The organism is Kitasatospora sp. NPDC041917 (assembly GCF_055589745.1).
This window is the reverse complement of record NZ_JBVJBI010000003.1, coordinates 1-113273: the sequence shown is the minus strand read 5'-3', so window position 1 is coordinate 113273 and position 113273 is coordinate 1. Positions and strand designations below refer to the sequence as shown.

General features: G+C 74.4%; 97 protein-coding genes and 2 pseudogenes (1 of these 99 running past the window's edge). 39 read left to right on the top strand and 60 right to left on the bottom strand.

Going from position 1 to position 113273, the window contains the following annotated elements; translation table 11 throughout:
- Positions 1–1054 carry the 3' portion of an FAD-dependent monooxygenase gene (locus tag ACZ6EM_RS04285; RefSeq protein WP_465771632.1) on the top strand. The gene continues 80 nt to the left of window position 1, outside the view, so the window shows 1054 of its 1134 coding nt (coding positions 81–1134); its start codon lies beyond the left edge, outside the window; it ends in the stop codon at positions 1052–1054.
- 81 nt (positions 1055–1135) lie between these two features.
- Here the strand turns inward: ACZ6EM_RS04285 and ACZ6EM_RS04280 are convergent, their stop codons facing one another.
- From ACZ6EM_RS04280 to ACZ6EM_RS04255, 6 genes are all read right to left on the bottom strand, one after another.
- On the bottom strand, positions 1136–2386 hold the full coding sequence (locus ACZ6EM_RS04280; RefSeq protein ID WP_465771631.1) for a transferase: 1251 nt from the start codon (positions 2384–2386) through the stop codon (positions 1136–1138).
- Positions 2387–2674: 288 nt separating this feature from the next.
- On the bottom strand, positions 2675–3475 hold the full coding sequence (locus ACZ6EM_RS04275; protein WP_401051014.1) for a serine hydrolase: 801 nt from the start codon (positions 3473–3475) through the stop codon (positions 2675–2677).
- An 80-nt stretch (positions 3476–3555) separates the two neighbouring features.
- Entirely contained in the window at positions 3556–4212 is a 657-nt protein-coding gene (locus ACZ6EM_RS04270; protein WP_401051012.1) for a DUF1707 SHOCT-like domain-containing protein, read from the bottom strand.
- Positions 4213–4312: 100 nt separating this feature from the next.
- Complete coding sequence (locus ACZ6EM_RS04265; RefSeq protein WP_465771630.1) at positions 4313–5698, bottom strand: cytochrome P450; 1386 nt, start codon at positions 5696–5698, stop codon at positions 4313–4315.
- A gap of 67 nt (positions 5699–5765) precedes the next feature.
- Positions 5766–6047 carry a hypothetical protein gene (locus tag ACZ6EM_RS04260; RefSeq protein WP_401051008.1) on the bottom strand — a complete coding sequence of 94 codons (282 nt, stop codon included), beginning with the start codon at positions 6045–6047 and terminating at the stop codon, positions 5766–5768.
- Positions 6048–6405: 358 nt separating this feature from the next.
- A complete protein-coding gene (locus ACZ6EM_RS04255) occupies positions 6406–7173 on the bottom strand; it encodes an HAD hydrolase family protein (RefSeq protein ID WP_465771629.1) in 768 nt (255 codons plus the stop codon).
- On the opposite strand from ACZ6EM_RS04255, the gene ACZ6EM_RS04250 reads away from it, so the two are divergent.
- Together ACZ6EM_RS04250 and ACZ6EM_RS04245 are read left to right on the top strand one after the other, a co-directional pair.
- The gene (locus tag ACZ6EM_RS04250; RefSeq protein ID WP_465771628.1) at positions 7136–7948 is read left to right on the top strand and encodes an MFS transporter; all 813 of its coding nucleotides are present in this window, start codon (positions 7136–7138) and stop codon (positions 7946–7948) included. The genes ACZ6EM_RS04255 and ACZ6EM_RS04250 overlap by 38 nt on opposite strands.
- Before the next feature lie 73 nt (positions 7949–8021).
- The gene (locus tag ACZ6EM_RS04245) at positions 8022–8972 is read left to right on the top strand and encodes a DUF2510 domain-containing protein (protein WP_465771627.1); all 951 of its coding nucleotides are present in this window, start codon (positions 8022–8024) and stop codon (positions 8970–8972) included.
- Between the two features lie 81 nt (positions 8973–9053).
- Here ACZ6EM_RS04245 and ACZ6EM_RS04240 read toward each other — a convergent pair whose 3' ends face one another.
- The 5 genes from ACZ6EM_RS04240 to ACZ6EM_RS04220 all read right to left on the bottom strand — a co-directional run bounded on the left by ACZ6EM_RS04240 (position 9054) and on the right by ACZ6EM_RS04220 (position 16102).
- Positions 9054–9575 (bottom strand): hypothetical protein, encoded by a 522-nt coding sequence (locus ACZ6EM_RS04240; RefSeq protein ID WP_465771626.1) that lies wholly within the window; start codon positions 9573–9575, stop codon positions 9054–9056.
- A complete protein-coding gene (locus ACZ6EM_RS04235) occupies positions 9572–10126 on the bottom strand; it encodes a hypothetical protein (RefSeq protein ID WP_465771625.1) in 555 nt (184 codons plus the stop codon). Before ACZ6EM_RS04235 ends, ACZ6EM_RS04240 begins: the two co-directional genes overlap by 4 nt.
- A 90-nt stretch (positions 10127–10216) precedes the next feature.
- Positions 10217–11779, bottom strand: coding sequence for a hypothetical protein (locus ACZ6EM_RS04230; RefSeq protein ID WP_465771624.1), 1563 nt, complete (start codon positions 11777–11779; stop codon positions 10217–10219).
- A gap of 79 nt (positions 11780–11858) precedes the next feature.
- Positions 11859–12734 carry a leucyl/phenylalanyl-tRNA--protein transferase gene (locus ACZ6EM_RS04225; RefSeq protein WP_465771623.1) on the bottom strand — a complete coding sequence of 292 codons (876 nt, stop codon included), beginning with the start codon at positions 12732–12734 and terminating at the stop codon, positions 11859–11861.
- Positions 12731–16102, bottom strand: a complete 3372-nt coding sequence (locus ACZ6EM_RS04220) for an amino acid adenylation domain-containing protein (RefSeq protein ID WP_465771622.1) — start codon at positions 16100–16102, stop codon at positions 12731–12733. Before ACZ6EM_RS04220 ends, ACZ6EM_RS04225 begins: the two co-directional genes overlap by 4 nt.
- 234 nt (positions 16103–16336) lie before the next feature.
- Between ACZ6EM_RS04220 and ACZ6EM_RS04215 the strand changes: the two genes are divergently transcribed.
- Complete coding sequence (locus tag ACZ6EM_RS04215) at positions 16337–19648, top strand: EAL domain-containing protein (RefSeq protein ID WP_465771621.1); 3312 nt, start codon at positions 16337–16339, stop codon at positions 19646–19648.
- A gap of 17 nt (positions 19649–19665) precedes the next feature.
- On the opposite strand, the gene ACZ6EM_RS04210 is transcribed toward ACZ6EM_RS04215, so the two are convergent.
- From ACZ6EM_RS04210 to ACZ6EM_RS04195, 4 genes are all read right to left on the bottom strand, one after another.
- Positions 19666–19899, bottom strand: a complete 234-nt coding sequence (locus ACZ6EM_RS04210) for a helix-turn-helix domain-containing protein (protein WP_359913507.1) — start codon at positions 19897–19899, stop codon at positions 19666–19668.
- 171 nt (positions 19900–20070) lie between these two features.
- Positions 20071–21876 (bottom strand): CocE/NonD family hydrolase C-terminal non-catalytic domain-containing protein, encoded by a 1806-nt coding sequence (locus ACZ6EM_RS04205; RefSeq protein WP_465771620.1) that lies wholly within the window; start codon positions 21874–21876, stop codon positions 20071–20073.
- Positions 21877–22073: 197 nt separating this feature from the next.
- Complete coding sequence (locus tag ACZ6EM_RS04200) at positions 22074–23300, bottom strand: putative PEP-binding protein (RefSeq protein WP_452177644.1); 1227 nt, start codon at positions 23298–23300, stop codon at positions 22074–22076.
- On the bottom strand, positions 23301–25265 hold the full coding sequence (locus ACZ6EM_RS04195; RefSeq protein ID WP_401048402.1) for an FAD/NAD(P)-binding protein: 1965 nt from the start codon (positions 25263–25265) through the stop codon (positions 23301–23303).
- Between the two features lie 225 nt (positions 25266–25490).
- On the opposite strand from ACZ6EM_RS04195, the gene ACZ6EM_RS04190 reads away from it, so the two are divergent.
- Positions 25491–26165 (top strand): CPCC family cysteine-rich protein, encoded by a 675-nt coding sequence (locus ACZ6EM_RS04190; protein WP_465771619.1) that lies wholly within the window; start codon positions 25491–25493, stop codon positions 26163–26165.
- Positions 26166–26259: 94 nt separating this feature from the next.
- Here the strand turns inward: ACZ6EM_RS04190 and ACZ6EM_RS04185 are convergent, their stop codons facing one another.
- Positions 26260–26745, bottom strand: coding sequence for a ricin-type beta-trefoil lectin domain protein (locus ACZ6EM_RS04185; RefSeq protein WP_465771618.1), 486 nt, complete (start codon positions 26743–26745; stop codon positions 26260–26262).
- 200 nt (positions 26746–26945) lie between these two features.
- Here ACZ6EM_RS04185 and ACZ6EM_RS04180 point away from each other — a divergent pair, with 200 nt between their 5' ends.
- From ACZ6EM_RS04180 to ACZ6EM_RS04170, 3 genes are all read left to right on the top strand, one after another.
- Positions 26946–28043, top strand: a complete 1098-nt coding sequence (locus ACZ6EM_RS04180; RefSeq protein ID WP_465771616.1) for a hypothetical protein — start codon at positions 26946–26948, stop codon at positions 28041–28043.
- Positions 28044–28076: 33 nt separating this feature from the next.
- Positions 28077–28943 carry a DUF3592 domain-containing protein gene (locus ACZ6EM_RS04175; RefSeq protein WP_465771615.1) on the top strand — a complete coding sequence of 289 codons (867 nt, stop codon included), beginning with the start codon at positions 28077–28079 and terminating at the stop codon, positions 28941–28943.
- A 311-nt stretch (positions 28944–29254) separates the two neighbouring features.
- Positions 29255–29755, top strand: a complete 501-nt coding sequence (locus ACZ6EM_RS04170; RefSeq protein ID WP_401051043.1) for a hypothetical protein — start codon at positions 29255–29257, stop codon at positions 29753–29755.
- A gap of 88 nt (positions 29756–29843) precedes the next feature.
- Here ACZ6EM_RS04170 and ACZ6EM_RS04165 read toward each other — a convergent pair whose 3' ends face one another.
- Entirely contained in the window at positions 29844–30227 is a 384-nt protein-coding gene (locus tag ACZ6EM_RS04165; protein WP_465771614.1) for a VOC family protein, read from the bottom strand.
- 256 nt (positions 30228–30483) lie between these two features.
- Here ACZ6EM_RS04165 and ACZ6EM_RS04160 point away from each other — a divergent pair, with 256 nt between their 5' ends.
- A complete protein-coding gene (locus tag ACZ6EM_RS04160) occupies positions 30484–30825 on the top strand; it encodes a hypothetical protein (protein ID WP_401051048.1) in 342 nt (113 codons plus the stop codon).
- Between the two features lie 144 nt (positions 30826–30969).
- Here ACZ6EM_RS04160 and ACZ6EM_RS04155 read toward each other — a convergent pair whose 3' ends face one another.
- The 5 genes from ACZ6EM_RS04155 to ACZ6EM_RS04135 are packed head-to-tail and all read right to left on the bottom strand — an operon-like array spanning position 30970 to position 33734.
- Complete coding sequence (locus tag ACZ6EM_RS04155) at positions 30970–31476, bottom strand: DUF2199 domain-containing protein (protein ID WP_465771613.1); 507 nt, start codon at positions 31474–31476, stop codon at positions 30970–30972.
- 9 nt (positions 31477–31485) lie between these two features.
- The gene (locus ACZ6EM_RS04150; RefSeq protein WP_465771611.1) at positions 31486–31791 is read right to left on the bottom strand and encodes a GNAT family N-acetyltransferase; all 306 of its coding nucleotides are present in this window, start codon (positions 31789–31791) and stop codon (positions 31486–31488) included.
- Complete coding sequence (locus ACZ6EM_RS04145; RefSeq protein WP_401051053.1) at positions 31788–32204, bottom strand: arsenate reductase ArsC; 417 nt, start codon at positions 32202–32204, stop codon at positions 31788–31790. The genes ACZ6EM_RS04150 and ACZ6EM_RS04145 overlap by 4 nt, the downstream gene beginning before the upstream one ends.
- Complete coding sequence (gene arsB, locus ACZ6EM_RS04140; RefSeq protein WP_465771610.1) at positions 32197–33357, bottom strand: ACR3 family arsenite efflux transporter; 1161 nt, start codon at positions 33355–33357, stop codon at positions 32197–32199. The genes ACZ6EM_RS04145 and arsB overlap by 8 nt, the downstream gene beginning before the upstream one ends.
- Positions 33354–33734 carry an ArsR/SmtB family transcription factor gene (locus ACZ6EM_RS04135; RefSeq protein WP_359897675.1) on the bottom strand — a complete coding sequence of 127 codons (381 nt, stop codon included), beginning with the start codon at positions 33732–33734 and terminating at the stop codon, positions 33354–33356. The genes arsB and ACZ6EM_RS04135 overlap by 4 nt, the downstream gene beginning before the upstream one ends.
- A 133-nt stretch (positions 33735–33867) precedes the next feature.
- Here ACZ6EM_RS04135 and ACZ6EM_RS04130 point away from each other — a divergent pair, with 133 nt between their 5' ends.
- The 4 genes and pseudogenes from ACZ6EM_RS04130 to ACZ6EM_RS04115 all read left to right on the top strand — a co-directional run.
- Positions 33868–34305, top strand: a complete 438-nt coding sequence (locus ACZ6EM_RS04130) for an ArsI/CadI family heavy metal resistance metalloenzyme (RefSeq protein ID WP_465771608.1) — start codon at positions 33868–33870, stop codon at positions 34303–34305.
- Between the two features lie 183 nt (positions 34306–34488).
- Entirely contained in the window at positions 34489–35169 is a 681-nt protein-coding gene (locus ACZ6EM_RS04125; protein WP_452177634.1) for a ferredoxin, read from the top strand.
- 214 nt (positions 35170–35383) lie between these two features.
- Positions 35384–36226, top strand: coding sequence for a methyltransferase domain-containing protein (locus tag ACZ6EM_RS04120; RefSeq protein WP_465771607.1), 843 nt, complete (start codon positions 35384–35386; stop codon positions 36224–36226).
- A 33-nt stretch (positions 36227–36259) separates the two neighbouring features.
- A pseudogene (locus ACZ6EM_RS04115) lies at positions 36260–36712 on the top strand (DUF6584 family protein); the annotation flags it as partial.
- Positions 36713–36779: 67 nt separating this feature from the next.
- On the opposite strand, the gene ACZ6EM_RS04110 reads toward ACZ6EM_RS04115, so the two are convergent.
- Together ACZ6EM_RS04110 and ACZ6EM_RS04105 are read right to left on the bottom strand one after the other, a co-directional pair.
- Positions 36780–37046 (bottom strand): hypothetical protein, encoded by a 267-nt coding sequence (locus ACZ6EM_RS04110; RefSeq protein WP_452177632.1) that lies wholly within the window; start codon positions 37044–37046, stop codon positions 36780–36782.
- Between the two features lie 95 nt (positions 37047–37141).
- The gene (locus ACZ6EM_RS04105) at positions 37142–37495 is read right to left on the bottom strand and encodes a hypothetical protein (RefSeq protein ID WP_401055580.1); all 354 of its coding nucleotides are present in this window, start codon (positions 37493–37495) and stop codon (positions 37142–37144) included.
- Between the two features lie 277 nt (positions 37496–37772).
- Between ACZ6EM_RS04105 and ACZ6EM_RS04100 the strand changes: the two genes are divergently transcribed.
- Together ACZ6EM_RS04100 and ACZ6EM_RS04095 are read left to right on the top strand one after the other, a co-directional pair.
- The gene (locus ACZ6EM_RS04100) at positions 37773–38726 is read left to right on the top strand and encodes a phosphatidylinositol-specific phospholipase C (RefSeq protein ID WP_465771606.1); all 954 of its coding nucleotides are present in this window, start codon (positions 37773–37775) and stop codon (positions 38724–38726) included.
- A 214-nt stretch (positions 38727–38940) separates the two neighbouring features.
- Positions 38941–40209, top strand: a complete 1269-nt coding sequence (locus ACZ6EM_RS04095; protein ID WP_465771605.1) for an alpha/beta hydrolase family protein — start codon at positions 38941–38943, stop codon at positions 40207–40209.
- A gap of 45 nt (positions 40210–40254) precedes the next feature.
- On the opposite strand, the gene ACZ6EM_RS04090 is transcribed toward ACZ6EM_RS04095, so the two are convergent.
- Complete coding sequence (locus tag ACZ6EM_RS04090; RefSeq protein WP_401051600.1) at positions 40255–40650, bottom strand: winged helix-turn-helix transcriptional regulator; 396 nt, start codon at positions 40648–40650, stop codon at positions 40255–40257.
- Positions 40651–40674: 24 nt separating this feature from the next.
- On the opposite strand from ACZ6EM_RS04090, the gene ACZ6EM_RS04085 reads away from it, so the two are divergent.
- Positions 40675–41076, top strand: a complete 402-nt coding sequence (locus tag ACZ6EM_RS04085; protein ID WP_465771604.1) for a YybH family protein — start codon at positions 40675–40677, stop codon at positions 41074–41076.
- A 12-nt stretch (positions 41077–41088) separates the two neighbouring features.
- Here ACZ6EM_RS04085 and ACZ6EM_RS04080 read toward each other — a convergent pair whose 3' ends face one another.
- From ACZ6EM_RS04080 to ACZ6EM_RS04045, 8 genes are all read right to left on the bottom strand, one after another.
- On the bottom strand, positions 41089–41631 hold the full coding sequence (locus ACZ6EM_RS04080; protein ID WP_465771603.1) for a hypothetical protein: 543 nt from the start codon (positions 41629–41631) through the stop codon (positions 41089–41091).
- A gap of 12 nt (positions 41632–41643) precedes the next feature.
- Entirely contained in the window at positions 41644–42021 is a 378-nt protein-coding gene (locus ACZ6EM_RS04075) for a hypothetical protein (protein WP_401051592.1), read from the bottom strand.
- A 289-nt stretch (positions 42022–42310) separates the two neighbouring features.
- Positions 42311–42613, bottom strand: a complete 303-nt coding sequence (locus ACZ6EM_RS04070; RefSeq protein WP_401051589.1) for a hypothetical protein — start codon at positions 42611–42613, stop codon at positions 42311–42313.
- A 95-nt stretch (positions 42614–42708) separates the two neighbouring features.
- Positions 42709–43104, bottom strand: coding sequence for a hypothetical protein (locus tag ACZ6EM_RS04065; protein WP_465771601.1), 396 nt, complete (start codon positions 43102–43104; stop codon positions 42709–42711).
- 451 nt (positions 43105–43555) lie between these two features.
- Positions 43556–43945: a hypothetical protein gene (locus ACZ6EM_RS04060; RefSeq protein WP_465771600.1), complete on the bottom strand. Its 390-nt coding sequence runs from the start codon at positions 43943–43945 to the stop codon at positions 43556–43558.
- 260 nt (positions 43946–44205) lie between these two features.
- Positions 44206–44946, bottom strand: a complete 741-nt coding sequence (locus tag ACZ6EM_RS04055; RefSeq protein WP_452177624.1) for a hypothetical protein — start codon at positions 44944–44946, stop codon at positions 44206–44208.
- 89 nt (positions 44947–45035) lie between these two features.
- Positions 45036–45641: a PadR family transcriptional regulator gene (locus ACZ6EM_RS04050; protein ID WP_452177623.1), complete on the bottom strand. Its 606-nt coding sequence runs from the start codon at positions 45639–45641 to the stop codon at positions 45036–45038.
- Between the two features lie 100 nt (positions 45642–45741).
- Positions 45742–47784, bottom strand: coding sequence for an oxidoreductase (locus tag ACZ6EM_RS04045; protein WP_465771599.1), 2043 nt, complete (start codon positions 47782–47784; stop codon positions 45742–45744).
- Positions 47785–48113: 329 nt separating this feature from the next.
- Between ACZ6EM_RS04045 and ACZ6EM_RS04040 the strand changes: the two genes are divergently transcribed.
- Positions 48114–49502, top strand: a complete 1389-nt coding sequence (locus ACZ6EM_RS04040; protein ID WP_465771598.1) for an FAD binding domain-containing protein — start codon at positions 48114–48116, stop codon at positions 49500–49502.
- On the opposite strand, the gene ACZ6EM_RS04035 is transcribed toward ACZ6EM_RS04040, so the two are convergent.
- Complete coding sequence (locus ACZ6EM_RS04035; protein WP_359897655.1) at positions 49484–50059, bottom strand: TerD family protein; 576 nt, start codon at positions 50057–50059, stop codon at positions 49484–49486. The two genes, ACZ6EM_RS04040 and ACZ6EM_RS04035, sit on opposite strands and share 19 nt — an antisense overlap.
- 352 nt (positions 50060–50411) lie before the next feature.
- On the opposite strand from ACZ6EM_RS04035, the gene ACZ6EM_RS04030 reads away from it, so the two are divergent.
- A complete protein-coding gene (locus tag ACZ6EM_RS04030; protein ID WP_380352839.1) occupies positions 50412–50705 on the top strand; it encodes a hypothetical protein in 294 nt (97 codons plus the stop codon).
- A gap of 138 nt (positions 50706–50843) precedes the next feature.
- Positions 50844–51254: a hypothetical protein gene (locus ACZ6EM_RS04025; protein ID WP_465771597.1), complete on the top strand. Its 411-nt coding sequence runs from the start codon at positions 50844–50846 to the stop codon at positions 51252–51254.
- 122 nt (positions 51255–51376) lie between these two features.
- On the opposite strand, the gene ACZ6EM_RS04020 is transcribed toward ACZ6EM_RS04025, so the two are convergent.
- Both ACZ6EM_RS04020 and ACZ6EM_RS04015 read right to left on the bottom strand, forming a co-directional pair.
- Entirely contained in the window at positions 51377–52972 is a 1596-nt protein-coding gene (locus ACZ6EM_RS04020) for a glycerol-3-phosphate dehydrogenase/oxidase (protein WP_465771595.1), read from the bottom strand.
- A complete protein-coding gene (locus ACZ6EM_RS04015) occupies positions 52969–53577 on the bottom strand; it encodes a TetR/AcrR family transcriptional regulator (RefSeq protein ID WP_452177618.1) in 609 nt (202 codons plus the stop codon). Before ACZ6EM_RS04015 ends, ACZ6EM_RS04020 begins: the two co-directional genes overlap by 4 nt.
- A gap of 74 nt (positions 53578–53651) precedes the next feature.
- On the opposite strand from ACZ6EM_RS04015, the gene ACZ6EM_RS04010 reads away from it, so the two are divergent.
- Together ACZ6EM_RS04010 and ACZ6EM_RS04005 are read left to right on the top strand one after the other, a co-directional pair.
- On the top strand, positions 53652–55220 hold the full coding sequence (locus tag ACZ6EM_RS04010; protein ID WP_401044983.1) for an FAD-binding oxidoreductase: 1569 nt from the start codon (positions 53652–53654) through the stop codon (positions 55218–55220).
- Positions 55217–56125 (top strand): diacylglycerol kinase, encoded by a 909-nt coding sequence (locus tag ACZ6EM_RS04005; RefSeq protein ID WP_359897648.1) that lies wholly within the window; start codon positions 55217–55219, stop codon positions 56123–56125. Before ACZ6EM_RS04010 ends, ACZ6EM_RS04005 begins: the two co-directional genes overlap by 4 nt.
- Before the next feature lie 218 nt (positions 56126–56343).
- On the opposite strand, the gene ACZ6EM_RS04000 is transcribed toward ACZ6EM_RS04005, so the two are convergent.
- Both ACZ6EM_RS04000 and ACZ6EM_RS03995 read right to left on the bottom strand, forming a co-directional pair.
- Positions 56344–57261, bottom strand: coding sequence for a DUF6891 domain-containing protein (locus ACZ6EM_RS04000; protein ID WP_401044992.1), 918 nt, complete (start codon positions 57259–57261; stop codon positions 56344–56346).
- Between the two features lie 199 nt (positions 57262–57460).
- Positions 57461–57970: a hypothetical protein gene (locus tag ACZ6EM_RS03995; protein ID WP_465771594.1), complete on the bottom strand. Its 510-nt coding sequence runs from the start codon at positions 57968–57970 to the stop codon at positions 57461–57463.
- A gap of 310 nt (positions 57971–58280) precedes the next feature.
- Between ACZ6EM_RS03995 and ACZ6EM_RS03990 the strand changes: the two genes are divergently transcribed.
- Positions 58281–59435, top strand: coding sequence for a Cmx/CmrA family chloramphenicol efflux MFS transporter (locus tag ACZ6EM_RS03990; RefSeq protein ID WP_465771593.1), 1155 nt, complete (start codon positions 58281–58283; stop codon positions 59433–59435).
- Positions 59436–59458: 23 nt separating this feature from the next.
- Here ACZ6EM_RS03990 and ACZ6EM_RS03985 read toward each other — a convergent pair whose 3' ends face one another.
- The 7 genes from ACZ6EM_RS03985 to ACZ6EM_RS03955 form a co-directional block, all read right to left on the bottom strand.
- Positions 59459–60817 carry a DUF2252 domain-containing protein gene (locus ACZ6EM_RS03985; RefSeq protein ID WP_401044977.1) on the bottom strand — a complete coding sequence of 453 codons (1359 nt, stop codon included), beginning with the start codon at positions 60815–60817 and terminating at the stop codon, positions 59459–59461.
- A 110-nt stretch (positions 60818–60927) separates the two neighbouring features.
- Entirely contained in the window at positions 60928–62532 is a 1605-nt protein-coding gene (locus ACZ6EM_RS03980) for a multicopper oxidase family protein (protein WP_465771592.1), read from the bottom strand.
- The gene (locus ACZ6EM_RS03975) at positions 62529–63002 is read right to left on the bottom strand and encodes a hypothetical protein (protein WP_401044974.1); all 474 of its coding nucleotides are present in this window, start codon (positions 63000–63002) and stop codon (positions 62529–62531) included. Before ACZ6EM_RS03975 ends, ACZ6EM_RS03980 begins: the two co-directional genes overlap by 4 nt.
- A 208-nt stretch (positions 63003–63210) precedes the next feature.
- Positions 63211–65736 (bottom strand): FtsX-like permease family protein, encoded by a 2526-nt coding sequence (locus tag ACZ6EM_RS03970; RefSeq protein ID WP_465771591.1) that lies wholly within the window; start codon positions 65734–65736, stop codon positions 63211–63213.
- Entirely contained in the window at positions 65733–66629 is an 897-nt protein-coding gene (locus ACZ6EM_RS03965; RefSeq protein ID WP_465771590.1) for an ABC transporter ATP-binding protein, read from the bottom strand. Before ACZ6EM_RS03965 ends, ACZ6EM_RS03970 begins: the two co-directional genes overlap by 4 nt.
- A gap of 113 nt (positions 66630–66742) precedes the next feature.
- Entirely contained in the window at positions 66743–67537 is a 795-nt protein-coding gene (locus ACZ6EM_RS03960) for an aminotransferase class IV (protein WP_452177612.1), read from the bottom strand.
- Entirely contained in the window at positions 67530–68603 is a 1074-nt protein-coding gene (locus tag ACZ6EM_RS03955; RefSeq protein ID WP_465771589.1) for a GNAT family N-acetyltransferase, read from the bottom strand. The genes ACZ6EM_RS03960 and ACZ6EM_RS03955 overlap by 8 nt, the downstream gene beginning before the upstream one ends.
- 320 nt (positions 68604–68923) lie before the next feature.
- Between ACZ6EM_RS03955 and ACZ6EM_RS03950 the strand changes: the two genes are divergently transcribed.
- Positions 68924–70168: a glycosyltransferase 87 family protein gene (locus ACZ6EM_RS03950; protein WP_465771588.1), complete on the top strand. Its 1245-nt coding sequence runs from the start codon at positions 68924–68926 to the stop codon at positions 70166–70168.
- Positions 70075–71115 (top strand): annotated as a pseudogene (locus ACZ6EM_RS03945) (glycosyltransferase family 4 protein); the annotation flags it as partial. The gene ACZ6EM_RS03950 and the pseudogene ACZ6EM_RS03945, both read left to right, overlap by 94 nt.
- Before the next feature lie 172 nt (positions 71116–71287).
- Here the strand turns inward: ACZ6EM_RS03945 and ACZ6EM_RS03940 are convergent.
- The 4 genes from ACZ6EM_RS03940 to ACZ6EM_RS03925 form a co-directional block, all read right to left on the bottom strand.
- A complete protein-coding gene (locus ACZ6EM_RS03940) occupies positions 71288–71650 on the bottom strand; it encodes a hypothetical protein (RefSeq protein WP_465771587.1) in 363 nt (120 codons plus the stop codon).
- 68 nt (positions 71651–71718) lie between these two features.
- Positions 71719–72375, bottom strand: a complete 657-nt coding sequence (locus ACZ6EM_RS03935) for a response regulator transcription factor (RefSeq protein WP_359897632.1) — start codon at positions 72373–72375, stop codon at positions 71719–71721.
- Positions 72360–73628: a sensor histidine kinase gene (locus ACZ6EM_RS03930; RefSeq protein WP_465771780.1), complete on the bottom strand. Its 1269-nt coding sequence runs from the start codon at positions 73626–73628 to the stop codon at positions 72360–72362. Before ACZ6EM_RS03930 ends, ACZ6EM_RS03935 begins: the two co-directional genes overlap by 16 nt.
- Positions 73629–73713: 85 nt before the next feature.
- Positions 73714–74649: a DMT family transporter gene (locus tag ACZ6EM_RS03925; protein WP_465771586.1), complete on the bottom strand. Its 936-nt coding sequence runs from the start codon at positions 74647–74649 to the stop codon at positions 73714–73716.
- 167 nt (positions 74650–74816) lie between these two features.
- Between ACZ6EM_RS03925 and ACZ6EM_RS03920 the strand changes: the two genes are divergently transcribed.
- The gene (locus ACZ6EM_RS03920) at positions 74817–75701 is read left to right on the top strand and encodes a LysR family transcriptional regulator (RefSeq protein ID WP_401048384.1); all 885 of its coding nucleotides are present in this window, start codon (positions 74817–74819) and stop codon (positions 75699–75701) included.
- 18 nt (positions 75702–75719) lie between these two features.
- Here the strand turns inward: ACZ6EM_RS03920 and ACZ6EM_RS03915 are convergent, their stop codons facing one another.
- Positions 75720–76040: a hypothetical protein gene (locus tag ACZ6EM_RS03915; RefSeq protein ID WP_465771585.1), complete on the bottom strand. Its 321-nt coding sequence runs from the start codon at positions 76038–76040 to the stop codon at positions 75720–75722.
- A 370-nt stretch (positions 76041–76410) separates the two neighbouring features.
- Here ACZ6EM_RS03915 and ACZ6EM_RS03910 point away from each other — a divergent pair, with 370 nt between their 5' ends.
- Positions 76411–77775, top strand: a complete 1365-nt coding sequence (locus tag ACZ6EM_RS03910) for a chitinase (protein ID WP_465771584.1) — start codon at positions 76411–76413, stop codon at positions 77773–77775.
- A gap of 84 nt (positions 77776–77859) precedes the next feature.
- On the opposite strand, the gene ACZ6EM_RS03905 is transcribed toward ACZ6EM_RS03910, so the two are convergent.
- From ACZ6EM_RS03905 to ACZ6EM_RS03885, 5 genes are all read right to left on the bottom strand, one after another.
- The gene (locus ACZ6EM_RS03905) at positions 77860–80886 is read right to left on the bottom strand and encodes a hypothetical protein (protein ID WP_465771583.1); all 3027 of its coding nucleotides are present in this window, start codon (positions 80884–80886) and stop codon (positions 77860–77862) included.
- Entirely contained in the window at positions 80886–82754 is a 1869-nt protein-coding gene (locus tag ACZ6EM_RS03900) for an HSP90 family protein (RefSeq protein WP_380543532.1), read from the bottom strand. The genes ACZ6EM_RS03905 and ACZ6EM_RS03900 overlap by 1 nt, the downstream gene beginning before the upstream one ends.
- A gap of 87 nt (positions 82755–82841) precedes the next feature.
- The gene (locus ACZ6EM_RS03895; protein ID WP_465771582.1) at positions 82842–83888 is read right to left on the bottom strand and encodes a hypothetical protein; all 1047 of its coding nucleotides are present in this window, start codon (positions 83886–83888) and stop codon (positions 82842–82844) included.
- Positions 83889–84017: 129 nt separating this feature from the next.
- Positions 84018–84818, bottom strand: coding sequence for a hypothetical protein (locus tag ACZ6EM_RS03890; protein ID WP_465771581.1), 801 nt, complete (start codon positions 84816–84818; stop codon positions 84018–84020).
- A 144-nt stretch (positions 84819–84962) separates the two neighbouring features.
- A complete protein-coding gene (locus tag ACZ6EM_RS03885) occupies positions 84963–86405 on the bottom strand; it encodes a glyceraldehyde-3-phosphate dehydrogenase (protein WP_401056053.1) in 1443 nt (480 codons plus the stop codon).
- 257 nt (positions 86406–86662) lie between these two features.
- On the opposite strand from ACZ6EM_RS03885, the gene ACZ6EM_RS03880 reads away from it, so the two are divergent.
- The 6 genes from ACZ6EM_RS03880 to ACZ6EM_RS03855 all read left to right on the top strand — a co-directional run bounded on the left by ACZ6EM_RS03880 (position 86663) and on the right by ACZ6EM_RS03855 (position 95300).
- A complete protein-coding gene (locus ACZ6EM_RS03880; RefSeq protein ID WP_401053140.1) occupies positions 86663–88813 on the top strand; it encodes a UvrD-helicase domain-containing protein in 2151 nt (716 codons plus the stop codon).
- Between the two features lie 142 nt (positions 88814–88955).
- The gene (locus ACZ6EM_RS03875) at positions 88956–89423 is read left to right on the top strand and encodes a GreA/GreB family elongation factor (RefSeq protein ID WP_401053138.1); all 468 of its coding nucleotides are present in this window, start codon (positions 88956–88958) and stop codon (positions 89421–89423) included.
- A 246-nt stretch (positions 89424–89669) separates the two neighbouring features.
- The gene (locus ACZ6EM_RS03870) at positions 89670–90941 is read left to right on the top strand and encodes an MFS transporter (protein WP_465771580.1); all 1272 of its coding nucleotides are present in this window, start codon (positions 89670–89672) and stop codon (positions 90939–90941) included.
- Positions 90942–90967: 26 nt separating this feature from the next.
- A complete protein-coding gene (gene fdhD / locus ACZ6EM_RS03865; protein WP_465771579.1) occupies positions 90968–91846 on the top strand; it encodes a formate dehydrogenase accessory sulfurtransferase FdhD in 879 nt (292 codons plus the stop codon).
- A 3-nt stretch (positions 91847–91849) separates the two neighbouring features.
- A complete protein-coding gene (locus tag ACZ6EM_RS03860) occupies positions 91850–92767 on the top strand; it encodes a LysR family transcriptional regulator (protein ID WP_465771578.1) in 918 nt (305 codons plus the stop codon).
- A 202-nt stretch (positions 92768–92969) separates the two neighbouring features.
- Complete coding sequence (locus ACZ6EM_RS03855) at positions 92970–95300, top strand: FdhF/YdeP family oxidoreductase (RefSeq protein ID WP_452177603.1); 2331 nt, start codon at positions 92970–92972, stop codon at positions 95298–95300.
- A gap of 43 nt (positions 95301–95343) precedes the next feature.
- Here the strand turns inward: ACZ6EM_RS03855 and ACZ6EM_RS03850 are convergent, their stop codons facing one another.
- The gene (locus ACZ6EM_RS03850) at positions 95344–96654 is read right to left on the bottom strand and encodes a YhgE/Pip domain-containing protein (protein ID WP_465771577.1); all 1311 of its coding nucleotides are present in this window, start codon (positions 96652–96654) and stop codon (positions 95344–95346) included.
- 628 nt (positions 96655–97282) lie between these two features.
- On the opposite strand from ACZ6EM_RS03850, the gene ACZ6EM_RS03845 reads away from it, so the two are divergent.
- The 4 genes from ACZ6EM_RS03845 (at position 97283) to ACZ6EM_RS03830 (ending at position 102696) form a co-directional block, all read left to right on the top strand.
- A complete protein-coding gene (locus ACZ6EM_RS03845; RefSeq protein ID WP_401055562.1) occupies positions 97283–98932 on the top strand; it encodes an NRAMP family divalent metal transporter in 1650 nt (549 codons plus the stop codon).
- A 26-nt stretch (positions 98933–98958) separates the two neighbouring features.
- On the top strand, positions 98959–99354 hold the full coding sequence (locus ACZ6EM_RS03840; RefSeq protein ID WP_465771576.1) for a winged helix-turn-helix domain-containing protein: 396 nt from the start codon (positions 98959–98961) through the stop codon (positions 99352–99354).
- 148 nt (positions 99355–99502) lie between these two features.
- Entirely contained in the window at positions 99503–101308 is a 1806-nt protein-coding gene (locus ACZ6EM_RS03835; protein WP_465771574.1) for an ABC transporter permease, read from the top strand.
- Between the two features lie 14 nt (positions 101309–101322).
- The gene (locus tag ACZ6EM_RS03830) at positions 101323–102696 is read left to right on the top strand and encodes an ABC transporter ATP-binding protein (protein ID WP_465771573.1); all 1374 of its coding nucleotides are present in this window, start codon (positions 101323–101325) and stop codon (positions 102694–102696) included.
- Between the two features lie 49 nt (positions 102697–102745).
- Here ACZ6EM_RS03830 and ACZ6EM_RS03825 read toward each other — a convergent pair whose 3' ends face one another.
- Positions 102746–103156 carry an ArsR/SmtB family transcription factor gene (locus tag ACZ6EM_RS03825; protein ID WP_401054025.1) on the bottom strand — a complete coding sequence of 137 codons (411 nt, stop codon included), beginning with the start codon at positions 103154–103156 and terminating at the stop codon, positions 102746–102748.
- Positions 103157–103612: 456 nt separating this feature from the next.
- Between ACZ6EM_RS03825 and ACZ6EM_RS03820 the strand changes: the two genes are divergently transcribed.
- From ACZ6EM_RS03820 to ACZ6EM_RS03810, 3 genes are all read left to right on the top strand, one after another.
- The gene (locus tag ACZ6EM_RS03820) at positions 103613–104371 is read left to right on the top strand and encodes a DUF4232 domain-containing protein (RefSeq protein WP_465771572.1); all 759 of its coding nucleotides are present in this window, start codon (positions 103613–103615) and stop codon (positions 104369–104371) included.
- A gap of 109 nt (positions 104372–104480) precedes the next feature.
- Positions 104481–105818 carry a helix-turn-helix domain-containing protein gene (locus ACZ6EM_RS03815; protein ID WP_465771571.1) on the top strand — a complete coding sequence of 446 codons (1338 nt, stop codon included), beginning with the start codon at positions 104481–104483 and terminating at the stop codon, positions 105816–105818.
- A 73-nt stretch (positions 105819–105891) separates the two neighbouring features.
- Positions 105892–106599, top strand: coding sequence for a TetR/AcrR family transcriptional regulator (locus ACZ6EM_RS03810; protein WP_401050911.1), 708 nt, complete (start codon positions 105892–105894; stop codon positions 106597–106599).
- Between the two features lie 190 nt (positions 106600–106789).
- Here the strand turns inward: ACZ6EM_RS03810 and ACZ6EM_RS03805 are convergent, their stop codons facing one another.
- The 3 genes from ACZ6EM_RS03805 to ACZ6EM_RS03795 form a co-directional block, all read right to left on the bottom strand.
- Complete coding sequence (locus ACZ6EM_RS03805; RefSeq protein WP_465771570.1) at positions 106790–108427, bottom strand: amidohydrolase; 1638 nt, start codon at positions 108425–108427, stop codon at positions 106790–106792.
- Between the two features lie 52 nt (positions 108428–108479).
- Entirely contained in the window at positions 108480–109907 is a 1428-nt protein-coding gene (locus ACZ6EM_RS03800; RefSeq protein ID WP_401050906.1) for an APC family permease, read from the bottom strand.
- Between the two features lie 333 nt (positions 109908–110240).
- Positions 110241–113273: amino acid adenylation domain-containing protein (locus ACZ6EM_RS03795; RefSeq protein WP_465771569.1), on the bottom strand; the 3033-nt coding region annotated here is incomplete at its 5' end.

The following is a 113273-nucleotide window of genomic DNA, read 5'->3' as shown; positions in this document are numbered from 1 at the left end:
CCACCGGGTCGACGTCGCCGAGCTGCGCGAGCAGCTGGAGGCCCTCGGCGTCGGCATCATCCAGCCGTCCAACGCCCTGCACGTGATGCGCGAGATCGGCGTCCTGGAGGACTGCCTGTCCGTCGGCTTCCCGTGGGAGGTGCTGACCATCTGCGACCCGGCCGGCGCCACCCTCGCGAAGATCCCGCAGCCCCGGATGGGCGACGTGCCCTCCAACAACGGCATCCCGCGCCCCGCGCTGGCCCGCGTCCTGGCCGACGCCGCCGCCGGGGCGGGCGTCACGGTCCGCTTCGGCACCACCATCGGCACCCTGCACGAGGACGCCCACGGCGTCGAGGTCGCCCTCACCGACGGGCACGTCGGCCGCTACGACCTGGTCGTCGGCTTCGACGGCATCGGCTCGCCGCTGCGCCGCCACCTGTACGGCGAGACGTACGCCCCCGAGTACACCGGCTTCGCCAACTGGCGTGTCACACTGCCGCGTTCGCCCGAGGTGCAGGGCGTGGTGATGTCCTCCGGCAACCTCAGCGCCAAGGCCCTGCTCACCCCGATCAGCGCGGAACAGATGTACCTGGGCTCGGTCTTCGCCGAGTCCGAGGACTTCCGTCCGGACCCGGAGCGCGCCCACGAGCAGCTGCGCGAGCGGCTGGCCGGCTTCGGCGGGCCGATCGCCGAGGCGCTGGCGCTGATCACCGACCCGGCCGCCGTGGTCCACTCGCGGATCTCCCAGGTCACCGTCGAGGAGCCCTGGCACGTCGGCCGGATCGTCCTGGCCGGCGACGCCGCCCACGCCTCCACCCCGCACCTCGCCCAGGGCGCCGCGATGGCCGTCGAGGACGCGCTCGTGCTCGCCCTGAGCCTGGACGCGGCCGACACCGTGCCGGCCGCCCTCGCCGCCTGGGAGGAGCGCCGCCGCCCCCGCGCCATGTGGGTCCAGGCCCTGTCGCGGGCCGTCCTCAAGCAGGAGACGGGCACGCCGACCACGCCGGAGGAGGACGAGCTCCTCAAGGTCGGCATCCCGGGCGCGGCGCACGTCCTGGTCCAGCCGTACTGAGGTCTGCGACCTCGCCCGGCTATGGGCCCAGCGGCGCGTTCCGGCGCGCCGCTGGGCCGGCCGGCGGGGCGGCGGGGCGGTTCAGCGACCGGCCAACTGCAGGATCCGGTACCCGAGCCACCCCGGCAGGACCAGCCCGAGGGCCAGCCCCGCCATCACCAGGTCGGCCTTCCTGGTGGCGAGTTGCGCCCTCCAGGCCATCGCCCGCTGCCGCCTCCCGGTCGCGGCCAGCGCCGTGTGGATGGTGCGGACCAGGTGCACGGTGGGCGTCCGCAGGGAAGAGCCGCCCGGCCGGGCCGTCCACACCGTCCGCCCCGTGCGCTCCTTCACCGGGAACACCCGGGGGGTCCAGTGGGCGTCGAAGGCGATGACGGCTCCGACCCAGTGCCCGCCAACGACCATCTCCCTGGGCAGCAGCGGGGTGGGGAGGCTCGCGTTCACCTGGCCGGCCAGCTCCGGAAAGCCGCGCGGGGCCAGCAGGATCAGCTTCGCCGGCGGCTGGGTGGCCCGGGCCTCCCCGATCTCCCACCGCAGGCCTTCCCCCGGCCCCAGCCGCAGCACGATCAGCTGGGACAGGTCCATCAACCGCCGCACGGTGCCCTGCCAGTCGTCGAGCGGCAGGTAGAACCGGGCCGCGCCCAGGAGCGGAAGGGTCTCCCCCGGCCGCCCCACCGCGATCACGGGACCGACGGCGCCCAGCGCGGCGGCGAACTGCACCTCCCGCGCGCGGAGGTCGCTCCTCGCCCTGTCGTCCACCCGGGCGGCCGCCTCGTCGTCGTCGAAGCTGCGCAGGTAGAGCACGGGTCTGCGACCGTCCCGGAGCAGGGCCTGGGCCGCCCCGCGAGCCGCGTACGGACGGGTGCGGCGCAGGACCAGGAGGCCGGCCCCCGCGGCCGCGACGCCGCCCGCCAGCAGCAGGAGCGACGCCTCCGGCGGGAGCGCGGCGCTGCGCTCCGACACGGCGACGGCGAGCGCGCCGCCCCCGGCCAGCACGCACCCGGCGGTGTTGGCGGCCAGGACGGCCCGCCGGCATCGCGGCCGCCGGGTGCCGTAGCGGTCGACGAGCGCGACGATCTCGGCGACCCCCGACCGTCGGCGGTGCCGCAGCCACAGGGCCGGCCCGAGCAGCGCCAGGGCGACCGCCCCGCACCACAGCGCCCCCGCCCTGCTCGCGCGCACCTGCTGGCCCACGCCCACGTTGACCAGCAGGTGCAGGGCCGCGTACGCCGCCGCGAGCGCGACCGCCGTGATCCACCGGGCGAACATCCGTAGCCGGGACGACACGCCGACCACCCCCGAACCCTCGCGCAGCCGTTGAGCAGGACCCTTCAATCCGATACCGCAACGGACGGGCCGTCATGCGTGTGCGATCGGAGCCGGTTCCCCGGCGCACGCCCCGAGCGGGACGGCCCGGAGCGCGTCCGGGCCGTCCATCAGCGGATCCTCCGCAGCGTCACGCGCCGGGCGCCTCCGCCCCGGTGGGCGCCGGGCACTCCTGTTCGGCCGGGTCGCCGCGCCGGCCGACGGACGGCCGACCTGCCGACGGGCGGCCGGCTGGACGGCGCACGCCGCATGCCGCACGCCGCTTCGAACCCGTCGGCCACGAGGGGTTCGTGCGGATCAACCCGCCGAACGGAGCGGCGCCGAACGGGCCGAGGGCACCGGCCGGCTGATCTGGTCCCGGCGGTCCCACACCGCCTTGGAGATGCGGGCGAGCAGGCGGGCCGCCGGGTCGGTGCGGTCCGTGCCGTCGGCGAGCGGGCCGGTGTAGCAGACGGCGATCAGGTAGGGCGGGCAGTCGGCCGCCTGGACGAGGCCCACGCCGAGCCGGGTACCGGGGATCCAGCCGTTCTTGAAGGCGATCCGGGTGTTGGAGGGGAGGCCGGCGGCCAGGTCCACCCGGAACTCGTTGCATTCGAGGAGGCCGAGGAGTTCGGGCTCGTCGGCGAGCGAGCGCAGCAGCCGGACCAGGTCGCGGGCGCTCACCCGGTTGTGCACGCCCCGGGCGCGCGCCGCGTAGTCCTCGATCCCGCGCGGGGTGGCGCTGTGCGTGGCTCCGGCGCGGCGCCACACGTCGGCGACGGCCTGCTGGGTGGTGCGGGCCAGGCAGATGTTGGTGGCGAGGTTGGAGGAGTGGGTGATCATCCGCTCGGCGAGCAGCCGGAGCGGGACGTGGGTGCCGAGCAGCTCCCAGGGCAGCGGATCGCTGTCCCGGTCCGGGTCGTTGCCGAACTCCCCGCCCACGACGGACTCGAAGCGGTTCACCACGGGGACTTCGGCGTCGAGACCGACGCCGCCGCGGCAGAGCGCGGCGAGCACGGCGACCTTCATCGTGCTCGCGGCGTCGTGCAGTTCGTCCGGGTTGTGGAGGAACACCGGCTTCGAGTCGCCCATCCAGGGGGCCACCACCACAGAGAGCATGGAGGAAGGGTAGGGCAGAACAGGTCGGACCTCGACGGTTGCGGCGCACGACACGAACCCGCGGCCGCCGCGGCGGCCCGTCAGCCGCCGGGAGGCGGCGCCACGGGCTTGCGCAGCAGCCACTGGCCGGCCGTCCGCCGCGGCTGCCGCACGACGATCCGGCCGTGGCGCTTCCTGCCGACCAGCTCCACGCGCAGGGCGACGGGCCCGCCGGAGTCCGGCGCCCGGTCGTTCCTGACCCTGCTGAACTCCAGTGCCAGGGCATCGGAATCGACCACGACGCCGGGCCCGGTGATCAGCGTCAGGGTCTTGCCCTCCATGTCCAGGTCGATCCGCAGGGTGTCCTGGGTGATCACCGCCCGGGTGAAGTCGAGCGTCACGTCGCACCACTCCACGAAGAGCTCCAACCGTCGCGGCACCACCCAGCGCCCCTCCCGCCTGACCGCGCTCCACCGCTGGTCGATCCGCAGGACGTCCTTGACCTCCGTCACCACCCCGTCGGCGGAGATCGACACCGGCGGCAGGTCGGCCGTCAGCCCGGCCAGTTCGCCGAGCGTCCGCGCCGACAGGGCGGCCTCCAGGCGCTCGTCCAGCTCGCCCGGGGTCAGCCGGCCGTCGCCCGCCGCGACCCGCAGCAGCTCGGCCACCCGGTCCCGGTCGGCGTGGGAGGCCCGCATCCCGAACTGCTGCGGGCCTCGGCCGGAGTGCGTCCCGGCGGGCACGATCTCTCCCGGCATACTTCCCGTCCTGAACTCGACGATGGTCGTCACGCGTCGGGGTCGGCGACACGGACGGGAACTCACGATATATCGCGATAGGGGTTCCCGCCAGACCCGCTCAGCGGGACGGGCCGTCCGCGGCGCGCGGGCTCACCAGCATGCGGATGTCGTCGGCGGCCCACAGCACGAACCGTTCGACCGGGACCACCCGGTGGCCCGGCTCGGGCCGGAAGCCGAGCCGCTTGAGCAGGACGGCCAGCAGCACCAGGGCCTCCGTCATGGCCAGGCACGCCCCCTCGCAGGCGCGCGGGCCCAGGCCGAACGGGATCCAGGCCAGCCGGGGGCGCCCCGCCGACTCCTCGGGGGTGAACCGCTCGGGCCGGAACCGCTCCGGCTCGGGCCAGTACGCGGGGTTCAGGTGGACGGCCAGGATCGGGAGGAGGACCACCGCCCCGGCGGGGACGGTGTACCCGCCGACGGCCAGCGGACCGGCGGTCCACCGGGCGCCGTACGGGCCGGGCGGGTAGCGGCGCAGCGACTCGCGCAGGACCATCCCCAGGTACGGCAGCCGGTGCAGGTCGGCGTGGTCGGGCGCCGGGCGGTCGCCGAGGACGCGGTCGAGCTCCTCGGTGACGCGCGCGGCCGCCTCCGGGTGGGCGGCGAGCAGGTGCAGCGTCCAGGAGACGGCCACGCCCGTGGTGTGATGGGCGGCCAGCATCACGGCGAGGACGGTGTCGCGGATCCTCGCGGGGCTCTCGCCGGCCTCGACGAGGGCGCCGATCAGGTCGCCGCGGTCGCCGGTGTTGGAGCCGCCTGCGCCGCGGTCACCGGTGCCGGGGCCGCCGGCGCTCGGGCCGTCCGGGCGGTGCGCGGCGATCACCCGGTCGACCGTCGCCCGCAGCCGGGCGAGGGCCCGCGCGGTCCGTTCGACGTGCTGCTCCGGGACCTGCTCGGCCGGATCCCGGTAGAGGCGCTCCAACTGGTCGGCGAGCACCACCTCGAAGGCCTCGACCACGCCGTCCGGGTCCTCGACCTCGCCGCCCAGGGCGTAGCCGCAGACCATCCGGAGGGAGAGCCCGGCCAGTTCCCGCTGGAGCTCGACGGACCGCCCGGCGGGCAGGGCGGCCCAGCGGTCGGCGAGCCCGGTCGCCAGGGCGGCGAAGCGGGCGACGTGCCGTTCGTGCGAGGGCCGTCCGGCCAGGACGGTGAGCAGCAGCCGGCGCCACGGCCCGTGCTCGTCGGCCGGGAGCACCTGGAGGTTGCCCGCCTCGAACAGCGGGTCCAGGAAGGAGAACAGCCGCCGGGGCCGCTCGTCGAGGTGGACCGCGGCCTCCAGCAGCACCGGATCGGCGATCGACACGGCGGTCCCGGCCCCGGGCAGCCGGAGCCGCGCGACGGGTCCGTACTCGGCGTGCAGCCACAGCTGGTAGGCGTGCAGGCCACCCGCCCGCGCGATGGCGCCCACCCCGCCGTCGGCGCACGGTTCGGGCCCCGGGATCTCCATCGCACCTCCTCGTGACGGCGTGGAAGTCGGCGGGGCCGACTTCCCACGCTCCGGTCCTGCTCCGGCGTCAGTTGACGAAGTAGCTGAACCCGACCGTCGCCGCGGACATCCCGGCGGCGATCTCCCGCGTCAGCGACCCCTGACAGTTCGCCGCGGAGTACACGTCGACCCTCGCGTCCGTGAGGTTCTGGACGAGTACGGGCGACAGGGTCGGGTAGCACCCCCGGGCCGGGTTCTGGTGCGCCACACCGTTCACCACCAGCACCCCCGTCGCCGCCTGTGCGGGCACGGCGAACGCGAGCACTCCGGCGGCGGCCAGCATCCCGACCGCGGCGATCCGACGACGCATGACTGTTCTCCCTTCCGAGGGCGCACAACCGGTCGCGGCGCCCTTCCGGGGCATGGATTCCCCCACCGCCCCGTCCACGCCGGAACCCCCGCCGCAATCCCCCGAACCGACGCGGGCGTACGGGCTCCTACCGGGGATACGGCCGCCCGCCCAGCGCGGCCCGCGCCGCACCCGCCAACCGCTCCGGCACCGCCGCCCCCGCTTCTCCTCGTCCCGGCCGTCCCTCTCGTCCCGGTCGGCGCACGCCTAGCGCCGCAGGTGGCGGCTCACCTCGCCGACCAGGGTGATCCGCACCCGCCGCTCCGCGAACCGCCACCGCCCGTCCTCCCCGCGAAGCGGTCGTGGTAGCGGCCGGCGGCTACCGGCCGGGCGCCGCGGCCAGCCGGGAGATCTCGGCGGCGACGGCCTCCGCTTCGGCGGCGACGGTGACGCGGGCGACGCCGTCCAGGCCCGGGTGGGCGCCGACCCGGACGGAGTGCCGGGCGTTGCGCAGCAGGTCGAGGTCGTTGATGTCGTTGCCGAAAGCGTTGTACGCGTCGATCCCCAGCGAGGTCAGCGCCTCCCACTTGTTCGTGGTGCCCGGGGCGAAGTCGATGATCGCCTCGTCGAGGTGGTGGTTGACGGTCATCCCGAGCGCGCGGCCGGCCTCCGCGAGGGCCGCCGGGTCGGTCGCGTCGACCACCAGGAACTTGACCACGGCGGGGAGTTCGGCGAGCTCCACCCGGCGGGCGAGGCCGCCCTGGTCGACCCGGCCGCGGATCGGGTGGTCGGCCGGTCCGGTGTAGGCGTAGTCCCACGGGCCGTCGGCGAGGTAGCCCGCCCGGAACCGCTCGACCTCGGTCAGCAGCCGGTCGAGGTCACCGGCCTCGAACGCGGCCCGCGCCCGCACCCGGCCGTCGACGGAGACCAGGCTGCCGTTGCCGCCGATCAGCGTGGCGGAGGGAAAGGCCCCGTCGAGGACGGGCAGGAGGTCGCGGACCGGCCGGGCGGAGGCGAAGACCAGCTGGTGCCCGGCCCGCTCGCAGTCCGCCAGCGCGGCGAGGATCCGGCGGTCGATCGTCCGCCCGTCGAAGCAGAGGGTGCCGTCGATGTCGAAGACCGTGGTGCGGGCGCTGGTGGTGATCATCGTGCGATCGTATCCAGGCGGTGCGGTGCAGGATCCCGCGGCCCTTCGGGTACGGCCGGAGCGGGAAGTCGGCGGGCCCGGCTTCTCGCTCCGGCCGAAGCCCTCCGACAGTTCCCCGCCGTCCGGGCGGGACGGTCACGCGCGGGCCGGGCCGGTCGCCGGTCGCGCCGCGCGGCGGTGGCGCACGGGTGGCGGGCGGCACTGGTGGTCGGCGGGGCGCTCCCGGCTGCGGATGCTCCGCGAGCCGGCCATGACGAGGATCCTGTTCTCCGGCCTGAGCCTGGTCTCGGTGCACAGCGGCATCGGCGTGCTCGGCGCGCTGTACCTCCACGACGTGACGGCCCTCGGCCCCGGTCCGAGCGCCGCCGTCCTGGTGGCGGTCCAGGTGGCGGGGGCGGCCGGCCGGATCGCGCTGGCGGCCTGGAGCGACCGCAGCCGTGCCGGGCGGTACCGGCCCGTCCTGGTCTGCCTGGGCGCGGTGGTGGCCGGGTTGACGGCCCTGACGACGCCGGCGGGCCACTCCCCCCTGGTGGCCGCCCTCCTGTTCACCTGGCTGGGCTTCTTCGGCATCGGCTGGTACGGCCCGTGGGTGGCCCACCTGGCGAAGTCGGCCCCACCGGGCCGGACCGGCTTCGCCCTCGGACTGGTCATGGCCGTCAACCAACCGGCCGTCGTCCTGGTCCCGCCCGCCCTCGGGCTGCTCCGCGACACCACCCACGGCTTCACCGCCGCCTGGGCCGCCTCGCCGCGGCCACGGCCGCGCCCCTCGTGCTGACCGCCCGCGGCGGTGGCGGCGGGCACGGCACCCCTGCCGCCACGGGCCGCACACCGGCGGGTACCGTACGGCCGTGAGCAACGAGACGCCTCCCGGGTGGTACCCGGTCCCCGGTCCGGACGGCGCCCCCGGCCACGAGCGCTGGTGGGACGGCAACGCCTGGACCAGCGACGTCCGGCCGGTCCAGGGCGGCTACGGCTACCCGGGCCACCCCGGCCCGCAGACGTACCCGGGCCTGCAGGCGTACCCGGCTGCGGGCTACGGCCAGCCCGGCCCCGGCTACCCGCCGATGGCCGCGGCCCCGCTCCCCGCCCCCAGGCGGGCCAAGCCGGGCGTGATCATCGCCGTCGCGGTCGGCGTCCTGGCGGTCGGCGGCAGCGTCGCCGGAGTCGCGCTCAGCCACGGCGGCGACCCGACGGCGGACCCGACCACCGACCCCACCGTTTCCGTCAGCCGCAGCGCCGGCCCGACCACGAGCCCCGGCCCCACCCCGAAGCCGGCCACGCCCAAGCCCGCCCCGGTCCTCAGGAGCACCGTCGCGGACCAGCAGCACTCGATCACCCTCCCGGTGTTCGAGGGCTGGGAGGTGACGACGACCGACACCCCGCAGTGGTCGGTCTACCTCGGCAGTGGCCGCTACACCTGCGCGAACGGCAAGGCCTGCATCCGCGGCCGGTTCTCGGTGGAGAAGAACACCATCCAGGGCGACAGCGCGAAGGCCGCCGCCGACGCCGCCATGCCGACCGTCGCCAAGCAGATCTTCAGCGGGATGACCTCGCAGACCGACTACGGCTCGGGCAGCCTCGCCGTCGCCGGCGTGGCCGGCTACGCGACCCGCTGGCACATCACCAACGCCGACGGCACCCAGGGCTACGTCCTGCTGGCCGCCCTCCCCGCGAAGGGCGGGGGCTACGTGGTCTTCGACGGCGGCGTGGACGACGACCCGGCCGCCCCGGACGTCTCGGTGCTGGACCAGATCCTCCTGGGCGTCAAGAAGGACGACACCCCCACCAGCGGCACCTGACGTCGTTCCGGCGGTGTCGCGACCGCCGTCGCCCTCGCGGCCGGCCGTAGCCGCCCCGCCTCCGGGCACGAGGCCGCGCGGCTACGCCGACCGGTCGTCCGGGAACCGCTCCGGGAAGGTGGGCGGCGGGAGCGGGAGCGGGCGTGCGGTGGGCCGGTCGCTGCGGCGCAGGACGAAGACCACCGGGAGGGCGATCAGGCTGGGCCCGGCGAGCAGGCCGGCCAGCCACTGGCGGCCGTCCAGGCCGACGATCACCGAGCCGGCGAGCATTCCGGCGGCGAGCACGAATCCGGCCGCCAGTCCGCCGGCGTAGAGCTGGTGGGCGCGCTGGTCCTTGCGGTCCTGAGCCGCGATCCGGGCGCGCTCGGTCACGTGCTCCTCCCGCATCCGGGCCGCTTCGAGCACCGAGGCCGACGCCGTCCGCTCGCGTTCCAGCGACGCCTGGTGGCGTTCCCGGGCACTCTCCCGGGCGTGTTCGCGCCGGAGTTCCAGTTCGAGGTGCTCCAGGGCCACCCGCAGGTGCTCGGGCGGAAGTCGGGCCCACTGGGTGGCGATCTCCAGGGCCGTCGGACGGCGGGTGCGGCTCTCCTCGGGGGTGGTCACCGGTCGTCACCTCGGGGCGTGGGGGCGGTGCGGTCGGGGCTGCGGGCGGCGCCCGGCGGCGGGCCGAGCCGGAGGAAGAGGCGTTCCAGGCCCTCGGTGACGGTCTCGGCGGCCACCGGGGTCAGCGGGTCGTCGGCGTACTCCAGCAGGGGCCGGTGCCCGGCCCCGGCGCCGCTCCCGGTGACCGCCGCGTCGCCGTCCGCCCAGGCGAGGACGCTGCCGGAGACGTCGGACCGGTAGACCGGCCCACTGCCCACCGGCCCAACCTCCGAAAGGCCCTCCGAGAGACCCGGCGGCAGGCCCGCGGGGACGGGGAACCCCAGGCCCATGGGTGCGGGCCCGGTCGGCAGCGGGCTCTGAACGCGCCTCCCGGGCCCGTCCGCCCGTGCGCCCGGTCGTGGCGGCGTCGGCAGCGCCAGCGCGGCCAGCACCGCCGCGGCCAGCGCCGGAACGGCCGCCCACCAGCCGATCCCGGTGGCGGCGTACAGGACCAGCGTCCCGGCCCAGACCAGGACGGCCGCGCCGCCGAGCACCGAACGTCTGCTCCCCACACCGCCCCCTATCCTCCGATCCGAGCCTACCCATGACGAGGGCCCCCCGGTCGGAGAACTCCGCCGAGGGGCCCGGAAGGTGGCGAGGGGTCAGCTGTGCTGCGGGGCGGGCAGTGTCGCCGAGCCCGCGAGCAGCGGCCACTCCCGGTGGAACGGCGGCAGGGGCAGCTTGCCCTCGATGATCGGGGTGCCGAAGACCTTCAGGTGGGCGAGCAGCGAGCCGTTCAGGTCGACGCCGCCGACCAGCGACCAACTGCCCTGCGCCTGCGGCGGGTTGCCGGAGGAGTCGGCGACCAGCGAGCCCTCCGCCTGGGCGCGCAGGTAGGGGGCGACGGTGGTCTCCACGCCGACGGTGTCGTACAGGCCGAGGCTGATCTCGGCGCCGAGCGCGGCCCGGACGCCCGCCTTGCCGTTGAGCCGCACGTGCACCGGGGTGACCTTGGTCTCGGCGCTGGTGGCCGGGGTCCAGCCCTTGCCGCCGGTGTAGTCGGCGCGCACCGCCCAGGTGCCGGTGGCGTCCTGTTCCGCCTCCAGGTGGACCTGGCCGTCGGCGCTGACCTCCAGGTAGCAGGTGAGGCCGAGGTTGACGACCACCGGCAGGCCGGCGACCGTCAGCACCGGGCTGGCCTGCAGCTTGGCGAAGGGCACCCGGACGGGGGCCGCGCCGGTGCTGCGGGCGGCGTCGCCGGTGACCTTCCACTGGGCGTGGGCGCCGAGGTCGAAGCCGATCGAGGCGGTACGCGGGCTGCCGGCCGCCGCGCCGTGGTAGGCGAAGTGGACGGCGGGGTGGAGCTGGAGCGAGCCGGAGGCGTCGAGGCTCGCGCCGTCGGGCAGCGGGACGGGGGCCCTGAGGTTCACCTCCAGGGTGCCGGAGGCGTCGGCCTGGACGCCGTTCCCGGTCAGGCCGGCGGTCGCCTTGAGGTCCTTGACCAACGGGGTCACGGTGATGCCGCGCGGGTCGACGGGGACGTTGCCGTCGGCCTCGGTGCCGCCGAGGAGTTCGGCCAGGGTGGCCGGACGGGTGGTCAGGGCGATGGTGCTGCCCGCGCCGGGCCGGACGCCGGTGACGGCGACCAGCGCGCCCTGCGGGGCGGCGGCGGTGGGCGGGCTGGCGATCAGCTGTCCGGGCTGGACGGCCGCGGCCGCGACTGCGGCCGGCGGGACGGCGCCCGGCGAGGTCGTGGCCGAGGTCGTGGCCGAGGCTGTGGGCGAAGCCGTGGGCGAAGCCGTGGCCGGGGCCGATGCCGGGGCGGCCGGCCCCGTCGCCGACAGCACGGCCGTGCCGCCCGCCGGGTCGTAGGCCGTCAGCTGGAGGTTCTTCGCCGCCGCCGTGACGGCGCCACCGTCCTTGCCCGGGCTGCCGATCGCGGCCTGGTGGTCCCCGGCGGGTGCGGCGGTGACGGTGGTTCTGCTCGGGGTCGGACGGCCGGCGGCGGGGCTGCCCGCCTTGGCGCGCGGGGTGCCGGCGGCGGGCGGGGCGGCGGCCGGGCTGCCCCCGGCGGCGGTCGCGGCCGGGTCGGCGACGGTGGCGGCGGCCGGTGCGGCACCGGCCTGGGAGGTACCGGGGCTGGTCGGCCCGCACGCGGCGGCCCCGGCGAGGACGAGGGTGAGGACGGCGGGGCCGGCGGCCCTGCCTATGGAACTCTTGAACACGCGGCGTCATGTTACTGACGAGGAATAAGTTTGTCGAAGACAGGCCAAAAAAGCCGGACCGATCAGGTTTAACCGCAGGTCATCCGAGGTTCGTCAGAGTGGAGGGATCAGCCGGGCGAACCGGGCCCCGCCCCAGCCGCGCCGCCGGCAGCGGCGACCCGTCCAGCGCACCGACCCCGCCCATGCCCCTGCCCGCGCCCCTGTCCGTGTCCTCGCCCTCGCCCTCGCCCGAGAGCTCGGCGAGGTACCGCGAGCGCGCCATCGGTTCCGCCCCGAGGCTCCGCACGTGCGGCCCGTCCCACTGCGCGTCGAGCAGCCGCCCGCCCGCCGCGCCGAACCTCGCCCCGAGGTCGGCGACGGCGACCCGGGCGGCGTCCGGACGGCGGTGGAACATCGAGTCCAGGCTCAGCACCGGGCCGACCACCACCCCGAACACGCCGCCGATCAGCTCCTCCCCCTCCCACACCTCGCCGCTGTGCGCCGCCCCCAGCCCGTGCAGCTTCATCAGCGCCGCCGCCAACTCCTCCGTGAGCCAGACCGGTTGACGCCCCTCGGCGCACGCCGCCAGCACCTGCCCGAAGGCCCGGTCCGCGCTCGTCCACCACGAGGACCGGTTGCGCAACCGCCGCTCCAGCCGCCTCCCGAGCCGGACGCCGTCGGGCACGATCACCGGCCTCGGGTCGGGCGACCACCAGGCCAGCGCGTACGGGTCCGTCCCGCCCGGCAGCAGCGCCACCTCGCCCGCCTCGACGGCGTCCCCGTACAGCGCCTCGCTGTACGCGCTCGCGTACACGTCCGCCGCCGGCAGCGGGAACAGCCCGCGCCGGTACGCCGCCAGCAGTTCTCCGGGCCCGAGCGACCCGCCGAAGGCCACCGGGCCCTCGCCGGAGCCGAGTCGCCCGCCCAGCGCGTCGAAGAGGCTCGCGTCGGAAAGGCTCCCCTCGGAACGGCTCACGGCGACGCCGCCCGCAGGAAGCCCTCCCGCTCCAGCCCCGCCAGGTAGTGGTCGATCAACCCGCCCTCCACCGGAGGCAGTTCGATCCCGCTCCCGGCCAGCGCCGCGTCCGCGTTGACCCGCTCGAACAGCGGGAACGTCGGCCGGAAGTACATCTCGCTGATCGACAGGTCCGTCCCCGGCGCGCGGTCCACGAACAGCGGGACGAACGGTGCGATCGGGTGCGTCGGGTTCCCGGCGGCGAACCGGACCAGCCGCCGCACCCAGTCCCCGTACGGCAGTGGGGCGATCCGGTGGCCGCGCGCCCGCAGCCGCTCGGCGAGGTCGGCGAGGACGCCCGGCCGCGGGGAGGTGAGGTGGTAGACCTCGCCGGCGGCCGGTGCGTGGGCGGCGATGTGGGCGACGGCCCGGGAGAAGCGGTCGGCGGGGACGAAGTCGAGCAGCAGCTGCACGTCCGGGCAGGTACCGCTGTCGGCCAGGTAGGCGATCAGCGCGCACAGTTCGGTGCCGGTGTTCATCGCCCCGTCCGCGAGGTCCCCGGTGACGTCGTTGGTGCGCAGCACGGTGACCGGCAGGCCGGCGGCGGCCGCGTTGTGCAGCAGCTGTTCGGCGACCCACTTGCTCTCGACGTAGCCGACGCCGAGCCGTTCCGGGTGGGCGAGCGGGGTCCGCTCGGTGACCTTCGGGACCCCGGCCGCGCCGAAGCCGGCCAGGACGGCGAGGGTGGAGAGGTAGTGCACGGGGATGCCCCGGCTGTGCCCGGCGAGCCGGACGACCTCCCGGGTGCCGCCGACGTTGGGGCGGCGCAGCTGGTGGTACGGGTAGAGGAAGTTGACCTGCCCGCCGAGGTGGTGGATCGCGTCGAGGTGCCCGGCCAGCCAGTCGAACCGGTGGTCCGTCAGCCCGAGTGCGGGCCGGGTGAGGTCGCCGACCAGCGGCACCACCCGCCGGTCGGCGAGGTCGTGCCGCAGGAAGCGCTGCTGCGCCGCCCGCAGCCGTTCCAGCGCGTGTTCCTCGTCGGGCGCGCGAACCAGGCAGTGGATGCGGGCCCGGGTGGTGGCGAGCAGCGTGTGCAGCAGGTGGGCGCCGCAGAAGCCGGTGGCGCCGGTGATCAGGATCTCGGCGGGCTCGGCCCGGGAGGGCGCCGGGCTCCAGGACTGCCGGAGGTCGTCGGTGAGCCGGGCCTCCGCGAACCAGTCGACGCCGGCGTCCCGTTCGGCGCCCGCGGGGCCCTCCGTGCGCGCCGCCCGCAGGACCCCCGCGAAGGCGTGCAGGACGGGTTCGCGCAGCAGTGCCCGGGTGAGCGCCCGCACCTGCCCGACGTCGATGCCGAACATGATCCGGGCCCGCGCCAGCATCTCCATCGCGAGCAGCGAGGTGCCGCCGAGCGCGAAGAAGTCGCCGTCCGGGCCGACGTGTTCGACGCCGAGCAGCTCCGCCCACAGCTGCCCGACGGCCGCCTCGACCGCGTCCGCCCCGGACGCACCGGACGCACCGGACGCACCGGACGCACCCGCTCCGGCCGGAACGGCCGGATCAGCCGGGCCGGCCGGGCCACCCGAACCGGCCGAACGCACCGGCGCGTGCGGCAGCCGCCGCCGGTCGATCTTCCCCGCCGCCGTCAGCGGCATCGCCGGCAGCGGCACGAAGTCGGCCGGCACCAGGTAGTCCGGCAGCCGCTCGGCCAGGAACGCCCGGATCCCCCGCGCCCCGCCGGCCGCCCCGGGAGCGAGCGTGTAGTACGCCGTGAGCGTGCGGCTGCCGTCCGCCGACTCCCCGTCGGCCGCGATCCGGGCCTGCCGAACGTCCGGGTGGGCGGCCAGGACGGCCTCGATCTCGGCCGGGTCCACCCGGTGCCCGCGCACCTTCAGCTGGTCGTCGAAGCGCCCGAGGATCTCCAGCTGCCCGTCGGCCCGCCACCGTCCGGCGTCGCCGGTGCGGTACATCCGCTCGCCGGGCAGCGGCGCGTACGGGTCGGGCAGGAAGGACTCGGCGGTGAGCCCGGCCTGCCGCCAGTAGCCGCGGGCGAGGCCGGGCCCGCCGAGGTGGATCTGCCCCTTCTCCCCGGGCCGGACGGGGCGCAGCCGGGCGTCGAGCACGTGCACCCGCACTCCGGGCAGTGGCCGGCCGATCGGTACGGGCGCGGCGGAGCCGCCCGGTCCCGTCGGGCCCGGGCCGGTGGCGCCCCCGCCGAGGAGGTCGGCCGTGACCTCGCAGAGCGTCGAGGTGACGGCCGCCTCGGTGACCCCGTACGCGTTGAGCAGCCGGGCGCCGGGCAGCCGTTCCAGGCAGCGGCGGCAGTCGTCGGCGTGCACGACGTCCCCGCCGACCACGACCAGCCGCAGCTCCCGGGGGCCGGGACCGCCGGGCGGGAGCAGGTCGAGCAGGTGGTGCCAGTAGGCGGGGGTGAGGTCGGCGACGGCCAGGCCCAGCCCGGGCAGCCGGCCGGCCAGTTCGGTGGGCGCCCAGGTGCCGCCCGCGTCCCCGCCGCCCAGCACGACGGTCGCGCCCGCGAGCAGGGCGCCGAACACCTGCTCCAGCGCGGTGTCGGAGCCGAGCGCGGCCAGTTGCAGGACGCGTTCGCCGGGGCGCAGCCGGTAGGCGTGGACGATCCGGTCGAGGGTGAACAGCAGCGCACGGTGGGTGACGGGCACGCCTTTGGGGCGGCCGGTCGTGCCGGAGGTGTAGATCAGGTAGGCGAGGTCGTCGGGGACGGCGCCGTCGTCTCCCAGGAACTCGCCGGAGCCGCCGCCCCCCGGCCCGAGCACGGGTACCCGGGAGGTCCCCGGGAAGCCGTCGCCGTCCGCGACCACCACCCGGGCCCCGCAGTCCTCGACGAGCCCGGCCAGCCGTCGCCGCGGGTGGGCCGGGTCCAGTGGCAGGAAGGCCCCGCCGGCCTTGAGCACGGCCAGCCAGGCGGTCACCAGCCCGGCCCCGCGTTCCAGGCAGACCGGCACGACCTGCTCGGGGCCGGCCCCGCGGGCCCGGAGCGCGGCGGCCAACCGGTCGCTGCGCAGGTCGAGTTCGCAGTAGCTCAGCGTGGCGTCGGCGGCGATGACGGCGACCGCCTCCGGGTCGTGCGCCACCCGCGCGCGGAACAGTCCGTGCACCGTGTCGGCGAATCCGGCCGCCGCGCGCCGTACGGGGGCGCCGTCGGGGAAGCCCAGTTCGGCGGGGCGCCACTCGCGTTCCACCCGGTCCCGGCAGTCGGCCCGCCCGGCCGGTCCGTGGACCTGCCGCCAGCCGGCCGGGACGGTCAAGTCCCCGGGCCAGATCGCATACTGACCGTTGTCGTTGCGGACCACGGCGTGACGGTCGGAGCTCACATCCGTCCGTACGCCCTGTGCGCTGTCTACTGCGTCGTCCACCGGCTTGACCTCGTGCTGTGGCGGCAGAATGCTGGGGAGTGCGACATTTCCGACTATACGCACTCCTGCCCCGTCGAGGCCGTCCGGTCGCACCCCCCACCGGACGCCTCGCTGCTGCGCGAAAGCGCCCACCCCCGTCCCGCCCCGGGCCGGCCCGTACGCCTCGCCCGCCCAGTCCTCGCCCGAACTCCCCCGCCCGACCGGCGGGGTGGTGTCGCGGAGGAGGTAGCCTCGTTGACTCGCCGGTGCCAACGCCTGATGGTCTGTTACCTGCTCTGGATGGTGCTGTTCACCGGCATCTACTACGCGAATCCGAGCCAGCGGATCATCTGGTGGACGGGTATCGGCCTCGGTGGCGTCGCCGCGATCGTGGTCGGCGTCCGTCTCAACCGGCCCGCGCACGCGCGCTTCTGGTACGTGCTGGCACTCGCCAACCTCAGCTTCACCGTGGGCGAGGTGATCCAGGCCGTCCAGCTGGACATCCTGCACCTGCCCAACCCGTTCCCGTCCGTCGCGGACGGCTTCTACCTCGCCGAGTACGTGCTGTACGCCGTCGGCGTGCTGGGCTTCATCCGCTGGCGCACGGCCCGTCAGGACCGCGCCGGGCTGCTCGACGCCCTCATCCCCACCATCGGACTGGCCCTGCTCGCCTGGATCTACCTGATCCTCCCGTACGCCCGGAACCCGGACCTCGACTGGTTCCAGAAGGCCGTCTCGATCGCCTACCCGCTCGGCGACGTGGTCGTGCTCGCCCTGCTGCTGCGCCTGCTGACCCCGCGCGGGGGCAACTCCCGCTCGCTGCAGCTGCTCGCCGTCGGCTCGCTCGGCCTCCTGGTCTCCGACGTGCTGTACGGGCTGATCCAGCTGCACGGCACCTGGCACATCGGCACGCCCGTCGAACTCGGCTGGGCCGCCTTCTACACCGCCTGGGGCGCGGCGGCGCTGCACCCGTCGATGGTCGAGCTGACCCGGCCGGTGCCCACCCAGCAGCCGGACCTGAGCACCGCCCGGCTGGTGCTGCTCACCCTCGCCTCGCTGATCGCCCCGGCGATCCTGATCATCGAGGCGCTGGCCGGCAACACCGGCAACGCGGGCGTGATCGGCGCGTTCTCCGCGCTGCTCTACCTGCTGGTGCTGGCCCGGCTGGCGGTGGTCGTCTCCGACCGCCGGCAGGCCGTCGCCCGCGAGCGGACGCTGCGCGAGGCGGGCGCCCGGCTGACCGCGGCCGTCACGGTGGAGGAGGTCGCGGACGCCGTCCAGTCCGCCGCGTCGACGCTGATGCCGGCCGAGGCCGGACACGTCGCCCTGCTCGCGGTGACCGAGGAGGGCGTGCTGCACGTGCGGCACGCCGGGAGCGGCTCCGCCCGGCAGGCGCCGCAGGACGCCGCGCCGTCCGAGCAGGTGCTGGAACTCGCCGCCGCCCGGGAGACCCTGCTGCTGCCCGTGGCCGCCCTGGGCCTGGACGCCGCCCCGCCCACCTCGACGAAGCCCGGCGCGTCCAAACCCGGCGTGTCCAAACCCGGCCCGTCCAAACCCGGCCCGTCCAAGCCCGGCCCCGCGCGGTCCGCCGACGCGAAGCTCTCCGCCAAGCCCGGCGCCAAGCCCGCCGCGAAGCCCGGCGGCGACCGGCGCACCCGCCTCGGCGGCGGCATGCCGTACGCCCTGGTCTGCCCGCTCACCCTCGCCGAGCGCCCCTCCGGCGATCCGCTGATCGGCGCGCTCATCGTCACCGGCACCGAGCAGGAGCTGACCAGCCTCTGGAGCTCGCTGGAGATCCTCGCCGCGCAGGCGGCCCTCGCGGTCGAGCGGTTGGTGCTGAGCCGGGAGGTCATCCGCCGCAACAGCGAGCTGTACTTCCGCACCCTGGTGCAGAACGCCAGCGACGTCATCCTGATCCTCGACGCCGACGACGGCGTGCGCTACGCCTCCCCGTCCGCCGAGACGGTGCTCGGCCACCCGAACCTGGCCGGCACCCTGCTGACCGACCTGGTCCCGCCCGAGGACAGCCGGGAGGTCGGCAAGGCGCTGGCCCGGATGCGCGGGACGGCCGACCAGCCCCGGGCGGAGCAGCCGCGCGAGCACTGGCGGCTGCTGCGCCAGGACCGCACCCCGATCGAGGCCGAGGTCCGCTTCAACGACCTGCGCGCGGACCCGACCGTGGGCGCCCTGGTGCTCACCCTGCGCGACGTGACCGAGCAGCGGCAGATGGAGCGCGAGCTGACCCACCGGGCCTTCCACGACTCGCTGACCGGCCTGGCCAACCGGGTGCTGTTCCTGGACCGGGTCGGCCACGCCCTCTCCCGGGGCGAGCGCAGCGGAGCCGTCACGGGGGTGCTGTTCATCGACCTGGACGACTTCAAGGTGGTCAACGACACCCAGGGCCACGCGATCGGCGACGAACTGCTGGTCGCGGTCTCGCTGCGGATCTCCACCGCGCTGCGCGCCTCGGACACCGCCGCCCGCCTCGGCGGCGACGAGTTCGCGGTGCTGGTGGAGGACGCGCGGCGGCCGGCCGACGTGGACACCATCGCGTCCGGGGTGCTGGCGGTGTTCGCCGAGCCGTTCAGGCTCAAGTCGGGCGCGGTGCGGGTGACGGCCAGCATCGGCGTGGCGACCACCGAGGACAGCGTGGACGCGACCGAGCTGCTCACCCACGCCGACCTCGCGCTCTACTCCGCCAAGGCGGCCGGCCGCCGTCAGTGGCGCCACTACCGGCCGGCCCTGCAGACCGGGATGGTGGAGCGGCACGAGCTGAACGAGCACCTCGACTCGGCGATCGCGGAATCGGCCTTCCAGCTGTACTACCAGCCGATCGTCGACCTGCGCTCGGGGGACCTGGTCGCCTTCGAGGCGCTGGTCCGCTGGCCGCACGACCGCCGCGGCATGGTGCTGCCCGACGAGTTCATCGCCCTGGCCGAGGAGAGCGGCCAGATCGTCCCGCTCGGCGCCTGGGTGCTGGAGCGCGCCGCCCAGGAGGTCGCGGCCTGGCACGCCGCCAGTTCGGAGGTCCGCTCCGCCGCCGGCCGGCCGCCGCTGCGGGTCAACGTCAACGTCTCGGCCCGGCAGTTCCGCGACGCCGGGTTCGTGGACGTGGTCCGCCGGGCCCTGGCCACCACCGGCATCGACCCGCACACCCTGGTCCTGGAGCTGACCGAGTCCGTGCTGATGCGCCGCGACGACCGCATCCACGCCGACATGGCCACCCTGTCCGGCCTCGGCGTCGGCATCGCCATCGACGACTTCGGCACCGGCTACTCCTCGCTGTCCTACCTGCGCGAGTTCCCGATCTCCCTGCTCAAGATCGACAAGTCCTTCATCGACGGCCTCGGCCACTCGCCCCAGCAGTACGCCCTGGTCGAGGGCATCACCCGGATCGCCGACACCCTCGGCGTCCAGGTGATCGCCGAGGGCATCGAGCACGCCGACCAGCGCGACCTGCTCGCCGCCATGGGCTGCCCGCTCGGCCAGGGGTACCTCTTCGCCCACCCCATGGACTCCCCGCAGGCCCGCGCCCTGGTCCGGCGGACCTCCTACGAACCCGCCTGAGCGGCGGCCCGCCCCCGCTACTCCTTGCGCAGCGCGTGCGACAGCACCGTGAGCAGCGCCAGCGTGGGCCTCGCGTGCCCGGCCTCGACGGCCCGGACGTCGGCCTCCGGGAGGCCCGCCCGGGCGGCGAGGTCGCCGAGGGTGAGGCCGAGGTCGCCGCGGCGGGCACGGACGGCGCGGGCCAGGGCCTCGGCCGGGTCGCCGTCCGGATGGGCGGGGAAGTCCTCGATCAGGGGGCGCGCCAGGTCCACCGAACTCTCCTCATCGGCCTGCGGGGCGCACAGTCTGGCACGCGATCAGCGGACGGGGACCCCAAGCGGAGGTCAAGGTTCCTTGACCTCCGCTTGGGGTCCCCGCGCCGCCACTCGCCTCCCCGCGGCCCGTCGCCGCCCGGCGACGGGCCGCGGGGGCGACTCCGGGGATCAGCCCAGCGGCAGCTCCAGGCGGGACTCGTTGCCGCTCGGCGAGCCGATGGTGACGGTGCCGCGCTCCGCGGCGTAGGAGTACAGCTGGTCACGGCTGTTGACGACCAGCGCCAGCCGGTGGCCGGTCGGCACGTCGTACGCGGCGGGTTGGAGCGCCCAGCTGACGGTGGTGTCCTTCCCGGGGGTCAGACCGCGCACGGTGTACGGCTCGTGGGTGACGATCCGCGCCGTACCGTCCGGGGCGACGTCGAACAGGTAGGCCACCAGGGTGGCGGCGTCCTCGGTGCTGCGCACCGTCAGCCGGACCTGCGCGGCGCCCCGGATCCGGCGGGCCGCCTCACCCTGCCCGGTCAGCGGGTCGGTCGACCAGACCAGCAGGTTCTCCCGCTCGAACTCGGACAGCACGTACTTCCGGGGGTTGCCCGTCCACTCCTTCTGGCCGGTGTCCATCACGCCGTCCACCGCCGTCGCCCTGGTCTCCACGCCCGCGGTGAAGCTCCGCGACCAGCCGTCGTTCTGCTTGTCGGCCAGCGCGCCGTCACCGTCGCCGTTGACGCCGGTGAGGTACCACGTCTCCTCGCCGGTCGTGACGTCCGCCCATGAGTCGCGCGACTCCCGGCGGGCGGCCTCGGTGATCCGGTTGCCGCCGCCCAGCACGGGCTTGGTCTTGTAGGTGAACATCACCTGGCTGGTCACCTGCTTGCGGTTCGGCGCCTCGTTGTCGGCGCGCAGCAGGTGGTGGTCCAGGAACTCGAAGGCCTCCCGAAGGGGATCCGCCAGGCCGGGGAACGGCAGGTGGGTCAGCAGGCCGGACATGCCGGCGCCCTCGGGCGCGCCGTGGTCGCCGATCCACAGGTTCAGCTGCTTGGGCACCGTCAGCCGGTTGTAGACGTCGATCACCGAGGAGGCCGGGAAGAGCGTCTCGTGCCAGGTGTTGGAGACGAAGGTCGGGATGCCCCGCCGGTTGGTCTCGCGGAGGTACGTCTCCGGGGAGCGCTCGTCGCCCCAGGCGATCACGTCGTCGAGGTCGCGGTTCTGGTCGAACTTGTCGAGGATGTCCAGGGTCTCCGCGTCGAACTTGTCCTGCTTCTCCCCGCCGGTGAAGCCGACCAGCAGTTCCACGGCCTTCACGTGCCGGGTGTCGTTGGCGTAGAGGCTGGTGGCCAGGTTGCCCCAGGTGCTCAGCGCGACCACGGCGGCCACCCGCTCGTCGGGGTCGTGCGCGGCGACCAGCTGGCTGATCCCGGAGCCGTAGGACAGGCCGAGGAAGCCGACCTTGCTCGGGCCGCTCCAGCCCTCCGCGTGGGTGATCACCTTCACCCCGTCGGCCCAGTCGTCGGGGCCGGCGACGTCGACGCGGCCGCCGGAGGTGGAGATCCAGCCCGGATAGCCGAGGCCTCGCGGGGTGTAGGCCAGGACGTGGTAGCCGCGCAGCGCCAGCTTGATGTAGCCGTAGACGAAGGGCAGCCAGCCGAGCGGGTTCCAGCCGGCCGGCACGATCACGACCGGGCGGGGTTCGTCGCCCTTCAGCCTGATGCGGAACGCCGACAGGCGGATGTCCTCCTCCACCTCGATCCCGGTGACGTCGACGTCGGCGATCTGCCGCACCTTGGCCACCAACTCGGCCAGTTCCGGCGGGAGCTGCACCGTCCCGTCGCCCTGGGCGGCCGCCTGCAGGGCGTTGCCGAGGTCGATGACGGCCTGGTTGACGGTGGTGCCGGGCCCCCGAAGTCCGTTGTCGGCGACGTCGGCGAGCGTGGCCTCGGTGATCGCCGGGATCGGCTCTCCACTGACGCTGGTCATGCGAACCACCCTTCCGTTACGGATACTGTTCGCATCCTGGATCACGGCGGGTGAAACGAAACTGATGTAACGTCAGATTCACTGAAATGGATGGAGTCCCGATCAACTTCTATCGATGACAATAGAGTTGTAGTATCCGCGCCCGACCACACAGCGGGCGGGCGACGACCCTCACCGCCACCCGCCCGCCGGCCCGGTCAGGGTCGCGAGTCGAGCACCAGTTGCCGGAGTTCGGCGGTGCACATCATGTAGCCGTCCGGAGTGGGCACGTGGGCGAGGTAGTGGGCGAGGTCCGTGCCCAGCGCGAACACCTTCACCGGGGTCCCCGCGGCGCGGGCCGACTCCACCACCCTGCGCAGCCCGTCCAGGACGGCCGGATGCCGGGTCTGGTAGGACTCCGCCACCAGGTGGTTGCCGCGGTCCGCGGCCAGGTAGAACTGCACCAGGTCCTTCACCCCGACGAACAGTTCGCTGGCGCCGGCGGCGCAGATCTCCGCCGTGGCGTGCACCGCCGCCGGTGTCTCGATGAACGCGGACAGGGGCACCTCGGCGGGCAGTTCGAGGTGCTTCCTGAGCTGGGCGAACTCCTCCGCGTCGTTGAGGAACGGCACGGAGAGGTGCACCCGGCCCGCGGCGTCGCCGAGCCGCTCGCGCAGCGAGCCGAGCATGGCGTGCAGCGCCTCCCGGTAGGCGGTCGACCCCAGCAGCCAGCGTGCGCCGTGCAGGCCCAGCTCGGGGTTGGGCTCGACCGCGACCGGGGCCAGCTCGGTGACGCTGGCGGCGTGGTCGGAGCGGAGGTCGAGCATCCTCAGGATCAGCCGCTGGCCGGGCAGCAGCGCCTCGGTGAAGGCGCACAGCCGGTCGGCGAGCGCCCGCCCGTAGACCGCCGCTTCGGCCGGGCCGCCCTCCAGGGAGTCGAGCGGACTCAGGCCCGCCGCCAGGCAGAGGAACTCCTCCCGGATGAAGAAGCAGTCGACCCGCTTCGCGTCCGGTCCGCAGGAGTTGATCGCGCTGATGTCCTGGAGGTCCGCGATGACCGCGCACGCCGCGCCGAGGTCGGCCGGCGAGGGGGCCCCGGCCCCGGCGTCCGCGTCGGTCCCGGCGCCCGCGCCGGACTCGACGACGATCGACTCGCCGTCGAGGTCCAGCACCGCCTCGCCGACCAGGTCGTCGAGGTCCGCCTCGTCGACGCGGAGCACGGGAATTCCCCTGCCCCGGCAGAGCGACTGCATGTGGCCGGTCAGCCCGCCCGAACCGCAGACCACCGCGCGCGCCGCCACGATCGCCTCGTACAGGCCGGCGTCGAGGGAAGGGGCGACGAGGATGGATCCCTCAAGCGGATGTCTCGTGCGATTGCAGGTGCCCCGCACTTCGCTCTGTGCACCACCGGTCAGCAGGGATCCCTGAATCCGTCGCCCGTCCACCTATTCCTCCTGTTCTTCGGCGGTCGCCATTCCCAGCTGTCGGCGCAGTTGTCGTGGTGTCACGGAGACATCGGTGAGTCGTTCGACCGCGGCCCGGTTGACGACCACCCTCATCAGGCGGTCGTACCGGGCGGCATCCACCGCAGCGGCCGGACGTTCACCCATGGACCGGATACAGGCGTCCAGTCGGGAATCGAGCAGGTTCCGTTCAATTCGACCGCGCGAGGCCAATCTCCTGGCCTCCAGTACCACAGCGTCCTCGAATTCCGCCCGGGCCGCTTCCTCCAGATTGCCGACACCCCCGCGGTGCCCGGCCGCCTTTCCGGCCACGCTTTCGGCCGTGCTTCGAGCCGGACTCCCCACCGAAGTCCACTCCGAAGTCCGAGCCGAACTCCGCTCCGCGATCCGAGCCGAAACGTCCTCTTCCACTTCCAGTTGCTCGATCACGTGCGCGGCTACCGCGATCGAATGGTTCTTGATGGCGGCGAGATTGAAGGTGAACGCACCGGTTCGGCCGTTCCGCACGATCTCGTCGCCCTCGCGCAGCGCGCCGACCGCGGACACCGGGCCCGCCACCCCGCCAGGGCTCAGCAGCACCCCCCGTCCGTCGACCTCCAGGCCGCGCCCGGTGCGCGCGTGGGGCTCCGCGATCCCCCGCCGCAGGAGGTTCCGCCAGAGCGGCCGGTCGACCCTGCTGTAGTCCGACTCCCGGCCGAAGTTGGACACCACCAGGTCGGCCTCGATGGTGTGCTCCTCCTGCGGGGAGGCGACCGACACGGCCAGCCGCCCCGACTCCGCCGGCCTGACCGCCTCCACCTTGCCGACGACCAGCCGCACCGCCCCGTCCGCCGCGTGCAGGGCGCGCTCGATGACCGCCATCGTGTACTCCAGCACCCCGACCCGCAGCGCGGCCAGCGCAGTGCCGAACTCGTCCAGCAGGCCCCGCAGTTCCGCGGTGGGGATGCGCTCGATGGCCTCGGGGAGGTGCGGCTCCCACGCCTTGACCACCCGCTCGGCGACCACCACCGGGGAGACGTCGGGATGCTCCCGGACGACCGTCGAGCACGCCGTGTCCCACTCGGCCCGGATCCGGACGAGGAACTCCTCACGGTTCCGGTACGGCTCCAGCAGCGTCTTCGGACAGGGGAGGCGCAGCACCCCGTGCTCGTGGCCGCCGGGGTACGTCCGGAACATCGTCCCGGTCCTGGAGATCAGATGGATCCTCCCGGTGTGGCCCTGGCGCAGCAGCAGGCCCGCCGAGTCGTAGGCGCTCAGCACGGAGCCGACGATGGCGACCGTCGACTCGGACGGGAGCGAGACGAGCTTGCGGATTCCGGCCGCGGAGTAGGGGTCGCGCACGAAGGAGGCGTGGGTGCGGACCTCGGAGGCGAAGACCGGCTCCCGGAGTTCGAGGCCGGTCGCGAGGACGACCTGGTCGGCGCGGAGCACGGTCACCGCCGGGCTCCGGTCGGCTCCGCCCCCGCGGCCCGACGGCTGCTCGATCGTCACGTCGGCGCCGGTGGGCCGGACTTCCAGGTCGACCGCCTCGCCCTCCGCTTCGACGAGCACGACACCGGGAGGGGCTTCGCGCCTCGCCTCGGCCAGCCGGTCGCTCAGGTAGTCCTGGAAGATCCGCCGGGGCGCCGGCCCCTGCTCGACGAACCGGAGCCCGGCCCAGGGCTCCGGCCAGCCGCTGCGGTCGGCCTCGTGGTTCGCCCAGCGGACGAAGTCGAGGACGTCCTCGCGGAACACCGACATCCGGCCCGCCTGGATGTTGAACACGTAGTCCCAGGGGTTGCCGTCCCGGTGGTAGGCGACGCCCGCCGAGCGGTAGTCGGAACGTCGTTCCAGCAGGACGATCTCCAGCGGTCTGCGCGCGAAGCAGAGCAGCCGGATGGCCGTGGCGGTGCCGGCCAGGCCCGCCCCGACTATGAGGACTCTTGGACGCGTACCCGTTCGACTCATGGTCAAGCCTCCGCATCGAAGGATGGGAACCCGGCTCTCCTGTCCCGAACGCCGGGCACGTGGTCTGCTGAGGACGTGCGGCTCGGACGGAGCGACGTGCTGTCCGAAGTGCCCCAGGATCCTAGAACAGGTGATCCGCCGACCATGACGACTTGTCACGAAATCCGATGGGCATGCTCCGAAACCGGGTCGCCGTCGACCGGTCCGGCAGGCCAGACTGCCGGGGTGGACACTCGCCGACCCTGCCCCTGCTGCGGCCGTCTCGTCTTCGATGTCCGGGAAGGGTGGCCCGGTTCGTTCGTCGTCTGCCCGCTCTGCTCCTGGGAGGACGACCCGGCGCAGCTCAGGTGGCCGCTGAGGCCGGACGGCGCCAACTCGGTCCCGCTGCTGCAGGCCCAGCGCAACGTCCGGGAGTTCGGGGCCTGCGACCAGCGCGGCCGGCGGTTCGTCCGGCCGGCGACGGCCGACGAGCCGCTCGACCCCGCCTGGCGCCCGATCGACCCGGCCGCGGACCTCTTCGAGGACTGGCAGGACGAGGAGCAGCGTCCCTGGCCCGAGGACCGGTCGGTCCTGTGCTGGTGGCTCCCGACCTTCTGGGACACCACCGAGGACCTGACGCCGGACCCGCCCCACCGCATCACCGTCGACGTCGGCTCCGTGCGCGGCGAGAACGACCTCCACACCGTCCTGAAGCGCGAACTGCGCTTCCCCGCGTTCTACGGCATGAACTGGGCCGCGTTCTGGGACTCGATCACCGGCCTGGTCGCGATGCCCGCCGAACTGCGCTTCGTCGGCTGGGCGGATCTGGAGCGCGAACTCCCGTGGGCGGCGCAGGCGCTCCGTGACGCGTTGGGCCGGTACGCCGCGCTCGGCCGGGACTTCACCGTCGTGTACGACTGACGGCGGCGCGGCCGTGGCCCGGCCCGACGCCGTTCGGCACCGTTCGGCACCGTTCGGCACCGTTCGGCACTGGGCCACGGCGGGGAACCCTCCGTCACTTCTGGTAGGGCGTCCACTCCTGGGCCGGGCTGTCGTCCAGCGGCTCCAGGGTGACCGGCTGGTTCAGACCGTTGGCCTGGAGGCCGGTGCGGCGGTCCTTGACGCTCTCGACGACGGTGCGCTCGGAGCCGATGTCGAAGATCCACCGCTGGGCGGGGTCGTTCGCGTTGCAGCCCTTCAGCGTCACGGGGTTCCCGACGCCGTTGTCGGTGACGCACCTGTCGTAGTGGGTGCCCTTGATGCGGAAGCTGCCGTCGTCGAGCTGGCCGATCACCCAGTCCTGGAACGTGAGTCGGGCGTCCCGGGTCCAGACCTCGCCGCCCTCGTACTCGTCGAGGTTGGTGCCGTCGCTCGACACCTGCAGGGACACGGCGACCGGGTCCCGCGGGGCGGCCGTGGCCGGGCCGCCGCCGAGGGCGGTGAGGCCGGCGAGGGCGACGGCGGCCGCGAGGACGACGGCGGGCTTCTGGGGGATTCGCACTGCTGCTCCTGGTTCGGGGGGTCGGGGGTTCACGGGCCGGCCGGGTCGGATCCGGTCCGCCGTGAAGTTAGGTGCAGGGCGGGCCGGTTGGGCCGGCGGCACGCGGGTCGCCCCGACTGGTTCCGGGGTTCACTGGGACGGCGCAAGCTTGTCGGCTCCGGGCCTGTCCGCCGTCGCTCCCGCCCGGCACAATCACCGGTATGACGATCACCACCGGTGCGCCGCCCACGCGCAACACGCCGGTCGCCCTCGCCCGCGGCTTCCTGACCGGAAGCGTGATCGGAGGATCGCTCGCCGCAATGGTCGTCGGCGTCGTCGTCGACAAGGTGGCACTGCTCATCGCCGGCATGGGCCTTCCCATCGTCTACGGCCTGCTGCTCCTCCTCGCCGGCGTGCCGCGGCGGGCCCGGGAGGCAGCCGTCGTCCCGCGGACGGCGCTCGCGATGATCGAGAGCCTGGACGTCCCGAAGGGCGAGGTGACCGACCTGGCGGTGCGGTTCGACCTCACCGTCGTGCCGGACGAAGGCCCCGCGTTCCGGGTGGAGTTCACCCAGGACATCCACGTCGCCGACCTCCCCGACTACCGGCCGCGCGGCGTCCTGGTGGTCCGCTACCCGCCGGACCGGCCGGCAGCCGTGCGCATCGTGAAGCGGCCGACCCCGGTGTGGGAGGAGCGGGCGGCCGGGGCGCTGCTCGACTCCGCGCCCGCCTCGACCAAGGTGAGCGAGCCGCCCGACAGCTGCGCCGTCCCCTTCCTCGGGTTCCTCGGTCTGCTGCTCGCCGCGGCGGCCGTCGTCCTCCTGTTCCGGGTGGACCTGTTCGAGGACGAGCCCGCCGGCCCGCCGTCCTCCTTCGCGAGCCCCTCGGCCTCCGCCTCCTCGTCGTGGTCGACCAAGGTGGTGACGGCCGGGTCCGGCACCGTCGTGCTCGGCCCCGGGCAGTCCTTCCTCGACGAGGGCGAGTTGGGGCGGGCCGTCAACTCGTTGACGCGCAACGGCGAAGCGGGCCCGGTGACGACCCTGCAGGTGACGGACAGCCTGCTGGCGCTGACGTTCTCCTCGACCGACTCGAAGGCCCGGGAGTTCGATCCGGTGTCACTGCCCTACGAGCGGTTCCCGGCCCTGGTCGACGAGGCCAGGACCACCCTCGGCGTCCACGCCCCGCAGGCCTGGAGCATCACCGTCCTCCGCACCAACGGCTCCGTCACCATCACGGTCACCGTGGCCGGGCCCGGGGGCGCCGCCGTGCTGGAGGCGGACGGACAGGGCCGGGTGCTGCGGCGCACCTCGGCGCACTGAACCACGGACAGGACGGACGGGAGCGGGGCACACATGAACTGGCACGGAATCCTGGCCCTGTGGTGCGGGGTGTTCGGCGCCGTGGCGCTGGTCGGGTACGGCCGGTCGCTGGCCGGCCTGACCAAGGCGCAGCGGGCCGTACGGGTGAAAGGGCGGATCGAACGGGTGGGGGAGCCGCGCGACGGGAGCTCCTCGAACGACGGGATAGCGGTGGTCGTCCGCTTCCAGGAACCCTCCACCGGCGAGGAGTTCGTCGTCACCAACGACAGCGGGACCGGCGACCGGATCAGCACGGCCTGGGTGGGCCGGGAGGTCGGAATCCGCTATCCGCGCGGGAGGCCGCACGCCTTCCGGTTCGTCAGCGACCTCCAGGCGGGGCGGCGGGGGCTCGCCTGGCCCCACACCGCGGTGTTCCTGATCTACGTCGGGCTGGTGGTCGTCCTCTCGATCGACCGGGGCTGGCCGTGGGCCCTGGTCGCGACCTGCGGTCCGGTCACCGTCCTCGGCGCGTTCTACCTGCCCGGGGAGAAGCAGACGATGAAGAAGCGGCTCGCCGAGCTGGCCGCCATGCTGTCCGTCCCGGGGCGGGTCGTCGCCGTCCTCAGGAACGTCGAGACCGACCAGGACGGCGACACCCGGACCAGCCGGACGCCGGTCGTCGCCTTCACCACCGAGGAAGGGACGGCCGTCACCGCCTACTACCCCTCGGGCCTGCCGGACTCCGCCGTCCCGGTCGGCGGGGACCTCACGATCCACTACTCCTCCGCCGACCCGGCCGACTTCACGCCGGACCTCGCGGCCACCCGCCGGTCCGTGGCGGGGAACGTCGGCTGCGCGGTGACGGTCCTGGTCGTCACCGCGGCGACGACCGTCACGGGCGTGGTCCTGCTCCGCCTGTAGCGCCCGACGGCACACGCCAACGGCCCGCCGCCGGGAAGGCGGTGGGCCGTTGAGGGGACTCCGCGTCCTTCCCGCCGTCCGCACCGCCAACGCCAGGACCGGTCCGGGCCGAACCCGAACGCGCCGCCCCCACCGCACGCCGAAGCACCGGGAGTGGGAAGTCGGCCCGGCCGACTTCCCACTCCTCCCCCGCGCGAGGGACGGACCGCCCTGCGGCCGGGCCCCGGGAAGGACGACCCGACTCCCCGGGCGCGGCACTGTGGAACCACCCGGCGGCAGCGGCCGACGCGGGTGATGCCCCAGGAGGAGACATGGTGCACGCACCGACACCGGCGGCAGCGCGAAGGGTCGTGGCCCTGGGTGCCGCCGCCACCGTCCCTTACATCGCCGTCAAGACCTACTGGGCGGCGGGCGGCCGGGCCGGACTCGCGGACGGCTTCGACATGGCGGACGAGTTCACCCGCAACGGCGCGCCCGGCGCCCTCGTCCTGCTCGAACGGCACGGCGTCGACTTCACGGCCGTCCTCGCCCTGACCGGGCTGCTCCTCGCCTGCGCCCTCGTCCGGCCCTGGGGACGGAAGCTCCCGCGAAGGCCGCTGCTCGCCCTGGCCTGCGCGGGAACGCTGCTCGTCCCGTACGGCCTGCTCACCGGGCTGCTCGCCCTCCCCGGGGAGGGCGGCGCCCCGGCCGCACCGATCACCGGGTGGATCGCGCCGGCCGGGGTCGGCGCGTTCCTCGGGATCGGGACGGCCCTGGGCGTCGGGGCCTGGTCGCACCGGCACCCGGAGCGCGGGCGGCCCACTTCTCCGTGACCCGCCGCGAGCGGTGTCGACCGTCACCGTGGTGGTCGGGATCCGGTCCGCCCCCGGCGCCGTGAACGCGTGGCCCGACCCGGCGCCCTCACGGGTGCGCGGCCGCCCGGTCGGAGTCGCTGCGCAGCACGCAGAACTCGTTGCCCTCGGGATCGGCGAGGACCGCCCAACCCGAACCGTCGGGGTTCCGGTGGTCGCCGACGAGGCCGGCGCCGAGGCCGAGCAGCCGCTCCACCTCCTGATCGCGCGAGGTCTCGGGCCGCAGGCACAGGTGGACCCGGTTCTTGACCGTCTTCGCCTCGGGCACCTGGTTGAAGTACAGCACCGGGCCCTCCGCCAGCAGCACCTGGGTCTCACGGTCCCCCGGCCGGCAGTCGGGGTCCAGCGGCCTGCCGGTCACACCGCTCCAGAAGCGCGCCAGCTCATAGGCGTCCGCGCAGTCGATCGCCACGTTCTGCAGTACCGAAACCATGCGCGCGAGTCTCCCCGATCCCCGCCCCGAACTCCACCGGGTTGCCCCGGTCTCCCGCCCGTGCGGCCCGGGCGGCGTGCGTCGGGAGGGGCGTCAGGCTCCGGTTCCGCCGACCCGCGACGGGGCACCGCTCGACCACCGCCCGACGTCGACCGCCCACCGCCCCTCCGACCTGCGGCATCACTGCCCGCGTGCAGGCCGTCACGGAGGCACCTACGGTGGAAGTAGTAGCCCAGAGCATCCGGGAGGTTACACCATGACTTCCGAGAAGAAGCCAGTCCAGCTCACGGCACGTACGGTCAGCGGCCACGTGGTCGCCCACGCTCCGATCAGCGGCGACTTCGAGGCCACGCTGACCGACATGGACGGCAAGCCGATCGTGGGGCGGCAGATCACCTTCTACAGCACGGCGAGCGGCCAGCGGGTCGGCTCCGCGACCACCGACCAGAGCGGGATCGCCGAGCTGAACTCCGGCTCCAAGATCCTCGACCCGGTCATCGTCGCCAGCACCCTCGCCACCGGCTGCGAAGCCCGGTTCGAGGGCGACGACGAGTACCAGGCGGCCTCCGCCCACGCCGGCACCGCGGTCGGTGTCTGACACGCACCGACCGGCCGTGCGCGCACCGGCCGGCCACGGCACCGCGCGGCGTGCACCACGCGGCGTGCACCGCGCACCGCGGCCGGCTGTTGCGGACCGTCGGCGGGAAGCAGCGGCCGGGGACCGTCAGCGGGCCGGAGGCCGTCAGCCCCGGAGGAGCAGGTCCGCGAATTCCCGCACGCGGCCGGTGGTGATCCCGTCGCGCTGCTCGACCGCGAGGGGATGATCGGTCGGTTCCAGTTCGATCAGCGGACGCTGGCCGACCGCGCGGGTGTGGACGTGGGTCTTGAGCAGGAGGGTCGAGTCCGGATAGACGGGCAGCTCGGTGGAGAGCCAGCCGAAGTACGGGGGCTCCTGCTCCCGTACCGGGTCGTCCCACAGGTCGTTTGTCCGGGCGAAGTTCTGCTCGCTCAAGGAGACCCACACGCCCCACGAGAACGTGTCGCCGCTGTCACGCACCGGTATCTCGATCAGGCCGTGGACGTAGAAGTGCCGTCCCTTGACCACGCACTGGTCGGCGGTCAGCTCGCTGTCCCGGCGCCGGGAGTAGCGCGGCTTCCAGCCCACCGGCGCCGGAGCCCCGTAGGACAGCGGCGGGCCGTCGTGGCGTTCCGCGCAGCACGCGCACGTGTGGTGGTGGTCGGCAGTCATGGAGCGAGCCTAACGGGCTGGTCCGAGGCGGTTCGGGGGTGGTCCGGCGGGCCGTTCGGACGGCGGTGCGGTGGGGGTCCCGTGGGCCGCGCTCCGCTCCGACACCCGCGCCACCGCGGCCCAGCCGAGCACCCGGTCGAACCCGTCGAGGGCGACCAGGCGGTGCTCGACCATGCGAGCCGCGTCGCACTCCTCCCAACTCGGCACACCGGTCTCGAAGGTGGCGTCGCCGCCGTCGATGCCCGACCGGTAGATCTCCAGGACCTGCGCGGCGTGCGCCGGGGTCATCGCGGCGACGTTCACCACCCCGCTCATGCGACGGCCTCGATGCCGAGTTCCGCCATCAGGGCGCGGACACGCTGCTCGATCCCGTCGCGGATCGGGCGGACGGCGTCGACGCCCTCGCCCGCCGGGTCCGCCAACTGCCAGTCCAGGTAGCGCTTTCCGGGGAAGTACGGGCAGGCGTCGCCGCAGCCCATGGTGATCACCACGTCCGAGGCCCGGACCGCCTCGACGGTGAGCACCTTGGGCGTCTCGGTGGAGAGGTCGATCCCCACCTCGGCCATCGCCCGGACCACGGCCGGATTGACGCCGTCGGCGGGCGCCGACCCGGCCGACCGGACCTCGACCCGGTCCCCGCCGAACCGGGTGAGGAAGGCGGCGGCCATCTGGGAGCGGCCGGCGTTGTGCACGCAGACGAACAGCACGGACGGCTTGGACTCAGACACGGGCGGAACCTTCGGGTTCGGGGGCGGGTTCGGGGGCTGTGGCGGGGGCGGTGGCGGTGGCGGGGGCAGGGACGGTGGCGGGGACAGTGGCGGGCCGGGGGAAGTACCGGCGGGCGGCGAGGGCCACGTGGACGAGGCCGATCAGGACGGGCACCTCGATCAGCGGGCCGACCACTCCGGCGAGGGCCTGGCCGCTCGCGGCGCCGAAGGTGGCGATGGCGACGGCGATGGCCAGTTCGAAGTTGTTGCCCGCCGCGGTGAACGCGAGGGTGGTGGCGCGCGGGTGGTCCAGTCCCACCGCGCGGCCCAGTGCCAGGGAACCGGCCCACATGACGGCGAAGTAGACCAGCAGCGGCAGCGCGATCCGGGCGACGTCCAGCGGCTGCGCGGTGATGGCACGGCCCTGGAGCGCGAACAGGACGACGATCGTGAACAGCAGCCCGTACAGCGCGAACGGGCCGATGCGCGGCAGCAGCGCCGTCTCGTACCAGGCGCGGCCGCGGACCTTCTCGCCCAGGCGGCGGGTGAGGTAGCCGGCGGCGAGCGGGATGCCGAGGAAGATCAGCACGCTGCGGGCGATCTCCCACACCGGGACGTCGAGCGCGGTCCGCTCCAGGCCGAGCCACCCGGGCAGCACGGACAGGTAGAACCAGCCCAGCGCGCCGAAGGCGACCACCTGGAAGAGCGAGTTCAGGGCGACGAGGACGGCGGCGGCTTCCCGGTCGCCGCCGGCCAGGTCGTTCCAGATGATCACCATGGCGATGCAGCGGGCGAGGCCGACGACGATCAGCCCGGTGCGGTACTCCGGCAGGTCGGGCAGCAGGAGCCAGGCGAGGGCGAACATCAGGGCGGGCCCGACGAGCCAGTTCAGCAGCAGGGAGGGGAGCAGCAGGCGGCGGTCGCGGGTGACGGTGTCGAGGCGGTCGTAGCGGACCTTCGCGAGCACCGGGTACATCATCACCAGCAGGCCGAACGCGATCGGCAGGGAGACGCCGGTGACGGTCACCTTCGCGAGCGCGTCGCCCAGGCCGGGGACGAGCCGGCCGAGGCCGATGCCGAGGACCATCGCGGCGAGGATCCACAGCGCGAGGTAGCGGTCGGTGAACGACAGCCGGCCGGCCACCGGGCCGGGCGCCCCGGCGTCGGCGCTCACTCGGCGGCGCCGAGGGACGCCCGGCGGGTGAGGATGCCCGCGAGGCGGTCGGTCGTCTCGGGGACCAGCCGGTAGTACACCCAGGTGCCGCGGCGCTCGGAGTCGATCAGCCCGGCCTGCCGGAGCAGCTTCAGGTGGTGGGAGATCGTCGGCTGGGACAGGTCGAACGCCGGCGTCAGGTCGCAGACGCACACCTCGCCGCCGGCGCCGGAGGCGATCATCGACAGCAGCCGCAGCCGCACCGGATCGCCCAGGGCCTTGAAGAGCGGCGCCAGTTCGGCGGCCTGGTCCGCGTCCAGCGGGGCGCTCAGCAGCCGGGGGCAGCAGCCGTCCGCGGCGTCGTCCCGATCGAGCAGCGGGAGTTCCTGTTTCGACATGCTTCTATGTTGACGAATATCGATCCAGAATGCAAGGCTGAATCGACAGACATCGATACAGGCTCGTTCAGTCCCTTTGCTCCCTTCCAGCCCTTCCAGCCCTTCGAGCCCTTCCTGCCCGTTGGAGGCCACCGTGTCCCGTGTCCAGCTCGCCCTGCGCGTCGCCGACCTCGAAGGCTCCATCGCCTTCTACTCCAAGCTCTTCGGCACCGAGCCCGCCAAGCGCCGCCCCGGCTACGCCAACTTCGCCGTCACCGAGCCCCCGCTGAAGCTCGTCCTCATCGAGGGCGAGCCCGGCGAGGACACCCGCCTCGACCACCTCGGCGTCGAGGTCGCCTCCACCGAGCAGGTCACCGCCGCCACCGCCCGCCTGCGCGAGGCCGGCCTCGCCACCTTCGAGGAGAACGACACCTCCTGCTGCTACGCCGTCCAGGACAAGGTCTGGGTGACCGCCCCCGGCAAGGAGCCCTGGGAGGTCTACGTCGTCAAGGCCGACGCCGACAGCCTCGGCAAGAGCGCCGCCGGCGCGCCGGAGGCCTGCTGCACGGGCACCGGCGAGGCGTCCCGCTGAACCGCCCGGAGTGGGAAGTCGGCCCGGCCGACTTCCCACTCCGCCCCGCGGCTCACGTCGGCCCGGTCCCGTCCGCCGCCGAGCGCACTGCCGCTTCGTCGAGGTCGGCTTCGGTCGAGGCCGGGCCGGTCCGGTGCCACGGCCCAGGGTGGGCCTCCCGGCGCCACGCCTAGGGTGAGCCGCATGGGGAAAACGCAGATGGGCGGACTGGCCGGCCGGTGGACCCGGCTCCTGAACCGGGCACGGGGCAGCCGACGGGCCGCACCGCTCTCGCACGAGGCGCGGTTGCGGGAGGCCGCCAAGCGGATGCGCGGGCGGCTGCTCCGCTACCCGGTGGAGGGCCCGTGGCAGGAGCAGGCCTACTGGGACCCGCTGCCGACCGCCCGGGAGATGACCGGTTCCGTCGGCGACGGCCGCTGGGAGCAGCGCAGCCGGCTGAACGTGCCGGGCCCGTTCTACGCCGGCGAGACCGACAGCGGGCTGAACGGCCCGTACTACCTCCCCGAGCTCGTGCTCTCGGACGACGAGCACTGCGAGTTCGTCCACCGCCAGCCCGCCAACCCCCGCGAGGTGGCCGCCCTGGTGGAGATCGCCCACGGCGAACCGCAGGGCGGCTACGCCTGGGACGGTGACTGTCACTGGACCCCGCAGGCGGTGCGCGACTGGTGGTCGCGCCGGGACGAGGTGCGGGCCTGGATCACGAGCGAGCTGGAACTGGGCGACGACGGCCGGAACGAACCCGAGGCCCTGCGGCAGTACGCCGCCTACCTGGACGACGGACTGGAGGCCTACCTGCGCGGCTACCTGTTCCGGCTCACCGAGGGCCGCGAGCCGCAGGCCGGAGAGGCGCTCCCGGAGCTCTGACGGCCCACGCCCCCGGGCTACCGCGACTTCCCGTTCGGCGTGGGACGGGACGGCAGCACCGTCGCCATCGCCGAGCGGGAGAGCAACCGGACCCGGCCCGACGTCCCCGCCTTCGAGGAGACCGTCCGCGCCGCCGTGAACACCTTGCACCGATCCAGGAGGCCACGGTGGGGTGGTCACTGACGCAGCGTCACATTCCTTTAGGGTGACGGCCATGAGCGACCCGCACCCCACCTCGGCCTTCAACGCCGCCAACACCGACCCGGCCGTCACCGACCGGCTGATCGCCGTGCTGGACGCCCAGGCGGCCAATCCCGGGGTCCGGCGGCTGCGCGCGTGGGCGCACGCACAGCTCGCCGTACGCCCCGGGGAGCGCGCGCTGGACATCGGCGCCGGCACCGGGTCGGAGACCCAGGTGCTCGCGGCCGCGGTCGCCCCGGGGGCCGGGGCGACGGACCGCGCCACCGGCAGCGCGATCGGCCTCGAACCCAACCCCGGGCTCCGGGCCGTCGCCGAGCAGCGCGCCACCGACGCCGGCAGCGCGGCCCGCTTCCTGGACGGCGACGCGCGCGACCTGCCCTTGCCCGACGGCGAGTTGGACGTGGTCTGGTGCGAGCGCGTCCTCCAGCACCTCCCCGATCCGGCGAAGGCCGTCGCCGAGATGGCCCGGGTGCTGCGTCCGGGCGGCCGGGTCGCACTGCTGGACACCGACTGGGCCACCTTCGTGCTCCACCCGGCCGCCCCGGAGATCCGCCCCGCGCTGGCCGCCGTCGCCGAGGGCACCGCCGCCACCCCGGACGCCGGGCGCCGCCTCGCGGGCCTGCTGGCCGAGGCCGGACTGGCCGTCGATCAGCTCGGCGCCGACGTCCTGCTGCACGACTCCCGCACGGTCACCCGGCCGATCGTCCACGGGATCGGCGCGGCGGCCGTCGGCCGGGGCCTGATCACCGAGGAGCAGCGCGACCGGCTCTACGCCGACCTCGACGCGGCCGCCGAGCACGGGACGTTCCACCTGTCGGTGGCGATGTTCGCCGCGGTCGCCCACCGGCCCCGCTGAGCGAACCCGTCGGCCAGCCGCGCCGACCGGCCGCTGAGGAGGCCGACGCGCGGCTACGCCTGCGGCGGCCTGGCGGCCTCGTACCCGGCGGGCCTCACGGCGAGGCGGCGGCCGGCCTGGATCTACCGCCTGTCCGGCGAGCCGACCGAGGCGGGCCGCTGGGCGCACCTCGACACGGACCGGGACCCGGCCGGGACCGCGGCCTTCGAGGCCCACCACCCCGATCCGCTCGACCGGATGGCGGCCCTCGCCCGGCGCGGCCCCGAGCGGTCGGCGCGGACCGGGACCGCCCGCGCCAGGCCGGCCGGGCTCCGCGAGACGGCCTCCGCACGGGCGGGCCGCCCGGTCCACTGGCAGCGCGTGCACGACCGCGCCCGGCACCCCGCCCAGGAGGAGCCGGCCGGGCTGCCGGCCTGCGCCTCTCTGGTCCTCGCCGGTCTGGTGCTCGCCGGTCTGGTGCTCCCGGGCTTCGCGGTGCTCGGTGTCGTCACCTTCGTCCGCTGGTCACTCTGGCGCCGGCACTGCGGTACTCCGGCGCCCCCGGCCCCTCGCTTCAGAGCCGGTGCAGCGCCGCCTCGCAGAGCCGGCACCGCTGCTGCTCCAGCTCGGGCGGGTACCACGGCTCACCCGGCCGGGCGGGACGGTAGTGGGCGTGCTCCATCGGGGCGGTGTCCAGCCCGCAGAGGGTGCGCGCCTGCGGGTCCTCCGGGACGTCCGGATCCTGGCCGGCGGCGTGCACCGCGACCACGCCCGGGCCGACGCCCTCGGGGCCGAGGGCCTGTTCCGGGGCCATTTCGAAGAGGACGACGATCGCAGCCACGGTCCCACCGTGGCGGGCGGCGGCCGTCCGCGCATTTCGATCTTCACCCCGCCGAGGGGTCCGGTGGCGCGGGCCCCCGGGCCTGGGCCGATCCGCTAGCCGCGGTAACAGGAGCCGCCCGGCCCCGTGTCCGGGGAGCCCATCCCGAAGACGTACAGCAGGAACAGCAGCACGGCCGCCACCACCAGCACCACCCACTTCACCTCCGGTTCGGTGCCCTCGGGCAGCACGGCCACCAGGACGGCCTGCAGGAGGACCAGCAGCACGGTCATGCCGATCCAGCCGACCGGCAGGCTCAGCGCCATCGACGCCCGGGTCGGCATGTCCATCCCCCGCGGGCAGTCCGCCCACCTGCGCGCGACCAGCAGCGCCCCCAGGACGGTGACCGCCGCCGCGAGCAGCGGTCCGGCGGCGTACCACCCGCAGCCGTGCGATCTGTTGCGCTCCACCGATGCCGCCATCCCCGCCGGTCCCCCTCGCCCACGCCCACGCCCACGTTCCCGGACGCACACGCCTCCGGAGTCCCGCGCGGTTCCCGGGCACGAACACGCGTGGACCCGAACACGCGTGGGCCCGACGACACACAGCCCCGGATTTCGGCGTCACGGACCTGTCAAAGCTGTGCCCGCGTACTCCAGGATGACAACGCCCCCTCGCACGACCGACCGCACTTCGCCACACCGCACCGTATTGCACCGCACCGACCGGACCCCGAGGAGCCGCACCATGGGCATCGCACGTCGTGAACTTCTCAAGTGGGGCGCTGGATTGGGCGCCGCCACCGTCACGGGCCTCACCCTGCCTGGCACCGCGTGGGCGGCCACCGGCGCCACGACACCGCGCGGCCTGCCGACGGACAGCTGGATGAGCCGCCTGAGCGGCGACCTCTCCCTGCTCGACCTCACCATCCCCGGCACCCACGACTCCTGCTGCGAGAACCCCGCCTACGGCACCGAGTGGTCGCACACCCAGAACTGGGGAATCCCCCAGCAGTTGACCGAGGGAGTCCGCTTCCTCGACATCCGCTGCAACGGCCTCCAGGGCGCGCCCGACGAGCTCGGGATCTACCACTCCGACGCCTACCAGCACATCCGGCTCCAGGACGTGCTCGACCGGTGCCGAACCTTTCTCCAGTCGCACCCCGGCGAGACCGTCCTGATGCGCCTGCGCAACGAGCGCGCCGGCGGCCAGTCGCTCGACGACACCGAGTTCATGCGGCGGGTCAACCACTACTTCGACGACCTGGGCTACCGCGGCCTGTTCCACTTCTACGGGTGGCCGACCCTCGCCACCGCCCGCGGGAAGGTCGTCCTGATCGCCGACTTCGCCAACCCGTGGGGCCTGATCGACTGGTCCAGCGGCGAGAACGGCTGGTTCGACACCCAGGACCTCTGGCAGACCGGCGGCCTCGACCCGCTGGGGACGAAGGGCCGGCGCATCGTCGCCCAGTTCGACAAGGCCTTCCTCACCCCGGGCCACTCGAAGATGTTCGTCAACTTCCTCTCCTACGCCGGGGGTTACTGGCCGAAGAGCAGCTCGCAGGCCCTGATGGACCGCACGGTCTATCCATACCTGAACGCCCGCACCCAGCAGCGCGCCCGGTTCGGCATCGTGCCGATGGACTTCCCGGACTTCCACGTCAACGTCCTGCAGATGCTGATCGACAAGAACTTCATCTGATCACGGCCGGCAACGCGGCGTCGCCCCGGCGCTGCCGCGTTGCCGCCTGCCGAGTGCCGGTTGGTACTCATTGATGCCTGTTGGGGCTCGCTGGTGCCTGTTGGGGCCGTCCGCATCAGCCCGAGGATGTAAACCCGTGGGCCAATACGACGTGACGGAGGATCAATCGACGGGCTGATGTTGCCCACCCGGCCCGCATGACAGCGTTCCACGCATGGACACCACGCCGCTGGACACCACGCCGACCGCACGCCGTACCGGACCGACCCGCCGCCGCATGCTGGGCACCGCGCTCGCCCTCGGCGCCGTCGCGCCGCTGGGCCTCGCCCGCACCGCCTCGGCCGCTCCCGCCGCCGCCCCGGCCGCCGCTCCCGCCCCCTCCTCCGGCGCCGCGTCCCCCTCCCGCCTCACCCTGACCGCGCCCACCGGCCCCTTCCCGGTCGGCATGGTGCCGCTGCACCTGCGCGACGAGTCCCGGCTGGACCCGAACGCCCGGCCCGGCACGTTCCGCGAGCTGATGGCCACCGTCTGGTACCCCGCCCGGACCGCGGACGCCGCCGCCTACCCGCTCGCCCCCTGGATGACCGAGGGCGCCCTCAAGGCCTTCCTCGACGACGTCGGCTTCCCCCTCCCGCTCTCGCTCGCCCCGCTCACCGCCGGCCACCAGGGCGCACCCGTCCACCGGGCCGGCCGGCCGCTGCCGGTCATCCTGTACTCGCACGGCGCGGGCAGCCACCGCGGCGACCACACCATCGTGGTCCAGGAGTTGGCCAGCCACGGCTTCGCCGTCGTCACCGTCGACCACACCCACGACGGCATCACCGAATTCCCGGACGGGACCGTCGTCACCCGGGACGGCGTCGCCCCGGGCCTGTACCCGAGGGACTACGCGGCCGACCTGCTCTTCCTGCTCGACCGCGTCGTCGACCTCGCCAACGGCCGCAACCCCGACGTCGACGGCCGCACCCTGCCGAACGGCCTGCTCGGCGGCCTCGACGCCCGGAACATCGGCGCCTTCGGCTGGTCCAAGGGCGGCACCGCCGTCGGCCTCGCCATGGTCGCCGACCAGCGCATCCGCGCCGGGCTGACCCTGGACGGGCGGATGGAGTCGAACCCCGCCATCACCACCGACATCGACCGTCCGTTCATGATGATGACCGCCAACTACACCCGGGCGAACAGCCCCTACATCGCGACCTTCTGGGGCCACCTGCGCGGCTGGCGCCTCGACGTCCAGGCCACCGGCGCCGTGCACAACTCGTACGGCGACAACATGACGCTGATCCCGCAGGCGGGCCGGCTGATCGGCCTGACCGAGGAGCAGATCCAGTCCCAGGTCGGCACCCTCGACCCCGAGCGCGGCGTCCTCATCCAGCAGGCCTACCCGCGCGCCTTCTTCGACCTCCACCTGCGGGGCCGCCACTGCGGCAAGCTGCTCGACGGCCCGTCGAAGGCCTTCCCGGAGGTCGTCCACCACCCGTAGGACCTCGTGCACGGGCGGCCGCCACGGGGGTGCGGCCGCCCGACCCTAGCCGCGCCCCGCCAACGCCACGCCCGTCCGGTACAGCTCCACCAGTAGCGGCCGCAGCGCCTCCCCGGCAGGCGTCAACCGGTACGAGGTCCGCACCGGGAACCCGCGCCGCCGCTCCCGCACCACCAACTCCCGCTCCCCCAACGCCTGCAGGCGCTCCGCGAGCACCTTCGAGCTGATCTCCGGCAGCCGCTCCCGCAACTCCCCGTACGAGGCGGGCCCGTGCATCAGCTCGCGCAGCACCAGCGTCGTCCACCGGCCGGCCACCGCCGCGAGCGCCACCTCCACCGGACAGTCCGGCTCCGGACGGGCGGTGCGGCCGCGCCCGTCCGGCACCAGCTCCTCGTCCCAGCCCCGCTCACCCGACCCGTCACTTCCCGTTTGGTGACCCACGCCGGGCCGGTCTTCACTGCTCGCATGACTCACCCCACCACCCTCCCCCCGAGCACCGACCCGGCACAACACCCGGCCGTCTTCGCCGCCGCCTTCAACTCCGGCCGCCCGGAACTGCTCGCCCGGGTCTACGAGCCCGGCGCGGTCTTCGTCCCCGCCCCCGGCGCCACCGCCACGGGGCCCGAACTCCAGCGCGCCAACGCCGAGTTCCTCGCCCTCGGCCTGCCCATCACCGTCCGCCCCCGGCACACCTACGTCGCCGACGACATCGCCCTGCTCATCGTCGACTGGGAGATCACCGGCACCACCCCCGACGGCACCGACATCCACCTCACCGGCACCGCCACCGACGTCGCCCGCCGCGACCCGGCCGGCCACTGGCACTACGTGATCGACAACCCCTTCGGCACGGCCGCCCGGCCGTGACCGGGCGACCACTCAACCCTCGGTCCGCACGTTCGGGTTGACCGTGCAGAAGTAGACCCGGCTGGTCTGCTTGTCGAAGTAGAAGCTCCCCGAATACTGGGTCCGGGTGATCGACTTGTCGAAGGCCGTGCTGTGGAGCCATCCGGTCGTGCCACCCACCTCGGTGGCGATCTCCTCCGGGACACCGCACTCGATGACGGTCTCCTCCCACGTTCCGCCCGACGTGATCGCCGCCAGCGTCGCCGGCTCGACCTGCGCCACCCCCTCCAGGCTCACGTCAGTCGGTCCGGGAACCCCCCGCCCGGTGTTCTGCGTCAACACCCGGCTGACCCACGTGGCCCCAGACAGCGAACCCAACTGCGGAAAGCGGCGCGTCAGCGGGTCGAGGTCCGTCCGCACCGTCGGCGTCGGCACGGGCGCAGGTGCCGGAGGCTCCGCCGCCGTACAGGACGCCACCAGCGGCAGGCCGGTGATCAGCGCCAGAGCCGGAACGAACAGCGCGGCCCGAGGCCTTGAACGCTGCTTCACACGAGGGCGATCCATGAAGCCGATCATTCCACTCCCGAACTACTGTCGAACGAACGGTCCTTGGCGGGTGTCCACACCGGTCAGAATCAGCGCCTCCCCCCCCGCTTCTCCCTTGACATACTGGAAGTACCGCTCGCAGGTGAGGATTCCCTCCACAGAGGCCAGTCTGGCGACTGCGCCCGTCCCGGCATCCTCCTGCCTCCCGTACTCCCAGGTACCGGTGAACCTGACGGCCGTCGGCGACTCCTTTCCCCGACACATGGCGGGCGGCAGACTCACCTCGCCGAGCCTGCCGCCCTCCAGGAACTGGATCGAAGCGGCGCCCGCCTTCCAGGTCCCGATGACAGCCGGGTCAGGCGCCTTCCCCACCGTGCACGAAACCGCCAACGGGACCACACATGCCAGCACCATCGACACGCGCCGCCCCGCATGCCTCGCTCCGAACGAGCCCATCAACTCTGCATTCCCCGCTCCACCTCTCCGGAGCCACGGGAGCCGTTCAGGACTTCGTCATCAGTAAGCCCGGACTCTTCAGCCGCTAGAGATCCCTGCCCGCCGAGCAGCCTCCGCAGGATGATTCGTTGGTCCTTCACGCACCCCTCCATCGAAAGCTCTCCCATCCACCAACGAAGCCCAGAGCGCCCCATCCGACCTTCGGATGGGGCGCTCCCTGAGCCGGTCGTAATGCACCCTGACGGCTGGTGAACTACTGCCGGACGAAGGGATCATCGGCGATCGAGACTCCGGTCAGCTGCAACCGCTCCTGCCCCTCGTACGTGAAGTACTGGAAGTACCTCTCACACGTCGGATAGCCGGCGCCGGACGTCAGCGTGGCCCACGCTCCGGTCCCGGCGTCCTCCAACTTGCCATGCTTCCACGTGCCGGTGAACTGCACCGGCGTGGGCGACTTCTCCCCACGGCAGGCGGCAGGCAGCAGACTCACCTCGCCGAGCCTGCCGCCCTCCAGGAACTGGATCGAACCGATGCCCGACGTCCACGCCCCGACCACCGGGGGCCTCTCCTCGGGCCCGGCCGAACACCCAACCGCCACCGGCAAAACGGACGCCAGGGCGACCGCCGATCCGTACCGCCTGCTCCGACGAACTACGCCCTTGAGAAGCATCGCTGCTCACTCCCCCGAGGCTGGGCGGACATCGTGGTCACCGGTCCCTTGCCTTGTTCCTGCAGGAAGATCTGACAGTCCTGCCCGCGGTTGTAGTTCCGCAGGGTCACGAAGACCCCCGCCCCGTCGTCGTCCACGCTCCCCGCCTTCCAGGTCCCCTGGAACTCACCGAGCGGGCCGTCGCCCACCACGGGCTCCTTCAAGCAGAAGTAGCCGTCGAGCCGAACCTCCCCGAGCGCCCCGTTCTCCCGCAGCTCGATCACCTCGTCCCGCGCCGCCCACCGGCCCACGTAGTCCTTCGCCACCGGCCCACCCGGCCTGAGCTTCAGATAGCCGGTGGCTCCGGCGATCAGCACGAGCCCCACCACCAGGACCACCCCCTCCCGCGACCTCGGAAACCACCTTCCGACAGCCATGTCTCCCGCCCCTCCCTCAAAGGATCTCCCGCACACCCGCAAACACCGGGAGCGCCCTATCCGTTCGCCGGATGGGGCGCTCCCGAAGGCAGGGTTCAACACGATGTCACGATCACCGAACTACTGCCGGACGAACGGCTCCTGGCCGGCGTCCACACCGGTCGTCCCGAGCCAGTCGCCCGACTTGGCACTGTCGTACTGAAAGTGCCTCTCACACCTCAGGTTTCCCTCCACCGAGGACAGTTTCGCTACCGCCCGGTCCCCGCGTCCTCCACCTTCCCGTACTCCCACGCACCCGTGAACCTGACATTCCTCCCAAGGACCACGGTTCCCGGTGAACCGCGCCCCATGGTAGGAAGCGGGGTCCCGCATCCCGCACGGGGAGGCGGGACCGCGCAGACCGTCCGACCGGTCAGCACTGCACGCGGTCGCCGATCTTCCCCATGTCGAGCGTTACACGATCCTCGGCAACCGCGCCGTCGCGCTGGACTGCCACCCGGTACTCGCCTTGGAGGCTCTGCGGTACGGATACCGTGTCGACGGTGCGGAGCACCCCGTCGACGGTGATCGAGAACCCCTTCCGCGCCGGAAAGCTCCCTCCTTGGCAGGAGATCTGATCGATCGTCTCACCACTGGACATCAGCATGACCGACCACTGGCCGTTGTACATGCTGGCACCGATGAAGATTCCGACTCCGGGGAGCGGCCTGGCAGCGATGTCCGCGAGCGGAACGCATCCACGCGAAACCACCCTCGGCGACGCCGAGCGGATGGCGCCGGTAGTCTCGGCCTGCCAGATCAACTCCGGGCCGTAGCACCGTGTCCACCGGGCACCCCGGTGCAGGCGCAGACGCCGAACAGCAGACCTGCGAGAACGGTACGGAGTTTCACCGGAAAGCACCTCACGTCTTCTCCCCCCCTTCTCCGTGGCTCCTCGATCACCAGAGCCTCCGACGCGTGCAGCCGCCGCCCCCTTGGGCGGTGGACCACGGCGGCCCCTCGCCGAACGTACAGGACGTTCGGGAAGGGGCCGCGGTGCTGTGCGGAGCGTGCGGGGGCGGGTCAGGCGCGCTGGCCCTCGGTGGGGGCGGCGGTGGGGGTGGCGGTGCTGCCGGCCTGGGTGCCGAGGGTGCGTTCGACCTTGGCGACGGCGGTGCGGTACTGCATGGAGGCGGCCTGCTCGGAGGTGGCCTGGCGTTCGAAGAAGCCGAAGGCCATGGCGACCGTGCCGAAGCGCTCGATGCCGACGTAGCCGTTGAGTTGGACGCCGGCCAGGGTGCCGTCGAGGTGGACGGCGGGGGCGTCCTTGCGGTCGCCGAGGGTGACCGGGGTGACGGTGAAGGTCACCTCGTCGTCGGTGCCGCCGTTGAAGGTGATGCTGTGGCAGGTCTTCAGGGCGTCGGAGACGGTGTTGAAGTCGGCGGTGAGCCGGTCGGGAGCCTCGGCGGCGAGGACCTGGGTGGTCATCGGGTTGCCGTTCGGGCCGTCGAGTTCGACCGCGGCGTGCGCGACGTCGGTGCCGGTCTGGGTGGCGTGCATGTTGATCAGGGCGCTGAGCGCGGCGCAGCCCGTCATCGGCGTCGGGTTCGCGCCGGGGCTGGGGCTCTGCGTCACCGGGATCTCGGTGTGGCCGGCGCCGAGGTCGGCGGCGGTCAGCAGGGCCGACTTCAGCTGGTCGGCGGAGGGCAGTTGTTGGGCGTCCTGGGCGGGTGCGGCCGATGCCGGCAGGGCGGCCGGGCCCAGGGCGACCGCCACGGCTGCGGCCGCGGCGGCGAGGGCGTGGATGGGCCTGGGACGAGTCATACGGGCCCCCGGTCGAGGGTTCGGGCAGGGACAGCCACCAGTGTCCCACCGGGGGCCGGACGGGGCGCGCGGGCGGGTATCTCCGCTGGTCAGGACCCATTCGCGGGGTCGGCGGACGGAGCGGATGGGGCCGAGGGAGCGGAGGGGGCGGGCGGAAGGGCTTCGAGGGCCTCCAGGGCGTCGAGGGTCTCGGCGAGCCACTGCACCCAGAAGGTCTCCAGTCCGATGCCGGCCCGCAGCACCGCGTGCTGGAGCCGGTTCCCGGGGTCCGTCCGCTCGGCCGGGAAGTCGCGCCGTTCGATTTCCCGGTAGTCGGCCAACTGTTCGCGGTGCAGGGCGAGATGGCGCCCCAGCTCGGCCGTCAGCCCGTCCGTGCCGACCACCGCGGCCGCCCGCAGCCGCAGCAGCAGGGGCTCCCGGACGGCGCGGGGCGCGGCGCCCTCGGCGGTCCAGCGGGCGAGTTCGGCGCGGCCCTCGGGCAGGACCTCGTACTCCTTCTTCTGGCCGCGCACCGGCCCTTCCGGCTGGAGGGCCCGGATGTGTCCGGCGGCCTCCAGCCGGCCCAGTTCGCGGTAGATCTGCTGGTGGGTGGCGGGCCAGAAGAAGCCGATCGACTTGTCGAACCGCCTGGTCAGCTCCAGCCCCGAGGACGGTTTCTCCAGCAGGGCGGTGAGGATGGCGTGCGGCAGCGACATGGGGTCGATCGTACGGGGCCGACCGCGGGCGGCGGGCCCGGCTCGGCCCCGGGCGGGCACGGAGGGCGTGCAGGGGCGTGCCGGCCGGGTACGGACCGGGTCAGAGGGTGGCGGCCAGTTCGGTGCCCTGCTTGATGGCCCGCTTGGCGTCCAGTTCGGCGGCCACGTCGGCGCCGCCGATCAGGTGCGCCGGCAGGCCGCGCTCGCGCAGTGCCTCGTACAGGTCTCGGCGCGGCTCCTGGCCGGTGCAGAGCACGACGGTGTCCACGGGCAGCAGTTGGTGCTCGCCGTCGACGGTGAGGTGCAGGCCGGCGTCGTCGATCAGGTCGTAGGTGACGCCGGGGACCATCACCACGCCGCGGTGCTTGAGCTCGGTGCGGTGGATCCAGCCGGTGGTCCTGCCGAGGCCGGCGCCGACCTTGCCGGTCCTGCGCTGGAGCAGGTGGACGCTGCGCGGGGGCTTGGGCCGCTCCGGGGCGCGCAGGCCGCCGCGCTCGCGGTAGTCCGGGTCGATGCCCCACTTGGCCTGGAACGCGGGCGGGTTGAGGCTGGCCGCGTCGCCCGGGTCGGTGAGGAACTCGGCCACGTCGAAGCCGATGCCGCCCGCGCCGAGGATGGCGACCCGCTCGCCGACCGTCGCGCCGTCGCGCAGCACGTCGAGGTAGCCGAGCACGCTGGGGTGGTCGATTCCGGGGATGTCGGCGGGAGTTCGCGGGGTGACGCCGGTGGCGAGGACGATCTCGTCGTGGCCCTGTTCGGCCAGCTGTTCGGCGGTGACGGTCGCGCCGAGCCGCAGCGTGACGGCCAGCTCGGCCAGCCGGGTGCGGAAGTAGCGCAGTGTCTCGTCGAACTCCTCCTTGCCGGGGATGCGCCGGGCGATGTTCAGCTGTCCGCCGATCGTCTCGGCGGCGTCGTACAGGGTGACGTCGTGGCCGCGCTCGGCGGCGGAGACGGCGCAGGCGAGGCCGGCGGGGCCGGCTCCGACGACGCCGATCCGCTTGCGCGATCGGGTGGGGCCGAGGACGAGTTCGGTCTCGTGGCAGGCGCGCGGGTTGACCAGGCAGGAGGTGATCTGGAGGTTGAAGGTGTGGTCGAGGCAGGCCTGGTTGCAGCCGATGCAGGTGTTGATGGCCTCGGCGCGGTCGTCCCGGGCCTTGGCGACGAAGTCGGCGTCGGCGAGCAGCGGGCGGGCCATCGAGACCAGGTCGGCGCTGCCCTCGGCGAGCAGGCGCTCGGCGATCTCGGGGGTGTTGATGCGGTTGGTGGTGACCAGCGGGATGCCGACCCTGCCCATCACGTTCTTCGTGACCCAGGCGAAGGCGCCGCGCGGCACCGAGGTGGCGATGGTGGGGATGCGGGCCTCGTGCCAGCCGATGCCGCTGTTGATGATGGTCGCCCCGGCGGCCTCGACGGCCTGGGCGAGCTGCACGACCTCGTCCAGGGTGGAGCCGCCGGGCACCAGGTCGAGCATGGAGAGGCGGTAGACGATGATGAAGTCCTCGCCGACGCGCTCGCGGACCCGGCGGACGATCTCCACCGGGAAGCGCATCCGCCGCTCGTACGGGCCGCCCCACTCGTCCTCGCGGTGGTTGGTCGCGGCGACGACGAACTCGTTGATCAGATAGCCCTCGGAGCCCATGATCTCGACGCCGTCGTACCCGGCGCGGCGGGCGAGTTCGGCGCAGCGGGCGAAGTCCTCGATGGTCTGCTCGACCTGCTCGGCGGTGAGCGCGTTGGGGGTGAAGGGGCTGATCGGGGCCTGGATCGCACTGGGGGCGACGAGGTCGGGGTGGTAGGCGTAGCGGCCGAAGTGGAGGATCTGGAGGGCGATCCTGCCGCCGGCGGCGTGCACCGCGTCGGTGACGGTCCGGTGCTTGTCGGCCTCCTCCTCGGTGGTCAGCATCGCGCCGCCCTCCCAGGGGCGCCCGGCCTCGTTGGGGGCGATGCCGCCGGTGACGATCAGGCCGACGCCGCCGCGGGCCCGTTCGGCGTAGAAGGCGGCCATCCGCTCGTAGCCGCCGGGGGCCTCCTCCAGGCCGACGTGCATGGAGCCCATGATCACGCGGTTGGGCAGGGTGGTGAAGCCGAGGTCGAGCGGGCTGAGCAGGTGCGGGTAGCGGCTGCTGCCGGGGTGGGCGCTCATCGACGTCTCCTGGGGCGCGGGCTGGGGGGCGTTGTTACCGCAGGGTAGGGGACGGGCGGCGGGGTATGCAACTAGTTGCATAAGGCTGGACGGGGCTGCCGGACGGACCTCCGGACACCCCTCCGGACGACCCCCGGAGGCGCCCGACCGGACGCCCCGGGACCCCACCGGACGACCCTCCGGACGGCCCTCCGGATGGCTCGAACACGCCGCCGGAACCCGGTCGGCGGCGTATCGTCGTGCCCCGGACACCGCGGGGGCGACGCAACGGCGTCCCGGACATCGCCGCGGCGCCGCGGGGACGACACGAGCTCGGGAGAGGAGCGGCCGTGCGGGGTGGCTCGGTGGCCGTGGTCGGGGGCAGCATCGCCGGAAGCGCGTTCGCCGGCGCCGCCGCCCGGCTCGGCGCGGAACGCGTGGTGGTGCTGGAACGCAGCCCCGGCCGGCTGGAGGACCGCGGCGTGGGGCTGTGCACCCACAACGACCGCTTCGACGAACTGGTCCGGACCGGGCACCTCGACGCGGACACCCGCCGCCACCGCCTCACCGTCCGCCGCTGGGTCGCCCGGGGCGCGGCCGGCGAGGGCGACGGACCGGACGGCTGCGGTCGGCTGCTCTGGGCCCAGCCCTTCCCCTTCCACTCCCACCACTGGGGCGTGCTCTGGCAGGCGCTGCGCGAACGGACGCCCCGGCAGGTCGAGTTCCGGCTGGGCACCACCGTGACGGCCGTCGGCAACGGGCCCGACGGCGCCTGGGCCGAAGCGGGTGGCGGCCGCGAGACGTACGACCTGGTGATCGGCGCCGACGGCTACCGCTCGGTGGTCCGCGCGGCCGTCTGCCCCCGGGCCGAACCCGAGTACGCCGGGTACGTGTGCTGGCGCGGCAGCTACGACGCCGCCCTGCTCGCCGAGCTGCCCGGCGGCGCGGCGCCCTGGCCCGAGGAGCAGTGCATCACCGCCTGCTACCCCGGCGGCCAGGTGGTGATCTACCGCATCCCCGGGGTCGAACCCGGCCGCACCCAGGTGAACTGGGTCTTCTACGCCCCCACACCCGCCTGGCTGCGGCTGGACGGCCCGACCAGTATCCCGGCGGGCAGCCTCCTCGACGGGCAGCTGGACGAACTGCGGCAGCTCGCCGAGCGGCACCTGCCGCCGTACTGGGCCGGCCTGGTCACCCTGACCCCGCGCGAACGGACCTTCCTGCAGCCGATCTACGACCTGGCGGCCCCGCGCCGCACGGCCGGCCGGCTGCTCATCGGCGGGGACGCCGCCACCGTGGTGCGCCCGCACAACACCAGCGGCGCGGTCAAGGCGATGCAGGACGCCCACGCCTTCGAACTGGCGGGGCGGGAGGCCGGCTCCTGGTCGGCCCTGCTGGCCACCTACGACCGCGAACGGACGGAGTCCGGGCGGGAGTTGGTGGAGCTGGGCCGCACCCTCGGCCGGGCCCAGGTCACCGGGGCGCCGGACTGGACGGGGATGGACGAGCCGGGCATGGCCGCCTGGTGGCAGCACCAGTTCACCGGCGGCGGGGGTTTCGGCGGCCACGCGCTCGACCGTACCGGCCGAGCGCTCGCGGCGACCGCCGAAACCACGTCAACCCGCGCGGGGCGGACGGACGTCGACGACGTCGACGGTGGTGACGTCCACCATGGTGGCGCGGACGGCACCGGTGACGCCGCCGGCGGCGACGACAACGGTCAGACGTTCACGCCGTAGTCGGTCGCGATGCCGCGCAGGCCGGAGGCGTAGCCCTGGCCGATGGCACGGAACTTCCACTCCACGCCGTTGCGGTACAGCTCGCCGAAGACCATCGCGGTCTCGGTCGAGGCGTCCTCGGTCAGGTCGTAGCGCGCGATCTCCAGGCCGTTGGCCTGGTTGACGATCCGGATGAACGCGTTGCGCACCTGGCCGAAGTTCTGCAGCCGGGCGTCGGCGTCGTAGATCGACACCGGGAAGACCACCTTGGCCACGTCGACCGGGACGCGGTCCAGGTCGACCTTGATCTGCTCGTCGTCCCCGTCCCCGCCGCCGGTCAGGTTGTCGCCGCTGTGCTCGACCGAACCATCGGGGCTGCGGAGGTTGTTGAAGAAGACGAAGTGCTGGTCCGAGACCACCTTGCCCAGCGCGTTGCACAGCAGCGCGCTGGCGTCCAGGTCGTAGTCGGCCCCGGTGGTGGTGCGCACGTCCCAGCCGAGACCGACGATCACGGCGCTCAGACCGGGCGCCTCCTTGCTGAGCGAGACGTTGCCGCCCTTGGCCAGCGAAACTCCCACAATGCCCTCCTCGGATCTCTCCCTGTGGACGAATCTACAACACTGTAGAGATCACGAGAATCCGTCTGGAGGCGGGCCCGCCCCGGGATTTTCTCCGGGTCGCGCACGGGAACCGCGCGCGGGAGCCGCCGCAGCGCAGGTCACGGCGTCATTGCACGGCGTCACTGCACGGCGTCACTGCACGCCGTAAAGACACGCCGTCACTGCACGGCGTCGGTCTCGATCCGCAGCGCGCTGTGCTCCGCATGCCGAGCACCCTGACGACCTCCCGCCCTAGACTGGCAGTGGATTTCCCCTCGTCGGCTCGTCCCCCCGTTTCCCCTCGTCGCAGGCCCGGTCGCCGGAGGTCCCGATGCGCCAGCGGTACAGCTTCCACCTCGACCGGGGCGGGCACTCGGTGACCGTCAACGTCCGGTCCGGCTGGATCACCGAGACCGAGTTGCTGGTCGACGGCAAGGAGTGCGCCTTCCACCGCGTCCACGGGCACGGTGTCTACCCGCTGACCCTCGCCGCCCAGGTCGCCGAGGAGCCGCCGAAGCCGCTCGCGGTCCGGCTCGACCGCACCGGCCGGGCCGAGCACCCGCTCGCCTGCGTCCTGGAGCTGTCCGGCGCCGAGCACCCGATGCCCGAGCGCACGGCGCGCTGAAACACCCCGTTCGGGTGGTTTGCCCCTGAATATCGGAAAACCGTACGATCCAGGGTCGGCCCGGACGAGCCGCCTCCACGAGCCGGACGCCCACGAGCCGCGCCCCACGACCCCCACACAGACGACGAAGGCCTGCGCATGACCACCCCCGCGACCCCCGACGCCTTCGATGAGCTGCTGCGCGAGGTGATGGCCGACGCCGAGCGCTTCGGCCACCGCCAGCACGTCCGGCTCACCTGGCTCGCCGTACGCCGCCACGGCGCCACCGCCGCCCTCGACCTGATCGGCGAAGGCATCCTGCGCACCGCCACCAAGGCCGGCGCGCCGCAGAAGTTCCACGTCACCATGACCCGGGCCTGGGTCGAGCTGGTGGCCCTCCACGCGGACGACGACGCGACGGGCTTCGAGCAGTTCGCCGCCCTGCACCCGGACCTGCTCGACAAGGACCTGCTCGCCCGCCACTACCGTCCGGGGACGCTCGCGACCGAGCGGGCCCGGACCACCTGGGTGGAGCCGGACCTCGACCCCTTCCCCCGGGCCGCGGCCTGACACTCCCCCGGACCTCGGCCCGACACGCCGGTCGGACGGCCGCCGAGCGAATCGCCCGGCGCGCCGAGCGCCCCCTGCTCCGCCCGACGCACCGACCGCCGATACGCCGAGCACCCGACGCGTCAGCCCCCCTGAACCTCCGCGAGGCACTCCGCCACGATCTCCTCGACCGCCTTCCGGGCCCGGTCCGCGTCCTGCGCGACCAGCCCGATCCTGGTGCGGCGGTCGAGCACGTCGGCCGCGTCCAGCGCGCCCTCGTGGCTGACGGCGTGGGCGATCTCGGCGCGGGTCACGTCCAGACCCTCCGCGATCGGCGTCAACTCCCCCGCCGCCAGCACCTCGTGGGCCGCGCCGCCGTGGCGGGCGAGCAGCGAGGCGGGCACCTCGCCGACGGCCCCCGCGCCGGCCGGCAGCGGGCGGCTGTCCCCGTGACCGGGGGCGCCGATCAGCGGCAGCCGGGCCGTCCAGCAGGCGCGGGCGGGCAGGCCGCGCAGCCGGACGGCGGTGTCCACCGCGTCCTCGGCCATCCGGCGGTAGGTGGTGAGCTTGCCGCCGACCACGGTGATCACCCCGGACGGGCTCTCCAGTACCGCGTGCTCGCGGGAGATGTCGGCGGTGCTGCCGTCCCCGGTGTCGATCAGCGGACGCAGACCGGCGTACGCGCCGCGCACGTCCGCGCCGGTCAGGGCGGTGGCGAGGGCGGCGTTGACGGTGTCCAGGAGGAACGAGCGCTCGGCCTCGGTGGGCTGCGGCTCGTCCGGGATCGGACCCGGGGCGTCCTCGTCGGTCAGGCCGATCGCGACCCGGCCGAGCTGCTGCGGCAGGGCGAAGACGAACCGGCTGGTGGAGCCGGGCACCGGCACGGTGAGGGCCGCGGTCGGATGGCCGAGCGCCTCCGCGTCCACCAGCAGGTGGGTGCCCCGGCTGGGCCGGAGCTTGATCGAGGTGTCCACCTCGCCCGCCCAGACGCCGGTGGCGTTGACCACCGCGCCGGCCCGGACGGCCAGCTCCCGCCCGGTCAGGGTGTCGACCAGCCGGGCCGAGGTACCGTCGACCTGCTCGGCGCGCACCCTGGTCAGCACGGTCGCCCCGTACTGCGCGGCGGTCCGGGCCAGCGCGACCACCAGCCGGGCGTCGTCCACCAGTTGGCCGTCGTGGGCGACCAGCGAGCCGCGCAGCCCGTCCGTCCGCACACCCGGCACCAGCCGGCGGGTCCGGTCGGCGTCGATCCGGCGCACCCGGGGCAGCAGCGCGCCCGGGGTGCCGGCCGTCAGGCGCAGCGCGTCCCCGGCGTGGAAGCCCGTGCGGATCAGCGCGGCCTGGCCCGGGCGCAGCAGGTCGGGGAGCAGCGGCACCAGTTGGGGCAGCGCCCGGATCAGGTGCGGGGCGGTGCGGGTCATCAGCACGCCGCGCTCGACGGCGCTCTCCCGGGCCACCTTGATCTGCCCGGAGGCGAGGTAGCGCAGGCCGCCGTGCACCAGCTTGGAGCTCCAGCGGCTCGTTCCGAAGGCGAGGTCGCGGGCCTCGACGAGCACCGTGCGCAGGCCGCGCGAGGCCGCGTCCAGGGCCACTCCGGCGCCGGTGACGCCGCCTCCGACGACCAGGAGGTCGATCCGGGGGTCGTCGCCGAGCGCTTGGAGTTCCAGCGTGCGGCGGGCGGCGTCGAGCCGGCCGGTGCCCGCGTACGGGCCCGCGTGCGGGCCTGCGGTGGGGGTCATGGCGCGAGGTATCCGTTCAGTGCTCTGGCCAGTTCGCGCCGCCAGGCCGCCTCGGGCAGCAGGGAGGCGACCATGCGGTGCGACTGGACGGTGGACTGGGCGATCAGCAGGACCATGGCGGCCAGTTCGAGCGGCTCGCCGGCCCGGATCGAGCCGTGCGCCTGGCCGTGTTCGATGCCGGCGCGCAGCGCCTCCAGCAGGCCGCGCTGGCTGGCGCCGAGCCGCTCGACGACGTACTGGAGCAGCAGGTCGGAGTCGTCGGAGTGCAGCAGCGCGCCGAGCACCGGGTGGTCGCGCAGCCGGACGGCGATCTCCACGACCCGCTCGACGAGGGTCTCCCGGTCGTGGACGTCCAGCCCGGCGCCCTCCAGGGTGGTCAGGATCTCCCGGGTGAGCAGCGCGCCGATCACCGCCCGGACGTCCGGCCAGCGGCGGTAGACGGTCGGGCGGCTGACCCCGGCGCGGCGGGCGATCTCGGACAACTGGGTCCGGCGCACGCCGAGATGGACGATCAGGTCGGCGGCGGCGTCCAGGATCGCGTCGTCGGTGCTGCGCTCCCCGGGGGTCGGGGGCGGCGTCTGAGGCTCAGCGTTACTACTTGACATGATGTGTGAAACTGTAACGCATGGCACCTGAGACGCAAGCGGGACCGGCCGGCGCCGCACTTCCGCTCCCCCCGATGAAGTGGGACGCCTGGGGCGACCCGGCCCTCGCCAAGGAACTGTCCGCCGACATCAAGGGACTGCTCGCCGCCGCCCTCGGCGTCACCGGCGACGCCGCCCCCGGGCCCGGCGCCGACGAGGTCGTCCTGCGCCCGTCCCGGATCTCCGCCGAGGACCTCAAGGCGCTCGCCGCCGCCGTCGGCGAGGCCCACGTCAGCGCCGCCGACGCCGACCGGCTGCCGCGCGCCGGCGGCAAGTCCACCCCCGACCTGCTGCGCCGCCGCAGCCGCGAGGCACAGGACGCCCCCGACGCCGTCGTGCTGCCCGGCAGCGAGCAGGAGGTCGCCGCCGTCCTCGCGGTGTGCGCCGAACGACGCATCGCCGTCGTCCCGTTCGGCGGCGGCACCAGCGTGGTCGGCGGCCTCGACCCCGAGCGCGGAGCCTTCGACGCCGTCGTCTCCCTCGACCTGCGCCGCTTCGACCAGCTGCTCGACCTCGACGAGACCTCCGGCGAAGCCGTCCTCGGCGCCGGCCTCACCGGCCCGGCCGCGGAGGCACTGCTCGCCGAACGCGGCTGGGAACTCGGCCACTACCCGCAGAGCTTCCGCTACGCGACCATCGGCGGCTTCGCGGCCACCCGCTCCTCCGGCCAGGACTCCGCCGGGTACGGACGCTTCGACGAGATGGTGCGCGGACTGCGCGTCGTCACCCCCGCCGGGATCCTCGACCTCGGCCGCGCCCCCGCCTCCGCCGCCGGCCCCGACCTGCGCCAGCTCTTCCTCGGCTCCGAAGGCACCCTCGGCGTGATCACCGCCGTCCGGCTGCGCGTCCACCCGCTGCCCGCCGTCAAGGCGTACGAGGCGTGGAGCTTCCCCGACTTCGCCACCGGCACCGCCGCGCTGCGCGCCGTCGAGCAGCAGGGCACCGGCCCGACCGTGATCCGGCTCTCCGACGAGGCCGAGACCATGATCAACCTGGCGATGACCGAGCAGATCGGCGGTGCCCCGGCGGTCACCGGCTGCCTGGCCGTCACCGTCTTCGAGGGCACCGCCGCCCAGGTCGCCGCCCGCCTGCAGCTCACCCGCGACACCCTGCTCGCCACCGGCGGCACCTCGCTCGGCGAGGTCCCCGCCCGGGCCTGGGAGCACGGCCGGTTCAACGCCCCCTACCTGCGCGACTCGCTGCTCAGCGCGGGCGCGCTGTGCGAGACCCTGGAGACCGCGACGAGCTGGAGCCGCCTGCCGGCCCTGCGCACCGCCGTCACCGAGGCGCTCACCGGCGCCCTGCCCGGCTCCCTCGTGCTCTGCCACGTCTCGCACGTCTACCCGACCGGTGCCTCGCTCTACTTCACCGTCGTCGCCGCCCTCGGCGAGGAGCCGCTCACCCGCTGGGGCGCCGCCAAGCGCGCCGCCGGGGACGCCATCCTCGGCGCCGGCGGCACCATCAGCCACCACCACGCCGTCGGCGCCGACCACCGGCCCTGGATGACCGAGGAGATCGGCGACCTCGGCGTGCGCATCCTGCGCGCCGTCAAGGCCGAACTCGACCCGGCGGGCATCCTCAACCCGGGCAAGTTGATCCCGTGAACGAGGTGAGAACCGTCCGCAGGGTCGCCGTTCTCACCAACCCGGCGGCGGGCGCCGGCCATGCCGAACCCGCCGCCCACCGGGCCACCGCCCGGCTGCGGGCCCTCGGCGTCCAGGTCGAACCGCACGCCGGGCGCTCCCCCGAGGACGCCGTCCGCCTCGCCCGCGAGGCGGTGGCCGGCGGGGTGGACGCGGTGGCCGTCGTCGGCGGCGACGGCATGATCAACCTCGCCCTCCAGGCCCTGGCCGGCACCCCCGTCCCGCTCGGCGTGATACCCGCCGGCACCGGCAACGACCACGCCCGCGAGTACGGCCTGCCGCTCGGTGCCCCCGAAGCCGCCGCCGACGTCATCGCCGCCGGACGCACCCGCGGCATCGACCTCGGCCGGATCACCGGCCCGGACGGCGCCGTCCGCTGGTACGGCTCCGTCCTCGCCACCGGCTTCGACTCCCTGGTCAGCGACCGCGCCAACCGGCTGCGCTGGCCGCGCGGCCGGATGCGCTACAACCTCGCCATCCTCGCCGAGTTCGCCAACCTGCGCCCGCTGCCGTTCCGCATCACCCTCGCCGACGGCACCGTCATCGAGCGCGACCTCACCCTGGCCGCCGTCGGCAACACCCGCAGCTACGGCGGCGGCATGCTGATGTGCCCCGCCGCCCTCCCCGACGACGGGCTGCTCGACCTCACCCTCGTCGACGCCATGCCCCGGCTGCGCATCGCCCGCTTCTTCCCGACCCTCTTCAAGGGCACCCACGTCACCTACCCGGAGGTCACCACGCTGCGCACCGAGTCCCTGCGGATCGAGTCCCCCGGCATCACCGCCTACGCCGACGGGGAGTTCATCGCCCCGCTCCCGGTGGACGTCGCGGTCGCCAAGGACGCCCTGCGGGTGCTGGTGCCGTGACAGGCTGATGCCGCGGTCCGGTCCCACGGGCCGGACCGCGGCATCAGTCACCGGTCACCGGCGGGAGGGCGGTCGTCGAGTACGCGGCCGTCGCCACCCTGTGGCTCCCCCTCATCCCCGTCGGCGCCGTCCTCCTCGGCGCCGGCCTCGGCCTCACCAACTACTGGCGCTGGACCCGCCGGCGCACCTGACCACCCGCCGGCTGCCGCCCCCCGGTCTCACGCGCCCAGGCGGCGGCGCCACAGCAGCGGGCGTATCTCGATCGCGTGGGACGGGTCGCCGTTCCAGACCGTCGGCAGGCCGGCCTCCGCCAGGGCGGCGACCACCTCCTTCCCGACCGCGACGGTGGTCGCCCGGGAACCGTCGAAGCCGCCGTACAGCAGGGACAGGCCGTGGCCGGCGGCGGCGGACTCGGTGCACTGGGCGTGGAAGTAGACGAAGCCGCGCGCTTCGGGGGCGCCGGCCTCGGCGATCTCGGCGTCGGCACAGGAGCGGCAGCAGCCGAAGTCCTCCCGGGCCGTGAGGCCGCCCGCCTCCAGGGCGGCGAAGGCCCTGGTCAGGCGCTCCGGATCCGTCTCGCCGATCCAGCCGCTCTGCTCGCCGACCCGCTCCAGCCAGAGCCGGTCGGCGAGTTGCTCGGCCTGCGGGCGCGAGAGCGGGCGGCGGTCGCGCGCGACCAGGTGCTCCTCGGCCTGTTCGGCGAGCCCGGCACGGTCGGTGTAGCCGCAGGCCAGCGTCAGCCGCAACCGCTCCTCCAACTCCCTCCGCTCGCCCGCCTCCAGGTCTATCGGCGGCACCGGCTCCGGCGCCGGGCCCAGGTCGAGCGGCCGCCAGTCCAGGCCCTCGTCCCAGCCCGCCGCACCGCGCGCCCAGCCCGTCATCGCCTCGACCACCGGCTCGGGCCCGTCCAGCCGCACCTCGAAGTGCCGCTCGGCGGAACCGTCCCGGTGCTCCAGCGTGTACTCCTCGCCGTCGGCGTGCCACACCTGCACGTACACGTCCGGCAGGTCCGGTATCCGCTCCACGACGAGGAAGCGGTCGTCCGGCGCACCGATGCGCCGGACCATCCCCGCCAGTTCGTCCGCGGACACCCTCAGGTGCCGCGTCTCGTTCGTCTGCACCGCGATCGCCAGCATGACGTCACCCTTGCACACGCCACTGACAATCCCCGCGGACGATCCCGCAGTTCAGACCCGGTGCGCCCGCACCCGGCCGGCCACGAAGGCCACGGCCGCCGCCACGGCCGCCGTCTCCAGCAGCACGCGGCAGGGACTGCCACGGGCACAGCACCCGCAGCACCGGCTCCTCGGCGGCGAACGCCCCCGTCGTCCGGGCTCAGGCCCTCTGGACGAGGGACTTCAGCTCGCCGACGCTCTCGGTGAGGGTCGGTTCGCCGGAGCCCGGGTCGACGGTGAGGACGTGCCAGCGGCGGGCCGAGAGGCCGGTGCCGGTCTCCAGTGCGATGTGGAAGGTGTTGCTCTCCTGCTCCGAGTAGCCGCGGTCGACCACGGTCAGGACGTGGTCCGTCCGGCCCGGGGAGCTCGTGCGGATGTCCGAGCGGACCGGCTCCTGGAACGAGCCGAGGACGGACGCGCCCACCGCGGACAGCAGCCCGAGGACCCCGACCGCCGTCGCCACCCCGCCGACCGTGTCCCGACGGCCGCGGACCAGGCGCGCGGCCAGGAGCAGGACGGCGGCCGCGCCGACCAGCAGCACCGGCCGGTTCAGGGCGTCGGCCACCACGGCCCGTCCGCCACTGCGGGACTCCAACCGCCCCACCGCACCCACGGCCAGCGGCAACAGGGCCGTCGCGGCCAGGACCCCGCCGATTCTCACACGATTCATCGAACCCCCTTGCGGGGCACCTTGGACGGCGTGACGATCCCGGCGCAGGCGGACGACCGCGGACCGGGCCCGTCCACCTGGAAAACCGGGTGCTCCGACGGCGGAGGGTCGGGTAGCGTGCCGGGCATGTCGAGCCCTGAGGCATCCAGGGTGGGGGCTTTCGGTCACGCGCCGTCAGCCCCCTGAAACCCGGAAGCACTGAACCACCGAGGTCCGAGCGAGCGCCACGTCCGCGCCGCCCGGGGGTTGAGCGTGCGGTGACGAGACGTCCGTCCTTCTCGTTCCCATCGCCCCGCTTCGGAGCCTCTCGATGCCCTTTCCGCTCTATCTGCTCGCCCTGGCCGTGTTCGCCATGGGCACTTCGGAGTTCATGCTCGCCGGGCTGCTGCCCGGCCTCGCCGCCGACCTCGGCGTCCCCGTCGGGACGGCCGGCGGGCTCACCTCGGCCTTCGCGGTCGGGATGGCGGTCGGTGCGCCGCTCATGGCCGTTCTCGTCCGCGACCGGCCGGGGCGCGGCAGCCTGCTCGGGTTCGTGCTGACGTTCGCGGCGGCGCACGCCGTCGGGGCGCTCACCGCGAGCTTCCCGCTGCTGTTGGCCACCCGGGTGGTGGCCGCGCTCGCCAATGCCGGGTTCCTGGCCGTGGCGCTGACCACCGCTGCCGCGCTGGTCCCGGCGGACCGCAAGGGGCGGGCGCTCGCCGTGCTGCTCTCGGGGACGACGGTCGCGACGGTGGCCGGTGTCCCGGGCGGGGCGGTGCTGGGCGCGGCGTTCGGGTGGCGTGCCGCGTTCTGGGCCGTCACGCTGCTCTGCCTGCCGGCCGCCGTCGGCATCGCCAAAGGCCTGTCACCCCAAGCCGGTTCGGCCGACCGCACCCTCTCCGCCGCCCCGGCGCTGCGCGCGGAGCTCGCCGAGCTGCGTAGCCCCCGGCTGCTCCGCGCGATGCTGCTCGCCGCGCTGGTGAACGCGGCGACCTTCGGCGCCTTCACCTTCCTCGCCCCCGTGGTGACCGGACCCGCCGGGTTGGGCGAACTGTGGGTGCCGGTCGCGCTGGTCCTGTTCGGCGCCGGCTCGTTCGCCGGGGTCACCGTCGCGGGGCGGCTCGCGGACCGGCGTCCCGGTCCGGTCCTCGCGGTCGGCGGCCCGCTGCTGCTGGCGGGCTGGCCGGCGCTCGCCGTTCTGGCGGACGCGCCGGACGCGCTGCTGCCGCTGGTGTTCCTGCTGGGCGCGCTGTCCTTCGCGGTCGGCGGCACGCTGATCACCCGGGTGCTGTACGAGGCGGCCGGGGCCCCCTCCCTGGCCGGCGCCTGTGCGACCGCCGCCCTCAACCTCGGCGCCACCGCCGGCCCGCTGCTGGCCGCCTCCTCCCTCGGCACGGCGGCCGGCGAGCTCGGCCCGTTCTACGCGGGCGGCCTGCTGGTCGCCGCCGCGCTGCTGGTCGCGGCGGTGCGACCGCGGCTCGGCTGAGCCGGGCCGCCCCCGGCCTCGGTTCACACCCCCGGGGTCGCCGCCACCCGCCCGGCGGCGATCGCCGCGACCAGCTCGCCGTGGTCGGCCACCGTCCGGTCCGCGTAGCGCAGCGCGAAGTCGGCGACGGCCTCGGCGAAAGTGTCCGCGCTGCCGAGGTAGCCGGCGATGGCGAGGCGGTCGCCGGTGCGGGCGTGGGCGCGGGCGAGGGTGCGGCCGCAGAGCTCGGCGTAGGCGCGCAGGCCGGAGGGGGTGAGGTCGGCGATCTCCGTCGAGCCCTTCATGTCGCGCAGTTGGCGGCCGTAGTAGTGGCGCCCGGCGGGGCCGGTGGTCCAGCCGAGGAAGATGTCGCTGGCGGCCTGCATCAGGTGCTGCCCGGTGACGACCCGGCGGCCGCCGTGGTGGACGGCGACCTCGGCGTCCACCCGCAGCGGCGGCAGGTGGTCCTCCAGCACCGACCGGCCGGCCTCCTTGAGCTGGAGGAACAGCGGGTCGCGCCCGTTCCCGCCCTCCAGCAGCAGGATGTAGCACCGGGTGCCGACGCTGCCCACGCCGACCACCTTGGTCGCCGCGTCGACGAAGCGGAAGCGGTCCAGCAGCACCCGGCGGGACTCCGGGAGGGTCGACCGGTAGTCGCTGAACACCTGGCCGACGGCGCGCAGTTCGGTCCGTTTCAGTGGTTCGATCAGCGGCGGTGCGCTGATGATCCGGCGCCGCCCGTCCCGTTCCTCGGTGAGTTTGCCGAAGGCCTGCAGGCTGGTGCGGCTGCGGGCGTGGGCGAGGCCGGACTCCAGTTGCTTACGCTGTCCCGGCTTGCCCAGCAGTGCCGGGAGGTCGGCGGTGTCCACCCGGGCGTACCAGACGTCGAGTTCGCCCTTCCCGGCCAGTCGCCGCATGGCGTCCGCGTACCCCTGGACGGCGGTGAGCGCGGCCCGGCGCGCCCGCTGCTCGTCCTGGCCGTTGTCGCGGGCGGCGACGGCGACGCTGGCGGCGAGCCGTTTGACGTCCCATTCGAAGGGGCCGGGGTGGGTCTCGTCGAAGTCGTTGACGTCGAAGAGCAGTGCGCGTTCCGGTGAGGCGTACAGGCCGAAGTTCAACAGGTGGGCGTCGCCGCAGAGCTGGACGGTGAGGCCGGTCTCGGGGAGGGCGCCGAGGTCGGCCGCCAGGACGGCGGCGGCGCCGCGCAGGTAGGCGAAGGGGCTCGCCGCCATCCGGCCGCGGCGGATCGGCAGCAGCCGGGTGATCCGGTCCTCGCACTGCCGTTCCAGCACGTCGAGCGGGTCGGGCCGGTCGGCGGCGGGGATCCACCGGCCGTGGGCGGAGCGGGAGATCCGCTCCCGGGCGGCCCGGCCGCGGCGGCGGCGTTCGGCGGGGGTGGTCATGGCGGCGGCTCCGTCCGTCGGCGGGTCCTCTTCCCGCGACGCTAGGGCAGGAGTGCCGGAGGGCGCAGCGCACGCCCCCCCGGCACTGCGCCGTCCGGGTGGCCCGCTCCTCAGCGCACCGTGAAGTCCGCCATCATCGCCATGTCCTCGTGCTCCAGGTTGTGGCAGTGCAGCATGTACGCCCCCGCGTAGTCGGTGAAGCGCACGAGCACCTCCACCGCCTCGGCCGGACGCAGGTCCACGGTGTCCTTCCACCCCGCGTCGTACGGGCCCGGGTCCGCGCCGTTGCGGCCGATCACCTGGAAGTGGTCCAGGTGGACGTGCACCGGGTGGTGCAGGTCGGTGGAGAAGCGCCAGAGCTCGACCGCGCCGAGGGCGGGCGTGGCGATGCTCCGGCCGGGGGTGTACGGGCGGCCGTTGACGGTCCAGCCGTCGCCGCGGCTGCGCCGGAAGGTGAAGTCGCGGGTGGTGACGGCCGCGGAGGCGTCCAGGGCCTCGACGGTGGCGAGCCGGTCGGGCACCGTCGCGTCGTCGGCAGGCTGCTTCGCGGTGACGTCGAAGCACATCACCTCGGCCGTCCGGCCGCTGCCGAAGCGGTTGACCAGCCGGACCCGGGTGCCGGGCGCGTAGCGGGAGAAGTCGACCACGACGTCGAAGCGTTCGGCGGGGGCGATCTCGATGCCGTCGTGCCGGACCGGGGCGGCGAGCAGGCCGCCGTCGGAGCCGATCTGGACCAGGGCGCCGCCGCCCTCGGGCTGCGGGTCGAGTTCGAGCCGGTAGAGCCGGGCGTTGGAGGCGTTGAGCAGCCGCAGCCGGTAGTGCGCCCGGTCGACGTCCAGCCGGGGCCAGGGCGCGCCGTTGACCAGGATGACGTCGCCGAGCACGCCGTTGGCGTAGGCGTCGGTGACGCCCGGCTCGGCGAGCTCGGGGTCGACGGCGGGGTAGCGGAAGGAGCCGTCGGCGGCGAAGGAGCGGTCGGCGATCATCAGCGGCAGGTCCCGTTCGCCGCGCGGCAGCGGCAGCGCGGCCTCCTCGTCGTCGTGCACGAGGTGGAAGCCGGCCAGTCCGCGCCAGACGCCGGGGCCGGTGAAGCCCATCCGGTGGTCGTGGTACCAGAGGGTGGCGGCGCGCTGCTTGCCGGGATAGGTGTACGCGCGCTCGCCGACGGCGGTGCGGGCCGCCGGGTGGTCCGTCCCGGACATGCCCGCCATGCCCGCCATGCCCGCCATGCCGGACGTGCCGGACGTGCCGGACGTGGCGTCCGCCGAGGACCCGACCGGCAGCAGCAGGTCGACCGGGTAGCCGTCGCTGTCCGCCGGGGTGTGTCCGCCGTGCAGGTGGGTCACCGAGGGCACCGGCAGCTCGTTGCGGTGCTTGACCACCGCCGCCCGCCCGGCGCGGGTGACCACGGTCGGCCCGGGAAAGCCGCCCCCGTACGTCCAGGCCTCGGTCCGTACCCCGGGCAGGATCTCCAGCCGGGCGACCTGCTGGGTGATCTCGTAGTAGTCGCTCGTCGCGTCGCTGCGCACCGGCTGCAGCACGGGCGGCACCGGCAGCGCGACCCGGAAGGCCTCCGGCAGGTCGAGTTCGCTGCTCAGCAGTTGCCCGGGGCGGCCCTCGGCGAGCAGCCGGGCGGCGGAGGGGACGGCGACGGCGGCCAGGGCGCCCGCGCCGAGGACGGAGGCGCCGACGCCCAGGAACCGGCGCCGGTTCACCGGGACACCTCCACCGGTCCGCCGGGGCGCGGCAGCCGTCCGGTGCCGTCGGGACCGCCGACGGCCGGGGCGTGCCTGGCGGGCAGCGGCAGCCGCCAGGCGCCGACCAGGCCGAACAGCACGCCGCTGACCAGCAGGACGCCGAGCGTGACGTGCACACCGAGCGCCCGGGCGTAGCCGGCCGTGATCTGGCCGACGACGGCGACGGTGAGCAGGAGGGTGGTCCACAGCGGCCAGAGCGGGCCCCGGCCGGGCCACCGGACGGCGACGGCCACCGCGAGCTGGATCACCACCACGGTGGCCAGCATCATCGCGTTGCCCTCGTGGTCCTTCAGGGAGTCGTAGGTGCCGTTCAGGAAGCTGCCGGCCAGCATGACCTGGAGCAGTGACAGCAGGGCCAGCAGGGTGGTGGAGGCGCGCAGCAGGATCAGCGGCCAGCGGGGCGCGGGGGCCGCGGGAGGACTGCTCATGTCGGGCTACTCTCTGCGTCGACGGTCTGGCGGGGCGGGCGCGAGCGTAGCCGATACGACATCACGATCAGCTCTTGTCAAGGTCATTGGACGGTCATGCGGTTCCCATGAACCCCCCGCTCGGGCCGTCGTTCTCACCCGAAGGAAGGGGATGCCCTTGAGTCGTCCTCAAGTGCACCCCCTTCCCCCACGGCCCGCCCCGGCCCCGTTACTGGCGCACCGCGCCCAGCGCCGCCGGCCGGGTCCGCAGCAGCGCCCGGACCGGCATCCCGGTCGCCGCGAGGCAGAGCAGCACGGCTCCGGCGGCCAGCGGCAGGGCGAGCATCGGCGGCACGTACGGGGCGGAGCCCGCCACGCCCCGGGCGACCGGCACCAGGGTGATCCCGGCGATGGCCGCGCCGACCGCCAGCCCGGTCGAGGCCACCAGCAGCGCCTCCCAGCGCATCATGCCGCGCACCTGGCGCCGGGTGGTGCCGGCCAGGCGCAGCAGCGCGACCTCGCGGCGCCGGTCCAGCACCGTCATCACCAGGGTGTTGGCGGCGCTGACGGCGGCGAACCCGCCGAGCACGACGGCCATCACGGTGTTGGCCCAGCCACTGAGCTCCAGGTCCTTGTCGGACTGGGCGACGAACCCGGCCCGGTCGGTCACCGCGGCCCCGTCCAGCGCGCCCAGCCCGGCGGCCACCGCCGCGGGGTCGGCACCCGGCGCGTCGGCGACCAGCACCTGGCTGTCGTACCCGGCGGTGACGTGCGCGGCCACCGCGGCCCGGGGCAGCAGCGCCTGGCCGACGCCGAGCCCGCGGTCGTACACCGCGACCACGGCGGGCCGGACGGCGGTGCCGTCGCCGAGCCGGAGCGGGACCCGGTCGCCGACCCCGGCGCCGAGCGCGTCGGCCAGGGTGGCGCTCAGCGCGATGGTGTCGGGGGCGCGGCCGAGGTCGGCGAGCGTACCGCTGCGCACGCCCAGGTCGAGCACCTTCGGCAGCCGCGCCGGGTCGCCGTCGACGCCGAGCACGGGGGCGGAGCCCAGCTGGCCGCCGGTCTCGTAGACGACGCCGGTGCGCAGCACGCCGACGGCGGTGTCCACGCCGGGCACCCGGGCCGCCCGCTCGGCCGTCCCGGCGGGCAGGCCGGGGCCGGTGGCGCCGACCACGTGGTCGGCGGTGACGCCGGCCCGGACGTTCTCGCCGGCGGTGTGGCGCACGGTGCTCTGCAGGATCAGCAGGGTGCCGCAGAAGGCGGTGACCAGGACGATCGGGGTGATCGCGGAGGCCAGCCGGCGGGCGTTGGCACGGGTGTTGTCGGCGGCCAGCGAGCCGGGGGCGCCGCCGGCCCGCAGCGGGGCGCCGAGGATCACGGCGGCGGCCCGGGCCAGCCAGGGGCCGAGCAGGGCGACGGCCATCATCAGGCACATCACCACGCCGAGCGCGGTCTGGGCGGCCTGGGCGCCGTCCAGGGAGTTGGCGACGGCGGCGGCCGCGGCGCCGCCGGCGGCGAAGACCAGCCCGAGGACGGTGCGCACCCGGCCCGGGCGGGGCGGTTCGACGGAGGCCTCGCCGAGCGCCTGGGCGGCCCGCATCCGGGACGGCCTGCGGGAGGCCAGGAAGCCCGCGGTCAGCGCGGCGAGGGTGCAGGCGAGGACGGCGACGAGCATCGGCAGCGGGCCGACGTCCAGGCGGACGTCCGCGGGGACGGCGCCGCGCTCGACCAGCTGGCCGAACCACCAGCGGGCGAGGGCGAGTCCGGGCAGGATGCCGAGCGCCGCGGCGAGCGGCGCGACCAGCATCGCCTCGGCGGCGATGGTGCGGCGGATCTGGCGCGGGGTGGCGCCGACGGCGCGCAGCAGGGCGAACTCGCGGGCGCGCTGGCCGGTGGCGAGGGCGACGGTGCTCATCACCACGAAGACCGCGGTCATGGTGGCGTAGCCGCCGAAGGTGCCGCCGAGAGCCATCAGCAGACTGCGGGCGCCGCCGAGGGCGGGGTGCTCGACGGCGCCCCGGTCGTCGCCGGTGAAGGTCCTGGCGTCGCCGCCGACGGCCTGGCGGACCTGTGCGGCGAGCGCGGCGGTGCTCACGCCCGCGCGGGACTGGACGGCGACGGCGTCGATCCGGCCGGGGTGGCCGGAGAGGCGGTCGGCGGTGGCGTCGGCGAACCAGGCGGTGGGCCCGGCCTGCTGGGCGGCGGCCAGGCCGGAGACCCGGTAGTCCGCGGTGCCGCCGGGCGCGGTGAGCGTGAGGCGCGCGCCGGGGGCGAGGTGGGCGGCGCGCGCCGTGTCGGCGTCCAGCACCACCTCGTTCGCGCCGGGCGCGCGGCCCTCGACCAGGGTGTCGCCCGGCCCGGCGATGCCGAGCGCGGCGAAGCCCCGGCCGGTCAGGGCCGGCGCCGGGCCGGTGGCGGGCAACGGGAAGGCGGTGTCCGGGCGGGCGGCCGCGACCCCGGGCAGCGCGGCCAGCCGGCCGACCATCGCGGCGTCCGTCCGGGCCCGCTCCGGGGTGGCCTGCTCCGAGGTCTCGGTGCCCTCGCCGACCTTCTTCTGGATCTTCACCGCCTGCTCGGCCGCGACCACCACCGGGGTGTTCGCGTACCGGGCGGGCTTCAGGCTCGCGGTCAGACCGGTCTGCAGCAGCACGCCGCAGGCCACCACTACGACGGCGCCCAGCAGCAGGGCGACCAGGGTGCCCGCGAAGGACGCGGGCCGAAAGCGCACCGAGGAGCGCGCGAGTCCGTTGGTCATGCCGCCGCTCCCACCGGGCGGGCGGTCAGCGCGACCATCCGGTCCGCGACGGTCTGCGGGCTCGGGTGCGGCAGGTCGTCCACGATGTCGCCGCCGGCCAGGAACAGCACCCGGTCGGCGAAGGAGGCGGCCACCGGGTCGTGGGTCACCATCACCACGGTCGCGCCGAGCGAGTCCACGGCCTGGCGCAGCAGGGCGAGCACCTCGTGCGCGGTCCGGGTGTCCAGGGCGCCGGTCGGCTCGTCGGCGAACACCACGTCCGGGCGGGTGATCAGCGCGCGGGCGATCGCCACCCGCTGCTGCTGGCCGCCGGAGAGCTGGCCGGGCCGGCGCCGGGCGTGCTCGCCGAGACCCACCCGGCCCAGCAGCTCCCGCGCCCGGGCGCGGTCCTGGCGCTCCCCGGCGAGCCGCTGCGGGAGCAGCACGTTCTGCTCGACGGTCAGCGAGGGCAGCAGGTTGAAGGACTGGAAGACGAAGCCGATCCGGCTGCGGCGCAGCTTGGTGAGCCGGTTCTCGCTCAGCGCGGTGATGTCCTCGCCGCCGAGCCGGACCTGCCCGGAGTCCGGGCGGTCCAGGCCCGCCGCGCACTGGAGGAAGGTGGACTTGCCGGAGCCGGACGGGCCCATCACCGCGGTGAAGCTGCCGTGGGCCAGCGCCAGGTCGATCCCGCGCAGCGCCTGCACCGTCGCCTCGCCGCGCCCGTAGGTGCGGCTCACCCCGCGCAGCTCGATCGCGGGGGCCGCCTGCGGGGCGGTGCCGTAGGGGGTGCCGTACACGGGGGTGCCGTACACGGGGGCGGCGGGGGCGGCGTGGGCGGCGGGGGCGTACCCATCGGTGCCGTACTGGTCCGTCCCGAACTCGTCGGTCCTGCGGCGGTCTTGGCGGCGTGCCATGGGTGGGCCTTCCTTCGGTTCCGCGTCGTAGCGTCGCTCGTCGTCAACGTGCTCCAACCTAGGGAGGACGGACTCCGCGAACCATGCAGGCCACCGGCGGACCGGAGGTGGGGTTATCCCCCCACCGGTTCGGCGGGAACCCCCAGGTAGACGGCGCGCAGCTCGGCGAGCACCGGGTGGGCGGGGTCGAAGGCGGTGCCGTCCACGGCCGCCAGCGGACACACCCCGACACCCGCGTTCACCGCGAAGGCGGCGGTGAAGCGGTCCAGCCCGCCGGCGGCCAGCGGCTCGCGGGACTGCGGACCCCGGTAGGCGCCGGACAGCAGGGCCTCGGTCACGCCCGGCAGGCTCGGCCCCTGCGGCCAGACCAGCTTCTCCTCGGCCAGGAAACCCACGTTCCAGGTCGCGCCCTCGACCACCAGGCCGTCCTCGTCGACCAGCAACACGTCGTCGAAGCCCGCCAGTTGGGCCAGGCGGCGGTGGTGCACCAAACCGAACAGGCCGACGTGCTTCACCTCCGGCAGCTCCCGCCGGTACGCCGCGGTGCGGACCCGCAGCGGGGCGGGCGCGGCCGCCGTGGCCGGGCGGGTGGTCACCAGCAGGGCGGGTGCGGCCGGGGCCGCGGGGCGCTCCAGGCCGAGCTCCGGGTCGTACACGGTGACCCGGACGGTCACCGGCGCGCCGTCGGCGGGCAGCACCGCGCCGATCCGCTCCCGCACCGCCGCCCGGTCCAGCTCGGCGCCGAACAGCACCCGGCAGTCCCGGACCAGCCGGTCCAGGTGCAGCGCCAGACCGCGCACCCGGCCCTCCTCCGCCCGCAGGGTGGTGAAGTGCCCGTAGTTGAGCAGCCCCAGCGCGGCCAGCCGCGCCGGGTCGGCAGGGGCGCCGTCGATCTCGATCTCAGCCATCCCCCGAGTCTGCCAGCTGCGGGAATGCCGACGGAGCCTGCTCCGGCAGCCCCGACCGAGGCGGCCCCGACCGAGGCGATTCGGAGCGCGGCGGCCCGGAGCGCGGCGGCCCGGAGCGCGACGGTCCGGAGCGCGACGGTCCGGACTGCGGCGGCTCGGACTGCGGCGGCGACGCCGGGCGGTACGGGCTCACCATCGGCCGGCCCGCCTTCCGGGCCGCCCGCTCGAACTCCTCGATCCGGTACGCCAGGCCCTCCGGCTCCCCCGCGTCCGACCAGCGCCACGCCTCCGCCCACCACTGCGGGCCGCGCACCAGCGGGCGGCCGGCCAGCGCCAGGCACAGGGCCAGCGTGGAGCGGGCGTACTCGTGCACCCAGCCGTCGCAGCCCCGGTAGTCCGCCGTCTCGTCCAGCCGCAGCCAGCGGCCCTCCTGCCCGGCGGCCAGTATCGGCACCCAGCCGCGCAGCCGGTCGGCGACCAGCAGGAGCAGCCGGCCGTCCTCCTCCCGCACCCGGTGCACGGGGAGCTGGGGCATCCGGGCGAAGGACAGCGCATGCTTCCAGCCCACCACCCACAGCCCCCGGCGCAGGTAGTAGCGGACCGCCGGCTGCCAGGTCCAGTGCGCCTCCAGCCGGAACCCCGGCAGGCCCTCGGCGGTGGCCGCCGCGTACACCTCGTCCAGAGCGGCGGCAGCCAGGCCCCGGCCGCGCGCGGCCGGCGTCACGTAGAGGGAGGAGACGGCGAGCTGGCTCGGGCCCTTGGTCCAGTTGTCCACCGCGACGGTGCCCGCCACCGCGCCCGCGTCGTCCCGGATCCAGTAGCGCCGCCGGTACAGCTCCCCGCCCGGCCAGTCCCGCCCGCTCTCCCCCAGCCGCTCCCGCCACCCGCGCTCCGCCGACGGCGCCAGCCCGTCCGGGTCCACCAGCTCGCCCAGCTCGCCCTCCACCAGGGACGCCAAGTCCCAGAGGGCGAACCGCCGTTCCTCCCCCGGACCGGCCGCCCGCAGCCGCGGCCCCGCCGCCAGCCGGTCCTGTGCCCGCTCCACCGCCGCATCCCACGACCTCACCACAGGGCGAGGATAGCGGTGGGCCGGGGACGATCAGTAATCCACCGGCCACCGAACGTCAGCGCGAGGAGCGGGCCCGTCCCCGCCGCGCCCCGAGGCCCCTCCGCGGCCCTCCCCGGCCCTCGCCACCGCCACCGCCACCGCCACCGTGGCCACGGCCGCGGCCGTCCTGGCGGAGGTGGGGGAAACCCGACCACAGGACTCGACCTGGCCGTGATGACCCCGCCGAGCTGCGGCGATGCAATGAAGGGGTGACGAAACGGGCGTGGTGGTGGTGCGGCGGGTGGCTGGTCGCGGCCGGGTGGGCGGGGGCGTTTCCGGTGCTGTCCGGGCTCGGGCCGCACCGGAGTTGGGGGACCTTCGCGGCCTGCGGGTACCTGTCGGCGGCACTCGCCGTGGCGCTGGTACGGCGGCGCGGGCGTGAGGTGTCGGTGGCGCTCGCCGCCGTCGGGGCGGTGCTGGTGCCGCTGCTCGTGCTGGTGCTGGACGGGCGGGGGCAGAGCGAGGTCGGGGTGATCGAGCGCTCCGGGTCGCTGCTGCTGCACACCGGCACGCCGTACCTGGCCGAGCCGGCGTCCGTCGCCCAGTACACCCCGTACCTCCCCGGCATGGCCCTGCTGGGCCTGCCCCAGGCGCTGCTGGGCAACACGCCGCTGGGCGGGTCACCGCTGGGTGACGCCCGGCTCTGGTGTGCGGCGGTGTTCCTGGTCTGCGTGCTGCGGACGGTGCCCGCCGGGCGCCGGCTCGGCGCCGCCGCGCTCACCGTCTCGCCGGTGGTCGCGCTGCCGCTCTGCGTCAGCGGAGTCGACCTGCCGCTCATCGGCCTCTGCTGGCTCGCCCTGGTCCGCGCCGCCGAACGGCGGCCGGTGGCGGCCGGGTTGGCGCTGGCCGCCGCCTGCTCGCTGAAGTGGACGGCCTGGCCCGCACTCGCCGTGGTGACCGCCCTGCTGGCGGCCACGGCCGGACGGCGCGCGGCGCTGCGCGGGGCGGCCGTCACGGTGGGCGCGGCGGCGGTGGCCGTACTCCCGGTGGCGCTGCGCGCGCCCGGGCCGCTGGCGGAGCAGGTCTTCGCCTTCCCCACCGGGCGCGGCCGGCTGCCCACCCCGGCCGCCAGCCCGCTGCCCGGACGGCTGCTCGCCGATCTCGGCCCGCCCGGCTGGTACGCCGCCGTCTGCCTGCTGCTGCTCGCCGGGCTCGCCGTCGGGGCGTCCCTGCTCCTCCGACCGCCCCGCACCGCGGCCGCGGCGGCGCACCGGCTGGCCCTCGGGCTGACCGCGGCCTTCCTGCTGGCACCCGCCGGGCGGTTCGGCTACCTCGCGCTGCCGCTCGTCCTCGTTCTGCTCCCCCTCTCGTCCTCCGTTCCGGTCTCCGTTCCGCTCTCCGTTCCGAAAGGCCTGCCATGGGCACCACCCTCGTCGTCACCAACGACTTCCCACCGCGCCAGGGCGGCATCGAAACCTTCGTCCGGGCCATGGCCGACCGCGTCCCCGACCACGACGTCGTGGTCTACACCTCGGCCGAACCCGGCGCGGAGCGCCACGACGCCGCTCTCCCCTACCCGGTGATCCGCGACCGCGCCCGCACCCTGCTGCCGACCCCGCGGGCCACCCGCCGGGCCGCCGCGATAGCCCGCGCGCACGGCTGCGACCGGGTCTGGTTCGGCGCCGCCGCCCCGCTCGCCGCGATGACGCCCGGCCTGCGGCGGCTGGCGCCCGGCATCCGCCGCACGGTCGCCACCACGCACGGACACGAGATCTGGTGGGCCCGCACCCCGGGCGCCCGCGGCCTGCTGCGCCGGATCGGCCGCAGCACGGACGCGGTGACCTTCCTCGGGGCCTACACCCGCGCCCGGATCGCCCCCGCGCTCGGGCCGGACGCCCGGCTGGTGCGCCTGGTACCGGGGGTCGACCCGTCGGTCTTCCGGCCGGCCGGCACCACCGGGGTGCCGGCCACCGCCCCGGTGGTCCTCTGCGTGGCGCGGCTGGTCCCGCGCAAGGGGCAGGACACGCTGATCCGCGCGCTGCCCGCGATCCGCCGGGCCGTGCCCGGGACCACCCTGGTGCTGGTCGGCCGGGGCCCGGACGAGGACCGCCTGCGGGGCCTCGCCGGCCGGCTGACCGAGCCGGGCAGCGTGGTGTTCACCGGCGGCCTGGACCACGCCGGGACGGCCGTCCACTACGTCGGCGCGGACGTCTTCGCGATGCCGTGCCGCACCCGGCGGCTGGGCCTGGAGGCCGAGGGCCTGGGCATCGTCTTCCTGGAGGCGGCCGCGGCCGGCCTCCCGGTGGTGGCCGGCCGCTCCGGCGGCGCCCCGGACACCGTCCTGGACGGCGTCACCGGCACGGTCGTCGACGGCCGCGACCCCGCCGAGGTGGCCGCCGCCCTGACCCGCCTCCTGCTGGCCCCGCCCGCCGAGCGGGCCCGGATGGGGGCGGCGGGGCGGCGCTGGGTCGAGGAGCACTGGACCTGGGAGGCCTCGGCGCGGCGGCTCACGGAGTTGCTGGACCCCGCTTCGCCGCTGCCGGGCCCGGGCGCCCCGGCTGTTCCGGCTGTTCCGGCTGTTCCGGCTGTTCCCCGTCCCCCGGGCGCCCCGGCTGTTCCCCGTCCCCCGGCCTCCCTGGTCCTTCCAGTCGCTCCGGCTGTGCCCGGGCCTCCGTCCGCCCAGGAGGCTCCGGCCGGACCGGTCACTCCGCCTGCCCCCGCAGGTGCCTGACCAGTCGGGCGATGGCGGGCGCCCCGCCGTTGGCGCGGACCGCCGCCACCCAGTTCCTCGCCTGGCCCGGCAGGTCGTCGCGGCTCGGGCAGGAGAAGCTGAACAGCCAGACGTGGGCGGACAGATCACGCTCCGGCATGGCCCTCCACTCCTCACCCCCGGCCGCCATCAGCGTGTCCTGACAGGCCGCCAGCGCCCGGTCGCCGTCCCCGGCCCACTCCTGCCGCAGCCACAGCAGGAAGTTGGTCTGCGCCGCCGTGGTGTCCTCCCTGGTCGCCTCGCCCTTGAGCAGCCGGTTGACGATTGCGCTCTGCGGTTCCCGTGTCCTCTCCATGACGCCATCGTTCCGGCCGCACAACCCCGGTGACAAGTGGGTGAATTGCCGTCGGACGGGCGGACCGGTCACTCGCCGCGCAGGTGCGCCAGCACCGCGAGCACCCGCCGGTTGCCCTCGGTCGGGTCCAGGTCCAGCTTCATGAAGATGTTCCCGCAGTGCTTCACCACCGAGGCCTCGGTGATGCTCAACCGGGCCGCCACGGCCTGGTTGTTGAGGCCCTCGGCCAGCAGCGCGAGCACCTCGCGCTCGCGCGGGGTGAGGCGGGCCAGCGGGCGGTCGCCCGACCGGCCGCGCAGCAGCACCCGGACCACGTCGGGGTCGATCACCGTCTCCCCGTCCGCAACCCTCCGCAGCGCGTCCAGGAAGTCCGCGACGTCACCGACCCGGTCCTTCAACAGGTAGCCCAGACCGGCCGGTTGAGCACCGGCGGCGGCCAGCAGCCGGGTCGCGTACGGAGTGGCCACGTACTGGGACAGGACCAGGACGGGCAGGCCGGGGTGGCGCTCGCGCAGGGCGAGGGCGGCACGCAGGCCCTCGTCGGTGTGGTCGGGGGGCATCCGGACGTCGGTGACCACGATGTCCGGCCGCTCGGCATCGACGGCCGCGGCCAGCGCCTCGGCGTCGCCGACGGCGGCGGTCACCCGGTGGCCGCCGAGGGCGAGGAGTTCGACCAGTCCGGCGCGCAGCAGCACCGCGTCCTCGGCGATCACGACCCGGAGCACGGGACCTCCAGCCGCAGCGTCGTCGGGCCGCCCGTCGGGCTCGTCACCATCAGCCGTCCTCTCAGCAGTGCCACCCGGTCGGCGAGTCCCGCCAGTCCGGCCCCGGCGGCCGGGTCCGCCCCGCCGCGGCCGTCGTCGGTCACCTGGACGACCAGCCGGCCCCCCGCGACCCGCCCGTGGACGGTGATCGCGGTGGCGCCGCTGTGCTTGGCGGCGTTGGTGAGCGCCTCGGTGACGGTGAAGTAGGCGGTGGTCTCCACGGCCGGGTGCAGCCGCTCCGGGAGCTCGATGTCGGCGTCCACCGGGATCGGGTGACGCAGCGCGACCTCGGCGACGGCGGCGGCGAGCCCGTGGTCGGTGAGCACCTGCGGGTGGATGCCGCGCACCAGCCCGCGCAGCTGCTCCAACGCCTGCCGGGCCTCGCCGCGCGCCCGGGTGACGAGGTCCGCCGCCCGGCCCTGCCGGTCGCGCAGCTCGTACTCGGCGAGCCCGAGGGTCATGCTGAGCGCGACCAGCTGCTGCTGCGCCCCGTCGTGCAGGTCGCGCTCGATCCGGCGCCGCTCGGCCTCGAAGGCGTCGGCCAACCTGGCCCGGGAACGGGTGAGTTCGAGCACCTGGCGGCCGAGGTCGTCCTCCCGGGGGGCGAGCAGGAAGCGGGCCAGCGCGACCTCGGCGGCGGTCAGCAGCGCCCCGGCGTACGCGCAGAGCAGCAGGCCCGCCAGCCCGGCGGCGGTGAACGGCAGGGCGGCGAGCGGCCCGGGGACGGCGCGCCCGGGGATCAGCATCACGGTCTCCGGCGCGAGCGCCCAGACCACCAGCGGGGAGAGCACGTACAGGCCGGAGAGCACCAGCAGCGCGGTGAAGCCGAGCGCGGCGGCGGCCAGCACCGTCGAGGCGAGCGCGGCATGGGCGAGTTCGCGCCAGGTGGCCCGCTCGCGCAGCCGGGTGCGGATGCGGGCCCGGCGGCCCGCCCCGGGCAGGCTGCGGTGCGGGTCGGGCAGTGGGACCGGCTCCACCAGCCGCAGCCGCCACCGGGCCGCGGTGGCGGTCGGAATGCCGATGAGCGCCAGGGCGACCAGCAGCGGGATCCCGACGCCGATCGCCCCCAGGCCCAGGCCGAGCACCAGCAGCACCACGAGGACCGCCAGCAGCACCGGCCCGAGCAGCGCACTGCCCAGCAGGTACGCCCAGCAGCGCGGCACCCAGCGGGTGAACGGGAAGCGCAGCGGGTGCGCCCACAGCGCCTCGCCCACGGCCGTCGGCCGCGGATCCGCCTCGCGGCCCCCTTCGCCGCCCCCGCCGCCCTCGCCGTCGCTGACCTCGCTCACCCGGTCCACCCTAACCGACGGGCTGACGGCCCTTCGGGTCCTCCGCCGGGGCCCCGCCCTCGGCCGCCACCGGGGCCGGGCGCGGCCGGGCCAGCGCGACGGCCGCGATCACCAGCGCACCGCCGACCAGCGCGTTCCAGCCCACCGGCTCGTGCAGGAAGGCCACGCCCAGCGCCGTCGACCAGAGCGGCATCACGTACGTGACGGCGGAGGCCACCGTCGTCCCCGCGCCGCGGACCAGGGCCAGATTGAGCAGGTACGCCAGGCCGGTGCCGACCACGCCGAGCACCAGCAGGGCGAGCGCCGGGCCCGCCCCGGGCCAGTGCGGAGCGCCTGCGGCGAGCGGCGCTACCAGCGCCAACTCGGCGGAGGCGCAGGCGATCTGGAGCGCGGAGAGGGTGGTCACCGACTCCGGGCGGCCGGACAGGAAGCGGCGCAGATAGGCGAAGCCGGCGCCGTAGCAGCAGGCGGCGGCCAGGCAGGCCAGCGCGCCGGCGGTCGCCCCGGCGCCGAGGCCGCGCCAGACCCCGAGCACGGTGAGCACGCCGAGGAAGCCGAGCCCGAGGCCGGCCAGTCGGCGGGCGCCCGGGCGGCGCTCCCCGGGGACGGCCAGCACCGCGAACAGCAGGGTGAACAGCGGGGTGGTCGCGTTCATCACCCCGGCGAGCACCGAGCCGACCCTGGTCTCGCCGAACGGGAAGAGGGTGAACGGCACCGCGTTGAGCAGCACCGCCACCACCGCCGAGTGGCCCCACAGCACCCGGTCGCGCGGGGCCCGCTCGCCGCGCACCACGAGGATCGCCCACAGCGCGGCCGCGCCCAGCAGACAGCGCCACAGCGCCACCCAGAGCGGCGGCACCCCCGCGTCGACCGCGACCTTGATCAGGGCGAAGCTCGCACCCCAGATCGCCGACAGGGCCACGAAGCCCGGCAGCCAGCGCCGCACCCCCACCACCTCCTTGTCCGTGTCCGTGGCCGCGCCCGTTTCCGCTTCCGTCTCCGTGGCTGCGTCCGTGGCTGCGTCCGTGGCCGTGCCATCAACTGGACAGAGCGTGGCCCGGCACCGGACCATGAGTCCAACAAGTGGCAGCACACCCGCGATGAGGAAGTCTCATGACCTCGGACGTCAACCTGGCCCAGCTCAGGGCACTGGTCGCGGTCGCCGACACCGGCGGCTTCGGAGCGGCCGCCGACGAGCTGGGCATCAGCCAGTCCGCCGTCTCGCACGCCGTCGCCGCGCTGGAACGCAACCTCGGCGCGCCCGTGCTGCGGCGCGGCAGCCCGTGCCGCCCCACCCCGCTCGGCGAGCAGATCCTCCCGCACGCCCGGACGGCCGTCGCCTCGGCCGCCGCCGTCCGCGCGATCGCCACCCGGCACTGCGGCGGCCTGACCGGCACCGTACGGCTGGCGGCGCCCACCACCGTCTGCCAGGCGCTGCTGCCCGGGCTGCTGAAGGACTGGCGGGCGGCCCATCCACAGCTGACCGTCCGGGTCTTCGAGGGCGAGGACGAGGAGCTGGCGGCCTGGCTGGAGGCGGGCACGGTCGACGCCGCCGTGCTGGTGGACGCCGGTCCGCTGCCACCCGGGGCGGTCGCGCTCGGCGCCGACTCGATGCACGCGCTGCTGCGCCGCGACCATCCGCTCGCCGACCAGCCGACCGTCCACGTGGCGGAGTTGGAGGACGACGACTTCCTGCTCTCGGAGGGCGGCTGCGAGCGTCACATCCGCGAGGCCTACCGGCGGGCCGGTACCCGCTTCACGCCCCGGCACCGCATCCGCGACCTGAACACCCTGATCGGCATGGTGCACGCGGGCGTCGGGGTCTCGGTGATGCCCGCGCTGGCGCTGACCATGCTCCCGGCCGACTGCGTGCTGGTCCCGATCCGGCCCGCCGTCCACCGGACGCTGTCGCTGACCGGGCCGACCGGCCGCCCGTGGGCCCCTGCGGTCAGCGGACTGCTGGCGGGGGTGGGCGCGGACACCGCCGTCGGGGCCTGAGCCCCCGGCGCCGGGCGCTCAGCTCCATCCGTCCGGCGGCAGCCAGGGCGGTACGGGCAGGTCCCACCGGACGTCGAACCGGGCGACGACGGCGCGCAGTTGACGGGCGTGCCGGGGCGACAGCGCGAGCATCACCGCCTCCAGCAGGTCCCGGCCGTCCCACGGGCAACCGCAGCAGAACCAGTACAGGTCGCGCTCCGCGTAGTCCTCCCACAGCCGGCGCTCGGGACGGTGGACGTACGCCCGCCACCGACGCAGTGCGGCCGCCGTGTCCCCGGGCCGCAGGTGGTTCCGCGTACGTTCGAGCCGCGCGATCTCGGCGAGGGCCCGCGCGGACACCCCGTCGATCGCCGGCTGCGCTCCTCGGACCCGGCGGCGCGGAAGCTCTGCGCGGATCCGTCCCGGCCGACTACGCGGCACGGTCCTTTCGGTCGGTCGTCATGGGCGCCATGCTGCCACGGGCCCGCCCGGCGATCCACGGCATTTCCGCCTGTCCGCGCACCCGCCGGACTCCTCGCGCGCTGTCGTGCCCGTGACGGACGGGCGGGCTTGACCCTTGTGGGGTTGACCCCCCTTCCCCATAGGTCTATACCAGTGAGGACCTTCGGCAACCACCCGCCGCCGACGGTCCGTTCGGCCGCCGCGCCACCCCCACACCCGGCGCGACCAGGCCGGCCTCCCCCACCGCCGTTTCCTGGAAAGGCTTCCGATGGAACGCGCTCTTCCCCCGCATTCCCACCGGCACACCGCACCTCGCCCCGCCCGTCGCCCCGCCCTCGGGCGCCGCGCCGCGCTCGCCGTGGCCGCCGCGCTCGGCCTGGTCGCCGGCGGCGTCGCCGCCCTGGCCGGCACCGGCTCCGCCTCCGCGGACACCACCGGCACTACCGGCACTACCGGCACCACCGGCACCACCGGCACCACCGGCACCACCGGAGGGCTCGGCAGCAACTGGTACGCCTCGGCGCCGTACCTGATGCCCGAGGACAACAGCCCGCCGGACGCCGCCGCCGTCATGGACGCCACCGGCCAGAAGGCCTTCCAGCTGGCGTTCATCCTGGCCCAGGGCAACAGCTGTTCGCCCGCCTGGGGCGGCACCTCCTCGATCGACACCGACACCACCATGCCGAGCGTCATCCAGACCGTGCGCGGCAAGGGCGGGGACGTCTCGGTGTCGGTCGGCGGGTACGGCGGCACCAAGCTGGGCCAGGTCTGCGGCACCCCCGAGGCGACCGCCGCCGGCTACCAGAAGGTGATCACCAAGTACGGCCTCAAGGCGATCGACTTCGACCTGGAGGAGCCGGAGTACGAGAACACCGCGGCCATCCACAACGAGATCGGCGCGGCCCGGATCCTCCAGCAGAACAACCCCGGCCTGTACGTCTCGATCACCACCGCGGGCACCAACGCGGGCACCGGCTGGTTCGGCACCCAGATGCTCAACGAGGCCAAGTCGCAGGGCTTCACGCCGGACAACTACTCGATCATGCCGTTCGACGGCGGCTTCGGCGGCGCCGCGGCGCAGACCGACGCACTGGTGAAGTTCAACCAGATCCTGCAGGGCACCTTCGGCTGGAACGAGGCCACCGCGTACGCCCACGAGGGCGTGTCGATGATGAACGGCCGCACCGACGCCGCCGAGTACTTCCACCAGTCCGACTTCCAGACCGTGCTGGACTTCGCCACCGCACACGGCCTGGCCCGGTACACCTACTGGTCGGTCAACCGGGACCGCCAGTGCGCGGGCAACGTCGACCCGGGGCTGTCCGGCTCCTGCTCCAGCGTGGCGCAGAACGACTGGGACTTCACCAAGTACACGGTGAAGTTCGCCGGGGCGACCCCGCCCACCACGCCGCCCACCACCCCGCCCACCACCCCGCCCACGACTCCCCCGACGACTCCTCCGACCACCCCCGGCAGTTGCACCGCCCCGGCGTGGAGCGCGAGCACCACGTACACCGGCGGCGCCAAGGTCTCGTACAACGGGCACAACTACCACGCCAAGTGGTGGACGCTGAACGAGGTGCCGAGCGCCGGCGGCCAGTGGGGTGTCTGGGCCGACGACGGGCCCTGCTGAGCGCGGCTTGCCGGTGCCCCGGGTCGGCCCGCACCCCGCCGCTGACGGCTGGGTGCGGGCCGACCCTGCGGGGCACCGCGCAGGTCACTCCCCGGCGAACCGCTCCCGCAGCTCCACCAGCACCTCCGCCGCCTCCGACAGCCCGGCCGCCTCGCAGCGCGCGATGCCGGCGGTCAGCCGGTCCACCGCCGCCTCGGTGCGACCGAGGTCGCTGCCCTCGATCAGCGCGGCCAGCCGGACCGACTCCGCCCGCGGCGACTCGGCCCGCTCGCCGCCCGCCTCGTACTCCGGGACGGCCCGCTCGGCCTCGGCCAGCGCCTCCTCGTACCGCCCGGCGACGGCCAGCGAGCGCGCCCGCTCGTAGTGCGAACCACCGCGCAGGTACCAGGAGTTGTACTCCTCGCCGCCCTGTTCGGCCGCCTCTCCGACCGCGTCCGCCTCGGCCAGCAGGGCGAGCGCCGCCGCCAGCCCCTCCGCACCCTTCTCCCGCATCGTCATCCGAGCCAACTCCCGCAGGGTGGAGGCCAGTTGGTCCACCTGCGGGGCCTTGCCGTGCGCCTCGCGGGCGCGGGCCAGCGCCGCCTCGGCGGCGTCCGGGCGCTCCGCCCGGGCGAGCGCCAGGGTGGCCTCGCAGGCGACCATGGTGTGGGTCTCCTGGTCCTCCCAGCCGGCCACCAGGTCGGCCAGCCGCAGGTACTCCTCGGCGGCGTCCCGGTGCTCCTCCAGCTCGGACAGCCCCCGGGCGAGGTCCAGCCGGGCCTGGGCGAGCATCCGCACGTCCAGCCGGGCCGCCGACGCGTCCAGCAGCACCGACTCCAGCACGGCCACCGCGTCCGCCGCCCGCCCGGTGTCGCGCAGCACGTCGGCCAGCTGCATGCGCACCCGGGTGGCCTCCTCGACCGCCTCGGCGCCCTTGCGGTCGTAGCGCGCGGCCGCCTCCGACAGCGCGCGGACGGCGCCGCCGAGGTCCCCCACCTGGAGGCAGCCGTGGCCGAGCATCATGTACGTCGGCGCGTACGGGTAGGAGTCGTCGCCCCAGCGCACGGCCTCGGCCAGCGCCCGGTGGAACACCTCGACCGCCTGGCCCGGCTCGCGGCTCTGCAACAGCACCTGGCCCAGCAGGCCGAGCACCCGCGGGGTGTGCCAGGGCAGCTCGGCGGCGTCCAACTGGGCCAGCACCTCGCGCAGTTCGGCCTCCGCCTCGGCCAGCAGGCCCTTCCGGGCGGCGGCGTCGGCGGTGTACTGCCGGGAGGTGGCGGCCCGCCGCTCGGAGCCGAGCTCCACGGCCGTGCGCCGGTAGGCCCCGACCACCGCCTCGAAGCGCTCGGCGACCTCGTCGGCGGGCTCGGGCAGCGTCTCGACCAGGTCGTGGTGGGCGGCGTAGGCGCGGGTCTGCAGCACGATCAGGTAGTCGTCGTCGGTCAGTTCGCCGCCGGCGCGCAGCTCCTCGGCCCGCGCCAGCGCCGCGTCGAGCGCCGCCCAGTCGGCCCGCCGGCCGCTGTGCCCGGTGTCCGCGTCCGCATCCGCGTCCGCGCTGCGACCCGAGCCGCCGTCGCTCTCGTGCCCGGCGCTCTCGTTCCGGGCGCTCTCGTTCCGGGTGCTCTCGCCCCCGTCGCTCTCGTCATCCAGGTCCGCGATGAGGGTCCGGGCACGGCACATCAGCGCCGACCCGGCCAGCCCCGCCTGCTCGAACAGCTCGGCGGCGGCCAGCAGCCCGGCCTTGCCCTCCGCGTACGCGTCCCGCTGGAGCGCCTCGTGGGCACGCTGCTCGGCGAGTTCGGCGCGCAGCCGCTCGGGGCCGCCCAGCTCGGCGCTCCGCGGGTGGACGAAGTCCGCGGCCCCGGCGCGCTCGGCGACCCGCTTCCACAGCCGGTCGGCGTCCGGGTGGCCGAGCACCTCCAGCTCGCGGGCCCGCAGCACCAGGGCGGTGAAGTCCTCCGGCTCCGGCTCGACCGTCCGGCGCGGCGCGGGAGCGACGGCCGGGGCGTCGGACAGCCCCGGCGCGGCGACGGCCCGCACACCCAGTGCCAGCGGCTCGGCGAGCAGCGGCTCGACGGCCAGCCGGGCGCGCCGCTCGGCGCCGACCGCGCCGGTGCCGTTGCGGGCGTCGAAGCGCGCGGCCAGCGCGTCGGCCTCGGTGCGCACGTGGGCCAGCAGGGAATCCACCGTCCAGGTGGTGCCCGCCGGGCCGCTGACCGCGAGTCCGCCGTGGCCGGCCCGGGCGAGCAGGGCGAGCAGCACCTCGACGCCGGTCAGGAAGCCCAGCCGGGCCGCGGGTTCGCCGGTGACCGCGAACAGGTCCCGGTTCTCGGCGAGCAGTTCCAGGCCGCGCGGCTCGTTGCCGGACAGCGCGCAGAACTCGATGTGCAGGCCGACGGCGTTCAGCATCGAGGCCTTGCCCCGGGCGTAGCGGTAGCCGGAGAGGTGGCCGGAGCGGGCCTCGTCCAACCGGCCCCGGCGCAGCTGCGCGAGCAGGGCGGTGGCCTGGCTGAGGTAGGGCTCCTGCTCGCAGCCGCTGCGGCCGTCCAGCACCGGGGCGATCACCTCCAGCGCCCGGGCGTCGTCCCCGGCGGCGATGAAGTGCCGGGCGCGGGCGCGGGTCTCGCAGGCGTGGCAGTCGCTCAGCTCGGAGCGCGGGCGGGCCGCCCACAGCTCGTAGGCGTCCTGCGCGTCGAGGCCGGTCTGCACGGCCAGGTGGTAGCGCTGGGCGTAGTACGGCTGGAGGTCGTGGCCGGCCGTGCGGTAGCGGTCGCGCAGCTCGGTGTGCCAGCGCCGGATCGCCGCGAGCGGGACGTCCGGGGTGTCCTTGAGCGCGTCGGCGACCCACTTGAAGCGCCAGAGCACCTGGTGCCGGGCCCATTCGCCGAAGCCGTCCGGGTCGGTGTCCCAGAGCTTGAGGATGCGGGCGAAGACGACCGGGCTCTTGCTGCGCTCGCCGTCGTACTCGTAGGCCTCCATCAGTTCCAGCAGGGCCATCGAGCGGATCCCGGTGTCCTCGAACTGCTCGGCGGCGTCGACGAGTTCCTCGGCCGTGACGGTCCTGGTCCGGCCGTACGGGCGGGCGTCGTTCTCGCGCAGCGCGGCCATCACCGCGTCGGGGGTGTCCAGCATCACGCCTCCTTGTCGCCTTCGGGGGTTCCCGCCGCCTCGTGGCCGAGCATGGCGTGGTCCAGCAGGCTGATGAACGAGCGGTTGAGCAGGGCGGACTCGCTGGCCTTGAGCGGGCGGCGGGTCATCAGCACGGCCTGCCCGTACAGCGCCTCGACGGCGGTGACGGCCAGCTCGCGGCTGGTGACGGTGGCGGCGCGGCGCACCAGCGGGTTGAGGTGGTTGAGCACCAGTTGGGCGCGGGGCACCTCGGCGCGCAGCGAGCCGAGGATGTCCGCCCACAGCCCGTCGGCCTCGTCGGCGAGCTGGGCCCTGGTGCGCTCGTGCCGGGCCTCCCGGTTGTCGAGCAGCAGGGCGGGCGCGTTGGTCGGGTGGAAGCTGCGCAGCGCGACGTCGCAGTCGAACCGGCCGACGACCTCGCGGGCGATCGCCAGGAAGGCGTTGGCGGCCAGCTCGACGGCCGGGTCCACGGTGTCCAGGTGCGCGGTGACGGTGCCCGGGTCGAGGTCGGAGACCGAGACGCCGGGCCGGATCTCGGGCAGCCGGTGGACCAGGTCGTGGTCGTAGGTGTAGCCGCCGTTGACCACGCCGAGCCCGGCCGCGGCGGCGATCGGGGCGACCTGGCGGAACTCCTCGACCGTACGGGTCACCAGCACCGTCGGGTGGCTGCGGGCGAACTCGTCCAGGGTGACGTTGCCGTCGGTGGTCTCGAACGGCAGCCAGGGCAGCATCATCCGCAGCAACTCGTCGTCGTAGCGGGCGAGTTCCTTGACGGCCAGGTGGTGGACGGAAAGGAAGCGGTGCAGCAGCGCCGGGTCGCTCGCGGACAGGCCGGTCAGCCAGTCGCGGATCCGGGCGCCGAGCGCGTCCCGGACGGCGGCCAGCGTCTCGTCGGCGTACAGGCCCTCGCGGGAGGCGGTCGGGCGCAGCCCGTCGGTGTCGACGACGCAGCGGACGAAGAAGGCCCAGTCCGGCAGCAGTTCGTCGGCCTGGTCGGAGAGCAGCATGCCCTTGAGGTGCACCCGGTGGCCGTTGCGGCGCGAGGGCGGGGCGGCGTCCGGCAGCACGTACGCGACGCCGCGCAGGCCGACCAGCGGCAGGTCCAGCTCGATGGTGTCGAGCGGGGTGAAGTCGAAGGCGGCGCGGCAGTACTCGGTGAGCGCGTCGCGCCTGGCCAGCGGGGAGGCGTGGCGCTCGGCCCACGGCGGGGTGCGGTTGACCCGGTGCTCGGTGCCGGCGGCGTCGATCACCGTGACGTCGTGGCGCAGCAGGCTGCCGAAGTCCCGGGCGAGGGTGAGGACCCGGCCGGGGCGGGTCCACTCGGCGGCGTCGGCGCGCGGGGCCAGCGTGACGGTGGTGCCCGGCTCGGGCTTGGCCGAGGCGGGCAGCGTGCGGATGGTGTAGCTGCCGTCGGAGCTGCCGCGCCACTCGATCACCGGGGCGTCCGGGGCGGCGGCGGAGCGGGTGACCACGGTGATCTCGTCGGCGACCACGAAGCAGGCGAGCAGGCCGATGCCGAACTGGCCGATGAAGTCGCCGCGGGCCTTGGCGAGCCCGGCGCCGTCGAGCCGGCCGTCGGCGTCGCGCTTGGAGCTGCGGCCGATGGTGGCGAGGAAGGTGTGGACGTCCTTCTCCGTCAGGCCGATGCCGGTGTCGGTGACGGACAGCTCGTCGTCGGCGCGGACGGTGATCCTGGCCGGCGCCTCCGGGTCGAGGGCGCGGCGGGCGGAGATCGCGTCCACCGCGTTCTGCAGCAGCTCGCGCAGGTAGACCCGCGGGCTGGAGTAGAGGTGGTGGGAGAGCAGGTCCACCAGACCGCGCAGGTCCACCTGGAAGGTGTGCGCACTCGTCGGGTTGTCGGTAGGGGACACCGGAGGCTCTTTCGATCGCGGGGTGGATGGCGGTGGTGGGGTGCGGGTGCGGGTGCGGGTCGGTACCGGCACCGGCACCGGCACGCCTCAGCGCCAGTACGAGGTGCAGCGGTCGCGGTGGGCGCGGAAGGCCTTGACCGGATTGCCCGACAGGTAGTGCCAGGGCGATTCGGTCACGAAGCCGTCCAACGCCTCGAACAGCAGGCGCGCGGTCTTGGGCTGGTCGGCGAGGGAGAAGGCCATCGCGAAGGTGTTGAAGGCGCCCTGCCAGCCGCGCGCCGGCACGAAGGCCGGGTGCAGGACGGACCGGAAGGCCGCTTCCTGCAGCCCGGCCACCACGGCCGGACTGGTCAGGTAGGCGCGGTCCTCGCCGTCCGGGAGGGCCAGCCAGTGCTCCAGGTGCGCGACCGCGACCAGCTCACCGAGGCGGCTGCCCTCCGGGGCCGCGAGCATCACGGAGCGGGCGAACTCGTGCATCTCCTCGTGCGAACCGCCCCACTTGGCGCTCAGCTGCTGCAGCCTGACCCAGTGCGAGGCGGAGTTCCCGGGCGCCCGGCGCACCGCGGCCTCGAAGCGACTGGTGGCGACCTCCGGGCCGAGCGAGGCCCCGAGGGCGCTGGTCTGCAGGAACCGCCAGGGGGCGTGCCAGGACGGCTCGCGCTCGGCGACCTCCAGCAGTTGCTCCTCGGCGACCTCCAGCCGCTCGTGGAACACCTTCCACCGCTCCTCGGTGACGTCCTTGGCCCGGGCACCCGTCCGGGCCTCCCAGCCCCAGTCGATGTGCCGGGCACCGGACAGCAACAGCAGCAGCGTGTCGTCCGGGGTGTCGGCCAGCGCGCGGGACGTCCACTGCTCGACCCGGGGCACGTCGGCTATCGCGCCGACCAGGAAGGTCAGGTCCTCGCCCTCGGCGGCGGCGAGCGCGGGGCGCAGCGCGGCCCAGTCCCCGTCGGCGGCCTGGCGGAGCGCCAGACGCACCGACTCGTCCCCGTACGCCGGGTCGAGCCGCGGCTCGGCAGCACCGGCCGGCGCGGCCGATCCGGCTCCCCGTCGGCCGAAGCCGAACCCGAACCCGCGCCGCTCGGCCCGGTCCTCCCCGCCCTCCCCGCCGGAGCGGCGTCGGAACAGCGGCATGTCTGGCCCCCTCGAACGTCATCGGTATCTTTCGCATGGCCGCACAGTGGCCACGAGATAGGTACATATCACGGTCGACTGACATCCGTTTCCCCAGCCCAGCGCCCCGCCCGTGCGGGGAGGGGCCCCTCAGCCCACGCCCGGCCCGGCGTCCGGCGCCTTCCCGGCCTGGGCCTGCTCGATCCGATTGACCAGCATCACCGCGAACTTCCGCGTCGCGGCCACGTCCACCGGACCGCCCTCGCTGGTCACGCTCGCCACCACGGTGCCCGAGCGCACCACGATGCCGACGCCCTCGCCCTCGGCCAGCGGCCCCTGGAAGGCCTGGCTCTCGCTGCCCAGCACCGGGGTGTCGATCTTCTTGAACGGCCCGGCGGCGTACGAGGCGTAGCTCTCCTTCAGCCGCTGCGCCGCCGCGTCCCGGCTGGGCAGGGTGTCCACCAGGAAGCGGACGACCACGTCCCCCGAGGAGAACCGGACCGACCCGCTGAGCGGCTTTCCGGCGCACGAGGCGGCGGCGGCACCGGCGCAGGTGACCTTGTGGTCGGCCGTGTCGACCTTCCGCTTCTCCTCCTCCCAGCCGGCCATCGCCTTGGCGTCCGGCAGCACCTGCCCGACCACCTTGTCGTCCAGCAGCGCCACCTCCAGGTCCCCGTGCGGCGCCTCCACCGCGGCCGGGGCCGGCGCGGAGGCGGGCGCCGAACCCGCCCCGGGCGCCCCGGCGTCCGACCCGCTCGGCGCGGGCGCGGGCGCAGCCGCGGACGCGGACGCCCCGGCCGTACCCGTCGACGTCGCCGCCGGACCCGACGCGGACGAACCCGCGGCCGCCGCCCCGCCGACCCCCTTCGACCCCCCGGAGGAGCACCCGGCCAGCACGCCCGTCAGCACCCCCGCCGCCGCCACCGCGGCAAGCACCCGCCGACCACCCATCCCCGTCGCCCTCCCTAGACCTGTCAGTGACCCCTCAAGATAGCGACCGCCCCGCCCGCGAACGCCGACGGGGCGGCGACCTGTCGGTCACCGCCCCGCCGTGCTGCTCGTCGTACCGCTGTGTCGTCCTGCCCTACCGGTGGATCAGACCGCCGGAACCGGGAAGGTCGGGTACTCGACGCCCGAGATGTACTGGACGACCCGGATCACCTGGCACGAGTAGCCGAACTCGTTGTCGTACCACAGGTAGAGGATCGCGTTGTCGCCCTCGACCTTGGTCGCGCCAGCGTCCACGATCGAGGCGTGGCGCGAGCCGATGAAGTCGCTGGAGACGGCGTCGGGCGAGTCGGTGAAGTCGATCTGGCGCTTCAGCGGCGAGGTCAGCGAGACGTTCCGCAGGTACTCCAGGACGTCCTCGCGGTTGGTCTCCCGCTTGAGCTGGAGGTTGAGGATCGCGATGGAGACGTCCGGCACCGGGACGCGGATCGAGCTGCCGGTGATCTTCGCCTGGAGGTCCGGCAGGGCCTTGGCGACGGCCGAGGCGGCACCGGTCTCGGTGATGACCATGTTCAGCGGCGCCGAGCGGCCGCGGCGGTCGGCCTTGTGGTAGTTGTCCAGCAGGTTCTGGTCGTTGGTGAACGAGTGGACGGTCTCCACGTGGCCGCGGACCACGCCGTACTCGTCCTCCATCGCCTTCAGCGGCGGGACGATGGCGTTGGTGGTGCAGGAGGCGCAGGAGAGGATCTGCTCGTCCGGCTTGATCGTGTCGTGGTTCACGCCGTGCACGATGTTCGGGACGTCGCCCTTGCCCGGCGCGGTCAGCACGACCTTGGCGATACCGGGGCGCAGGTGCTTCGACAGGCCCTCGCGGTCGCGCCAGCGGCCGGTGTTGTCGATCAGGATCGCGTCCTTGATCCCGTACTCCGTGTAGTCGACCTTGGTCGGGTCGTCGGAGTAGATCACCGTGATCTCGTTGCCGTTGGCGATGATCTTGTTGTTCGCCTCGTCGACGGTGATCGTGCCCTGGAACTGGCCGTGGATGGAGTCACGGCGCAGCAGCGAGGCGCGCTTGACCAGGTCGTCGCCGCCGCTGTTGCGCACGACGATGGCCTTCAGCCGCAGGCCGTTGCCCGAGGCCTTCTCGACCAGCAGGCGGGCGACCAGCCGGCCGATGCGGCCGAACCCGTACAGCACGACGTCCTGCCCGGACCGGCGCTCCAGCTTGTTCTCGCCGGTGGCACCGACGACGGCCCGGGCGGTGAACTCCGCCACCGACAGGCCGCGGTCGTCCGCCTTGTACGTCGCGGCGAGCATGCCGAGGTCGATCTGCGAGGGGCCGAGGTCCAGGGCGGTCAGTGCCTCCAGGAACGGCATCGTCTCGGTGACCGAGAGCTCCTCGCCGGCTATCTGCCGGGCGAAGCGATGCGTCTTGAGGATGCTGACCACCGACTTGTTCACCAGGGAACGGCTGTGGAGCAGAACGGTGACGTCCCTCTCCCGGTGCAGCCGCCCGATGATCGGGATCATCGACTCCGCGATCTCCTCGCGGTTCTTCCAGTCCGTGAACACGTCGTCGTTGACAGTCACAAGTCCATCTTTCGAGCTGAGGGTGTTGCCCACATGGTAGCTTCGCCCGCCCGCGCCCCGACCGCCGGTCCCTCCCCCGCCCGCCCCACCCGAGCCCCCGACCTGCGCGTTCACCCCCGCCCCACCCCAGAAGGTGATCACCGCCACCCCCGACCGGCCCGCCGCCGGGCGGCCCGCCGCGAGTGATCACCGGGGCCAGTACAGTGAGGCGCACTGCCCGGCCGCGCGGACGGGCCGGGGCGCGCGAGGGGGCCGGGGTGGCGACGCTGGGTATGCACCGGGACTTTCTGCTGGAGTTCGCGGCACTGGAGAAATCCGTGCAGCGCAGGGTCTTCGACGTGTTCGAGAAGTTCACCGGAGCGACGCACACCGGCGCGCATCTGGAGAAGCTCACCCACCAGCGGGACCCCCGGATCCGGACCATCCGGATCACCGACTTCTGGCGCGGGGTGGTCCTCAAGGCCGACCGGGGCGACGGGTACATGCTGTTGAAGGTGCTCCCCCACGACAAGGCGAACGACTGGGCGTACAAGCACCGGGCCTCGGTGAACGCCGCCACCCAGGGCGTCGAGATCCGCAACGACGTCGCCCTGGAACGCGCCACCGAGTCGCTGAGGGCCCTGGCCCCCGACGAACCCCGGAGGCTCTTCGCCGACCGCTCCGACAAGGTCCTGCGCAGCCTGGGCATCGAGGAGGAGATCCTGCCGATCATCCGGCTGCTTCCGGACGAGGCCCATCTGGAGGCGCTCCACCGGGTCCTGCCGGAGCAGCAGTTCGACGTTCTGATCGGCCTCGCGAGCGGGATGGAGCCGGCCGACATCGACCGTGAGATCGTCCAGGCGTACGCGCGGGCGGCGGCTCCGGTGAACGCCGCGCAGCCCGAGGACGGGCTGGTCTCGGCGATGGCCCACGCGCGCGGCCGGGTCGCTCTGGTGTCCGGCCCCGAGGAACTGCGGGAGATCCTGGAGCGCCCGTTCGACGTGTGGCGGATCTTCCTGCACCCGGCCCAGTACCGGATCGCCTACCGGGAGTCGTACAACGGGCCGGCCCGGGTGACCGGCGGCCCCGGGACCGGGAAGACGGTGGTGGCCCTGCACCGGGCCTATCACCTGGCGCGCCGGCTGCCGCCGGACGCACCTGACGGATCGATTCTGCTGACCACCTTCACCAAGGACCTCGCCGGCGAGCTCGAACGCTGCCTCACGCTGCTCATCACGGACGAGCGGATCAGGGCGAAGGTCCGGGTGGTCACCGTCGACGCGCTGGCGAACGAGGTGCTCCGCCGCTCGCGGGGCGGCGCCCCACTGAAGACCGTCTTCAACCGGCGCGCGGTCCTCGCCCGCTGGGGCCGGATCGTCCGCCGGCTCGGGATCGACTTCACCGACGTCTTCCTGGACCAGGAGTGGCGGCAGGTCGTCCTGGCTCAGGCGATCGAGAGCCCGGAGCAGTACCTGAAGGCACAGCGGTCCGGCCGCGGTACGGCCCTCGGTCCGCTGCAGAAGGCCCAAGTGTGGCGTGCGGTCGCCGCGTTCGAGGACGAGCTGCGACAGGCCGGGGAGTTGACGTTCCTGCAGGTCTGCGCGCAGGCCGCGCGGGCGCTCGACGAACAGGACGACCGCCCGTTCCGGCACGTGGTGATCGACGAGGCGCAGGACCTCCACCCCGCGCAGTGGAGGTTCCTCCGCGCGATCGTCGCGTCCGGACCGGACGACCTGTTCCTCGCCGGCGACCCGCACCAGCGGATCTACGGGAACAAGGTCTCGCTGCGCTCACTCGGAATCCAGGTCGTCGGACGGTCCTCCCGACTGCGGGTCAACTACCGGACCACGCACGAGATCATCAGCTGGTCCGCGTCCCTGCTGACCGGCGAGCGGCCCGACGACATGGACGGCGGCGAGGACTCCCTCGTCGGCTACCACTCGACCCTGCACGGCGCGCACCCCGAGGTGCACGGCCACGTCGACAAGGCCGACGAGATCCAGGACCTCGTCGCCCGGATCGCGGAGTGGACCGCGTCCGGCGTCGCCCCGGAGGACATCGGCGTCGCCGCCCGGACCGCCCAGCTCGGCCGCGAGGTCGCCCAGGCCCTGGAGCAGGCCGGGACGCCCGCCTACGTGCTCGGCAACGCGCCGTCCCCCGGCGTCCGGGTCGGGACCATGCACCGGATGAAGGGCCTGGAGTTCCGCTGCGTCGCCGTGGTGGGCGTGAGCGACGGCCTGGTGCCCATGCGCAGCGCGATCACCCCGGTGGACACCGACCCGCTGCAGCACCAGGAGGACCTCAGCGGCGAGTTGAGCCTGCTCTTCGTGGCGTGCACGCGTGCACGCGAGGCCCTCAGCGTGTCCTGGCACGGCACACCGAGCGTCTTCCTCGAACCGGTCGTCCCGGCGCAGCTGCTCGCACGGTGACCCGCGGCGCCCCGGGCGACGCGTCCTCGACGAATCGTTCCGGGTGGTCGATCGGCCCGGAAGTTGCCCGGGGCCCGGAGGGGTGGGGTAATGGGAGGCGGCCGGTGTTCGAGCGTGTGACGAGCAGCCCCGGGAGCGTGGGATGAGCGGTGGGCCGGAACCGATCAGTGCCGAGGGCCTGCGTGCGGTGCAGGCGGACCTGGCGCAGTTGCGGGAGGAACGGGAGAAGGTGGCCGCGACGCTGCGCGGGCTGGAGCCGGTGGGGGACCGGGCGGATGCGGCGGACGAGTTGCAGCGGGCGTCGGAGGTGACCCGGCTGGACCGGCGGATCACCGAGCTGGAGGCGCGGCTGCGGGAGGCCGAGGTGGCCGGGAAGCCGTCCGCGCGGGTGGTGGGGGTGGGATCGACGGTCACCGTGCGGTTCGACGACGGCACGGAGGAGACGGTCGAGATCTCCGAGCTGGCGGAGGAGCGGGACCTCACCCTGGTGACCTTCGACAGCCCGCTCGGGAAGGCGCTGCTCGGGCGGCACGCCGGGGAGACGGTGAACTACGAGACGCCGGCCGGCGCGGCCAGCGCGGTGGTGCTGTCGGTGGGCGGCACGGAATAGCCGGCACGCAGTAGCCGGGGCGGAATAATCCGAACGGAATGATCGGAGCGGAATTCCCGATCGTTCTTTCGGAATGTCCGGCAGGTTTTCCGGACACCCGGCAAAGGGATATCCGTCGAATCTCCGATAGGCGCCGCTTATCGGCTCACAGGATTCACTTCTTTGACGCCCCGCGGCGACGGACCGCACACTGGACTGCGGAAATCCAGGAATGGCCGGAAAGCCGGAATCGGGGCAGGACAGCGCATGGGCGGTACCGACGGAATGCCCGTGCCCCGCACCGCCCGCTGGCTCCCGGCGGCCGCCGCCGTCGCCGTCGCCGCCTGGGGCGCCAACCAGTTCACCGCGCTGGCCACCGTGTACCGGGCGCGCACCGACTGGTCGGCGCTCTCGCTGGCCGCGATGTTCTCGGTCTACCTGCTCGGCCTGCTGCCCGGTCTGCTGCTGGGCGGGCCCGCCGCGGACCGGTACGGCCGGCGGCGGACGGTGCGCGGCGCGCTGGGCCTGTCCGCCGCCGCCAGCGTGGTGCTGGCGCTGCCGGACGAGCCCTCGGTGTACGCCGCCCGGCTGGCCACCGGCTTCGCGGCCGGGCTGGTCTTCCTGGCCGGGACGGCCTGGCTGCGCGAGCTCTCCGGGCCCGCCGTCCCGCCCGAGCGGAGCGCCCGCCGGGCGATGTACGCCACCGGTACGGGCTTCGCGGCGGGCGCGCTGGCCTCCGGGGTGATCGCCGAGTGGCTGCCCGGCCCGACGGTGCTGCCCGCCCTCGCCCATGCGCTGGGCTGCCTGCTGGTGCTGCGGGCCACCCGCGGACTCCCGGAGACCGCCCGGAGCCACGGCCGCGGCGGCGGCAACGGCAACGGCAACGGCGGAAGCAACAACGGCAACGGACCGGCGGCCGTCCGCCACCCCCGGTTCCGCTACGTGGTCCTGCCCGCCAGCCCGGCCGTGCTCGGCGCCGCCACGGTGGCGTACGTGGTACTGCCGCCGCTGGTCGCCGACCGGGTGCCCGGCTACGCGCCGCTGTTCAGCGGCCTGGTCGCGGCGCTGACCCTGGCCACGGGCGTGGTCGCCCAGCCCTTCGCCGCCCGGCTGGACGACGCGGACAGTGCCCGGGCCACCCTCACCGCGATGGCCACGGTGATCGCCGGGCTGCTGCTCGGCGCCCTCGCCGCCGCCCTCGACTCGGTGGGCCTGGTGGTGGCCGCCGCCCTCGTCCTCGGCACCGGGTACGGGCTGACGCTCGGCGCGGGGCTGCACGAGGTGGAGCGGCTGACCCCGCGCGCCTCCGGGCCGACCTCCGCCTCCCTCTACCAGAGCATCACCTCCAGCGGCTTCCTCACCCCGCTGCTGCTCGCCGGCACCGCCGGCCACGCCTCCTATCCGGCGCTGCTGGCGGGCATGGCGGCCGTCGGTCTGCTCTGCCTGGCGGTCACCGCCGCGCACAGCCGCCGCCACCTGCCCGACCCGCCGGACCCGTACGCCGCCGCCAGGGGGGAGGATTCATCCGTACAGACCTGACGGAGACCATCGAGGAGCCGACGACCATGGGCCGAGTGACCGTCCCCCGCAGAGTGCTGCGCCTGCGCCAGGGCGCGCCCTCGTACCGTCCCGACACCCTGGCCGCCGAGGAGCCGATGGAGATCCGGGTCGGCGGGCGCGCGCTGACGGTGACCATGCGCACCCCGGGCAGCGACTTCGACCTGGCGGCCGGGTTCCTGGTCAGCGAGGGCGTGGCGCACGCCGCCGAGCAGGTGGCGGGCATCCGCTACTGCGCCGGTGCCACCGCCGACGGGGGCAACACCTACAACGTGGTGGACGTCCTGCTCGCCCCCGGTGTGCCGGCGCCCGACGCCTCGCTGGAGCGCAACTTCTACACCACCTCCTCCTGCGGCCTGTGCGGCAAGGCCAGCCTGGACGCGGTGCGCACCACCGCGCCGTGGAGCGTCGCCGGGGACGGGCTGCGCGTGACCCCCGCGCTGCTCTCCGCGCTGCCCGACCGGCTGCGCGCCGCCCAGAAGGTCTTCGACAGCACCGGCGGCCTGCACGCGGCCGGGCTGTTCGACGCCGACGGGCGGCTGCTCTGCCTGCGCGAGGACGTGGGCCGGCACAACGCGGTGGACAAGGTGGTCGGCCACGCGCTGCGCGAGGGCCTGCTGCCGGCCCGCGGCACGGTGCTGATGGTCAGCGGGCGGGCCTCCTTCGAGCTGGTGCAGAAAGCGGTGATGGCGGGCATCCCGGTGCTCGCGGCGGTCTCCGCGCCGTCCTCGCTGGCCGTGGACCTCGCGGAGGAGAGCGGGCTGACCCTGGTCGGCTTCCTGCGCGGCGACTCGATGAACGTCTACACCCGCACCGACCGCGTCGACACCTCCACGCCGGCCACCACCACCGCCCCCGCCACCGCCACCGCCACCGGAGTCGAGTAGGCGATGCTGTTCCGCCAGCTCGAATACCTCGTCGCGCTCGCCCGGGAGCGCCACTTCGCCCGCGCCGCCCAGGCCTGCCACGTCTCCCAGCCCGCCCTCTCCGAGGCGCTGCGCAAGCTGGAGGACGAGCTGAAGGTGCTGCTGGTGCGGCGCGGCCGCGCCTACGAGGGCCTGACCCCCGAGGGCGAGCGGATCGTGCTGTGGGCGCAGCGCATCCTGGCCGACCGGGACGCCCTCCGGGACGAGGTGGACGCGCTGCGCACCGGCCTGAGCGGACGGCTGCGGATCGGCTCGGTGCCGACCGCCTCGGGCGCCGTGTCGCTGCTCACCGGGCCGTTCTGCACCGCCCACCCGCTGGCCGCCGTGGAGCTGTCCACCGACCTTCGATCCGATGAACTCCTGCGCCAGGTACGGAACTTCGAGATCGACGCGGGCGTCACCTACCTGCCCGGACCGGGCGAGGACGACCTGCGCGCACTCCCGCTGTACGAGGAGCGGTACGTCCTGCTGACCGGTCTGGCCGACGAGCCGGCCCAGCACCCGCGGGCGACCTGGGAGCAGGCCTCCCGACTGCCGCTGTGCCTGCTGCACCCGGGCATGCAGGGCCGCCGGGTGCTGGACGAGGTGTTCGCGGGGCTCGGGCTGGCGCCGACGCCCCGGGTCGAGACCGACTCGGTGGCCTCGCTCTTCGCCCACGTCCGCACCGGGCACTGGGCGAGCGTCGTGCCGTACGCGTGGCTGCACGTGTTCGGCGTGCCGCGCGGGATGCGGGCGGTCCCGCTGACGGAGCCGGCGCACAGCGCGCCGATCGGACTGGTGATCGCCGCCCGGGAGCCCGGCTCGGTGATGGCCCGCGCCCTGCTGGAGGTCGCCCGGCTCACCGAGGTGGCCACCGTGCTCGGCAGCCTGCCGGCGGCGTGATCGCCCGGGCCCGAGACCGGGGACCGGGGACCGGGGACCGGGGCATGACCGTCCGGGACGGGACCGGGGCATGACCGTGCGGGCCGGGACCGGGACACGACCGCCCGAGCCACGACCGCTCGACGCGCGGGGTCCGGCCTCCGGACGTAGCGTCGACTGCAACGCCGGGTGTCCGACCCCCGTGCGACGGAAGGCGAGGCCCGTGACCACCTCCGACGACGCCGTCACCACTCCCCCGCAGGAGCCCCCGGGGCAGGAGGAGGTCGGCCCCTCCCCCGCCGGCCCGCCCCACGTCCAGCCGTACCACCACCCGGCCGCCGGCTGGGGCGCCGCCAAGAGCGTCACCCGCTTCATGGTGCGCGAGGGCGCGTACCTGGACGGGCCGCGGGCGGTGATGCGGATGAACCACGAGAACAGCGGCTTCGACTGCCCCGGCTGCGCCTGGCCCGACGACACCAAGGGCCTGCACCTGGACATCTGCGAGAACGGCATCAAGCACGTCACCTGGGAGATGACCCGCAAGCGGGTCGGCCGGGAGTTCTTCGCCGCCCACACGGTGACCGAGCTGTCCGGGTGGAGCGACTTCGCGCTGGAGGACCAGGGCCGGCTCACCGAGCCGATGGTCTACGACCCGGACACCGACCACTACGTCCCGATCGGCTGGAAGGACGCGTTCGCCCTGGTCGGCCGCACCCTGCGCGGGCTGGACGACCCCAACCGGGCCGCCTTCTACACCTCCGGCCGACTCGGCAACGAGGCGACGTTCCTCTACCAGCTGATGGCCCGCGAGCTGGGCACCAACAACCTGCCCGACTGCTCCAACATGTGCCACGAGGCCAGCGGCCGGGCCCTGCAGGCCTCGCTCGGCACCGGGAAGGGGACGGTCGACCTCAAGGACTGGGAGGTCACCGACGCCCTGTTCATCCTGGGCGTCAACGCGGCCTCCAACGCGCCCCGGATGCTCACCTCGCTGGCCGAGGCGTACAAGCGGGGCGCGCAGATCGTGCACGTCAACCCGCTGGTCGAGGCGGCGGCGACCCGGACGATCATCCCGCACGACTTCACCGACATGGCGCTGAACCGGGCCACCCGCACCAGCACCCTGAACCTCCAGCCGCGGATCGGCGGCGACATGGCGCTGCTGCGCGGCATGGCGAAGGCGATCCTGGAGCAGTCCGCGGCCGACGACCGGGCGCTGGACCGACTGTTCATCGACCGCCACACCAGCGGGTTCGAGGCGTACCGCGAGGTCTGCCTGGCCACGCCCTGGGAGGAGATCGAGCGGCAGAGCGGGCTGGACCGGGCCGAGATCCTCAAGGCGGCGCGGGTCTACCGGGAGGCCGACCGCTCGATCTTCAGCTGGTGCCTGGGCGTCACCCAGCACGAGCACGGGGTGGACACCGTCCGGGAGATCGTCAACCTCCTGCTGCTGCGCGGCAATCTGGGCCGGGAGGGGGCCGGCCCCTCCCCGGTGCGCGGGCACAGCAACGTCCAGGGCAACCGCACCTGCGGCATCGACCACCGGCCCGCCGGCGCGTTCCTGGACCGGCTCGCCGAGGTGTGCGGGATCGAGCCGCCACGCGAGCACGGGCTGGACACCGTCGGCACGATCGAGGCGATGCGGCGCGGCGACATCACGGTGTTCGTCGGCATGGGCGGCAACTTCGCGCTCGCCGCGCCGGACACCCCGTACACCTACCAGGCCCTGGAGTCCTGCGAGTTGACCGTCCAGGTGAGCACCAAGCTGAACCGCAGCCACCTGGTGCACGGGCGGGCCGCGCTGATCCTGCCGTGCCTGGGCCGGACCGAGAAGGACCACCAGCGGGCCGGGGTGCAGTCCACCTCGGTCGAGGACTCGATGAGCATGGTGCACCTGTCGGTCGGCATGAAGCGCCCGGCCTCGCCGCACCTGCTCTCCGAGCCCGCGATCGTCGCCGGGATGGCCCGTGCGGCGCTGCCGGACAGTTCCACCCCCTGGGAGTGGTACATCGAGGACTACGACCGCATCCGCGACACCATGGCCCAGGTCCTCGACGGCTTCGAGGACTTCAACCGCCGGGTGCGGCTGCCGCTGGGCTTCCGGATCAAGCAGCCGGCCCGCGAGCTGGTCTTCGACACCCGCTCCGGCAAGGCCGAGTTCTCCGCCGCCCCGCTGCCCGACGTCGTCCCCGAGCCGGGCACCCTGGCGCTGGGCACGATGCGCTCGCACGACCAGTGGAACACCACCATCTACTCGGACAACGACCGCTACCGGGGCGTGCGGAACCTGCGCACCCTGGTGTTCCTGAACCGGGACGACATGCGCGAGCGCGGCCTGGACGAGTTCGACCGGGTGGACGTCACCAGCACCGCCCGGGACGGGTCCACCCGCTCGGTGCACGGCTACCTGGCCGTCCCGTACGACATCCCGCGCGGCTGCGCGGCCGGGTACATGCCGGAGCTGAACGTGCTGTGCGCGATCGGCGACTACAGCACCCAGAGCGACCAGCCGATCATGAAGCACCTCAAGGTGACCGTCACCAAGGCGTCCTGACCGGCCAGGACACCTGACCGCCCCGGCCGCCCGGCCCCGGCGGTCAGGTGTCCTGGCCGGAGGGCTGGGGCGTCCAGCGGTGCAGGCCCTTGCGGTCGTAGTAGCGGGTCATCCCGAAGCCGAACAGCAGGGCCAGCGCCGCGCCGATTCCGATCATGACCCAGCCGCGGGTGAGCCCGGCGTCGGCCCTGGCGTCGAAGAAGAGGATCGCCCGGATGCCGTCGCTGAGCTGACGCATCGGCTCGAAGAGGCTCAGGAAGCGGTAGAAGCCGGGGACCGCCTGGAGCGGGACGGTGGCGCCGGAGGAGGGCAGTGCCAGCGCGATGAAGACGAACATCGACACCAGCTGCCCGATCCCGCCGAACGCGGCGTTGATCGCCTGCACCCCGAGGCCCACGGCGAGGCTGGCGCAGTAGGCGAAGATCCACAGCTGTGCCAGGTGGGGGGCGTCCATGCCCAGGACGCCGACCGAGCAGAGCACCACGAGCGAGGTGGTGAGCAGCATGATCCCGGCCGTCATGACCATCTTGAGCAGCAGGGTCTGGGTGCGGTTGATCGGGACGGTCGGGCGGCGGGTGTGCCAGGGGCCGATCTCGCTGTCGCTGTAGCCGAGCGCGCCGTCGACGCCGTTGTGGACGATGTTGCCGCCGATGAAGCCGGTCAGCACGGCCAGCAGGGTGAAGTAGAAGGCGCTCAGGCCGAGCCCGCTGTGGCCGCCGATCGGGTGGCCGACCTGGGTGGTGACGGCGATCGGGTCGGCGAGCAGCAGCCGGGCGGTGGCTCCGGTGTCCGGGCCCGGGGCGCCGGAGGCCGGTACGGCGGCCAGCAGCTGCCCGCCGAGCGCCGTCGAGGCCTGGTGGGCGGCGTTCTGGGCGATCTGCGCGGCGATCGAGGAGCCGAGGCTGCCCATGCCGGGGTTGGTCAGCACGGTGACGGTCGGCCGCTCGACGGCGCCGCCGGTGACCAGCGAGGTGACGGCGGCGCTGAAGTCCTTCGGCACGACCAGCGCGCCGTAGACCTTGCCGGCGGCGAGCTGTTCACTCAGTCCGGCCGCGTCCACCTGCCGCCACTGGACGGTGCTGTCGGGAGTGCCGGCCACCACGGCCGCGGCCAGCCGGGCACCGAGGGGCTCCGCCTGCCCGGGCTGCGGCGGGCCCTGGTCCTCGTTCACCAGGGCGATCGGCAGCCGGTGCAGGTGCCCGCTCGGGTTGAGGATGCCCCCCATGTAGAGCAGGGAGAGGAGGACGGCCAGCAGGCAGCACAGGACGCCGGGGAAGAGCCACAGTTTCGGGTTCCGTGCGAGCGCCAGTGCCCGCGCCTGCCGGGGAGGCCCCTGGGAGTCTGCGGTCGCCATGCCACCCCTCGGGTTCGGGCACGACCTGGTGCCGGTGCCGGTACGGCGGGAAGTCGTTCCGTGGCGGCCCGGCGGCCAAACCCCCGTCACCCGGCCGGCCGCCGCCCGCCCCGGGGCGTGGAAGGGCAGCAGCGGACAGCGGCGGGCGCGGACGGGCAGCGACGGCAGGCACCGGCGTACGCCGACAGAAAGGTAAAGGTTTTACCAAGTGTGCAAGTATCGCTCCCGGGCGGGACTAAGCTCTGACGAGTTGGGGTGAACCGGCGGTCGCGTCGCGCGGGCCGGTGAGCTCCTTGCCGCGTCGATGACACGCACCACGGGGTGCGCCGGCCGGGAGGAGGCGAGAGACATGGATTGCAGTAGTCCGGGCCACAGTTGCCCCCATCCCCGCCTGCCCTCGCACACCTCCGGCATGCGGTAACACCTTTCCCCGCAGCACGTCCTGACGATCCGTCACCATTCTTCGGCAGTCATCAGCGACGACGGCACGCCATGTCCGCACGCGGCTCCGCCGTGCCCGCACGCCACCGTACGGGCCGCGCAGCCGCGCGCCGATGCGCCGTGCCCGCCCGCGGGGAGAGCCGCCGCCTGCCTCCGAACCGCCCCCCGGGGCCCAGGGAGGAAACCCATGACCACCCACGCCACGCTCAACTCCGCTCCGCCCGAGCCGCGTTCGGCCGTCCTCGACGACGCGCACGTCGGCGACATCAAGGGCGCGCTCGGCACCATCCGGCTCGACGACACCACGCCCCGGCACGGCCTGTCGGCGAGATTGAAGACCCTGCTCGCGATCGTCGGGCCCGGCCTGATCGTGATGGTCGGCGACAACGACGCCGGCGCCTTCTCCACCTACGGCCAGGCCGGGCAGAACTACGGCACCCAGCTGCTGTGGACGCTGCTGATGCTGGTCCCGGTGCTGTACGTCAACCAGGAGATGGTGCTGCGGCTGGGCGCCGTCACCGGCGTCGGCCACGCCCGGCTGATCCTGGAGCGCTTCGGGAAGTTCTGGGGCGCGTTCAGCGTGATCGACCTGTTCCTGCTGAACGCGCTGACGCTGGTCACCGAGTTCATCGGGGTCACGCTCGCGGCCGGGTACCTGGGCCTGCCGAAGGCGGCCTCGGTGGTGCTCGCCGCCGGGATCATCATCGCCTCGGCCTTCACCGGCTCGTTCCAGCGCTTCGAGCGGGTCGCCGTGACGCTGTGCCTGGGCTCGCTGCTGCTGGTGCCGATCTACTTCATGGTCCACCCGAGGACCTCGCGGATGGCGCACGACTTCGTGGTGCCCGCCATGCCCGGCGGGTCGGGCGGACCGGCGGCCGTGATGCTGGTGATCATCTCCATCGTCGGCACCACCGTGGCGCCCTGGCAGCTGTTCTTCCAGCAGTCGTACGTCATCGACAAGCGGATCACCCCGCGCTTCATGACGTACGAGAAGGCCGACCTCTGGATCGGCATCGTGATCGTGATCGTCGGCGCCGCCGCCATGATGGGCCTCACCGCCGCCGCCTTCGCGGGCACCGACGGCTTCGGGCACTTCTCCGACGCGGCCGCCGTCGCCCGGGGCATCGAGGACAAGGCCGGGCACCTGGCCGGCGTGCTGTTCGCCATCGCGCTGCTGGACGCCTCGATCATCGGCGCCTTCGCGGTGTCCCTGTCCACCGCGTACGCTATCGGCGACGTCTTCGGCATCAAGCACTCGCTGCACCGCGGGGTGAAGGGCGCCAAGGGCTTCTACGGGATCTACGCGGGCCTGGTGGTCGCGGCGGCGGCGATCACGCTGCTCTCCACCGACTACACCCAGGGCCTGATGACCCAGTTCGTCCAGGTGCTGGCCGGGGTGCTGCTGCCCTCCGCGACCGTCTTCCTGCTGCTGCTCTGCAACGACCGCGCGGTGCTGGGCCCCTGGACGAACGGGCCGCGGACCAACGCCTTCACCTCGCTGGTGGTCGGCGTCCTGGTGATGCTCTCCCTGATCCTCACCGCCGCCGTGGTCTGGCCCGACATCGGCTCCGGGGCGATCCTCCGGATCATGGCCGGCTGCGGCGTGGCGGGCGTGCTCGTCGCCGGGTACTCCTTCACCTTCGGGCGCCGCGGCACCAAGGAGGACCCCGTCGACCGCACCGGCCGGGAGAACTGGCGGATGCCGCCGCTGGAGACCCTCGACAAGCCGGTGCTGTCCACCGCCCGCAAGGTCGGCATGGGCGCGCTGCGCGCCTACCTGCTGATCGCGACGGCCATGGTCGTCGTCAAGATCGTCCAGACCGCGCTGAACCACTGAGCCGACCACGAAGGAGCCCCCGCGCCATGGTCCCGCACCGCCCCAGGCTCGACGCCGTCTTCTCGCACCACCCCGCCCCGGGCCGGCGCCCGGCCCCTCGACCCGCGCCCGCGCCCGTGCCCGCGCCCGGCCTGGTGGTGGACACCGACCAGCGCACCGTCACCGTCGAGGGCCGGCACGTCACCATGCCGTACCTGGAGTTCGAACTGCTCGCGCACCTGGTCGGCAACCCGCTGCGGGTGCACTCCCGGCGCCAGCTGATGGAGAACGTCTGGGGCCGCCCGGACACCGGCGACTCCCGCACCGTCGCCACCCACATCGCCCGGATCCGGCGCAAGCTCGGCCCCGGGCACCGGGAGGCGATCGCCACCGTCCGCCAGATCGGCTACAAGTACGACCCCCGGCTGGCCCGGACCGCCTGACCCCGGCCCGGGACGGCGCGCCCCGGGACGGGACACGGCGCCCCGCCCGGGGCCGGGCGCACCCGGTAGCCCCCGCGGGGGCGGGGCGGGTTTGCGTACGGACGTCCCGAGGGAGCAGACTGCCCGGGTTTGCCCCGGAGGTACCGCCATGACCCTGACGAAGCCCGCCCCGGGCCGGTCCCGGAGCCCGCTGCCGGGTGTGTCCCGGGGCTCGCTGCCGGGCCTGTCCCCGGGCTCACTGCCCACCCGGACCGCGCACCGGCTCGGCGGGCGGGTCTGGACGGACCTGGTCGTCGCGGCCGCCGTCCTGGTCCTGCTCTACCTCGTGCTGCGGCTCGGCCAGGGCGGCCCCGTCCGCTTCTCCACCACCCGGGACGCGGCCGTCGACACCGACCCGGCCCGGCTGCCGTACGACGCGGCGCGCTCGCTGCTGCGGATGTTCGCCGCGCTCGCCCTCTCGATCGTCTTCACCTTCTGCTACGCCTATGCGGCCGCCCGCAGCCGCCGGCTGGAACGGGTGCTGATCCCGGCGCTGGACATCCTCCAGTCGGTGCCGGTGCTCGCCTTCCTGAGCCTCGCGGTCTCCGGTTTCCTCGCCCTCTTCCCCGGCTCGGTGCTCGGCCTCGAATGCGCCGCCGTGTTCGCCGTCTTCACCTCCCAGGCGTGGAACATGACCTTCGCCTTCTACCAGGCGCTGGTCTCGCTGCCCCGCGAACTCGACGAGCTGTCCCGCTCCTTCGGGGTCAGCCGGTGGACGCGGTTCTGGAAGGTCGAGCTGCCCTCGGGCATGATCGGCCTGGTCTGGAACGGCATGCTCGGCTTCGGCGGCGGCTGGTTCTTCCTGGTCGCCTCCGAGGCGATCACCGTGGACGGCCGGCGGTACGCGCTGCCCGGGGTCGGCTCGTACGCGGGCGCGGCCATCGCCGCCGGGGACCTCGGCCGGGTCGGCTGGGCCATCGCCACCATGGTGGTACTGGTGGTCGGCGTGAACTTCCTGTTCTGGCGGCCGCTCACCGCCTGGGCCGAACGCTTCAAGAACGAGCAGTCCGAGGCCACCGAGGTGCAGCGCTCGGTCGTGCTGGACCTGCTGCGCCGCTCCCGGCTGCCCGCCGCGCTCGGCCGCGCGCTGCGCCCCGCCGGACGGGCCCTGAACCGGGCCGGGCGGGTGTTCGGCACCGCCGACCGCCCGCCGGCCGTCCACCCCGGCCGGCGGCGGGCCGGGGACGTGGCCTTCGCCCTCGTCGCGGGCGGCATCGTGCTGTGGGGCCTCGTCGACCTCGGCCGCTACCTGGCCGACCGCACCGGCCTCGGCGTCTTCGGCGAGCCACTGCTGCTCGGGCTCGCCACCCTCGCCCGGGTGGTGGTGCTGGTCGCGGTGGCCACCGTGGTCTGGGTGCCGATCGGCGTGAAGATCGGCTTCTCGCCCCGGCTGACCAGGATCGCCCAGCCCGTCGTCCAGGTGCTGGCCGGCTTCCCCGCCAACTTCCTCTTCCCCCTGGTGGTCTGGCTGCTGCTGCGCACCGGGGTGTCGATCGACCTCGGCGGCATCCTGCTGATGGCCCTCGGCTCCCAGTGGTACATCCTGTTCAACGCCATCGCCGGTGCCATGGCCGTCCCCGCCGACCTGCGCGAGGCCATGGACGACCTCGGCGTACGCGGGTGGCAGCGCTGGCGGCGGCTGATCCTGCCCGGCGTCTTCCCGGCGTACGTCACCGGCGGCATCACCGCCTCCGGCGGCGCCTGGAACGCCTCCATCGTCGCCGAGGTGGTCACCTTCGGCTCCACCACGCTGACCGCGACCGGCCTCGGCGCGTACATCGCCCGGGCCGCCGAGCGCGGCGACCACCCGCACCTGCTCGCCGGGGTCGCGGTGATGAGCCTGTACGTCGTCGCCCTCAACCGTCTGCTCTGGCGCCGGCTGTACCGGCTGGCCGAGCGCCGCTACTCGCTGTAGTCCGGAGTCCGCCGATGCGCTTCCCGTTCCGCAACCGTGCCGCCGAGCCCGCACCCGCACCCGCACCCGCCCCCCACGAGGACGGGGACGGGGAGGCGCTGCTGGAGACCGCCGGTCTGACCAAGTCCTACGCCGGGGCCGCCGGCGAACTGCCGGTGCTCTCCGGCATCGACCTCACCGTCCGGGCCGGCGAGGTCGTCGCCGTACTCGGACGTTCGGGCTCCGGCAAGTCCACCCTGCTGCGCTGCCTGGCCGGCCTGGTCCCGCCCAGCTCCGGCACCGTCCGCTACCGCGGCACCCCGCTCACCGGCGCCAACCCCGGCACCGCGCTGGTCTTCCAGACCTTCGCGCTGCTGCCCTGGCTGTCCGTGCGGCAGAACGTCGAACTCGGCCTGGAGGCCCGCGGTGTCCCGCCCCGGGAACGCGCCCGGGCCGCCGACCAGGCCATCGACCTGATCGGCCTGACCGGCTTCGCCTCCGCCTACCCCAAGGAGCTCTCCGGCGGCATGCGCCAGCGGGTCGGCTTCGCCCGGGCGCTGGTCGTCGAACCGGACGTGCTGATGATGGACGAGCCGTTCTCCGCCCTCGACGTGCTCACCGCCGAGAACCTGCGCGGCGAGCTGATGGAGCTGTGGGAGTCCGGCCAGTTCCCCACCCGGGCCGTCGTCCTGGTCACCCACAACATCGAGGAGGCCGTTCTCATGGCCGACCGCATCGTGGTCCTCGGCGCCCGCCCGTACGGGACGATCCGGGAGACCGTGGAGGTCGCCCTGGAGCGGCCGCGCGACCGCGACTCGGCCGCCTTCGACGAGCTGGTGGACCGGGTGTACCGGATCATGACCGGCCGGCCCAAGGACACCCGCCCGTCCGGCCGCACCGAACCCGACCCCGAACGGCGCACCGTCGCCGCCACCCCGCTGCCCAGCGCCGGCGTGGACGGCCTCTCCGGTCTCGCCGAGACGATCGCCCACCGGGGCGGGAGCTGCGACCTGGCCGGCCTCGCCGACGAACTCGGCCTGGACATCGACGACCTGCTCCCCCAGGTCGACGCCCTCGACCTGCTGGGCTTCGCCGAGGTCCACGGCGACGACCTGCTGCTCACCGCGACGGGCGCCGCCTACACCGGGGCCGACGCCCAGGAGGCCCGCGCCGTCTTCGCCGCCGCCGCCCTGGAGGTCCCACTGATCAAGCTGATCGCCAACAGCCTCGGCGGCCGGCCCGGCGCCACCGTCCGCACCGGCTTCCTGCGCGACCTGCTCGGCCGCCACTACACCGGCGAACAGACCGACCGGCAGTTGGAGGCCGCCACCGACTGGGGCCGCTACGCGGGGCTCTTCGCGTACGACGCCGACCGGCAGGAGTACCGGCTGGCGGCGCCGGGCCGCTGACCGGCCCGGCCCGACGCCGGGCGAGGCACTGCGGAGGGCCGGGGAGGGCTCAGCCGGTCGCCGGGCGGCGGCGCACCGCGCGGGCCGCGCGGGCGAAGGGCTGCGGCGCGGTGGCACCGGCCGGGGCGGCGCCGTCGTCGCCGCCGCCGCGGCGGGCGGGCAGGTCGTGGGCGATCAGCGCGGCCTCGGTGAGCAGCCCGCGCACCTCGGTGGCCCGGTAGAAGATCCGCGTCCCCTCCCGGCGCGCCACCACCAGCCCGGCCGCGCGCAGCTTCGCCAGGTGCTGCGAGGTCGCCGACACGTGCGCCCCCAGCAGTTCGGCCAGCTCGCTCACCGGCAGCTCCCGGCGGCTCAGCGCCCACAGCAGCCGGTACCGCGACGGGTCCGCCACCGCCTTCAGCACCGCCACCGCCCGCTCCGCCGCCTCGGCGTCCCAGGCCTCTTCCCGCGCACCACCCATACAGGGATCGTACCGACGCCCGCCGACCCGCCGACCCGCCCCTCGGCGGTGGCACCGGCCGGGCCCGGGGCGTGTCCGGTGGGTCCTGTCGGATCAGGGCGCGGCGTCGGGGTGCGGCGTCAGGGTGCGGCGTCGGGGTGCGTGCATCGCGAGGCCGAGGTGGGGGCACCTCCCGGCCGGGCTCCGGGGGGCGAGTCGTGCCCCCGGCAAAGCTCCGCACGACACGCCCCGGCTCCGCCGCCGACGCCCCTGAGGGCCTCGCGGCGTTCCGGGAGGCCGTTCCAGGCGGGTGCGAAACCGCAGGTCAACGGGGGTGGAACCGTTCCAGCGTCCCGGCTCGGCGGGGAGGTCTGGCGGACCGGCCGGACGACGGACCAGAGTGCTGCCCAGCGGTCGGCGCCGACGGCCCGCCGCCTTCCTCGCCTCCTTCATCCGCAACCTCACGGGGGAACCTCCATGTCCGCTCGCCGTGCCCTGTTCGTCCCGGCCGCCCTCGCCCTGGGCGCCGCCCTCGCCCTGACCGCCTGCGGGCCGGACGGCGGCGACGCGGCCCGGCCCGCGAAGCCCGCCGGGACCACCACGGCCGGCACCGCCCCCGGTGCCGCGGCACCCGCCGCGCCCGCCGCCCAGCCGGCCGCCGGCGCTCCGGCCCCGGCGGCCCCCGCCACCGCCGCGCCCGCCGGAGGCGGCTCCGCCCGTCCCAGGACCCCCGTGGTCCCCGCCACGGGCGGCGGAGCCGCGGCCGTCAGCGACGAGGCGTACGCCTACACCCACCCCTGCAAGGCCGACAAGCTGACGGTCAAGGTGTCCGCCCGAGCCGGGTCGCCCGACCAGCGGGTGATCGAGGTCCACAACCAGGGCACCGCCTACTGCGGCCTGAGCTACTACCCGCTCATCGGCCTCGGCAGCTCGAAGGCCCCCCAGCACGGCAACGACCTCACTCCGCTGGTTCCGGGCGGGCTGGGCGGCCCGCCGGCCTACGCGCTGGCTCCCGGCAGGAGCACCTACGCGGTGGTGGACCTCAACCCCGGCAGCGGCGGGGTGGCCGACGTGGACCAGCTGAACGTCCTGCCCGACGACCAGATGCCCAACGCCGACACCCGGAACTTCCCGCTCGGCGCCGGCGCGAAGGTGGGCAAGCAGCCGAAGCTCGGCCTGTACCGGGAGAGCGTCTCCGACGCGGCGGCCTCCACGGAGACGGCCGGCCGGAGCTGACCTGCCGCTTCGCACTCCCCTGCCCCGGTCCCCGCCCCGGCCTGCCGGTACGGTGATTCGCGGATCGACGGCATCCCGGGCCGGGCCCGGGGTGGGGGAAGGGCAGCGGATGAGTGTGGAGACCGAGGAGTTCGCGGCGATGCTGCGCGAACTCAAGGAGCGTTCGGGCCGCAGCTACGGGGCCCTGGCCACCCGGCTGCACGTCAGCACCTCCACCCTGCACCGCTACTGCAACGGCGCCGCCGTACCGACCGAGTACGCGCCGGTGGAGCGGCTGGCCCGGGTCTGCGGGGCCGGCGGCGAGGAACTGGTCGAACTGCACCGCCGCTGGATCCTGGCCGACGCGGCCCGCCGCCGGGAGGCCTCCTCCGCGGGCCCCCCGGCCGCCGCCGCACCGGCGCCCACGCCCACGCCCGCACCGACACCGCAGCCGCAGCCGGAAGCGGAGCTGCGGCTCCGGCCGGAAGCCGCACCCGACCCGCAGTCCGCCGCCGCGCCGGAGGAGGAACAGGAGGTGACGACCACCCACCCCGCGCCCCCGCCCGCCGGGCCGCGCCGCCGCATCCGCACCCGGGTGCTGCTGAGCGCGACCGCCGTGGTCGCGCTGGCCGCCGTGGCCTCCGGCCTCCTCCTGCGCGACACCGGCGACACCGGCGGCACCCCGAACGCCTCCGCCTCCTCGCCCGCCGCACCGTCCGTCGCCGCCACCGCGGGGGCCGGCACCGCGCCCACCGGTGCCCCGGCACCGCCGGCACCCGCGGGCTCCGCCGCCGCGGACACCCCGTCCGCCGCCGCCCCGGCGGCCCCCGAGGACCTCCCCGCGCCCTTCCACGTCAGTGTCCTCAGCAACGGCTGGGGCAGCCCCTGCGACCAGTGGTTCCTCTCCGCCCGCTCCCCCGCCCAGGTGACCCCGCCCCCGTCGTCCTCCGGCCGGATCGACAGCTGGGCTGCCTCCCAGCGCCTGGTCCCGGCCGGGCACCTGCGCATCGAGCTGACCGCCCTGGGCGCGAGCTCGGACGCCGTCGTGCTGAACTCCATGTCCGTACAGGTGGTCAGCACCCGGCCCGCCCCCAAGTGGAACGCCTACACGCCCGGGTCCGGCTGCGGAGGCGGGCTCGAACCGGCGTCCTTCGCGGTCGACCTCGACGCGGCCACGCCGCGCCTCGTCCCCGTCGCGGGCCGGGAGGGCGAACGGAGGACCGGGACGACGGACTTCCCGTACCGGATCTCGGCCACCGACCCGCAGGTGATCGACGTGGACGCCGCCACCCGCTCCCAGGACGTCAGCTGGTTCCTCGAACTGGTGTGGACCGGCAAGGACGGCCGCAAGGGCACGATGCGGGTGGACCTCGGCGACCAGCAGCCGTTCCGCACCGTGGGCATGCAGGGCGCGCCGAACTACATCCACAACGGCACCTCCTGGGCCCCGGCCCACAACGAGGGCTGAGTCCGGCCGACGGCCGGGGCGGGAGGTGCCCGACCCCTGGCCTACGTCAACGGTGCGGGCATAACCTCGGGGGATGACCGACCGCGTAGTCCCCGAACCGCAGCGCCGTCGACGCCGCCCCACCAAGCAGGGCGTGGTGCTGTCCGCCGAGTTGATCGTCGGGACCGCGATCCGGCTGATCGGCAGCCACGGCACCGAGGCGCTCACGGTGCGACGGCTCGGCGCCGCGCTCGGCGCCGATCCGAGCGCGGTCTACCGCTACTTCCACAGCACCGACGACCTGCTGCTCGCCGTCGCCGACGAGCTGATCGGCCGCGCCCAGCACGGCTGGCGGCCCACCGGCGACTGGCGCGCCGACCTGCGCGCCATCGGCCTGCGCATCCACGCCAGCTACCTGGCCCACCCGCAGGCCGCCATCCTCGCCGCCCACCGCACCACCGGCCGCACCCACGAGATCGCCGCCGTCGAGGCGATCCTCGGCGTCCTGCGCAGGGCGGGCTTCCCGGACCCGGAGGCCGTCCGGATCTACCACGCCTTCGTCGACCAGAGCCTCGGCTTCGCCGCCCTGGACGCCGCCACACTCGCCCTCCCGGCCCCTGCCCAGAACGCCGACCTCCAGGTCTGGCAGGCCTCCTACGCCCGGCTCGACGCCGCCGACCACCCCCACATCGCGGCCACCGCCCACCTGCTCACCACCGACATGCGCCGCAGCGGCTACCCGTACGCCCTGGACCTGCTCCTGGAGGCCGCCGAGGCCCGGCTGCGAGCGGCGGGCGGCTGAGGCGGGCGGGCCGACAGCGTGACGTTCCTCGTGGCGGGCATGGCGGGCGTGGCGGGCATGGCGCGCGGTGACGGGGGCGGCCGGCCTCGGACGCCCGGCGCGGCACCGCCCGGGCCCGGAAACGCCGCCGGCCGCCGGCGGTGAGCCCCCGTACGCCCACCGCCGACGGCCGGTCCGGCCCCTGCCCGGCTCAGTCCGCCGCGTGCACCAACTCGCCGCCGACGTACGTCCGCAGGACCCGGGCCCGCGCGATCTCCTCCGGCGGCCCGGTGAGGATGTCCCGGTCGAGCACGACCAGGTCCGCGAGCCGTCCGGCCGCCAGCACGCCGGCGTCGTCGTGCCCGTTGAGGTACGCGCTGCCGGCCGTGTACGCGGCGATGGCCGAGCCCAGGTCGAGCCGCTGCTCGGGCAGGAAGACCCGCCCGTCGGTGGCCTCCGGTTCCATCCGGTTGACCGCCACGTGCAGCCCCGCCAGCGGGTCCGGGCTGCTCACCGGCCAGTCGCTGCCCGCCGCCAGGGTGGCGCCGGCCCACTGGAGGGCGCCGAACGGGTACTGCCAGGCGGCCCGTTCGGGCCCGAGGAAGGGGATGGTCAGCTCGTCCATCTGCGGCTCGTGCGCGGCCCAGAGCGGCTGGATGTTGGCGACGGCGCCGAGCCGGGCGAAGCGCGGGAGGTCGTCCGGGTGGACCACCTGGAGGTGGGCGAGGTGGTGCCGGGCGCCGCGCCGGCCGTTGGCGGTGCGGGCGGCCTCGACGGCGTCCAGCGCCTCGCGCACGGCCCGGTCGCCGAGCGCGTGGAAGTGGACCTGGAAGTCGAGCGCGTCCAGTGCGGTGACGTGGCCGCGCAGCGCCACCGGATCGACGAAGCTGAGGCCGGAGTTGGCGGTGGCGCAGCCGCAGCCGTCCAGGTAGGGGCTGGTCATCGCGGCGGTGAAGTTCTCCGCGATGCCGTCCTGCATGATCTTCACCGAGCCGGCCCGGAACCGTCCGTGGCTCAACTCCGCGCGTCGCCGCACGAGTTCGGGGATCTGTTCGGCACCCCGGTCCCGCTCCCACCACAGTGCGCCGGTCACCCGGGCGGTCAGCGCGCCGGAGCGGGCGGCGGCCAGGTAGGCGTCCGACGGGTCCGGCTGGCCGTTGAACGCGCCGAGCAGCGCGTCCTGCCAGCCGGTGATGCCGAGCGAGTGCAGCAGCCGCTGGGCGCGCAGCAGCCCGTCGAGCCGGTCGGCGGCGGTCGAGGGCGGCACCAGCCGGGCGACCAGGGCGGTGGCGCCCTCCTGGAGGGTGCCACCGGGAGTGCCGTCGGCCTCGCGCTCGATCCGCCCGTCGGCCGGGTCGGGGGTGTCGGCGGTGAGCCCGGCGAGTTCCAGCGCCCTGGTGTTGGCCCAGGCGCCGTGGTGGTCCCGGTTGGTCAGGTACACCGGCCGGTCGGGGACGACGGAGTCGAGCAGCTGCCGGGTGGGCAGTCCGCCCTCGAAGCTCTCCATCGACCACCCGCTGCCGGTGATCCACTCCTGCTCCGGGTTGGCGTCGGCGTACGCCCGGACGCGCTCCAGGTAGTCGGCGACGCCGACCGTCCCGGTGAGGTCGCAGGAGGCCAGCTCGGCGCCGCCGAACACCGCGTGGATGTGCGCGTCCTGGAAGCCGGGCAGCAGCAGCTTGCCGGTGAGGTCGACGACCTCCGTCCTCGGCCCGATCAGCTCCCGGACCTCGTCGTGCCCGACGGCGGTGATCCGTTCGCCGACGACCGCCAGGCCGCTCGCCCGGGTGCGGGCCGCGTCGCCGGTGTGGACGGGGCCGTGGGTGAAGACCAGATCGGCCTCGGTCATGGGTGGTGCTCCGTTCTCGCGTCCTCGTGATTCGTCCTGCCGTGCTGCGGGGTCAGTCGGCCACGGCGCCCTCCCGCAGGAAGTACGGCGAGCGCCGCCGCCAGCGGGCCCAGGCCGCCGCCGGCAGCCCGCTGACCACCATCATGATCACCACGGACAGCTCGAACCACCCGTTGTCCGCGGCGAGTTCGAAGTGATCCGTGGAGTCGTAGAAGCTCCAGGCCAGGTACCCGCCGACGGCGAGCAGCGCCGCCGCGCCCAGCAGCGGCCCGACGACCGCGCGCAGCCCCTCCGGCAGGTCGGTGCGCAGCAGTCCGCGGAACCGGACGGCGGCGGCGACGGCGGTCAGCGCGTAGTAGAGCGCGACGACGATGCCGATCGCGTTGACCGCGGCCGAGATCAGGTCGTTGACGGTCGGGATGGCGATCGAGGCCAGCGCCAGCAGGACCGCGACGCCGGTGATCAGCAGGGTGCCGACGGCGGGCGTGGCGTGCCGGGGGTGCAGCCGGGTCCAGACCGGGCCGAGCACCCGGTCGCGCCCCATCGCGTACATCCCGCGGGCGGTCGGGATCACCGAGGACTGCAGCGAGGCCACGGCGGAGAACATCAGCGCGATCAACGGCAGTGCGGCCAGCGGCTGTTCGGCGAGCTTGGTGCCGAAGTAGGTCAGCCCGTGGGCGCCGTTGTCGGCCAACTCGTCGATCGGCAGCACCCGTTGGAAGGCCGTTCCGGCGAGCAGGAACAGCGCCAGCATCACCACCAGGGCCAGCAGACCGCCCCGGGAGGCGTCCCGCGGGTCGCGCACCTCCTCGCCGACGCTGAACACCGACTCGAAGCCCCAGTAGCAGAACACCGCGAGCACCATGCCCTGGGCGACCGCGTCGAAGGAGGGGATGTCGAAGGGGTTGTACCACTGGAGCGAGAACGGCTGGTCGCCGGCGAACAGCCCGTAGCCGCAGAAGCCGAGCAGCACGGCGTACTCGAAGACCAGCAGCGCCTTCTGCAGCCTGGCCGCCAGGTCCAGCCCGCGCACCGCGACCAGTGCGGCGCCCACCAGCACCACCAGGCCGATCAGGGTGCACTGGACGGTCGAGTCGGCGTCGAGCCGCAGCCCGGCGACACTGCGGACGTGGGCCTGGTCCAGCAGCTGGACGATCGAGGAGCCGGTGACGGTCGTGGTGTACGCCATGAAGACCACGGTCCCCACGGTGTTCACCCACCCGGTCAGGAAGCCCAGCCAGGGGCTGAGGATGCGCCCGACCCACCGGTAGCTGCTGCCCGCGTCCGGCTCGACGGCGTTCAGCCGCCCGTACCCGCCGGCGATGGCGAGCACCGGCAGGAAGGCCAGCAGCATGATCGCCGGAAGGTGCAGGCCGACCACGCCGGCCATCAGGCCCAGGCCGATCCCGATGCTGCTGGTGGCGGCCGTGCTGGAGGCGGCGATCACCGCTCCGTCCACCAGGCCGAGCGATTTGCGCATCGTGACGTGGGAGCTTCGCGCGTCCGCTCTCGGGCCGCCGCCCGTGTCCTTCACCGTCGATGCCAACGGATCACCGCCTTGGTCGTGGGGTGCGCGTGTGGGGGAATCCCGGTACCGGTCGCAGAGGGTGACGCGGGCGGGAAGTGCGAGCCATGAAACCGGCGGCCCCGCCACACGTCAATGGCGTTGTCATAAGCCTCGGCGCCGTCACCGCCCCGTCCCGGCCCGTCGCCGCCCCCTCCCGCCCCGGCCCGCCCCGGCCCGAGGGGCCCGCCGGTCGTCCGGCGGGCCCCTCGGTGTCTCCTGCTCCTCCCGGTGCGTCCTGCCGGGGTCCTAACCCTCCGGGCCCTCCAGCCACCGGCTCGTCGCGTCCCAGGCCGCCCGCAGCGCCTCCGGCCGGGCCAGCTCGTGGTGCCCGCACGGCAGGGCCGTCTGCACCACCGCGCCGGTGACGTACGGCTTCCACCGGACCCCGAGCGGCGTCCCGGCCGGCTTGCCCAGCAGCGCCGCCACGTGGATCAGGTCGCCCTGGAACGTCCCCGGAACGTGCGCCGTCGCGATCTCGACGTTGTTCGCCCGGACGCCCTCGGCCACGGCCAGCTCCTGGTCGGAGAGGTCGAGGCCGAAGCGCTCGCCGACCCGCAGGACGGCGTCGGTCCAGTCGACCTCCTCGATCCCGGGCTCGTCCACGCCCTGGTCCACGGTGACCGACGGGTAGGCGTCGAGCACGACCAGCGCGCCGACCTCCTCCCCGACGGCCTGCAGCTGCACCGCCATCTCCTGCGCGACGACACCGCCCAGCGACCAGCCCAGCAGGTGGTACGGGCCGCTCGGCTGCACCGCCCGGACCTGCTCGACGTAGTCCGCCGCCATCTCCTTGACCGAACCCGGCAACGCGCCCGGCTCGCTCAGACCGCGCGCCTGGAGGCCGTACAGCGGCCATTCCTCGGGCATGATCCCGGTCAGCGGGGCGTAGCACCAGCTGAGACCACCGGCCGGGTGCACTGTGAAGAACGGCGGCCGCTCGCCACCCGCGCGCAGCGGGAGCAGGACCTTGAGCCCCTCCGCGCCCGCCGGCCGGCGCAGCCCCCGGACCAGGGACTCGACCGTGGGGCCCTCGAAGAGGTTCCGGACCCCCACCGCGACCCCGAGCGTCGACCGCAGCCGGTCGACCAGTGTCACCGCCAGCAGCGAATGCCCGCCCAGCTCGAAGAAGTTGTCGTCGATGCCGACCTGGGGCAGGCCCAGGACCTCGGCGAACACCTCGCAGACCAGCCGCTCGTCCGCCGTGCGCGGCGCCCGGTAGGACGACTCCAGCAGCTCCGTCCGGTCCGGCGCCGGCAGCGCACGGCGGTCCAGCTTGCCGTTGACCGTCAGCGGCAGCGCGTCCAGCACCGTGATCGCGGACGGGACCATGTACTCCGGCAGCACCCCGCCCAGCCCGGCCCGGACCTCGGCGACGTCCACCTCCGCGGCCACGGCCGCGTCCACGGCCGGGACGACGTAGGCGGCGATGCGCCGGTCACCGGGGACGTCCTCACGGACGATCACGGTGGCCTGCGCGATCCCGGGCCAGCCGAGCAGGGCGGCCTCGATCTCGCCGAGCTCGATGCGGTGGCCGCGGATCTTCACCTGGTCGTCGGTGCGGCCCAGGTACTCCAGCGTCCCGTCCTCGCGCCAGCGCGCCAGGTCACCGGTGCGGTACATCCGCTCCCCGGCCGAACCGAACGGGCAGGCCACGAACCGCTCCGCCGTCAGACCCCGGCGGCCCAGGTAGCCCCGGGCCAGGCCGGCACCCGCCACGTACATCTCACCGGGCACCCCGACCGGAACCGGCGCGAGGAACCCGTCCAGCACGAACACCCGGGTGTCGACCACCGGCGAACCGATCGACACCTCGCCCGCCGACGGATCGCACGGCCACATCGTGGCGTCCACCGTCGTCTCGGTCGGGCCGTACGAGTTGAACACCCGGTGGTCGCGCATCCAGCGGGCCATCACGTCCGGCGGACAGGCCTCACCGGCGGTCACCAGGACGACGTCGTCGGCGATCGACCGCTCGTCCAGCGTCGCCAGGACGGCCGGCGGCAACGTCACATGGGTGACCCGCTGCTCCGCCAGGAAGTGCGGCAGGGCCTCGCCCAGGCGGCGGTCCTGCGGGATCACCACCAGGGCCGCGCCGGTCAGCAGGGCCATGAACCACTCCCAGCCGAAGGTGTCGAAGCCCGCCGAGGCGAACTGCCCGACCCTCGACCCGGAGCCGACCCCCAGGTACCGCACCTGACCGGCCACCAGGCTCGCCACACCCGCGTGGGAGACCAGCACGCCCTTGGGGCGACCGGTCGACCCGGAGGTGTAGATCACATACGCCGCGTCCGCGGTCCGCACCACGCGGTCCACCAGCGCGCCGCCGTCCAGGCCGGCCAGCTCCGCCACCGTCTCCGGCGCGTCCAGGACCAGCGCGCCGGAACCGGGCAGCACCGACGCCGTGCCCGCCGAGGCCAGCACCGTCACCGGCCTCGCGTCCTCCAGCATGTAGCCGATCCGGTCCGCCGGGTACGCCGGGTCGATCGGCATGTACGCACCGCCGGCCTTGACGACCGCCAGCAGCGCGACCATCAGCCCGACCCCGCGCTCCAGGCAGACGCCGACCACGGACTCCGCGCCCACGCCCCGCGACACCAGCAGCCTGGCCAGGCGGTTCGCCCGGGCGTCCAGCTCCCGGTAGGACACCTCGGCCCCGTCGGCGGCCACCGCGACCGCCTCCGGCAGCCGCGCCACCTGGGCCTCGAAGAGCTCGCCGACCGTCGCGGCCGGAACGTCGGAGGCGGTGTCGTTCCAGGCGGTCAGCAACCGGTCGCGCTGCCGGTTGCCGAGGACGGGAATCCGCTCCAGCGACGTACCGGCGTCCCGCTCCAGCGCGCCGACCATGTTCTCGACCGCCGTGTGCAACAGACCGCACACCACGTCCGGGTCGATCGGCGAACCCGCCTGCACCGAGAGCCGGAAGCCGGCACCGGTGTCGTCCACCGAGGCCGTGAGCGGGTAGTTGGTCCGCTCGTGCCCGTACAGCACCCGGATCCCGGCGAGACCGGTGCCCTCGCCCGTCGCGCCGGGGCTGTGGCGGTAGTTGAGGAGCGAGGTGAACAGCGGGCTCTGCGCCGGCAGACCGGTGGCCTGCTGGGCGAGGGTCAGCGGGGCGTGCTCGTGCCGCAGCAGCTCGCCCAACTGCACCTGCGCGGCCCGCAGTCCGGCGTCCAGCGCCCGGGTCGCGTCGATCCGGATCGGCAGGGTGTTGATGTACAGACCCGGCGTCCGGTGCGCGGTGCCTCCCGCGTCCATCCGGCCCAGGAACACCGTGCCGAA

What these genes read in the sequence shown, in the direction of transcription:
- ACZ6EM_RS03940 (WP_465771587.1), bottom strand. Translation starts at nt 71,650, where the DNA reads ATGGAGAGGACACGGGAACCGCAGAGCGCAATCGTCAACCGGCTGCTC.
- ACZ6EM_RS03905 (WP_465771583.1), bottom strand. Translation starts at nt 80,886, where the DNA reads ATGCTGGACACCCCCGACGCGGTGATGGCCGCGCTGCGCGAGAACGAC.
- ACZ6EM_RS03810 (WP_401050911.1), top strand. Translation starts at nt 105,892, where the DNA reads ATGACCGACCGCGTAGTCCCCGAACCGCAGCGCCGTCGACGCCGCCCC.
- ACZ6EM_RS03800 (WP_401050906.1), bottom strand. Translation starts at nt 109,907, where the DNA reads ATGCGCAAATCGCTCGGCCTGGTGGACGGAGCGGTGATCGCCGCCTCC.
- ACZ6EM_RS04100 (WP_465771606.1), top strand. Translation starts at nt 37,773, where the DNA reads ATGGGCATCGCACGTCGTGAACTTCTCAAGTGGGGCGCTGGATTGGGC.
- ACZ6EM_RS04265 (WP_465771630.1), bottom strand. Translation starts at nt 5,698, where the DNA reads ATGGAGATCCCGGGGCCCGAACCGTGCGCCGACGGCGGGGTGGGCGCC.
- ACZ6EM_RS03875 (WP_401053138.1), top strand. Translation starts at nt 88,956, where the DNA reads ATGAGCGGTGGGCCGGAACCGATCAGTGCCGAGGGCCTGCGTGCGGTG.
- ACZ6EM_RS04160 (WP_401051048.1), top strand. Translation starts at nt 30,484, where the DNA reads ATGACTTCCGAGAAGAAGCCAGTCCAGCTCACGGCACGTACGGTCAGC.
- ACZ6EM_RS04150 (WP_465771611.1), bottom strand. Translation starts at nt 31,791, where the DNA reads ATGAGCGGGGTGGTGAACGTCGCCGCGATGACCCCGGCGCACGCCGCG.
- ACZ6EM_RS03995 (WP_465771594.1), bottom strand. Translation starts at nt 57,970, where the DNA reads ATGAATCGTGTGAGAATCGGCGGGGTCCTGGCCGCGACGGCCCTGTTG.
- ACZ6EM_RS03840 (WP_465771576.1), top strand. Translation starts at nt 98,959, where the DNA reads ATGGTCCCGCACCGCCCCAGGCTCGACGCCGTCTTCTCGCACCACCCC.
- ACZ6EM_RS04045 (WP_465771599.1), bottom strand. Translation starts at nt 47,784, where the DNA reads ATGAGCGCCCACCCCGGCAGCAGCCGCTACCCGCACCTGCTCAGCCCG.
- ACZ6EM_RS04055 (WP_452177624.1), bottom strand. Translation starts at nt 44,946, where the DNA reads ATGACTCGTCCCAGGCCCATCCACGCCCTCGCCGCCGCGGCCGCAGCC.
- ACZ6EM_RS03860 (WP_465771578.1), top strand. Translation starts at nt 91,850, where the DNA reads ATGCTGTTCCGCCAGCTCGAATACCTCGTCGCGCTCGCCCGGGAGCGC.
- ACZ6EM_RS04170 (WP_401051043.1), top strand. Translation starts at nt 29,255, where the DNA reads ATGGTGCACGCACCGACACCGGCGGCAGCGCGAAGGGTCGTGGCCCTG.
- ACZ6EM_RS04180 (WP_465771616.1), top strand. Translation starts at nt 26,946, where the DNA reads ATGACGATCACCACCGGTGCGCCGCCCACGCGCAACACGCCGGTCGCC.
- ACZ6EM_RS03825 (WP_401054025.1), bottom strand. Translation starts at nt 103,156, where the DNA reads ATGGGTGGTGCGCGGGAAGAGGCCTGGGACGCCGAGGCGGCGGAGCGG.
- ACZ6EM_RS04255 (WP_465771629.1), bottom strand. Translation starts at nt 7,173, where the DNA reads ATGATCACCACCAGCGCCCGCACCACGGTCTTCGACATCGACGGCACC.
- ACZ6EM_RS04260 (WP_401051008.1), bottom strand. Translation starts at nt 6,047, where the DNA reads ATGCGTCGTCGGATCGCCGCGGTCGGGATGCTGGCCGCCGCCGGAGTG.
- ACZ6EM_RS03985 (WP_401044977.1), bottom strand. Translation starts at nt 60,817, where the DNA reads ATGACCACCCCCGCCGAACGCCGCCGCCGCGGCCGGGCCGCCCGGGAG.
- ACZ6EM_RS04175 (WP_465771615.1), top strand. Translation starts at nt 28,077, where the DNA reads ATGAACTGGCACGGAATCCTGGCCCTGTGGTGCGGGGTGTTCGGCGCC.
- ACZ6EM_RS04015 (WP_452177618.1), bottom strand. Translation starts at nt 53,577, where the DNA reads ATGTCAAGTAGTAACGCTGAGCCTCAGACGCCGCCCCCGACCCCCGGG.
- ACZ6EM_RS04270 (WP_401051012.1), bottom strand. Translation starts at nt 4,212, where the DNA reads ATGCCGGGAGAGATCGTGCCCGCCGGGACGCACTCCGGCCGAGGCCCG.
- ACZ6EM_RS03910 (WP_465771584.1), top strand. Translation starts at nt 76,411, where the DNA reads ATGGAACGCGCTCTTCCCCCGCATTCCCACCGGCACACCGCACCTCGC.
- ACZ6EM_RS03965 (WP_465771590.1), bottom strand. Translation starts at nt 66,629, where the DNA reads ATGGCACGCCGCCAAGACCGCCGCAGGACCGACGAGTTCGGGACGGAC.
- ACZ6EM_RS04080 (WP_465771603.1), bottom strand. Translation starts at nt 41,631, where the DNA reads ATGATCGGCTTCATGGATCGCCCTCGTGTGAAGCAGCGTTCAAGGCCT.
- ACZ6EM_RS03815 (WP_465771571.1), top strand. Translation starts at nt 104,481, where the DNA reads ATGAGTGTGGAGACCGAGGAGTTCGCGGCGATGCTGCGCGAACTCAAG.
- ACZ6EM_RS03970 (WP_465771591.1), bottom strand. Translation starts at nt 65,736, where the DNA reads ATGACCAACGGACTCGCGCGCTCCTCGGTGCGCTTTCGGCCCGCGTCC.
- ACZ6EM_RS04085 (WP_465771604.1), top strand. Translation starts at nt 40,675, where the DNA reads ATGACTCACCCCACCACCCTCCCCCCGAGCACCGACCCGGCACAACAC.
- ACZ6EM_RS03870 (WP_465771580.1), top strand. Translation starts at nt 89,670, where the DNA reads ATGGGCGGTACCGACGGAATGCCCGTGCCCCGCACCGCCCGCTGGCTC.
- ACZ6EM_RS03835 (WP_465771574.1), top strand. Translation starts at nt 99,503, where the DNA reads ATGACCCTGACGAAGCCCGCCCCGGGCCGGTCCCGGAGCCCGCTGCCG.
- ACZ6EM_RS04120 (WP_465771607.1), top strand. Translation starts at nt 35,384, where the DNA reads ATGAGCGACCCGCACCCCACCTCGGCCTTCAACGCCGCCAACACCGAC.
- ACZ6EM_RS04000 (WP_401044992.1), bottom strand. Translation starts at nt 57,261, where the DNA reads ATGCTGGCGATCGCGGTGCAGACGAACGAGACGCGGCACCTGAGGGTG.
- ACZ6EM_RS03990 (WP_465771593.1), top strand. Translation starts at nt 58,281, where the DNA reads ATGCCCTTTCCGCTCTATCTGCTCGCCCTGGCCGTGTTCGCCATGGGC.
- ACZ6EM_RS04165 (WP_465771614.1), bottom strand. Translation starts at nt 30,227, where the DNA reads ATGGTTTCGGTACTGCAGAACGTGGCGATCGACTGCGCGGACGCCTAT.
- ACZ6EM_RS04095 (WP_465771605.1), top strand. Translation starts at nt 38,941, where the DNA reads ATGGACACCACGCCGCTGGACACCACGCCGACCGCACGCCGTACCGGA.
- ACZ6EM_RS04010 (WP_401044983.1), top strand. Translation starts at nt 53,652, where the DNA reads ATGAAGTGGGACGCCTGGGGCGACCCGGCCCTCGCCAAGGAACTGTCC.
- ACZ6EM_RS03845 (WP_401055562.1), top strand. Translation starts at nt 97,283, where the DNA reads ATGACCACCCACGCCACGCTCAACTCCGCTCCGCCCGAGCCGCGTTCG.
- ACZ6EM_RS03920 (WP_401048384.1), top strand. Translation starts at nt 74,817, where the DNA reads ATGACCTCGGACGTCAACCTGGCCCAGCTCAGGGCACTGGTCGCGGTC.
- ACZ6EM_RS03805 (WP_465771570.1), bottom strand. Translation starts at nt 108,427, where the DNA reads ATGACCGAGGCCGATCTGGTCTTCACCCACGGCCCCGTCCACACCGGC.
- ACZ6EM_RS04025 (WP_465771597.1), top strand. Translation starts at nt 50,844, where the DNA reads ATGACCACCCCCGCGACCCCCGACGCCTTCGATGAGCTGCTGCGCGAG.
- ACZ6EM_RS04195 (WP_401048402.1), bottom strand. Translation starts at nt 25,265, where the DNA reads ATGAGTCGAACGGGTACGCGTCCAAGAGTCCTCATAGTCGGGGCGGGC.
- ACZ6EM_RS04125 (WP_452177634.1), top strand. Translation starts at nt 34,489, where the DNA reads ATGGGGAAAACGCAGATGGGCGGACTGGCCGGCCGGTGGACCCGGCTC.
- ACZ6EM_RS04205 (WP_465771620.1), bottom strand. Translation starts at nt 21,876, where the DNA reads ATGACCAGCGTCAGTGGAGAGCCGATCCCGGCGATCACCGAGGCCACG.
- ACZ6EM_RS04050 (WP_452177623.1), bottom strand. Translation starts at nt 45,641, where the DNA reads ATGTCGCTGCCGCACGCCATCCTCACCGCCCTGCTGGAGAAACCGTCC.
- ACZ6EM_RS04030 (WP_380352839.1), top strand. Translation starts at nt 50,412, where the DNA reads ATGCGCCAGCGGTACAGCTTCCACCTCGACCGGGGCGGGCACTCGGTG.
- ACZ6EM_RS03895 (WP_465771582.1), bottom strand. Translation starts at nt 83,888, where the DNA reads ATGCCGCTGTTCCGACGCCGCTCCGGCGGGGAGGGCGGGGAGGACCGG.
- ACZ6EM_RS03975 (WP_401044974.1), bottom strand. Translation starts at nt 63,002, where the DNA reads ATGAGCAGTCCTCCCGCGGCCCCCGCGCCCCGCTGGCCGCTGATCCTG.
- ACZ6EM_RS03960 (WP_452177612.1), bottom strand. Translation starts at nt 67,537, where the DNA reads ATGGCTGAGATCGAGATCGACGGCGCCCCTGCCGACCCGGCGCGGCTG.
- ACZ6EM_RS03830 (WP_465771573.1), top strand. Translation starts at nt 101,323, where the DNA reads ATGCGCTTCCCGTTCCGCAACCGTGCCGCCGAGCCCGCACCCGCACCC.
- ACZ6EM_RS04275 (WP_401051014.1), bottom strand. Translation starts at nt 3,475, where the DNA reads ATGCTCTCTGTGGTGGTGGCCCCCTGGATGGGCGACTCGAAGCCGGTG.
- ACZ6EM_RS03820 (WP_465771572.1), top strand. Translation starts at nt 103,613, where the DNA reads ATGTCCGCTCGCCGTGCCCTGTTCGTCCCGGCCGCCCTCGCCCTGGGC.
- ACZ6EM_RS04135 (WP_359897675.1), bottom strand. Translation starts at nt 33,734, where the DNA reads ATGTCGAAACAGGAACTCCCGCTGCTCGATCGGGACGACGCCGCGGAC.
- ACZ6EM_RS04020 (WP_465771595.1), bottom strand. Translation starts at nt 52,972, where the DNA reads ATGACCCCCACCGCAGGCCCGCACGCGGGCCCGTACGCGGGCACCGGC.
- fdhD (WP_465771579.1), top strand. Translation starts at nt 90,968, where the DNA reads ATGGGCCGAGTGACCGTCCCCCGCAGAGTGCTGCGCCTGCGCCAGGGC.
- ACZ6EM_RS04250 (WP_465771628.1), top strand. Translation starts at nt 7,136, where the DNA reads ATGTCGAAGACCGTGGTGCGGGCGCTGGTGGTGATCATCGTGCGATCG.
- ACZ6EM_RS03850 (WP_465771577.1), bottom strand. Translation starts at nt 96,654, where the DNA reads ATGGCGACCGCAGACTCCCAGGGGCCTCCCCGGCAGGCGCGGGCACTG.
- ACZ6EM_RS04155 (WP_465771613.1), bottom strand. Translation starts at nt 31,476, where the DNA reads ATGACTGCCGACCACCACCACACGTGCGCGTGCTGCGCGGAACGCCAC.
- ACZ6EM_RS03890 (WP_465771581.1), bottom strand. Translation starts at nt 84,818, where the DNA reads ATGGGTGGTCGGCGGGTGCTTGCCGCGGTGGCGGCGGCGGGGGTGCTG.